Source organism: Pseudomonas sp. Irchel 3H9 (assembly GCF_900187495.1).
Lineage (GTDB): Bacteria > Pseudomonadota > Gammaproteobacteria > Pseudomonadales > Pseudomonadaceae > Aquipseudomonas > Aquipseudomonas sivasensis.
Genome location: NZ_FYDK01000001.1, coordinates 628011 through 740912 on the forward strand (window position 1 = coordinate 628011; position 112902 = coordinate 740912).

The following is a 112902-nucleotide window of genomic DNA, read 5'->3' on the forward strand; positions in this document are numbered from 1 at the left end:
TCATCGACTGGGCGCTGAAGACCATCAACCGCGAGCGCGCCAAGGTCGACGAAGAGCCGCTGGATATTGCGTTCATCCCGTTGGATGACAAGCCGACTTACCAATTGCTGCAAAAAGCTGAAACAACAGCTGTGTTCCAGCTTGAGTCGCGGGGCATGAAAGAGCTGATCAAAAAGCTCAAGCCCGACTGCCTGGAAGACTTGATCGCACTGGTGGCCCTGTTCCGTCCGGGCCCGCTGCAGTCGGGCATGGTTGACGACTTCATCAACCGTAAGCACGGCCGCGCCGAACTGGCCTACCCGCACTCCGACTACCAGTACGAAGGCCTCAAGCCTGTGCTGGCGCCAACCTACGGCATCATCCTGTACCAGGAACAGGTGATGCAGATCGCTCAGGTAATGGCGGGCTACACCCTCGGCGGTGCGGACATGCTGCGTCGAGCCATGGGTAAAAAGAAACCCGAGGAAATGGCCAAGCAGCGCGGCGGTTTCATTGAGGGTTGCGCCACCAACAATATCGACGCCGATCTGGCCGGTAACATTTTTGACCTGGTGGAAAAATTCGCCGGTTATGGTTTCAACAAATCTCACTCCGCCGCCTACGGCCTGGTGTCTTACCAGACCGCCTGGCTGAAAGCCCACTACCCGGCGCCGTTCATGGCTGCGGTACTTTCTGCGGACATGCACAACACCGACAAGGTTGTGACCTTGATCGAGGAAGTGCGCACCATGAAGCTGCGCCTCGACGCGCCTGACGTGAACGCCTCGGAGTTCAAGTTCACGGTGAATGACGAAGGCCGCATCATCTATGGCCTGGGCGCGATCAAAGGCGTGGGCGAAGGCCCGGTGGAGGCGATTACCGAAGCGCGTCAGGACGGGCCGTTCAAGGATCTGTTCGACTTCTGCGCGCGGGTTGACCTCAAGCGCATCAACAAGCGAACCCTTGATGGCTTGATCCGCAGCGGTGCGCTGGACCGTCTCGGCCCTTACTTTCACGATGAGCCGAAGGCCTACCAGGCAAATATCGACCGCAACCGCGCGGTGCTGCTCACTGCCATGGAAGAAGCGATCAAAGCTGCCGAGCAGACCGCCCGTACCCATGACAGCGGCCACGCCGACCTGTTTGGCGGGTTGTTCGTCGAAGAAGACGCGGACGTGTACGGCAATCACCGCAAGGCCAAAGAGTTGACTCTCAAGGAGCGCCTCAAGGGTGAAAAAGACACCTTGGGCCTGTACCTCACCGGTCACCCGATTGACGAATACGAAGGCGAGATCCGCCGTTTCGCCCGTCAGCGCATCATCGACCTGAAACCGGCGCGGGACACCCAAACCGTCGCCGGCATGATTATCGCCCTGCGGGTGATGAAAAATAAGAAGGGCGACAAGATGGGTTTCATCACTCTCGATGACCGCTCGGGCCGTATCGAAGCTTCGCTGTTTGCCGATGCCTTCCATTCGGCGCAGTCGCTGCTGCAGACCGATGCCATGGTAGTTGTGGAAGGGGAGGTCAGCAACGATGACTTCTCCGGTGGCCTGCGCCTGCGTATCAAGCGGGTGATGAGCATGGAAGATGCGCGCACCAACCTGGCTGAAAGCCTGCGCTTGAAGGTCAAGACCGAGGCGCTCAAGGGCGATCAGCTACGCTGGCTGGGTGACTTGCTCAAGCGTCACCGTGGCGCATGCCCGGTGACCATGGAGTACACCGGCGACGACGCCAAGGCGATGTTGCAGTTCGGCGAGACCTGGCGAATTGATCCGGCTGATGGCTTGATTCAAGCTTTGCGTGACCAGTTCGGTCGAGACAACGTCTTCCTCCAATACCGCTGACGGTCAGAACGTCTGACCTCGGCTGAACATTTAATCTCGACCTGAACGCGCCTCTCCCTTAAGGTAGGGCGCGAACAGACAACCGGCTGGCCAGGCACTCCCTGGCCGTCGACCCAAGACGGACGCTTATGAACCCGAATTTTCTTGATTTCGAACAGCCGATCGCTGACCTGCAAGCCAAGATCGAAGAACTGCGCCTGGTCGGCAATGACAATTCGCTGAATATCGGCGATGAGATCGCTCGCCTGCAAGACAAGAGCAGCACGCTCACCGAAGACATCTTCGGCAAGCTGACCAGCTGGCAGATCGCGCGCCTGGCCCGCCACCCGCGCCGTCCGTACACCCTGGACTACATTCAGCACATTTTCACCGAGTTCGACGAGTTGCATGGCGATCGCCACTTCTCCGACGACGCGGCCATCGTGGGCGGTATCGCTCGCCTGGACGACCAGCCTGTAATGGTGATTGGTCACCAGAAAGGCCGTGAAGTGCGCGAGAAAGTCCGCCGCAACTTCGGCATGCCGCGTCCGGAAGGCTATCGTAAGGCTTGCCGTTTGATGGAAATGGCTGAGCGCTTCAAGATGCCCATCCTGACCTTCATCGACACGCCGGGTGCATACCCAGGTATCGACGCTGAAGAACGCAACCAGAGCGAAGCGATTGCCTGGAACCTGCGCGTCATGTCTCGCCTGAAAACCCCGATCATCGCCACGGTGATTGGTGAAGGCGGTTCCGGCGGTGCATTGGCCATTGGCGTCTGCGACCAACTGAACATGCTGCAATATTCGACCTACGCGGTGATCTCGCCAGAAGGTTGCGCCTCGATCCTGTGGAAGACTGCAGAAAAGGCACCGGACGCTGCCGAAGCCATGGGCATCACTGCTGATCGCCTCAAAGGCCTTGGTATCGTGGACAAAGTGATCGCCGAGCCATTGGGCGGCGCCCACCGCGACCCGGCTGCTGCCGCCGCGACTATCCGTGCCGAGTTGGGTTCGCAGCTTGCGATGCTCAAAAAACTGGACAACGAAGCGCTGCTGGCCCGTCGTTACGAACGCCTGATGAGCTACGGCCTCTAAGGCCGCAGCGGTACTAATGTGGGAGGGGGCTTGCCCCCGATTGCTGAGTGTCAGTCACTGTATTCACTGGCTGATGCTCCGCTATCGGGGGCGAGCCCCCTCCCACATTTGCTTTGTGTATGCTTGGCTTGGGTATTCCAGATTTGCGGCGGTAACCTGTGATGAAACCGACTTTATCCGCCAAACTCCTGCACGCCCTAGCCCCTTGGCGCAAAGCCCCGGCTTGGCATATCGCCTTCTCTGGTGGTCTTGATTCCACTGTCCTGCTGCATCTCCTGGCCAACGCCGAAGCCCTTCCGCCTCTAAGCGCTGTCCATGTCCACCATGGCCTGCAATCCGCCGCCGACACCTGGCCGAGCCATTGCCAGTCCATTTGCGACAGGCTGGGCGTGCCCCTGCGCGTAATGCGTGTGCAGGTACAGCCCGGCGCCAGCCTTGAGCGTGCAGCGCGTGATGCACGTTACAGGGCGTTTACCGAGGTGATCGGGGCAGGGGAGGTGTTGCTCACGGGCCAGCATCGCGACGATCAGGCTGAAACCCTGCTGTTTCGCCTGTTGCGCGGGGCCGGCGTGCGGGGGGCGGCGGCAATGCCTGTGCACCGTCCATTGGCGGGCGGCCATTTGGTGCGGCCGTTGTTGGATGTCTCGCGCACCGAGCTGGTGGCCTACGCCGATGAACATCAACTCAAGTGGATCGAAGACCCTTCCAACGCCGACATGCAGTTCTCCCGTAATTACCTGCGTCACCGCGTGATCCCGACGCTGACGGAGCGTTGGCCCCAAGCCGTCTCCAGCCTGGCCCGCACTGCCGAACACCTCGGTGAAGCCCAGGCGTTGCTGGGTGAGTTAGCCTGCATAGACCTACAAGCCGCGGATCAACCTTCACGGTTTCCTTGGCTGCCTTTGCCGTCATTGGCCCTCGGCCCACTGCGCGATCTTTCCGATGCTCGTCAGCGCAACGTCCTACGCCATTGGCTGGCGCCGCTGACCCGGTTGCCCGACACCGACCACTGGGCTGGCTGGTATTCCCTCCGCGATGCCAAGGGCGACGCACAGCCCTTGTGGCGCCTGGCCGATGGAGAATTGCACCGTTGTGGCGAACGCATCTGGTGGTTGTCTCGCGCCTGGTCGGAATTTTCCCGCGCGCCGGTGAGCTGGCCTCGCCCGCAAAACCCACTAGAGTTACCCGGCAATGGCCTGCTGGAAATTATCGGCAAGGTGCCCGAAGTCCCGCTGGAGGTCCGTTATCGCCAGGGCGGTGAAATGCTTGAAGTGCCAGGCCGAGGCCGGCGTGACCTGAAGCGCCTGCTCAATGAGCATGGAGTGCCGGGCTTCGTCCGTGGCAGATTGCCGCTGCTGTATCAGGGCGAGCAATTGCTCGGCGTGCCCAACCTCACTGGACTCTGGGCCTCGCCAAGTGATGGCTGGAAATTACATTGGATGCCACAGAGCTGCGATCAAGGTTTGAGCTGATAGAGCCTTTCCGGTAGACTACGCTCCCTTCTTGATACAACTTCTGTGGATTCGCCTGAATCGCAGCAGTTGCCGATTACCAAGCCGTCTTTGCTGGGCGATTCCAAAAAATGTGTAGCGATCAACGCACCGGTGTTTCACTGCTGGTCTGTCACAACGCGGCGGTTTTTTTGAAAGGTGCACTGTGATTAATGCTGGTGATCGGGGGCTTCGGCCTCTCTTCGCTTTCCCCGGCGGCTCGGACCGCTTTAACGCAGACTTCTAGGGTTTTTCATGACGCGCTACATATTCGTCACGGGCGGTGTTGTTTCTTCATTGGGGAAAGGCATTGCCTCCGCTTCATTGGCGGCCATCCTGGAGGCGCGGGGGCTTAAAGTCACCATGCTCAAGCTGGACCCGTACATCAACGTCGACCCGGGCACCATGAGCCCGTTCCAGCATGGTGAAGTGTTCGTCACACACGACGGCGCCGAGACCGACCTGGACTTGGGCCACTACGAGCGGTTCATCCGCACGACCATGACCCAGAACAACAACTTCACCACCGGCCGTGTCTACGAGCACGTTCTGCGCAAAGAGCGCCGTGGTGACTACCTGGGTGCAACCATCCAGGTGATTCCGCACATTACCGATGAAATCAAGCGCCGCATCATCAAGGGTGCAGGCGATGCCGACGTGGCGATGGTCGAGATCGGTGGCACCGTGGGTGACATCGAATCCCAGCCATTCCTCGAAGCTATCCGCCAGTTGCGTTTCGAAGTCGGCGCCAAGCGTGCGATGCTGATGCACCTCACGTTGGTGCCGTACATCGCCACCGCTGGCGAAACCAAAACCAAGCCTACGCAGCACTCGGTCAAGGAACTGCGTTCCATCGGCCTGCAGCCGGACGTGCTGGTGTGCCGCTCCGATCACCCGATCGACATTTCCTCGCGTCGCAAGATCGCGCAGTTCACCAACGTTGAAGAACGTGCGGTAATCGCCCTGGAAGACGCCGACACCATCTACAAGATCCCGGGCATCCTGCACTCGCAAGGCCTGGACGATTTTGTGGTCGAGCGTTTCGGCCTGCAATGCAACGGTGCGGACCTGTCCGAGTGGGAAGCTGTGGTTGACGCCAAGCTCAACCCTGAGCACGAAGTCACCATCGCCATGGTCGGCAAGTACATGGAGCTGCTGGACGCGTACAAGTCGCTGATCGAAGCGATGAGCCACGCGGGTATCAGCAACCGTACCAAGGTCAATCTGCGCTACATCGACTCCGAAGACATCGAGAACCAGGGCACCGCGCTGCTCGAAGGTGTTGACGCAATCCTCGTTCCAGGCGGTTTCGGCCTGCGTGGCGTGGAAGGCAAGATCACCGCCGTACAGTACGCTCGTGAGAACAAGGTGCCGTACCTGGGTATCTGCCTGGGCATGCAAGTGGCGGTTATCGAGTTCGCCCGCAACGTGCTTGGCTGGAAAGACGCCAACTCCACCGAGTTTGACAGCAAGAGCGGTCACCCGGTCGTGGGCCTGATTACCGAGTGGGAAGACGCCACCGGCGCTGTTGAAACCCGTACCGAAAGCTCCGACCTGGGCGGCACCATGCGCCTTGGCGCGCAGGATTGCCTGCTGGAGCCGGGCTCGCTGGTTCACGATTGCTACGGCAAGGACGTGATCGTCGAGCGTCACCGTCATCGTTACGAAGTGAACAACAACCTGCTGCCGCAAATCAAAGAAGCCGGCCTGAAAATCTCCGGTCGCTCCGGTGATGGCGCGCTGGTTGAGGTGGTCGAAGCACCGGATCATCCATGGTTCGTCGCTTGCCAGTTCCACCCAGAGTTCACCTCGACTCCACGCGACGGTCACCCGCTGTTCAGCGGTTTTGTCAAAGCTGCACTGACGCAACATCAGAAGAAGGCGTAAACCTGATGGCCCAGAAGATCATTCGCGTAGGCGACATCGAGATTGCCAACGACAAGCCCATGGTGCTGTTCGGCGGCATGAACGTGCTGGAAAGCCGCGACATGGCGATGCAGGTCTGTGAAGAGTACGTCAAGGTTACCCAGAAATTGGGTATCCCTTACGTGTTCAAGGCCAGCTTCGACAAGGCCAATCGCTCGTCCGTAACGTCCTACCGCGGCCCAGGCCTTGAAGAAGGCATGCGGATCTTCCAGGACATCAAACAAGCCTTCGGCGTGCCGATCATCACCGACGTCCACGAGCCTGAACAGGCTGCCGTGGTCGCCGAGGTGTGCGACATCATCCAGTTGCCGGCCTTCCTGTCGCGCCAGACCGATCTGGTCGTCGCGATGGCTAAGACCGGCGCAGTGATCAATATCAAGAAAGCCCAGTTCCTCGCACCTCAGGAGATGAAGCACATCCTGAACAAGTGTGTGGAAGCGGGTAACGACCAGTTGATCCTCTGCGAGCGTGGTTCGAGCTTCGGCTACAACAATCTCGTGGTGGACATGCTCGGTTTCGGCATCATGAAGCAGTTCGAATACCCCGTGTTCTTCGACGTGACCCACGCGCTGCAAATGCCCGGTGGTCGCGCCGATTCCGCAGGCGGGCGCCGTGCCCAGGTGCTGGACCTGGCCAAGGCCGGCATCAGCCAGTCCCTGGCTGGCCTTTTCCTGGAGGCCCACCCGGACCCGGATAATGCCAAATGCGACGGTCCATGCGCCCTGCGCCTGGACAAGCTGGAGCCATTCCTGGCCCAGCTCAAGCAGTTGGACGAACTGGTCAAGAGTTTTCCGACAGTAGAGACCGCGTAAGCGTCGTTTCTCCGGTAGACTTTCCCACGTTTTCTGTTCAGGCCCTCGGGCCTGAGCCTTGTCGCCTGCAAGCCTGCCCCGTTGTTCCACCCTTGCGGTCGGTCAAAAGTTTCCCTTCAGCTGCGTCGTTTTCGTCAACTTTGGAGTGTTTACAACAATGGCAAAAATCGTCGACATCAAAGGTCGTGAAGTTCTCGACTCCCGTGGCAACCCCACCGTCGAAGCCGACGTGCTTCTCGATAACGGCATCATCGGCAGCGCCTGCGCGCCGTCCGGTGCTTCTACCGGTTCGCGCGAAGCGCTGGAACTGCGTGATGGCGACAAGAGCCGTTACCTGGGCAAGGGTGTACTCAAGGCTGTAGCCAACATTAACGGCCCGATCCGTGACCTGTTGCTGGGCAAGGATCCGCTGGACCAGAAAGCTCTGGACCACGCGATGATCAAGCTCGACGGCACCGAAAACAAAGGTAGCCTGGGCGCTAACGCTATCCTCGCCGTCTCCCTGGCCGCTGCCAAGGCTGCTGCCCAGGACCAGGACTTGCCGCTGTACGCTCACATCGCCAACCTGAACGGCACTCCGGGTGTTTACTCGATGCCGGTTCCGATGATGAACATCATCAACGGTGGCGAGCACGCTGATAACAACGTCGACATCCAGGAATTCATGGTGCAGCCGGTTGGCGCCAAGACCTTCTCCGAAGGCTTGCGCATGGGTACCGAGATTTTCCATCACCTGAAAGCTGTTCTGAAGGCCCGTGGCCTGAGCACTGCTGTAGGCGACGAAGGTGGCTTCGCTCCAAACCTGGCATCCAACGAAGATGCGCTGAAAGTGATCTCCGAAGCCGTGGCCAACGCTGGCTACAAGCTGGGCACTGACGTGACCCTGGCCCTGGACTGCGCGGCCAGCGAGTTCTACGAAGACGGCAAATACAATTTGTCCGGCGAAGGCCAAGTGTTCAACTCCGAAGGTTTTGCTGAGTACCTGAAAGGCCTGACCCAGCGCTATCCGATCATCTCGATCGAAGACGGCCTGGATGAGTCCGATTGGGACGGCTGGAAAATCCTCACCGACAAGATCGGCGAGAAAGTCCAATTGGTGGGCGACGATCTGTTTGTGACCAACACCAAGATCCTGAAAGAAGGCATCGATAAAAAGATCGCCAACTCGATCCTGATCAAGTTCAACCAGATCGGCACCTTGACCGAAACCCTGGAAGCCATTCAGATGGCCAAGGCTGCGGGCTACACCGCCGTGATCTCCCACCGCTCCGGCGAAACCGAAGATTCGACCATCGCCGACCTGGCTGTGGGCACTTCGGCGGGCCAGATCAAGACCGGTTCGCTGTGCCGTTCCGATCGCGTTTCCAAGTACAACCAATTGCTGCGTATCGAAGAGCAACTGGCTGGCAAAGCCAAGTACAACGGTCGCGGCGAGTTTCGCGGCTAATCTGTAAATGGTAAAAAGTCGGCGGATTGCGTCGGAAAGTTCACGATAGTGAACATTTCGGCGCTAATCTGATGGCTATCAAGCACAAGCCTGGTTCTTCCAGGCTTCGTGCTATCAGTTGCTTCAAAAGTTATGCATGGCTGTCTTTTTTCACTGGATACCCGATATTCGATGCGCAGTCCCAATTGGTTGTTCCTCGTCTTGCTCTTGTTGCTGGCTGGCCTGCAGTACCGCCTGTGGGTGGGTAATGGCAGCTTCGCGCAGGTAAAAGACCTGACTGAGCAAATTGCTGCACAGCACGCCGAAAATGAGATCCTGCTGGAGCGCAACCGCGTCCTGGACGCTGAAGTGCTTGAGTTGAAAAAAGGCACGGAGACCGTTGAAGAGCGGGCTCGTCACGAACTGGGCATGGTCAAGGAGGGCGAAACCCTCTACCAGTTGGCCCAATGAGCAACAGTTTGCCGGCCTTCTGGGCCGTAATTCCTGCCGCGGGCGTCGGTGCCCGTATGGCTGCGGACCGTCCCAAGCAATATTTGCAACTGGGCGGGCGCACTATTCTTGAGCACAGCCTCTACTGTTTTCTCGACCACCCCAATCTCAAGGGGTTGGTGGTCAGCCTTGCCATGGATGACCCTTATTGGCCCAACCTGGCATGCGCCATTGATCCACGTATACAGCGTGCGGACGGCGGTTCGGAGCGCTCGGGTTCGGTGCTAAACGCTCTGTTGCACCTCAATGCCCTGGGCGCGAGCGATGACGACTGGGTGCTGGTGCACGACGCCGCCAGGCCCAATTTAAGCCGCGATGATCTCGACAAACTGTTAAGCGAACTGGCCGATGATGCTGTCGGTGGCCTACTGGCCGTCCCGGCCCGCGATACCCTTAAGCGCGCCGACAAGCACGGTCGTGTCGATGAGACTGTCGACCGCAGCCTGATCTGGCAAGCGTACACGCCGCAGATGTTCCGACTCGGTGCGTTGCATCGTGCCTTGGCCGATAGCCTGGTAGCGGATGCGGTCATCACCGATGAGGCCTCGGCAATGGAATGGTCCGGTCAGGCGCCGCGGTTAATTGAGGGGCGTTCGGACAATATCAAGGTGACCCGGCCCGAGGATCTGGAGTGGTTACGGTTACGCTGGGCAAATCGGCAGTGATTGTTGGCTGAGAGGCTGTGCCAGGCAAACGCTGCTCTCGGCGGCGTCTTCATCTTCGATATGTTTGACCTGAAAGTGCCCATACCGCTGTCATGGGCACGCGGTCGCGCGTAGCACCGATTATTGATACGTCGTCTTCCTATGGTTTTGTGATCGCGAATGCCGTGTTCATTCTAAGTTCAAGGTGTTCATGGGTGAACTCGCAGCTGAGTCGGCCATTTAGTTGTCTATCTTCTACTGTCAGTTCCAAGTTGCCATGTTTCATTTTGGCGTCGCGTAGCAAAGGATGGTGAACGTTTAGCCGGATGGGGAATCCGGTGATGAGATCGAAACTTCCCGATTCAAAGGGTGGGCTAAAAGAAAAAATATCTATGATTACCGGATGACCGGGGGCTTCAGGGTCTGTTGCGGGCACTCCTATCTGAATCACTTCATGATTGTCGAATTGATAAAAATGTGCGTCTTTGGTCGCATAGCGTTCAGTACTTTCGATCCTTAAGTCGGCTGAACCCTCTGAATCGACGTTGTGCTTTTTATATGCAGCTATGTTCTGTTCAAGCTGCTTTTCGATATCTGCGGTGTTTACATTTTTCATGGCAGTTTCCCTGCGTCATCTTGATAGGCCTCACTGGGCAGCGCCGTAAAATTGATGATGCAGCGCCAGCAGTGAAACCGTAGGGAACCACCATTCATCTTTGCTCACTACTGTCAGAGTTGACAGTAGCGCTGGTCATCATATGAGGTCGTGGGAGAACAGGACGTTAGAGGCTTTGTATTCTGTCCTGTTTGATAGGCCTTCTTTTAGGTAATCCACCAAACTGCGCACCTTTGGCGACAAATGCCGTTGCTGCGGATACAGCGCCCACACCGCTGTATTCGGCGGCTGATGCGCTTCCAGCAGCGACACCAGTGCACCATTGCGCAAATGTTCCAGCACGTAATAATCCGGCAGTTGGCACAATCCCACGCCCTGCAATGCAGCATCCAGCACCGCTTGTCCACTGTTGCAACGCCAGTTTCCCTGCACCCGCTGGGAAAACTCCCGGCCGTCCTGAGCCAGTTGCCAGATATCCGAGCTGCCAATCAGGCAGTTATGCCGACTCAATTCCGACAAGCTATGGGGGCGCCCATAGCGTTCGAGATAGGACGGCGATGCACACAAGTACATGCGCCGCGGCGCGAGACGGCTGGCAACCATTCTTGAGTCTGAGAGGCGCCCCAAGCGAATTGCCAGGTCCAGGCCTTCGTTTACCAGATCGAGCTGGCGGTTGCTCAGTTCGATATCCACCCGCAACTGCGGGTAAAGCCCCATGAACCGCGTCACCAAAGGCACGATAAATCGCTCGCCATAAGCCACGGCGCACGTCATGCGCAGCATGCCTTTTGGCTCGCTGGTCAAGTCGCCCACCGCCCGCAATGCTTCTTCGCGGCCGTCCTGCAAGCGTTGGCAATGTTGGAGGAAGGTTTGTCCGGCTTCGGTCAGGGTCACTTTGCGTGTACTGCGATAAAGCAACCGTGTCTGCAGCCGTTCCTCCAAGCGTGCGACTTGGCGACTGATATGGGACGACGACACGCCCAGGCGCTCGGCGGCAGCTGTAAATTGACTGCATTCAGCCACGGCGACGAACTCGTCGATGCCTTCCCAGCGGTTCTCCGACATCATGATTGTCCCTGTACAGCAATAATGTTTTGCTTTTGGCTGGATTATTAATCAGTACGCCATGTTTTACACTCTCCCTCTCAATTTTTAACGCCCTGGAGAAATACCGGATGATTAAGTCCCGTGCCGCCGTCGCCTTCGAAGCCAAGAAACCCCTTGAGATTGTTGAAGTGGATGTCGCCATGCCCAAGGCTGGCGAAGTCCTGCTGCGCGTTGTGGCCTCCGGCGTATGCCACACCGACGCTTACACCCTGTCGGGTGCTGACCCGGAAGGCATCTTTCCAGCGATTCTCGGCCACGAGGGCGGTGCGGTGGTTGAAGCAATTGGCGAGGGTGTGACTTCAGTTGCCGTCGGCGACCATGTGATCCCGCTGTACACCCCGGAATGTGGCAAGTGCAAATTCTGCCTGTCGGGCAAGACCAACCTGTGCCAAGCCATTCGAGCCACCCAAGGCAAAGGCCTGATGCCAGATGGCACCACGCGTTTTTCCTACAAGGGTCAGCCGATTTTCCACTACATGGGCACCTCGACCTTCTCCGAGTACACCGTGCTGCCGGAAATTTCCGTGGCCAAGATTCCTAAAGAGGCGCCGCTGGAAAAAGTCTGCTTGCTGGGCTGTGGCGTTACCACCGGTATTGGCGCGGTGATCAACACTGCTAAGGTCAAGCCGGGCGACACCGTGGCCATCTTCGGTCTCGGTGGTATTGGTCTGTCGGCCATTATTGGCGCGGTGAAAGCCAAGGCCGGTCGCATCATTGCCATCGACATCAACCCGGCCAAGTTCGAAATCGCCAAGCAATTGGGCGCCACCGACTGCATCAACCCGAAAGAATACGATCGCCCGATCCAGGACGTGATTGTTGATTTGACTGACGGCGGTGTGGATTTTTCCTTCGAGTGCATCGGCAACGTGCAACTGATGCGTGCTGCCCTTGAGTGCTGCCACAAAGGTTGGGGCGAGTCGGTGATCATCGGTGTGGCCGGTGCGGGCCAGGAAATCGCTACGCGCCCATTCCAGTTGGTGACCGGTCGCGTCTGGCGCGGTTCGGCATTCGGCGGCGTACGCGGTCGTAGCGAGTTGCCAAGCTACGTGGAAATGGCCCAGACCGGCGAAATCCCGCTGGACACGTTCATTACCCATACCATGGGCCTGGAAGACATCAACAAAGCGTTTGACCTGATGCATGAAGGCAAGAGCATTCGTACCGTCATCCACTTCTGAGGTCTCCCATGAGTCTGGAAAACCTGTCCTGTCAGAAGAGCTTCGGCGGCTGGCATAAACGCTACAAACATCATTCCGATGTGCTCGATTGCGACATGACCTTCGCCGTTTACCTGCCGCCGCAAGCGGAGCAGGGCGGCAAGCTGCCGGTGTTGTATTGGCTCTCCGGGTTGACCTGCACCGATGAGAACTTCATGCAGAAGGCCGGCGCGCAACGCATGGCCGCCGAGCTGGGGCTGATCATCGTGGCGCCGGATACCAGCCCTCGCGGTCCCGGTGTCCCGGGTGATCCGGATAACGCCTGGGACTTTGGCCTGGGCGCTGGCTTTTACCTGAATGCCACCCAGGAACCATGGGCCAAGCATTATCGGATGCATGACTATGTGGTGCAGGAATTGCCTGCTTTGGTTGAAGCGCATTTCCCCGCTTCGGACAAGCGTGGTATCAGCGGCCACTCCATGGGCGGACACGGCGCACTGGTGTGTGCGTTGCGCAACCCCGGACGTTATCTGTCGGTGTCGGCGTTTTCGCCTATCAATAACCCGATGGATTGCCCGTGGGGCCAGAAAGCCTTCTCCCGTTACCTGGGTGAAGAGCGCTCTAAGTGGCGTGAATGGGATGCCTGCGTATTGATCAGCGAAGCCTCGGAAAAGCTGCCCTTGCTGGTTGATCAGGGCGATCGCGATGATTTCCTCGCGGTGCAGCTCAAGCCTGAGGCCTTGCAGCAAGCGGCCAAGGCGGCCAAGCATCCGCTGGAACTGCGCCTGCAACCCGGCTATGACCACAGCTACTTCTTCATCGCCAGCTTCATCGAAGACCATTTGCGACACCATGGCCGCGCTTTGCTCGGTTAATGTGAGGCAAAAGTAGGTAGAATCACGCCCTGAATTAAATCGGGGCGTTTTTTTATGCGTATTGGCCACGGCTACGATGTGCACCGTTTCGCTGAAGGCGATTTCATCACCCTGGGCGGCGTGCGCATTGCACACCACCATGGGTTGCTGGCTCATTCCGACGGCGACGTTGTCTTGCATGCCTTGAGCGATGCCTTGCTCGGCGCGGCGGCGTTGGGTGATATCGGCAAGCATTTTCCGGACACCGACCCCACCTTCAAGGGCGCTGACAGCCGTGTATTGCTTCGCCACGTGGTCAGCCTGATCCACGCCAAGGGCTGGAAGGTCGGTAACGTCGACAACACTATCGTGGCCCAGGCGCCGAAGATGGCGCCCCATATCGAATCAATGCGTGCACTGATTGCCGCAGACCTGCAAATTGAATTGGATCAAGTGAACGTGAAAGCCACCACCACCGAAAAGCTCGGGTTTACCGGTCGTGAAGAGGGCATTGCGGTGCACTCCGTCGCCTTGTTGCTGCGCGCATGAATGATCTGGAACTGCTGGGCCCGCGTGCCTACGGCGAAGCCTTAGGCAGCGCCGTCCTGAAGGCCACTGCCGAAGATTTTCAGGTGGACGAAGTGCTGGATATCCCGCTGACCGGCGAGGGCGAGCACCTTTGGCTGTGGGTGGAAAAACGTGGCCTCAACACCGAGGAAGCTGCGCGCCGTATCGCCAAGGCCGCCGGTGTGCCGTTGCGCACCGTCAGCTATGCCGGTCTCAAGGACCGTCAGGCGCTGACCCGCCAGTGGTTCAGCGTGCAACTGCCGGGCAAGGCCGACCCGGATATGAGCGCTGCTGAAAACGACACGCTCAAGATCCTCAAGACTGCCCGTCACAAGCGCAAGCTGCAGCGCGGCGCGCACGCGTCCAATGGATTCACCTTGCGCCTGACCCAACTGGTGGGTGATACCGCCGCCATCGACGCGCGTCTGCAACTGATTGCCCAGCACGGCATTCCCAACTATTTCGGCACCCAGCGTTTCGGCCACGACGGTGGCAACGTTGTCGACGCCCGTGGATGGGCGGCGCGCAAGGCCCTGCCGGAGCAGCGCAATGTGCGTTCGCGGTTGTTGTCTACGGCGCGTAGTTTCCTCTTCAACAAAGTACTGGCGGCGCGCGTCGCCGACGGTTCCTGGCAGCGTGCGCAAGTGGGTGATCTGCTGGCGTTTACTGACAGCCGCAGTTTTTTTCCGGCGGGTGAGGCTGAGTGCAGCGACCCGCGTCTGGCGATCCTGGATCTGCACCCCACCGGCCCGCAGTGGGGCGAGGGTGATTCTCCGGCGACGGGCGCCACGTTTGAGTTGGAGCAGGCGGTTGCCGCCGGTGAAGCCGACCTGCGTGATTGGCTGGTGAATGCCGGCATGAGCCAGGAACGTCGCATTCTGCGACTGCCCATTGGCGGGTTGACGTGGCATTATCCCGGGCCTGACATTCTGCAATTGGAATTCGTCCTACCGGCCGGATGCTTCGCCACTGTCTTGGTGCGCGAGCTCGTTGATCTGGTGCCGGTGGGGCAGACGGACAGCCCATGCGTATTCTGATATCAAACGATGACGGTGCCACCGCACCCGGTCTTGCTGCGCTCTATGCTGCGCTGGAAGATTACGCCGAGTGCGTGGTGGTTGCCCCCGACCAGGACAAGAGCGGCGCCAGCAGTTCGCTGACGCTCGACCGTCCCCTGCACCCGCAGGTTCTGGCTAATGGCTTTATCAGTGTCAACGGCACGCCCACCGACTGCGTGCACCTGGCGATCAACAGCCTGTTGGATCAAGAGCCGGACCTGGTGGTGTCGGGCATCAACCTCGGCGCCAACCTGGGCGATGATGTGCTGTATTCCGGCACCGTGGCGGCAGCGCTTGAAGGGCGCTTTCTGGGTCGTACCTCGTTCGCTTTTTCGTTTGCCTCGCGGCAACTGGACAATTTGCCCACCGCCGCCTATTTCGCACGCAAGTTGGTGGAGGCTCATGCCTCCCTGGACCTGCCGCCGCGCACGGTGCTCAACGTCAATATTCCCAATTTGCCCCTCGATCACATTCGCGGCATCAAGCTGACACGTCTTGGCCACCGTGCCCGTGCGGCGGCCCCGTTGAAGGTGGTCGACCCGCGTGGCAAGGAAGGCTATTGGATAGCGGCAGCTGGCGATGCCGAAGACGGTGGCGAGGGCACGGACTTTCACGCGGTGATGCAGGGTTATGTGTCGATTACGCCGTTGCAATTCGACCGCACCTTCAGCGATGCCTTCAGTGGTCTTGAAGTCTGGCTGGAGGGATTGCGCTGATGGCTCGTGAACAAGACGACCTGCTGCGTCGTGGCATTGGTATGACCTCCCAGCGCACCCGTGAGCGTTTGATCCAGCGCCTTTATGAAGAGGGGTTGTCCAACGCTCAGGTGTTGGAAGTGATCCGCCGCACCCCTCGTCATTTGTTTGTCGATGAAGCCCTGGCCCATCGCGCTTATGAAGATACGGCGTTGCCGATTGGCCATAACCAGACCATCTCCCAGCCCTACATGGTGGCGCGCATGAGCGAGCTGCTGCTGGCGGCGGGCCCGCTGGACAAGGTGCTGGAGATCGGCACCGGTTCCGGCTACCAGACCGCCGTGCTGTCGCAGTTGGTGGAGCGCGTGTTCTCGGTGGAGCGCATCAAGGTGCTGCAAGACCGTGCCAAGGAGCGCCTGGTGGAGCTGAACTTGCGCAACGTGGTATTTCGCTGGGGCGATGGCTGGGAAGGCTGGCCGGCGCTGGCGCCGTACAACGGCATTATCGTCACCGCCGTGGCCACCGATGTTCCGCAAGCGTTGCTCGACCAATTGGCACCAGGCGGGCGCCTGGTCATCCCGGTCGGTTCCGGCGAAGTGCAACAATTGATGCTTATTGTCCGTGAGGACGACGGTTTTTCCCGGCATGTATTGGGCGCCGTGCGTTTTGTTCCGTTGCTCAACGGACCGCTGGCCTGACGAATTTTCGACGCTACTGAATTCTGCGGACGGGGATTTGTCTTACGGCGGGGTCTATCAAGTCAACATGATAGGTGCGGTGATTCAACACGCTGAATGATTCGTTTCAGTCGCGTGCCGGTAAAACTTCAGTGCCCAGTTATACTTGCGACATATTTCAAGCCTGATACAGGCATTCATGTTCAGCCACCACAAAGGGAGCGGCGGGTGAGTCTCACAGGTCTTGCGCAGCGTATGGGTAAAACAAGTTTTCAACGACTGGTGCTTGGCCTTGTCTTCGGTTCCTTGTTGGTCGGCTGTTCCAGCTCGCCAAGCAGCGGCGCACGGGTCGTTGACCGTAATAGTGCGGCACCGCAAAAGCCCACGGTAACCACCGGGCAATATGTGGTGCGCAAGGGCGACACGATGTTCTCAATCGCCTTCCGTTACGGGTGGGATTACAAGGCACTAGCAGCTCGTAACAATATTCCTGTGCCTTACACCATACATCCGGGTCAGACGATTCGCTTTGACGGTCGCACCGGTTCCACGCCTACGACGGTTGTGACAAACACAGGATCTTCGCCGTCGTCTTCTAGCAAAACCACCATCATTACACGCCCTGCCGGCACTGCTGTCCCGGCGGCCTCAGGCAAGCCAACAGCCGCGCCGTTGCCGCCTGCCGGGCCTGCTCCGACGGGCTGGGGATGGCCCTCAAACGGAGTATTAATTGGAAAATTCTCTTCAAACGGTAGTTTGAATAAAGGCATTGATATCGCCGGTGATTTGGGACAGCCTGTTTTAGCTGCGTCTGATGGGACGGTGGTGTACGCCGGGAGTGGTTTACGGGGCTACGGCGAGCTGGTCATCATCAAACACAGCGATACCTACGTCAGTGCTTACGGTCATAACCGCAGGCTGTTGGTTCGGGAGGGGCAGCAGGTCAAAGTCGGACAGACAATTGCCGAAATGGGTTCAACGGGTACAGACCGGGTGAAACTGCACTTTGAGATTCGCCGTCAAGGGAAGCCTGTAGATCCGCTGCAATTCTTACCCCGTCGTTGATGTGTTGCCAGCCTGTTCCCTCACGTAGAAGGAACAGGCTCCAGCGTTGCCAAGGATAAAGGCGTCGCTTGAGCTTGAGGTCGAACTCACCAAAGGACTATAACAATGGCTCTCAGTAAAGAAGCGCCGGAGTTTGACATCGACGATGAGGTTCTCCTTATGGAGACCGGTATCGCTATGGAATCGATGTCGAATGAGGGACCTGCAACACCTTCAGTTCGTACCAAATCCAAGAACTCTACCGCTTTAAAGCAGCATAAATACATTGATTACACACGGGCGCTCGACGCGACCCAGCTGTATCTCAATGAAATCGGCTTTTCCCCCCTGCTTACCCCCGAAGAAGAAGTCCATTTTGCGCGGTTGTCGCAAAAGGGGGATCCGGCTGGGCGCAAGCGCATGATTGAAAGCAACCTGCGCCTGGTGGTGAAAATCGCCCGACGCTACGTCAATCGTGGGTTGTCCTTGTTGGACCTCATCGAGGAGGGCAATCTGGGCTTGATTCGCGCGGTGGAGAAGTTTGACCCAGAGCGGGGCTTCCGCTTTTCAACCTATGCTACCTGGTGGATCCGCCAGACCATCGAACGGGCGATCATGAATCAAACCCGCACGATCCGGTTGCCGATCCATGTGGTTAAGGAGCTCAACGTCTACCTGCGGGCAGCGCGTGAGCTCACTCAAAAACTCGATCATGAACCCTCGCCCGAAGAAATCGCCAACCTGCTGGAAAAACCGGTAGGGGAGGTCAAGCGCATGCTGGGCCTTAACGAGCGTGTGTCTTCGGTCGATGTCTCGCTGGGTCCGGATTCGGATAAAACCCTGTTGGACACCCTGACGGATGATCGGCCTACAGATCCCTGCGAGCTGTTGCAGGACGATGATCTGTCCCAAAGTATTGACCAGTGGTTGTCGGAGCTTACGGACAAGCAGCGTGAGGTGGTGATTCGCCGCTTCGGCCTGCGCGGCCATGAGAGCAGCACCCTGGAGGACGTAGGCCTGGAGATCGGCCTGACTCGTGAGCGGGTGCGGCAGATCCAGGTGGAAGGGCTTAAGCGCTTGCGCGAGATCCTGGAGAAGAATGGCTTGTCGAGTGAGTCGTTGTTTCAATAACGACACGGCTTGAATGCTTGAATGTGGGAGGGGGCTTGCCCCCGATAGCGGTGTGTCAGTCAATGCAAGTATCGACTGCTACGCCGCCATCGGGGGCAAGCCCCCTCCCACATTTTTTGTGCCGGGCATAAAGTTGGTGCGAATACCAAATCCCAGGCATAAAAAAACCCCGCTTTTAAGGGCGGGGTCTTTTCGACTAAGTCAGTACAAGTTAGATAACTTGAACTTCTTCAGCTTGCATGCCTTTCTGACCGCGGGTAGCGATGAAAGAAACCTGTTGGCCTTCTTTCAGACTTTTGAAGCCGTCGGATTGGATAGCTTTGAAGTGAACGAACAGGTCGTCACCGGATTGTGGAGTGATGAAGCCGAAGCCTTTTTCATCGTTGAACCACTTAACGGTACCAGTTTGGCGATTAGACATGGTGTATCTCCTTGGACAAAGTTAACTGCGACTCAGGAAAAGCCCTGGCCGAGACTGAGTGCAAAGAGCAGGAAAAATTCTTGGAGATGGTTGGATCGAAATTCAACATATCGTGTAGAGATTCTCAGTGACACAAGCAGCACAGTGGCGCCACCTTAACCCTTTTTCCGGAACGTGCCAATGGTATTTCCGAAGGTTTCTCTATTTTCGTGACTGGCGGTGGTATTTACAGACCCCTGATCCGGCGGTTTGGCCCCGGCCCCGTTGGTTGCGCCTTATAAGCGGCGGGGTATTGATTAAGAAAAGCCCCATGGCCTTTGAACCCCAACGCCGGCCCCGGTAAGATGCCACACAGAATTTTTCCACCTCGCTATTCAGGACACCCGCCATGAGCATCAAATCGGACAAGTGGATTCGCCGCATGGCGCAAGAGCACGGCATGATCGAACCGTTCGTCGAGCGCCAGATTCGTGGTGAAGGCGATGACCGAGTGATTTCGTACGGCGTTTCCAGCTACGGCTACGATGTACGTTGCGCCGATGAGTTCAAGGTGTTCACCAACATCAACTCGGCAATCGTCGATCCGAAGAACTTCGACGAAAAGAGTTTCGTCGACGTCAAGAGCGACGTGTGCATCATTCCGCCAAACTCCTTCGCCCTGGCGCGCACCGTGGAGTTCTTCCGTATTCCGCGTGACGTACTGACCATCTGCCTGGGTAAAAGCACCTACGCGCGTTGCGGCATTATCGTCAACGTGACGCCGCTTGAGCCTGAGTGGGAAGGTCACGTGACCCTGGAGTTCTCCAACACCACCACGCTGCCGGCCAAGATCTACGCCAACGAAGGCGTAGCGCAGATGCTGTTCCTGCAGTCTGATGAGGCCTGTGAAGTGTCCTACAAAGACCGCGCAGGCAAGTACCAAGGCCAGCGCGGCGTCACCTTGCCACGCGCTTGATCGAAAGGTCCTACGCGTAAAGGGAATTAGTCCGAAGAAACTGACTCTATTGGGTGTACTGCCTCGGCGCGTGCAAAACGCGTCGGGCCACGCTTGAGGAGTACCTTATGAAGATCGACCCGCGAATCAGCGCAGAACTTGCCCGGCTTGAACCCAACCAGATTGGTGTTCTGGCCTGGTCCCTGATGGCCGATCCCGCTTACGCGGGCGGCATCCCTGGCCAACCCGAGCCGGATTACCCGCAGCCCACCGAACCCGGCGAGCCGACTCTTCCGGACGAGCCGCCACCCGCACCTGTCGCTTGATACCAGCCAGGCCAGTCGGTGTTTCAGCCAACTGGCCAGACCTGATGTTCGCCAATCACAAAGATTTGGTGATCATTGTCTTGCTCCACGGTATATCCGCCCGTAAACGCGCCAAACGCCGGCAACAGGCTGACGCTCGAGCTCAGCAGGAAGCACGGTAGGCGTAGGCTCTGCCGGCCCTTGCCGCGCAAGCGATACACCGGGTGCACATGCCCCGCCAACACAAGGTGGCTGGCATGGGCGTCCGGTTCGTGTTGCAGGGCGAATGGGCCCATCAGCAGGGGTTCAGGAACCACTTCGATCCTCAAGTCGGCAGGCGGGTCACCCGCGCGTTTATCGTGATTGCCGCGGATTAAGGTCATCGCCAGGTCGCTGTGGCGCGCTCGCCAGCTCCTCAGTGCGCTCAGCGTGCCGCTGGCGTGGGAGCCTGGACCATGCAGAAAGTCGCCGAGAAAGATCACCTGCGCGCACGGCAGGGCGCTTAACACGCGGTCCAATCGTTGCAGATTGTCGGAGGTCGTGCCTTGTGGCACCGGTTGCCCCAGGCTTCGATAGGCCGATGCCTTGCCAAAGTGCGCATCGGCAATCAACAGGCACTGGCGCGCAGGCCAGTAAACCGCTTTGTCCGCCAGCAACCACAGCTCTTCGCCCCCAAGCGTCACCGAGTAATGCGTCATCGTTTCTCCGCAACTTTTTCCAAGTCTTTGACCATCCGCGCAATGCGCTCTGAAAGTTTTTCCGAACTCATGCTTTCGCGCATCCGCTCCACCAGCAGCGGGAACGCCAGGGGCGTTGGACGTTCGATCACATACACATCCATTTTCAGCGCCGATAACCGAAGCAAGGTCTCTTCGAGTCGGCGAATATCCAACTCGTCACGCAGGACTTCTTCCCCTGCTTGGGCCAGCAACAGGTTTTGCGGGTCATATTGCTTGAACACTTCAAAGAACAATCCACTGGAGGCCTGCACCTGCCGCGTACTTTTCGGCGCACCGGGGTAACCGGCAAACACCAGCCCGGCGATACGGGCGATTTCACGAAAGCGCCGCAGCGCCAGTTCCCCGGCATTCAGGCTTGCGGCTACATCCGTCAGCAAATTCGCCGGGCTGAGCAGGGTCTCGTTTAGCAACACTGTCCAATCCAACGGCGTGGCGCTCAGTAGCTCCAGACCATAGTCATTGACGGCAATGGAGAAGGTCACCGCCTGCCCTTGGCTGACCCGCCAGGCGAGCAAACTCGCCAGCCCCAAATGCACCTGACGCCCGGCGAACGGGTACAGAAACAGATGCCACCCCTCCCGGGACTTCAACACTTCGGCCAACAAGTGTTCCCGTGTCGGCAGGCCGGACCAGCGCAACTGCGTCTGCAACAACGGTTGCACCGCCCGCATCTCGGGGCCTTCGAAACGCCCATGGGCCGCAGCGTCAAAGCGCTCCACCACGGCCTGGGCCAGTTCATTGGAAAGCGGCATACGCCCGCCATTCCAGCGCGGTACGGCTGCCTTTTTTGCGGTACTGCGGCGTACGTAAGCGGTCATGTTTTCTACCCGCACCAGCTCCAGCAGACGTCCGGCGAACAGAAAACCATCGCCGGGCTTTAACCGTGCGATAAAACCTTCCTCAACACTGCCCAGATTCTTGCCGCCGCCGCCTTTGCTCCAGAACTTCAGCTGGATACTCGCGTCGCTGACAATGGTGCCTACGCTCATGCGATGGCGCCGCGCCAACCGAGCGTCGGGGACGCGCCAGATGCCATGCTCGTCGGGCTCCACACGGCGGTAATCCGGATAAGCGGTGAGCGACAAGCCGCCATGGCGCACAAATCCCAGCGCCCAGGCCCAGTCCGCATCCGTAAGGTCGCGATACGCCCAGGCGCCGCGCACTTCCGCCAGCAAGGCATCCGGTGTAAAGCCACCGCCCAGGGCCATGCTCACCAAATGTTGTACGAGTACATCCAACGGTTTGTAGGGCGATTCGCGTGCTTCGATGCGCCGCGCTGCAATTGCATCCTGGGCTGCCGCAGCCTCAACCAGCTCCAGGCTGTGGGTCGGCACCAGCGTCACCCTCGACGGTCGCCCCGGCGCGTGGCCGGAGCGCCCGGCGCGTTGCATCAGGCGGGCGATACCTTTGGCCGAACCGATCTGCAGTACCCGCTCCACCGGTAAAAAATCCACCCCAAGGTCCAGGCTGGAAGTGCACACCACCGCTTTAAGCTGGCCGTCTTTTAAGGCGCGCTCTACCCAATCGCGGGTTTCCCGGGACAGCGAGCCGTGGTGCAGGGCAATCAATCCAGCCCAATCGGGCCGCGCCTCCAGTAAGGCCTGGTACCAGATTTCCGACTGCGCCCGCGTGTTGGTAAACACCAGGCAACTGCTGCTGGCCTCCACCTCGGCGACCACCTGCGGCAACATCTTCAAACCGATATGCCCGGCCCAGGGAAAACGCTCGGTAACCAGCGGCAACAAGGTGTCGACTTTTAGGGATTTGGCCGTTTGCCCCTGCACATTGATTGCACCGCCTTGTGGGACCAAAACCTCAAGCGCGTGGGCCTGATTACCCAGGGTCGCCGAAATGCCCCACACCATCAGGTCGGGATGCCAGCGCCGCAGCCTCGCCAACGCCAATTGCAACTGCACGCCGCGCTTGTTACCGATCAGCTCATGCCATTCATCCACCACCACCATGCGCAGGTGCGCCAGGCTCGACTCGCTGTCGGCGCGGGCGAGCATCAGCGTCAGGCTTTCCGGGGTGGTGATCAGAGCGGTGGGTTGGCGGCGGGTTTGCCGGGCGCGCTCGCTGCTGCTGGTATCGCCCGTGCGCAGGCCGACACTCCAGGGAATCTGCAAGGTCGCCAGCGGCGCTTCAAGGGCGCGAGCCGTGTCGGCGGCCAGCGCACGCATCGGCGTGATCCACAGGACGGTGAGGGGCTCGGCAGGCGGTTTGCGTTTGCCCGTAGCAGGCGGGCGGATGTTGGCGAAGCGATTGAGGGCGGCAAACCACAGCGCATAGGTTTTACCGGCGCCGGTGCTGGCGTGCAGCAGCCCGGACTGGCCATCTTTGACCGCCGTCCAAACCGCTTTCTGGAAGTCGAACGGCTTCCAGCCCTTGGCGGCGAACCATGTCTTGGCGAAGTCGTGGGGTTTTGCCATGCGGTGCCTGACGCTCTGGAGGGTCTATTCCCACAGACCCTCCCGGCACCGCAAAGGTTTACTTCAGATTGCCACTCAGGAACTGCTGCAAGCGCTCGCTCTTCGGGTTGCCCAACACATCCTCAGGCGCGCCTTGCTCTTCGACCATGCCCTTGTGCAGGAACAGCACTTGGTTCGACACCTTGCGCGCAAAGCTCATCTCATGGGTGACCATGATCATGGTGCGGCCTTCCTCAGCCAGCCCCTGGATCACCTTCAACACTTCACCCACCAGTTCCGGGTCCAGGGCTGAGGTGGGTTCGTCGAACAGCATCACTTCCGGCTCCATGGCCAACGCGCGGGCGATCGCCACGCGTTGCTGCTGACCACCGGAGAGAAACGCCGGGTACTGGTTGGCCACCCGTGCCGGCAGGCCAACCTTGTCCAGATAGCGGCGAGCACGGTCTTCGGCGTCTTTCTTGCTGCAACCCAATACCCGGCGCGGGGCCATGGTGATGTTTTCCAGCACGCTCATATGGCTCCACAGGTTGAAGTGCTGGAAGACCATCGCCAGCCGCGTTCGCAGGCGCTGCAATTCGGCGTCGTCGGCTACGCGCATGCCGTGGCGGTCGTTGACCATGCGGATCTGTTTGCCGTCGAGGGTCATGGCGCCGTCGTTGGGGGTTTCCAGGAAATTGATGCAGCGCAAAAAGGTGCTTTTGCCCGAGCCGCTGGCGCCGATCAGGCTGATCACATCTCCGGTCTTGGCCTTGAGCGAGACACCTCTGAGCACCTCATTGTCGCCATAGCTTTTATGCAGGCCTTCAACGGTCAATTTGTACATGGGGCGTGCATCCTCAAGGCGAAAGTAGATAGCCGCTGCGGTAGGCCTCTGAGCCTGCGACATGGCCGATGACCATCCCCGCAGTGGCCATGCGGCGTAGCGAACGGGCGTAAAGCAGGCCTGCGTTGTGGCAGTGCACGGGCGTTACGCGGTCGGTAATGGGGTCGATGATTTCAGCGATCAGTTGCCCGGCTTCCAGGTATTCACCGGGCAGGGCGCTGAACACCAACAGGCCGCCGACCGGCGTCGCCACGGGTTCGACGCCTGCCAGGGGCGTGGCGGGGTAGGGCAGGTCGGGCAGCGGTGCCGGGTCGCCGGCAATTGCGCCGAAGTGAATCAGGTAATCGATGATCGCCTGGCAATCGAGGCTGGCCAGGCCGTGGTTGACGTCGCCCTGCCCGCGCAGTTCGACGGTCACCGAAAAGCTGCCCATGGGAATCGGAAAGCGCCCGGCAAAACGTTGCTGCAACTGCCACCAGACCAGGGTGAAGCACTCATCGAAAGACTGCCCGCCGGAGTCGGTGGCCAGCAAGTTGGCTTCCGAGCCTATATAGCGCGCCAACGGCTCCACCCGCGGCCAGGCCTCTGGTGTGGTGTACAGGTGCGCAACGGCTTCGAAGTCGCAATGCAGATCCAGCACCATGTCGGCGTCGCAGGCCAGGCGCTGCAGTACCAGTCGTTGAGACTGCAACTGGGTTGCGGCGGTTTGCCCGGCCAAGGCGGTGCTCAATGCGGCGCGAATCAGTTCGACATTGTGTTGCGGATCATCTCCGAGCAGCGCCTCGACCTGGTTGCCCACCTCATCACTGAGGTCGACAAACAGGCGATTGAAGTTCTGCCCGCTCTCCAACTCGTAGCGGCCCAGGGGGATGTCCATCAACACCTGTTCCAGGCCCACCGGGTTGGCGATGGGCACCAATACGATCTCGCTCAACAGCCGCCCAGCCGCCGCCAATTCGGCGAGGCGCATCTTCAAGTGCCAGGCCACCAGCATGCCGGGCAGCTCATCGGCATGCAGCGACGACTGGATGTAAACCTTGCCTGCGGCCTGCTGCGGGCCGAAGTGGAAACTGTGGATTTGCCGCGCCGTGCCTGGCACCGGCGCAATCAGTTCATGTAGCTGATGACGCATGAAGGCTCCTTAATGGCTCGGCCCGAGAAAGGCCAGCCAGCGACGTTCCGCCAGCCGAAACAGGCCGACCAGGGCAAAGGTCACGGCGAGGTAGATCAGCGCGGCAATGCCGAACGATTGAAAGGTCATGAAGGTCGCCGAGTTGGCATCTCGCGCCACTTTGAGGATGTCCGGAATCGTCGCGGTAAACGCCACGGTGGTCGAATGCAGCATCAGGATCACTTCGTTGCTGTAGTACGGCAGCGAACGGCGCAGTGCGGACGGCATGATCACATAGGCGTACAGCTTCCAGCCGCTGAGCCCGTAGGCCTTGGCCGCCTCGACTTCGCCGTGGGCCATGCTGCGGATGGACCCGGCGAAAATCTCCGTGGTGTAGGCGCAGGTGTTAAGGGCGAAGGCCAGGATCGTGCAGTTCATTGCATCGCGAAAGAACGCATCCAGTACCGGTTGTTCGCGCACGGCGGCGATGCTGTAGATGCCGGTGTAGCAGATCAGCAACTGGATATAGAGCGGTGTGCCACGAAACAGGTAGGTGTAGAACTGCACCGGCCAGCGTACCAGCGGGTTGCGCGACACGCGGGCGATGGACAGCGGGATCGACACCAGAAAGCCGATCACCAGTGCGGCGCTGAGCAACCACATGGTCATGGCCAGGCCAGTAATGTGTTGGCCGTCGCTGTAAAGGAACGGGCGCCAGTATTCCTGCAAGAGTTCGATCATCGCACCGCCTCCCGGGAGCCTGCGGAGTAGCGACGTTCAAGACGGCGCAAGACAAAGTTGGAGACGCTGGTGATCACCAGGTAGATCAGCGCGGCCAGCACCAGGAAATAAAACAACTGATAAGTGCTTTTACCCGCGTCCTGGGCCGCCTTGACCAAGTCCGCCAAGCCGATGATCGATACCAGTGCGGTGGCCTTGAGCATCACCATCCAGTTATTGCCGATGCCCGGCAGGGCGAAGCGCATCATCTGCGGGAAGGTCACGTAGCGAAAGCGTTGCCCGCGCTTGAGCCCATAGGCAGTGGCGGCTTCCAACTGGCCACGTGGCACGGCGAGGATCGCGCCGCGAAAGGTCTCGGTGAAGTAGGCACCGTAGATAAAGCCCAGGGTGATCACCCCGGCGCTGAATGGGTCGATCTCGATGTATTCCCATTCCATAAAGTCGGTCAGGCCGGTCAGCCAGGTTTGCAGGCTGTAGAAAATCAGCAGCATCAGCACCAAGTCGGGTACGCCACGGATCAACGTGGTGTAGAGCTGGGCGGGAATGCGCAGGAAGGGCAGGCTGGAGAGTTTGGCGCTGGCGCCGAGCAGGCCCAGCAACACGCTGACGGCCAGGGACAACACCGACAACTTGAGGGTCATCCAGGTGCCTTGCAGCAACAGCGGGCCGAAACCCTTCAAGCTGAACGCGCTCAGCCCGAGGGTTTGCAACAGATCTTCGAACATAAATCAGGACCTATGGCGATAAAAAAGCGCCCCTCCACTGGAGGGGCGCCCCGGGCATTATTTGCCGCTGTACAGGTTCAGATCGCCAAAGTGTTTCTTCTGGATAGTGGCGTAGGTGCCATCATCGTGTAACGCTTTGATACCTTTATCCAAAAGCGCCTTGAGTTCAGTGTTACCTTTTTTGATACCGATTGCGGTTTTCGACGGCAGCAATGGGTCGTCAATAGCCGCGCTGACTTCGTAGCCGGCACCGGCTGGCGACTTCAGGAAACCGAGTTCGGCTTGCAGCATGTCCTGTACGGAAGCGTCGAGACGGCCGGAAGTCAGGTCAGCATAAACCTGGTCCTGGTTGGCGTAGGCCTTGGTGGTCACACCGGCCTTGTCCAGCACAGCCTTGGCATAGGCTTCCTGGATGGTGCCTTGCTCGTAGCCCACGGACTTGCCTTTGAGCGACTCAGGTGTCGAGAAGCCAGCGCCTTTCTTGAACACCAGCGAGGTTGGGCCGGAGAACAGCTCGTTGGAGAAGTCGATGGCCTTTTCACGCACCGGGGTCACGGTCATGGACGAGATCACGCCGTCGAACTTGTTAGCCTTCAGGCCTGGGATCATGCCGTCGAAGTCGCTTTCGACCCACTTGCACTTGACCTTCAGCTCGGCACAGATGGCATTGCCCAGATCGATATCGAAGCCCACAAGGCTGCCGTCAGCAGCTTTGGATTCGAAGGGCGCGTAGGACGGATCGACACCAAAACGCAATTCCTTGTATTCCTTGGCCAGCGCGGTACCGGCGGCCATGCACAGAGCCAGTGCAGAAAGGGTCAGCAATGCTTTTTTCATTATGTAATCCCTGGAAACCAAGATAAGCGCTTGTGGCGCGTTTAGGACTGTTACTGAACGGTGTCAGACGGAACACAAGTAGCAATTTCTGCACCATAGTTCCGAATGATCGTTTTAAAAGGTGGGAAGAGGGAATCTTGAGTGTAGGAGATGCCCGAAAGTGGGCATCGGAAAATGAGTGCACCATTACGAGTCATACGGAAATTAAAACCTGAGAGCGGGCGTAACGTCAGGCCAGGAGATCTTGCAGAGTGGCGAGGCTGTCGGCTTCCTCTACCGCCTTGTCCTGGCGCCACCGCAACATCCGCGGAAAGCGCACCGCAATCCCGCTTTTATGCCGCTTGGACAGGGCGATCCCCTCAAACCCCAACTCGAACACCATACTTGGCGTGACGCTGCTGACCGGGCCGAACTTCTCCACCGTAGTCTTGCGCACAATCGCGTCGACCTTGCGCATCTCCTCGTCGGTCAGTCCGGAATAGGCTTTGGCAAACGGCACCAGGCTGCGCTCGCTGCCGGGCGGGCCGTCCCACACGGCAAAGGTGTAGTCGCTGTAGAGGCTGGCGCGCCGGCCATGGCCGCGCTGGGCGTAGATCAACACGGCGTCGACGCTGAACGGGTCGACTTTCCACTTCCACCACAGGCCCATGTCCTTGGTGCGGCCGACGCCATACAGGCCTTGGCGATTCTTGAGCATCATGCCCTCGACGCCGAGGCTGCGGGAGGCTTCGCGTTGCTGCGCAAGGTCCTGCCAAGTTGCACCCGTCAGCAGCGGTGAGGGCTGCAATACCGGTTGGTTGCACACAGCAATCACCTGTTCCAACTGTGCGCGGCGCTCGGCCTGGGTGTGGTTGCGCCAGTCGTCGCCCGCATGTTCCAGCAGGTCGTAGGCCAGCACCGCCACCGGCGCATCCTCAAGGACTTTTTTGCTCAGGGTCTTGCGACCGATACGCTGCTGCAACAGAGCGAAGGGTTGCACTGAGTCTTTCCACACCACGATTTCGCCGTCGATCACCGTGCCATCGGGCAGGCCACTTACCAGGCTGTGAAGTTCGGGAAAACGGTCAGTCACCAATTCTTCACCCCTGGACCAGACCCACAGGCGCCCCTCGCGCTTGACCAGTTGCGCTCGAATGCCGTCCCACTTCCACTCCACCTGCCAGTCGGCTGGGGAGCCAAGCAATGCATCGAATTGCTCTACCGGCTGCGACAACCCGTGAGCAAGAAAAAACGGATACGGCTGACCGCCGCGTTGCGCATGTTCGTCGGACGATTCTGCGGCGATCAGTTTGAGGTAGCCCTGGGGTGTCGGGCGGTTGGAAAGATCGGTGTAGCCCACCAGCCGCTGGGCCACGCGTTTGCTGTCCAGCCCGGCCATGGCGGCAAGGGCGCGGGTGACCAGCAATTTGGAGACGCCCACACGAAAGCTGCCGGTGATCAATTTGATGCACACCATCAGGCTCGGTTGGTCCAGTTGTGCCCATAACGCCGGCAGGCGCTCTGCCAGGTCCTGAGGTGAGAGGCCGCGCAAGGGCAGGAGTTTTTCTTCCAGCCACACGGCGAGGCCGTCTTCTGAGGTGTAGGTTGATTCCGGCAGCAGCAGGGAAATCGTTTCGGCCAGGTCTCCCACCGACTGATAGCTCTCTTCGAACAGCCAAGGCTCGATGCCGGACGCTTCGGTGGCCATGTCCCGCAGCAGGCGCGTCGGCACCAGTTGTCGAGGGCGTCCGCCGGACAGGAAATACACTGCCCATGCCGCATCCTCAGGCGGCGCCTTCAGGAAGTAGGCTTGCAGGGCCGCGAGCTTGGCGTTACTGGAAGTGGTGGCGTCGAGGTTGGCGTACAGCTCAGCGAAGGCCTTCATGCGCTGACCTCTTCTTCATCGTCACCGTACTCGGTGGTGAAACCCTGGGCGTCCAGGCCTTTTTCCCGCAAGTGGCGCACCAATACGCCGACTGAGCCGTGGGTCACCATCACCCGTCCCGCGCCGGTTTGTTCGATGGCCCACAACAAACCGGGCCAGTCGGCGTGGTCCGAGAGCACAAAACCTCGGTCCACACCGCGCCGCCGCCGTGTGCCGCGCAGGCGCATCCAGCCGCTGGCGAACGCGTCGCTGTAGTCGCCGAAACGCTTGATCCAACTGCTGCCGCCGGCGGAGGGCGGGGCAATGATCAGGGCTTGGCGCAGCAGCGGGTCGGTCTTGGTGAAGTCACCGGCGTAGAGCGTCTCGGGAATGTAGACGCCGGCCTCGCGGTACACCCGGTTCAGCGGTTCGACTGCGCCGTGGCTGAGGATCGGGCCGATGCTGGCGTCGATGCCATGCAGGATGCGCTGGGCTTTGCCGAAGGAGTAGCAGTACAACACGCTGGCCTTGCCGGCGGCGATATTGGCCTGCCACCAGTCGTTGATCCCGGCAAAAATCTGCGCCTGGGGCTGCCACCGGTAGATCGGCAGGCCAAAGGTGGATTCGGTGATAAAGGTGTGGCAACGCACCGGTTCGAAGGGCGCGCAGGTGCCATCAGGCTCGACTTTGTAATCGCCAGACGCCACCCAGACTTCACCTTGGTATTCCAGGCGCACCTGGGCTGAGCCGAGCACATGCCCGGCCGGATGGAAACTCAACGTCACGCCGTGATGCTGCAGTTTCTCGCCGTAAGCCAGGGTTTGAAGGTTGATGTCCTGTCCCAGGCGCGAGCGCAGGATGCCTTCGCCGGGCGCGGCGGCCAGGTAATGCTGGTTGCCGGTGCGGGCGTGGTCGCCGTGGGCGTGGGTGATGACGGAGCGTTCTACCGGGCGCCAAGGGTCGATGTAGAAATCACCGGCGGGGCAGTAGAGACCTTCAGGGCGGGCGATGACAAGGTCCATGGGGTGTGCCGTGGGCGATGGGCTTATCAGTAGGAGGAGAATGAACCTGGAGAAGTTCTATCTAAATGCAGAGAGCCAAATGTGGGAGGGTGCTTGCTCCCGATGGCGGTGGATCAGTCAAATTTGTATTGGCTGACCCACTGCTATCGGGAGCAAGCACCCTCCCACATTTTGACCCGGTTTCTTCAGGAGAAAGCCGGTTTATTTGCCTGGAGTCAGGGTTAACCGAGCTTTCCCATAGACCTTCTCAAAGTTCTGCGGCTGCATCGGGAAGCTCAGGTATTGCGCCTTGAGCGACGGGTCGATGCCATTGGCGTAGCTCGGGCTGGCGGGATTGCCGGATTGGCCGATGCCGCCCTGGCCCATCATCGGTTCCACCTGGCCGAAGTCGACGATCATGCGCAGCGCCGGGACTTGGGTGGTGTTGAAATCCTGGCCCCAGCTATACGGCGCCGGGTTCAAGGTGTTGTGGTCACCGCCGGACGCCAACGGGCCGCGAATGACTTGGCCAGCAGTGTTCTTCCAGGTGGTGCTGTGCAGCTTGCCCCACTGCCAGGCCTTGTGATCGGCGCCCAGCTGGATGTCGCCCGCGGTGATCGCGGCCGCGAGGCTGCGGGCCAGGATCGCCGGTTTGTCTTCTTTCTGCGGTGTGCGCACGTCGTCCCAGAACGGGCTGTCTTCGCGGCTCAGCAAGTGGTCGGCCTGGGCGGCGTAGGAGAGGTTGGCGTTGCTGACAAACGCTTTCCAACTGGCGCTGTTTTCCGGGCCGAGTTCGTCGAGGAAGATCTGCTTGGTGCTTTCCTGCAGGAATAACTCATAGAGAGCCGCGTCGGCGGATGTCGCGACGAGGCGACCGTCGAAGGCCATCAGGCGATTCAGCGCTTCACGCGCTTTGGCCTGTTCGGCTGCAGGCAACCCATCAATCGCCTGTTTCAGCGGCTGGGCCATGCCCGGTGCCTGGAACATGGTCTTGAGCTTGGCGGCGAACGTGGTGGTCTGGTCGTATTGCATGGCGATCACGCTACGACTGTCGTGCTTGCCGGCATTGGCCAATTGCGCCAGGCGCTCGCTGCGCTCCGGGGCGTCCCAGGAGTTGGACAACTGCATGCCATAGCCACGCGGCGCGGTGCGCTGGTTGGCGGTGCCGATCCAGCCTTGGGCCGGGTCCTGGTCATAAGGATGCAGCATCGCGTCGGCGTAGCCGTCCCAGTCAAAACGCGTATCCCAGCCTGGCGACGGCAGCAGACCTTCGCCTTCGCGGCGGTTGGGGAAACGGCCGGTGACCTGCCAGCCGATATTGGTGGCGTCGGCGAACACCATGTTTAAGGCAATGGCGCGAATCTCGCGGGTCGCATCCGAGGCTTTGGCGACGTTTTGCGCGCGGGACAGGTCGAAGAACGCATCCAGGCTCTTGTCGTCTTTAAAGTCGGCTGTTTGCAACGCCAGGCCCAGACCGCTGGTGAGCGCCTGGCTGCTGTTGAGCAGGGCGCCGTGACGGGTTTCGTAGACAACTTCGCGAGTCGAGCGCTGGCCTTTGACGAAGAAGGTTTCATTACGCACGCCGGCCGGCAGCCATTTGCCGTTGTTCTCGTAGTACAGCGCGTTGCCTTGGCGTTTGACCTTTTCCAGGAACAGGTCCTGGGTATCGCCCTTGACCGTGCTCATGCTCCACGCGACTTTGCCGTTGAACCCGGACAGCAGCGTTGGCAAGCCGGCAATCGAGGCGCCGACGGCCTGGTATTTCGGGGCGCGAATCTGCACGTAGCTCCATGGCGACGGTGCTTGCGGTTGGGCGGCGAGGTCGTTGGCCAGCAGGCTCTTGCCACTGCGGCTGCGCTGCGGGCCGATGGCCCAGTTGCTCGACGTGGTCACGGCCAGGGCATTGAGGCTGCCCAGTTGCTGGCTGACGGTGTCCAGCCCCGCCAGACCGGTGATCTGGCTGAAGTTCACACCCTTGAGCTTCTCGGCTTCGGCCAGTGGGATGGGCTCGTCCGGTGCGCTTGGGGTAAGCCAGGCGAGTTTGTCGGCGCCGACTTTTTGCGCGAGCACCAAAGAGGCGAGCTCTTCTTGCAGGTTGGCCGACTCGCTGAAATTCAGCAGGCAGAACAACAGCGCCGAATCTTCCGGCTTCCAGTATTCGGGCTTGTAGCCGGTCTGGGCCAGGTCCGGCGGCAGCTTGTCGCGGTAGCGGAACAGGTAGGCGTTGACGCCACGGGCATACACTTCGAAGAAGCGCTTGAGGCGCGGCGATGAGGCGTTGTACAGCTCGCCGGCGCTTTTTTTCAGGTTGACCGCACGCATGAAGCGGTCGACATCCAACACCTCTGGGCCGGACATTTCTGCAAGACGGCCTTGGGCCAGCAGGCGCAGGGTGACCATCTGGGTGATGCGGTCACTGGCGTGCACATACCCAAGGCTGAACAGTGCGTCGTGGAATGTGTTGCTTTCGATCAGCGGCATGCCTTGGGCATTGCGGCGCACCGACACGTTTTGTGCCAGGCCTTTGATCGGCTGTACGCCCGCAACGGGCGGCAAGGTGTCCTGGGTGCTCTGGAGCTGGCAACCGGCCAGGCTTAATGCACTGGCCACTGCCGCGGCAACGCCGAACCGGGGGAGAAAATGTGAGAGGGCTGGCGAGGCCATGGCAAAGCTCCTGCGGGGGGTAGCGTCAGTAAAGGCGCTACGTTAGTGAGCGCGGCGAACCGACGCAAGCAGGAGCTCAGCCTTATTTTCATGAACGGCCCAAGAGGACTTGGGCGGATTGGCCTTCCGTGCCCATTCATATGCCCGAACCGTCGCCGGGCGCCTATTACAGTATCGAGCTTACGCCCCGTGGCACTTCTTGAATTTTTTCTCGCTGCCGCATGGGCAAGGATCGTTGCGGCCAACGTCCTTCAACGCGTTGCGCACTGGCTCTTGATGAGCGTGGCCGCAGTTCGGGCCGTGGACATGGCCGTGGCCGTGGTCGTGATCATGGTGATCGTGATCGTGGTTGCAGTCAGGACCATGGACATGGGGTTGCTGAGTCATTGATGTCGCTCCGGAATAAAATCGCCGGGGATTATCACGCCATTGTGGGCCACCTGCACGTCATAACCGATGAATAATCCGGTTTTGAGCTCGCCTTCCAAGCGATAGGGCACGGGTTGGTCGGGTTTTTTCAACAACTGCACGACACTGCGTATCTGCGGCCAGAGGTTGGTGCGTACGGAAACTTTGAAAAACGCATGGCTTCGGGGCGGCACGGTGAGCCATTCGTTGGACTCGCCTTCGGTCAGCACAAAATCATCCAGGGTGACCTTGTAGATCAGGCCGCGCACGGTCAGGTCCGCGTCGTCGCGGTTGTCTACGCGAAAGTACAGTTTGAATTTCTGTTCCAGCAACTTGGCCCGCACCACTTCGACCTTAACCAGAGAGACGTGGGGCGGCGGCGCGTCGTCCTCGAACCACGAAGCACAGCCGCTTAGACCGAAGATTAACGCCAGCATCAAGCTGTAGATCCGGAGCATGGCGTTGGTCCTATTGTGGTTAGAAGTAGCTGGAGCAGCACTTCTTGAATTTTTGCCCGCTGCCGCACAGGCACGCGTCATTGCGTCCAGCCTTCACCTCCACCGTCGGATCGATGAAGTACCAGCGCCCGTCATTCTGTACGAAAGAAGACTGTTCGCGGTGGCTATGTTCGCCGGTGCTGTCGTGCCAGCGCGCTGTAAAGGTCACGAAGGCATGTTCCGGCTGGCCGCCGAACACCTCCGAGCTTTCCACCTCAAGGCCGAGCCAGGTGCTCTGGGCACTCCAGGCGCTGATGGATTCGCGATCCAAACCCGCCTGTTGCGCGGGCAATGTGGTCGCCACCAAATAGTCCACCAGGCCCAGCACATAGGCGCTGTAGCGCGAGCGCATCAACGCGCTGGCGCAGGGCGCCGGGTGACCGGCGTGATAATGGCCGCAGCAGGCATCCAGCAGGTTGCCACTGCCGCAGGGACAAATGGATGTACTCATTGGGTTACCACCAATACTTACCGAAATTTTCCGGGTTGGCCCAGAAGCGGGCATTGAGCCAGTCCGGCACCTGTTTATAGTCAAGCAGATCGTAGGTAAACAGCGTCAGCACCTGCTCATCGCGCTGGAAGCGTTCGCCGGCCTGCAGGGCCAGAGAGAAGAAGTCGGTGTCCTTCCAGTCGCAGGCGCCCAGATCCACCAGCACCGCAATGCGGCTGGCGTTGAGGTTGCGAATCCCGCCGAGCAGAGTCAGGCCTTGGGGTTTTGACAGGTGCTCCAGGCAATCGACCACCAATGCCAGGTCAAAGCGCAGCGCGGCCAGCTCTGCGGGCAACGGCCCAGGCGTTGCCACAAACACTTGGGTGTCGGGATGCGCTTCCTTAAAGGCATCCAGCGCCGGGAACTGGCTGGCACCCAACAGCAACAGGCGTTTGGGCTGGTGCAGATCGAGCAATGCGGCCAGGGCTTGCTGGGGGGTACGGGCAGAAATACCAGCGGTCATCAGAGATCCTCACATCAGGACCGTAGAGACTAGCGCGGCTGAGCGTGTGGGCCTAGAGCAGGTGATGGCGAAAAGTCCTACTTTGATGTTCATCCTCAATGAATACGGGGATGGGGTACCGCGGCACAGATCCTCTCTTTAATCGCCGCCCTTTCAAGTTTTTTGAACCTTCACTGGCAAATCGCCTGTAGAAGTCGTTACTGTGCGATCAAAGAAAAATTTGAAAACACTCAGGAGCCCCATGATGCGTAAGGTTTTTCTGTTGGCTCTGTTGGCCAGCCCCGTTGCCCTGGCCCAGAGCGTCAGTGTCGAAACCAACTCGTTGATGCGCCTGCCCAGCAGCACCAGTGTGTTGCAGCTGGAACGCTTGGAAGTGGCGGACTACGGCACCTTGCTGATCCCCTCGACCATCAGCCAGGTCACCGTCGATGAGCTGCATTTGGGGCGCGATGCACGTATCGCCATTGTCCCCGGCGCTGTCGGACTGCAATTGCAGGTGGGTCATGCGCAACTGGAACATGGCAGCCAGATCACCTCGCGCGGCGCGCCAGGCACCCATGAAAAACCTGCGAAAGCCGGTCGAGACCTGACCTTGCGCATCAATTCGCTGGCGGCTGAAGAGCTGTCGGTGGATGCCCGTGGCGGCGCCGGTGCTCAGGGTTATGCCGGGCTTGATGGTGCCAATGGTGTGGACCCGGGTTGCACATGGGGCTCAGCCGGACGCGGTTTCAATGGTGATAATGGCGGTGATGGCCTGCCGGGGGGCGCGGGTGCGCAGGTACGCGTGGAGTTGCCTAAGGACTTCCCGGCTGAACATATCAAGGTCTGGGTGGACGGCGGCGCTGGCGGGCTGGCGGGTACAGCGGGCAAACCGGGCAAAGGCGGGGAATCCAAAGGCTGCCTGGTGTATCGCGCCGATGGCGGCGAAAAGGGCCGTCCTGGTTTGGAAGGACAACCGGGGCCGGTTGGGCCTGCGGGGACTGTGACTATTCAGCGTCTCTGATACTTCAAGCCCCTCCCACCTTGGAATGCATTCCGGGTGTGGGGGGCTTGCTGCCGATAGCGGGCTAAAGGTCGTCTCAGAACATCGGCCGAGCCGAAGCAATCGCGACCACCACCAACCCAACAATCAGATTAACCCCCACCAACTTGCGAATCTGCCCCAGCGCAGCCGCGCCCGCCGGCCAATCCTCAGCCGCCACCGCCGCCTTCAACTCCGGAAATTTCAACGCCTGGATGCGGATAAACAACGCGGTCATCACCAGATATAAGCCCATCATCACCTGCACGTAACGCGGTGCAGTCTCAAACCCGCTGAAACGCAGGTGCAGCAGGCCCACACCGCTGATCGGCAAAATCAGCACCGCCACCCATACCCACACGAAAAAACGTTGAAACACATTTGCCCACAACTTGAGTCGGGCAGGGCCCTCAAGTGCCGCCATGGCGGCGGGTCGCAGGATCATCCAGGCGAAAAACATACCGCCCACCCATACCAGGGCGGCCAATACATGCAGGGTGTAAGCGAGGCTAAACGCGGTCATTGTGGTACTCCGTTCTGCGCGGGATTAATTAGCGGGGTATGATAGCGGCCGATCCGAACCACTGAAAATTTATCCAGCGTTTTTTGCGCCCGACTATCCATGATCAGCACTGAACTCAAAACCACGATCCAGGGCGCCTACTCGCGTTTTCTCGAAGCCAAGAGCTTGAAACCGCGCTACGGCCAACGCCTGATGATCGCCGAAGTGGCCAAGGTCCTCGGGGATATCGACACCGACGACGAAGGTCGCCGCGAAGGTGACCCAGCGGTCGTGGCCGTCGAAGCCGGCACCGGTACCGGCAAGACCGTTGCCTACAGCCTCGCTGCGATCCCGACCGCCAAGGCCGCAGGCAAACGCCTGGTGATCGCCACCGCTACCGTCGCCCTGCAAGAGCAGATCGTCTACAAAGACCTGCCCGACCTGATGCGCAACAGCGGCCTGAACTTCACGTTTGCCCTGGCTAAGGGCCGTGGCCGCTACATGTGCCTGTCCAAGCTCGACGTGCTGCTGCAGGAAGGCCACGCGCAGACCGCCACGGCGTCGCTGTTCGAAGAAGAAGGCTTCAAGATTGAGGTTGATGAAGTCAGCCAGAAGCTGTTTACCAGCATGATCGAGAAACTGGCCGGCAATAAATGGGACGGCGACCGCGACAGCTGGCCCACCGCCCTTGAAGACGCCGACTGGGCACGCCTGACCACCGACCATAGCCAATGCACTAACCGCCATTGCCCGAACTTCGGTCAATGCGCTTTCTACAAAGCGCGCGAGGGCATGGGCAAAGTCGACGTAATCGTCACCAACCACGACATGGTCCTGGCCGACCTGGCCCTGGGCGGCGGCGCCGTCCTGCCGGACCCTCGCGACACGCTCTATGTGTTTGACGAAGGCCATCACCTGCCCGACAAGGCCATCGGCCACTTCGCCCACTACACGCGCCTGCGTTCCACCGCCGACTGGCTGGAAACCACCGCGAAGAACCTCACCAAATTGCTCGCCCAGCACCCGCTTCCCGGCGACTTGGGCAAGCTGATTGAGCAGGTGCCGGAGCTGGCGCGGGAGATCAAGACCCAGCAGCAGTTCATGTTCAGCGCCTGCGAGCAGGTCGCCGACTTCAAGCCCGGCGAAGATGTGGAGGGCCGTGAGCGCCCACGCCACCGCTTTGTCGGCGGGATGATCCCCGAGCATATGCGCGAAATGGGCATTGAACTGAAGAAAGGCTTTTCACGCCTGACTGACCTGTTTACCCGTCTCACGGATTTGCTCAAGGAAGGCATGGATGGCGAGGTCAATATCGGCATCGCCAGTAACCAGGCCGAGGAGTGGTACCCACTGTTCGGCAGCCTGTTGTCCCGTTCCCAAGGGAACTGGGAGCTGTGGACCGCGTTTACCGTCGAAGACCCCGAAGACAACCCGCCCATGGCCCGTTGGCTGACCTTGTCGGAAAGCGGCGCGCTGTTTGATATTGAGGTCAATGCCAGCCCGATCCTCGCCGCCGAAATGCTTCGGCGCAATCTGTGGAACGTGGCCTACGGCTGCCTGGTCACCTCCGCCACGCTGACGGCCCTGGGCACTTTCGACCGGTTCCGCATGCGCGCCGGGCTGCCGAAAAAAGCCGTCACCGCCGTGGTGCCGAGCCCGTTCCATCACGCCGACGCCGGTGTGTTACGGGTGCCGGACCTCAAGGCCGATCCTCGGGACGCGCCGGCCCACACTGCCGCGATCATTCGTGACTTGCCGGGCCTGGTCGAAGGCTCTCGGGGCACGCTGGTGCTGTTCTCGTCGCGCAAGCAGATGCAGGACGTGTTCGACGGCCTCGACCGCGACTGGCGCAAGCAGGTGTTTATCCAGGGCAACCTGTCCAAACAGGAAACCCTGAACAAGCACAAGGCGCGCGTCGACGGCGGGGACTCCAGCGTATTGTTCGGCCTGGCGAGCTTTGCCGAAGGTGTCGACTTGCCGGGCGCGTACTGCGAGCACGTGGTGATCGCCAAGATCCCGTTCTCGGTGCCGGATGATCCGGTAGAGGCCGCGTTGGCCGAATGGATCGAAGCGCGGGGCGGTAACCCGTTCATGGAAATCTCGGTGCCGGATGCTTCGTTGAAGCTGGTGCAGGCCTGCGGGCGGTTGCTGCGTACGGAAGAAGATCGCGGCACCATCACCTTGCTCGACCGTCGTTTGGTCACCCAGCGCTACGGCAAAGCTATCCTGAATGCTTTACCGCCGTTCCGGCGCGAAATTTCTTAAGCCACTGTGGGCGGATTCGCCCACTTCGTGGCCTATCTCATCAATGTCATCAGGCCATTCACCGGCCGTTTGGGAGAACCTTGCTCGTATGATTCGCACGCTGCCCGCCCTTTTTGCCCTGCTGTTCGCTGCGCCCTTGATGGCGGCGCCCGCCGGGCAACAAACCCTGTTCAACTTCGTCCGGCCTGCCGATGTGGTCAAGGTGGCGACCCAGGACGCCAGCCTGCCGCAATACAACGCCGAGCAAACCCCCGAAGGTGAGGTGTTGCGCCGTATCACCTTCAACCCGGCCGCTGAACCCAGCTTGGTGCTTAGCCCGCAGACGGGGGTGTGGGACTGGTCGCAGTCCAGCGCCATGAGCCTGCGTATTCAGAGTGCCATGGACTGGGCGCTGACCCTTTACGTCAAGGTGCAGAGCAGTGACGGCAAGACGTTGGTCAGTCGAATCGATCTGCCGGCCGGCCCGGCACAGACCCTGCTGATCCCGCTGCAAGCCAACTCGCCGCTGAGTCAGGGCATGAAGGCCGGCCCGCCGATGCCGATTACTGTTGATGGCCAGCGTGTGTTGCTGGCTGGCAGCGCTGGGGAAATCGACCGCAGCCAGGTGGTCTCGGTGACGTTGTCGATGATCAAGCCCAACGCGGCCCAAAGCATCCTGCTGGAGCGCTTTGGTGTTCAGGACAGTGAGCCGGTATTGAAGGCCGCCTACAGCGAGTTAGTGGATACCTATGGCCAATCCACCCGTGCGCGTTGGCCAGAGAAGGTCAGCAGCGACGAGCAGCTCAAGGCCGCCGCGGCCAAAGAGCAAACCCAGCTTCAAGGCTGGTTGGCTGCGCGGGATAAGTCCGCATTGGACAGGTTTGGTGGCTGGAACAAAGGCCCTGCATTCAATGCCAGCGGCTTTTTCCACACGGAGAAGCGTGACGGCCGCTGGTATCTGGTAACGCCTGAGGGCCATCCGTTCTACTCCCTGGGCGTCAATACCGTGGCCCCGGATAACAGCCAGACCTACGTGGCCGGTCGTGAATGGATGTTTGCGGCGTTGCCCAAGGCTGGTGAGCCCTTGGATAAGTATTACGGCAGCGGCGATAACCGCACCGGTAACGGTGCGGGTGAGGGGCGTAGTTTTGGCGCCGGGCGTTGGTACGATTTCTATGGCGCCAACCTGCAGCGCGCCTACGGTGGCGAAGGCTTCGACCAGAAACGCTGGGTGACTCACACCCTGGACCGCCTGCAAGCCTGGGGTTTCAACACCGTGGGCAACTGGAGCGACGAGGCTTTGGCCCGTGCCGACCGCGTCCCCTATACCTTGCCGCTGTTGATCGTCGGCGATTACGCCAGCATCAGCACCGGCACCGACTGGTGGGGCGGCATGCCCGATCCGTTTGACCCACGCTTCGCCATGGCGACCGAGCGTGCCGTTGCGATTGCTGCTCGCGACCATCGCGACGACCCGTGGCTGATCGGCTTCTTTGCCGATAACGAACTGGCTTGGGCAGGGCCGGGTGATGATCCGAAATCCCGCTACGCCTTGGCCTACGGCACGTTGCGTATGACCACCGACGTTCCAGCCAAACGCGCTTTCCTCAAGCAATTGCGGGACAAGTACCGCAATGAAGAAGGCTTGTCGAAAGCCTGGGGCATCGAATTGGCGGGTTGGGAGCTGATGGAAGATCCAGGCTTTGAACCACCGATTCCCAACCCTGAGCACCCGGAAATCGAGGCCGACTTTAAATACTTCCAGAAAACCTTTGCCGATGCTTATTTCAAGACCATCTCCGATTCTCTGAAATGGCACGCGCCGAACCAGTTGTTGCTGGGTGGTCGCTATGCGGTGAGCACGCCCGAGGCTGTGGCTTCGTGCGCACAGTATTGCGATGTGCTGAGCTTCAACATGTACACCCTCAAGCCTCAGGACGGTTACGACTTCGCTGCGCTGCGCGCGTTGGATAAACCCGTGCTGATCACTGAATTCAACTTTGGCTCTGCCGACCGTGGCCCGTTCTGGGGCGGCGTGACCCAGTTGGCCAGGGAAGAGGACCGTGGCGCGGCGTACGCCAACTTCCTCAAGCAAGCCATGGCCGAACCTTCGATTGTGGGTGTGCACTGGTTCCAGTACCTGGACCAACCCGTGACCGGCCGTTTGCTGGACGGTGAAAACGGCCACTTCGGCTTGGTGGGCATCACCGACGTGCCTTATCAGGGCTTTGTCGACAGCGTGCGTAAAAGCAACCTGGCGGCGGTGGACCAACTGGGCAAGGAGGCGGAAAAGGCCAAGGCGGCAAGCGCTGTCCGTGAGGGTGAAGGCGGTAAGTCTGGGCATGACGGCAAAGGCGCAGGGCAGGGCGCCGGGCATGCCGGTGGGCACTCCGCCAACGGTCATTGATTGATCGCTGACGGGTTCACAAAACCTACAAGGGCTGGAACAATGTCGGCCACTTTCCATGGTGTTTTTCGAGGCGGCTTACGTGCAGATTCAGGGTCATTACGAACTCCAGTTCGAAGCGGTACGTGAAGCGTTTGCCGCGCTGTTCGATGACCCACAGGAGCGTGGCGCCGGGCTTTGCATTCAGATCGGCGGCGAAACCGTGGTCGATCTGTGGGCCGGCACCGCTGACAAGGACGGTGCCGAGGCCTGGCACAGCGACACCATCGTCAATCTTTTCTCCTGCACCAAGACATTTACTGCCGTCACGGCCCTGCAATTGGTGGCTGAGGGTAAGTTGCAGTTGGACGCTCCAGTTGCCAAGTACTGGCCGGAATTTGCCGCTGCCGGTAAGGAAAGCATCACGCTGCGCCAGTTGCTCTGCCATCAGGCGGGTTTGCCGGCGATCCGCGAGATGCTGCCCACCGAGGCCCTGTATGACTGGCAACTGATGGTCGACACCCTCGCGGCCGAAGCACCCTGGTGGACGCCGGGCCAAGGCCATGGCTACGAGGCGATCACCTACGGCTGGCTGGTCGGCGAACTTCTGCGCCGCGCCGATGGGCGTGGGCCTGGTGAATCCATTGTGGCGCGCGTTGCACGGCCGTTGGGCCTGGACTTTCATGTGGGCCTGGCGGATGAAGAGTTTTATCGTGTTGCCCATATAGCGCGCAGCAAAGGCAATATGGGCGATGAAGCTGCGCAACGTTTACTGCGAGTAATGATGCGTGAACCCACCGCCATGACCACACGGGCATTTGCCAATCCACCGTCTATTTTGACCAGTACTAATAAACCTGAATGGCGACGCATGCAGCAGCCCGCGGCTAATGGTCACGGTAATGCGCGTAGCCTGGCGGGTTTTTATAGTGGTTTGTTGGACGGTAGTTTGTTGGAAGCCGACATGCTCGAAGAGTTGACCCGTGAACACAGTATCGGGCCGGATAAAACATTATTGACACAAACTCGCTTTGGTTTGGGATGCATGTTGGATCAACCGCAGATGCCTAATGCCACATTCGGCCTTGGCCCGCGTGCTTTTGGGCATCCTGGTGCAGGTGGATCGGTAGGGTTTGCCGACCCCGAACACGATGTAGCGTTTGGTTTCGTGACTAATACATTGGGGCCTTATGTACTTATGGACCCTCGTGCACAGAAGTTGGTCGGAATATTGGCCGGTTGTCTGTAAACCCCTTGCTGTTTCACATTTTTTTGTTACAAAGGCAACTATAAGAAGACGCTGAACGAAATGATGTAACTTTAATGTTCTGTAAGCGTCTGTTTAACGGGTCATCCAGACCCCCGTTTCTTTTCTCATTTTGTGGATATCTCATGTTATCGAACAAGTCCTTGGCACTGGCGCTTTGCCTCACCATTACCGGCTGCGCACAAACTCCACAGAATGATGCCGAGGGTGGGCATTGGTGGTCATTTGGATCTGATAAGGCCGCTACCAAGGACGTCGTGACCCAGACCGAGGCCAAGCCGGATGCCAAACCCGCAGCTGGCGCCAAGCCTGCCGCACCTGTAGCCGCTGCGCCTGCTCCGGCAGCCAAGGCTGACACCGGCTCCAGCTGGTGGCCGTTCTCCTCCAAAAGCACCGACGAAAAGGCTGCCGATGCCAAGGCCGCAGACCTGAAAGCCGACCTCAAGGCCGCCACTCCGGCCGCTGCCGCTGCACCAGCCGTCGCCAAGACCGACAGCGAAACTCACTGGTGGTGGCCGTTCGAAAGCAAACCCAAGCCATTGTCCAAGGTCGACGTGACCAACGTGCCGATGCCGGACCCGAAAATCACCCAGGCCTGGTTGGACGACTATGAGCCGCGCCTGCGCGCCGCCATCAAGGACAGCAACCTGCAACTGGAACGTCGCGACAACGTGCTCGTCGTGATTGCGCCGGTCGATGGCTCCTACAACCCAAAACGTCCAGCCATGCTGTTGCCGGTTACCCTTGGCCCGTTCACGCGTGTTGCCAAGGCTGTTGAAGCAGATCCCAAGACCGCCGTACTGGTCTTGGGTCACGTTGACGCCACCGGCACCGCCCCGGCGAGCCAGGCGCTGAGCAGGGAGCGCGCGCAGTCTATCGCTTCGATTTTCAGCCTCAGCGGTTTGAAGCAGGATCGCCTGATGCTGCGTGGCATGGGTGACCTGATGCCACGTGCCGCCAACGACAGCACCCAGGGCCGTGCGCTGAACCGTCGCATGGAAATTATGTTCACTCAGCGTACAACTATGTTGGCGCTGCTGAGCAAGTACAACTCGGGCAAGACGCCGCCTGTGGCTGAAATGGTTGCCGTGCAGAACGTACCTGCACCGGCTCCGGCAGCCAAAGCTGCGGCGAAAAAAGCTCCGGCCGCGAAGAAAGCTGCCGCCAAGCCAGCCGCTAAAAAGGCGCCGGCCAAGCCAGCTGCCAAGAAAACTGCCCCGGCCAAAGCCAAGGCTGCTGCACCGGCGAACGACCAGGCAAAAAACTGATCTGCTGAACCAGAAGGATAAAGCCGCATGACCCAGGCACTGGCCGATATGCGCCGTGACTACACACGGGACGGTTTGAGCGAGGCCCAGGCCCCGGGCGAGCCGTTTGCGTTGTTCCACCAGTGGTTTGCCGATGCGGTGAAAACCGAGCAGCCTCCGGTGGAAGCCAATGCCATGACCCTGGCTACGGTCGACCAGGAAGGTCGCCCGCACTGCCGCATCCTGCTGCTCAAGGGCTTGGATACGCAGGGCTTTACCTTCTTCACCAACTATCAGAGCGCCAAGGGTGAACAACTCGCGGCGCGGCCGTTTGCAGCCATGACGTTTTTCTGGCCGACCCTGGAGCGCCAGGTGCGCATCGAAGGGCGGGTGGTCAAGGTCACGCCTCAGGAGTCGGATGCTTATTACCAGGTCCGTCCTATGGGCAGCCGTCTCGGCGCTTGGGCTTCCCCGCAAAGCCAGGTCATTCGTGACCGTGAAGAACTGCAAGACCTGCTCACGGCCACTGAGCAGCGCTTCAGCGATACCCAGCCCGACTGCCCCGAGCATTGGGGTGGCTATCGTCTGCTGCCGGAGCGTATTGAGTTCTGGCAAGGTCGCGCCAGCCGCCTGCATGACCGCTTGAATTACCGCCTGCAAGGGGGCGAGTGGACCCGCGAGCGCCTGGCGCCCTGAGCGTCACCTTTCGTCACTTCATCTGAATGTTGTTCGCAGCACCGACGTCTCTATGGGAGAGACTTCGGTCGCATGCGGCTGCGCGGCTACAATGATGAAAACGTTGTGACATCTCTTGGTACACGAACTGAGCTACCGTTTGTCGAGTTTTCCGGTGTACGCAGTCTGTACTCAGGCTGAATGAAAGCAGTTTTCTGCGGTGCTTGCCGTGACAGGCGCCAAGCCGCAGCGTCTAATGAACACCTGTCCTTTGGAGTTGATGCTATGCGTAAGTCCGTTTTACTGGTTGCCTGCTTTACCACCCTGTCGCTGCTACTGGGTGGCTGCGCCTCAAGTTTGACCGGCGATTCGTATTCCCGTGATGAAGCGCGTCGTGTACAGACCGTGCGCATGGGTACCATCGAATCCCTGCGTCCGGTGAAAATCGAAGGCACCAAGACCCCAATCGGCGGCGCTGCCGGCGCAGTCATCGGCGGCGTTGGCGGCAGCGCCATCGGCGGCGGCCGTGGCAGCATCGTCACTGCTGTGATCGGCGCAGTCGCTGGCGGCCTGCTGGGCTCGGCCACTGAAGAAGGCCTGACCCGCACTCAAGGCGTGGAAATCACCGTTCGCGAAGACGATGGCAGCATGCGCGCTTACGTCCAGGCTGTGCAGGAGAACGAAATCTTCCGCATTGGCGACCGCGTGCGCATCATGACGGTCGATGGTACCAGTCGCGTTACCCGTTAATCGGTAAGCAGCAGGTAAAGAAAAACCCCAACCGGGTGACCGGTTGGGGTTTTTTTGTGGGCGCTGTTTCTGGGGGATCAGGCTTTTTTACGACTCGCCATCGCCGTTACCAGATATCCAATACATGCTGCCAATATCGACCCGGTCAGAATCCCCATTCGATCCTCGCCGGCAAATTCGCTGGCGCCCGGCACGAATGCCAGGGAGCCGACGAACAGGCTCATGGTGAAGCCGATACCGCACAGGATCGCCACGCCGAAGACTTGGCCCCAGTTGGCGCCGTTAGGCAGTGTGGCGAGACCCGTCTTGATGGCCAGCCAAGTGAGGCCGAACACACCGATGGTCTTGCCGATCAGCAGGCCGGCGGCAATGCCCATGGGCACGTGGTGGGTGAAGCTCTCCAGGCTGACGCCGGTGAGGGAAACGCCAGCGTTAGCGAAGGCGAACAGCGGCAGGATGCCGTACGCCACCCACGGGTGCAGAGCGTGTTCGAGGGTCAGCAGCGGCGAGGGCTCGGCGTTCTTAGTGCGCATCGGGATGCAGAACGCCAGCGTCACGCCGGCCAGTGTGGCGTGCACGCCACTCTTGAGCACGCATACCCACAGGATCAGGCCGACGATCAGATAGGCCCAGAGCTTGATCACTCCGAGGCGGTTCATCGCGATCAAGGCCACCAGACAGGCGCCCGCGCCAGCCAAGGCTGCACCGGACAAATCGGCGGAATAAAACACTGCGATCACGATGATCGCGCCCAGGTCATCGATGATCGCCAGGGTCATCAGGAACAGTTTCAAGGACGTCGGGACGCGCTTGCCCAGCAGCGCCAACACGCCCAGGGCGAAGGCAATGTCGGTGGCCATGGGGATTGCCCAACCGGAGAGGGCGGCGGGGTAGTCCTTGTTGATCGCCCAGTAGATCAGCGCCGGCACCACCATGCCGCCGATGGCGGCTGCACCGGGCAGGACCACTTGCGACGGTTTGGACAGATGGCCGTCAAGCAACTCGCGCTTGACCTCCAGGCCGATCAACAGGAAGAACAGAGCCATCAGGCCATCGTTGATCCACAACAAGGCTGGCTTGTCGATTTTCAACGCGCCAATCTGCGCCACCACCGGCACGTCGAGAAACGCGCCGTACAGGTGGGACAACGGTGAGTTATTGATGATCAATGCCAGGGCCGCAGCGGCGATCAACAACAGACCGCTGGCGGCTTCCAGCTGGAAGAAACGAGTGAAAGTGCTACGCAGAGCCAAGGGGTGCTCTCCAATCCGGATTCAATAGGCGGGTACCCTAACCCGTACCGTTAGTTGTTAAAACAAAAGTTATATTCTTATTTGTTATAAGCAATGGGCAGGTTCAGCGTTGCGTCAGGGGCTTGAAATTGTGTGTCCAATTGAGACGTTACTGTATCTGTGTCGAGTGTAGGAAAGATCCTAATATTGACCTGGAAATTCTTAGAGAAACCGACCATGAGTGACCATCGTCCCTGGGCTCGCGAAGCCATTCGTATCATCGAAGCAGACTTCCAGCGCAGCGCTGACACCCACCTGATCCCCTTGCCGCTGCCAGGTTTGCCGGGTATCGAGTTGTACTTCAAGGACGAGTCGAGCCATCCCACCGGCAGCCTCAAACACCGGCTGGCCCGCTCGCTGTTTCTGTATGCGCTGTGCAATGGTTGGCTCAAGCCCGGAGCACCAGTGATTGAAGCCTCCAGCGGCTCCACGGCGATCTCCGAAGCCTACTTTGCTCGGCTGCTCGGCCTGCCGTTTATCGCGGTGATGCCGGCCAGCACTTCCCAGGAAAAAATCGCGCAGATTGCCTTCTATGGCGGTAAGAGCCATCTGGTAAAAGATCCCACACAGATCTATGCAGAATCCGAGCGCTTGGCGCGGGAAAGTGGCGGTCACTTCATGGACCAGTTCACCTACGCCGAGCGCGCTACCGACTGGCGCGCGAACAACAACATCGCCGAGTCGATCTTCCAACAGATGCGTTTCGAGCAGCATCCCGAGCCGAGCTGGCTGATTTCCAGCCCCGGCACCGGCGGCACCACGGCGACATTGGGTCGCTACGTGCGGTATCGCCAGCACGCCACCCGCGTGCTATGCGCCGATGCTGAGCGATCGGTGTTTTTTGACTATTACCAGACGGGTGACGCCAGCCTGCGCCTGGACTGCGGTTCGCGTATCGAAGGCATTGGCCGGCCACGGGTCGAGGCGTCGTTTTTGCCGAAGGTGATCGACGCAATGGTCAAGGTCCCGGATGCGCTGTCACTGGCAGCCATGCATTATCTGGCAGAGCGATTGGGGCGGAGAGTGGGCGGTTCCAGCGGGACCAACTTGGTTGGCGCGTTGGTGGCAGCGCAGCAGATGAAGGCTGCGGGGGAGTCGGGTTCTATCGTGGCGATCTTGTGCGATGGTGGCGAGCGATACGCCACAACCTATTACAACCCGGTGTGGTTGGCGGGGCAGGGGTACGAGTTGCAAGGGCTAATCGCGGCCGTTGCGGCCAGTGTGGAGCGGGGCGAGCCGCTACCGGATTGCATCCTGCGCGCTAACATCTGAAATCACGCAAAAACCGTGTGGGAGGGAGCTTGCTCCCAATGAAGGTGGACCAGTCACATGTGTCCTGACTGATCCACTGCTATCGGGAGCAAGCCCCCTCCCACTTGTGAACACGGATGTGCTCAGGCCTCGATGCCCAACATATCCCGCGCTAACGCCTCGGCAATTCGAATCCCATCAACACCCGCCGACAAAATCCCACCGGCATAACCGGCGCCTTCACCGGCCGGAAACAGCCCTTTCACGTTCAGGCTCTGCATCGATTCGTCACGGGTTATCCGCAGCGGCGACGAGGTCCGCGTTTCGATACCGGTCAGTACCGCATCGTGCAGCGAGTAGCCTTTGATTTGCTTCTCGAACGCCGGCAGCGCTTCGCGGATGGCTTCGATGGCGAAGTCCGGCAGCGCCAACGCCAGGTCGCCCAGGGCCACGCCAGGTTTGTAGGACGGTTCCACACTGCCGATGGCGGTGGACGGCTTGCCGGCGATGAAATCACCCACCAGTTGTGCCGGGGCTTCGTAGTTGCTGCCACCGAGAATGTAGGCGTGGGACTCCAGGCGTTCCTGCAACTCGATACCCGCCAGCGGGCCACCGGGGTAGTCCACTTCCGGCGTGATGCCGACCACGATGCCGGAGTTGGCATTGCGCTCGTTACGTGAGTACTGGCTCATGCCGTTGGTCACAACGCGGTTCGGCTCGGAGGTGGCCGCCACCACGGTGCCGCCAGGGCACATGCAGAAGCTGTAGACCGAGCGACCATTCTTCGCGTGGTGCACCAGTTTGTAGTCGGCGGCGCCCAGCTTCGGGTGCCCGGCGTATTTACCCAGGCGCGCGGCATCGATCAGCGATTGAGGGTGTTCAATGCGGAAGCCCACCGAAAACGGCTTGGCCTCCATGTATACGCCACGACCGTGAAGCATGCGGAAGGTATCTCGGGCGCTGTGGCCCAGGGCCAGGATCACGTGCCTGGACAGGATCTGCTCGCCGCCATCCACCACCACGCCGTTCAGTTGGCCGTCTTCAATCAGCACGTCAGTCACGCGTTGCTCGAAACGCACCTCACCGCCCAGGGCGATGATCTGCTCGCGCATGTGTTCCACCACGCCGGTCAGGCGGAAGGTACCGATGTGCGGCTTACTGACGTAGAGGATTTCTTCCGGCGCGCCGGCTTTGACGAACTCGTGGAGTACTTTGCGACCGTGGAATTTGGGGTCTTTGATCTGGCTGTAAAGCTTGCCGTCGGAGAAGGTGCCGGCGCCGCCTTCACCAAACTGAACGTTGGACTCGGGGTTCAGTACGCTTTTGCGCCACAGGCCCCAGGTGTCCTTGGTGCGCTGGCGCACTTCCTTGCCGCGTTCGAGGATGATCGGCTTGAAACCCATCTGTGCCAGCAGCAGCCCGGCGAAGATCCCGCAGGGGCCAAAACCGACTACGATCGGTCGTTCAGCCAGGCCTTCGGGCGCTTGGCCGACTACTTTGTAGCTGACATCCGGCGCCGGGTTGACGTTGCGGTCATCGGCAAACTTGAGCAGCAGGGCGGCTTCACCCTTCACATCCAAGTCGATGGTGTAGATGAAGCACAGCTCCGACGATTTTTTACGGGCGTCGTAGCTACGTTTGAAGAGGGTGAAATCGAGCAGGTCATCACTGGCGATGCCAAGGCGCGCCAGGATGGCAGGCCGCAGGTCTTCTTCGGGATGGTCGATGGGCAGCTTGAGTTCGGTGATTCGTAACATGACGGGATCCGGTGTGCGGCATTCGGTAAGGCCGGCGGTTTTGCAAACCGGCGATTATAAGCCCCAACGGTGGTGTCCCGTCATGCTAAAAAGCGCAGGACACTATCAATCGTCCCGCGAACCACCGAAAGCCGCGCAGCCACGCTGGACTTGACCGTTGATCCGCAATTCGGCGGTCATGTGTTGCAGGCTGCCGCTGACGCTGTCCACACAACGTTGCGGAGCCACCCACAGCTCGATGTGCTGGTTGTTGGCTTCGGTCATCAGGTTAAAGCGGCCGTCGCCGATCTGCTCTTCTACATAAGGTACGGCCAAAGGCGGCTGGCCTTCACGTTCCAGCACCATGCCCTTGGCGGTGACGTTCATCGCCCAGGCCGGCTTGTGGCCGTTGGCGCGCAGGATCATGCGTTTGAAATCGGGGTCGTCGCAGGCCGAGGTCGACCGTTCGACACGGTAGAGCTGTTGCAACTCCACTTCGCCCTGAGTGCCGGTGGCGACGCCCGAAAACTTACCGCGCAGGTCGGCAAACAGCGCACCTTGCTGGCCGGCCAGGGAGGCGGCTTCCTGCAGGATGCTGGTGCCGCCGGTGTCCTTGACCACGTAGTTACGTTGGTCGTGGCACGCTTGGAACAACAGTTTGTCGCCTACGGCTGTGAGTTGGCCCTGCATGCGGGTCAGCCCAACCGTAGACGGCTTGGCCGGCTCGCTCTCGAAGACCTGACACGCGGTTAGAAAGGGAAGCAAAGCACACAAAGCAAAGGTACGGGCGGCACGCATTATCGGGGTCTCCAGGCAAGTGCCGCCACGTTACGCAGGCTGGCGGTGCATCACAACCCCGCTGTCCCGCTTCAGGTAATTCTTACAACCCTTACATTCAGCCAACCATAAATGTCTGGCCGGTCTGTAGGCCTTCCACGCTTTTAGCGTAGGCCAAGGCCACGTCAGCGCCCGGAGCCGGCTTATAGCCGCGGAAGTAAGGTGCGTAGCTGCCCATGGCCTCTTCCAGCACTGTGGGGCTCACGGAGTTGATGCGCAGGCCTCGTGGCAATTCGATCGCTGCCGCTTTGACAAACGCATCGAGTGCGCCATTGACCAGCGCCGCAGAAGCGCCAGTCCGAATCGGATCACGGTTGAGAATGCCACTGGTGAAGGTGAACGAGGCGCCGTCGTTAGCATACTCGCGGCCGATCAGCAGCAGGTTTACCTGGCCCATCAGCTTGTCACGCAGGCCAAGTTCAAAGTCGTTTTCGCTCATATCACCCAGCGCCACGAAATTCACGCTACCGGCCGCGCAGATGAGGGCGTCGAATTTACCGGTTTGCTCAAACAACCTGCGGATTGACGCGCTGTCGCTGATATCCACTTGGAAGTCGCCGCTGGTGCGGCCAATGCTGATCACCTCATGACGCTGAGCCAGTTCGGCCTTGACTGCCGAGCCGACGGTGCCACTCGCGCCAATCAATAGGATTTTCATGGTGCTGTTCCTCCAGTGATAAGTGAGGGCTCAGTCTAGGGTGGCTTTTTCGCTGGATAAACTTGGTAATAGGCAACCTTTGGTTTTCAAATGGAAACAATCCATGAGCGAGATGGATGACCTGGCGGCCTTTGCCGTACTGATCGAAGCCGGCAGTTTTACGGTGGCCGCCGAGCAACTGGGCTGCAGTAAGGGCCAGTTATCCAAGCGTATCTCCCAGCTGGAAGCGCAGTTTTGTGTGGTGTTGTTGCACCGCACCACCCGCAAGCTCAGCCTGACCGCTGCCGGCGCGGCGTTGTTGCCACAGGCCCAGGCATTGGTGGTGCAGGTGGAACGTGCGCGTCAGGCACTGGCGAGGCTCAAGGACGATCTGGCCGGGCCGGTGCGTATGACGGTTCCCGTTTCATTAGGCGAAACTTTCTTCGATGGCTTGTTGCTGGAATTTTCCAAGCAGTACCCTCAGGTGCAGATCGAGATTGAACTCAACAACAGCTATCGAGACCTCGCGCGTGATGGATTCGACTTGGGGGTGCGTTCGGGTGCGATTGAAAACGAGCGCCTGGTGGCCAAGCCTCTGCTGGCCTGGCATGAGATGACTTGCGCCAGCCCCGCCTATCTGGAGCAGCACGGCGAACCGCTGACCCCGGCGGATCTTGCGGCGCACACCTGCTTGCTCAACAGCCACTACAGCGGCCGCGAGGAATGGCTGTATCACCAGCAGCACGAGTTGTTGCGGGTCAGGGTAAGCGGCACCTTTGCCTCCAACCATTACAACTTGCTGAAGAAGGCAGCGCTGGTAGGCGCTGGTATTGCCCGGTTGCCGTCCTACGTGCTGCCGACGGAACTGGCCGACGGTCGATTGCGCTGGTTGCTGCGTGACTATCAGACTCGAAGCCTGCCGATGTACCTGGTTCACCCTTATCAAGGTGGCCTGCCCAGGCGCACCCAGGTTCTGGCCGACTACCTGGTGGAGTGGTTCAAGCGCAGCGGCGAGGCGTTGGATCGTCTTTAACGGTAGCGGCGGGCGATCAAGTGGTCGATGGACAAGCAACCAGGGCCCTTGGCAACCAATAGCAACAGCAGCGCAAGCCAAGTGCCGTGGGTGGGGTAGGCGTCCGGGTACACGAACAATTGAATGACCAACGTCATGCCAATCAAGGCCAGGGCTGAGAAGCGCGTGGCGAACCCCACCAATATCAGCACCGGGAAAAAGTGCTCTGCAAACGCCGCCATGTGCGCGGCCACTTCCGGCGATATCAACGGCACGTGGTACTCACTGCGAAACAGCGGCAGTGTCGAGGCGGCGAGTGAGGGTTCACCGAGTTGGAACGTGCCGCTGACCAGATCGATGGCGAAGCCTTCTACTTTGGTTTGCCCGGATTTCCAGAACACTGCCGCGATGGAAAAGCGCGCAATAAACGCGATCAGGCTGTAGGGGATTTTCTCGAAGAGAACGATGGCCTGTTTGATCCGGCACGAAGGGCTAGTGTTCATGGCGATACCTTTTGTTCTGGGAGCAAGTGAGTGATGGCGTCGTGGTTGATCAGCAGTGACAGACACTGGTGCAGGTCGAACTCGGCGCAGGCTTTAAGCGCATCCGCCACGGCCATTTCTAATGCGGCGCCGTGGTTCAGGCTATTGATAAAAGCGACAGAGCCGCCGTCGACGGCGAAGACCTTGACGATCAACCCCTGGCGCAGCACCAATGCACTTTGGGCTTTGTAAGGATCAAGAGTGGCCAAGGCGCCCTCGGTCTGGTGCGCCGCCCATACCGCAACCACGGCGTAGGCTGAGTTCAAAGCGGCAAGGGATGGGTGCAGCCGTAGGCGCAATGCGCCCAGCTCCGTTTGGGCCTGCAGCTGTTGCAGGGCGTCTTGCTGACTCACCGCCGGCGTATCTGCCGCGTGATAGGCACGAACCCGCAAGCGTTCCAAGCGGGCCACGTCGGCCAGATAAGGCACACTGGAGGCCGGATCGAAACCCTGGATGAAGTCGGCGAATGTGCTGCCGTAGTCACTGATCAGTGGGCTGGTAGGCGGGTTCGCCTGGACGTAAACGCCGACCATGGCGCGGAAAAACTCATCGCCTACCAATTGCACTGTCACGGGATAGGCCGATGCCAGTGCATTGATCAATGAGCTGTGAACATTGTTGCGATATACCGCAAAGCGACTGGCCGGGTCGGCACCGTTACTGCTGAACAGGCCGTCCGGGCAGGGCAGGTCGGGTGCCAGCAAGGCGCTGGTGAAGGCGTCGTGAAGGCTCATGGGCGGACCTGCGATAAATAGTGCTCGGCCTGTTGGGCTTCAGCGTGCAAAACGTTAAAGGCCGGCACGTGGTTGTCACGTTCAATGAGCGTGGCGACCGGGCCAGTTCGTGTGAGCACCTGTTTGTACAGTTGCCATACGGCGTTGTTGATGGGGGCACCATGGTCGTCGATCAGCAGGCGATCACCCAGGTTGTCGGTGTCCTCGCCAAAGCCGGCCAGGTGAATCTCGCCCACCGCGTGCAACGGCAGGGCGTCGATGTAAGTGAGCGGGTCGCGCTGGTGGTTGATACACGACACGTAGGCATTGTTCACATCCAGCAGCAAGCCACAGCCAGTGCGGCGGATGGTCTCGCTGATGAAGTCGGTCTCGTCCAGGGTAGAGCGCTGGAACTGCAAATAGGTCGATGGATTCTCTAGCAGCATGGGCCGCTTGAGCGTGCTCTGCACTTGGTCGATGTGTTCGCATACCCGGTTCAGCGTGTCTGCGTCGTAGGCCAGGGGCAGTAAGTCATTGAGAAACACCGGGCCGTGGCTGGACCAGGCCAAGTGTTCGGAAAAGGAGTGGGGTTAGTAGCGTTCGATCAGCGTTGCCAGGCGCGCCAGGTGCTCACGGTTGAGCGGACCTTCGCCGCCGATGGACAGGCCCACGCCGTGCAGCGACAGCGAGTACTGTTGGCGAATCAACCCTAGGTAGTGATGAAACGGGCCGCCGGCCACCATGTAGTTTTCGGCGTGTATTTCAAAAAAACCGACATCGGGAAGGGTCTGGAGCACTTCGGTGAAGTGCTCGCTCTTCAGCCCCAGCCCGGCCCGACAGGGGAGGCCGGGCGCCTGAGCGTGTGAGACCGTGTGCTGGCGTGAAAGCGTCATGATCCGTACTCAGGCTGTGCAGGGTTTCACGACTTGGCGGTGAAGGCAGCTTCCTGGCCGAAACCGGTCGGCGAGGTGGAGCTGGGGGTTTGGGTGCAGGTGCCGGCGGGGACCAGTTTCCAGGCGTTGGCCTGATCCTTGGTTTTCGAGCTGCCGGCACAGGAGGTGCCTGCGCCTGCGGCGCAATCGTTCTTACCGGCTTCAGCGACGCCGAAGCATTTCTGCATGTCGTCGGCGGCGTGGACGGTGCTGGTCAGAGCGGAGAGGCTCAAGGCAGAACTCAGGGCGAGGACGAGGGACGCGGCGGACAGTTTGGTCGTCATGGTGTTTCTCCAGCAGTGGTTGAGTGGGCAGGCTTGATTGCCTGCATGCACCACTAGAGAAGGGAGGATTGAGTTCGTTACAAAGGCAGTTGAAAAACTTTCAAACGGTGAAAACAAATGTGGGAGGGAGCTTGCTCCCGATGGCGGACTATCAGTCACATGCTCTGTGCCTGATATGCCGCCATCGGGAGCAAGCTCCCTCCCACATTTAGATCCGGTTTATTCAGCAACCGTCTCTTAGCCGCCCAAGTACGCCTCGCGCACCTTCGGATCCGTCAGCAACTGCTCGCCAGTGCCCTGCATCACCACACGACCGTTTTCCAGTACATAGGCGCGGTCGGCGATTTTCAGCGCCTGGTTGGCGTTCTGTTCCACCAGAAACACGGTCACACCGTCTTTGCGCAGCTGTTCGATGATGTCGAAAATCTGCTGGATGATGATCGGTGCCAGGCCCAGGGACGGTTCGTCCAGGAGCAACAGCTTGGGCTTGCTCATCAGCGCCCGGCCGATGGCGAGCATTTGCTGCTCGCCGCCGGACATGGTGCCGCCGCGCTGACTGAAGCGCTCCTTGAGCCGGGGGAACAGGTGCAGCACCTTGTCCATTTGCTCCTGGTAGTCGCCCTTGTCGGTGAAGAACCCGCCCATGGCCAGGTTTTCTTCGACGGTCAGTCGCGAGAACACGCGGCGGCCTTCCGGCACCACCGCAATGCTCTTGCGCATGATCTGCGAAGACTGCAGGCCCACCAGTTCTTCACCCATGTAGCGGATGCTGCCGCTGTGGGCCTGTGGCGAACCGCATAAGGTCATCAACAGGGTGGACTTGCCGGCGCCGTTGGCGCCGATCAGGGTCACGATTTCACCCTGGCGTACTTCCACATTGACGCTGTGCAGGGCCTGGATCTTGCCGTAGAAAGTGGAAACGTTTTCGAATTGCAGCATTTTACGCTTCCCCCAAATAGGCTTTGATCACTTCAGGATTGTCGCGGATCTGCTCCGGCGTCCCGTCGGCCAGGGGCGTGCCCTGGTTGATCACCACGATGTGGTCGGAAATGCTCATGACCAGTTTCATGTCGTGTTCGATCAATAGCACCGTGGCGTTGTTTTCTTCACGCAGCACACCGATCAGCGCCTTGAGATCTTCAGTTTCCTTTGGGTTCAGGCCGGCGGCTGGTTCGTCGAGCATGAGGATCCGCGGGCGGGTCATCATGCAGCGGGCGATTTCCAGGCGACGTTGCTGACCGTAGGCCAGGGTGCCGGCGGGACGGTTGGCAAACTCGGTGAGGTTGACCTTGTCCAGCCAGTACTCCGCGTATTCCATGGCCTCGCGCTCGCTTTTGCGAAACGCCGGGGTCTTGAACAGGCCTGCAAAGAAGTTGGTGTTCAGGTGACGGTGTTGGGCGATCAACAGGTTTTCGACCGCCGTCATGTCTTTGAACAACCGCACGTTTTGGAAGGTACGCACCACGCCCTTGCGGGCGATCTCGTGACCGGCCAAACCCTGGATCGGCTGGCCGTCCAGCAGGATGCTGCCACCGCTTGGCTTGTAGAAGCCGGTGAGGCAGTTGAACACCGTGGTCTTGCCGGCGCCGTTGGGGCCGATCAATGCAACCACCTGTTTCTCTTTCACGGTCAGGGCCACGCCGTTGACCGCCAGCAAACCGCCAAAGCGCATGCTCAGATTTTCGACTTTCAGGATCTCGCGGCTCATTTGCGCAGCTCCATGTGTGGACGTTGCATGGGCAGCAGACCTTGAGGACGCCAGATCATCATCAGCACCATCATGGCGCCGAACATCAACATGCGGTATTCGCTGAACTCACGCATCATTTCTGGCAGCAGGATCATCACGATCGCGGCCAGGATCACGCCCAGTTGCGAGCCCATGCCGCCCAATACCACGATGGCAAGGATGATCGCCGACTCGATAAAGGTGAACGACTCCGGTGTCACCAGGCCTTGGCGCGCGGCGAAGAAGCTGCCGGCAAAACCGGCGAACGCAGCACCCAGGGTGAAGGCGGAGAGCTTGATGATGGTCGGGTTCAGACCCAGGGCGCGGCAGGCGATTTCATCTTCGCGCAACGCTTCCCAAGCACGGCCGATTGGCATGCGCAGCAGGCGGTTGATCACGAACAATGCCGCCAGCGCCAGCAACAGCGCCACCAGGTACAGGAACACCACTTTGCTTACCGGGTTGTAGGCAATCCCGAAGTACTCGTGGAAGGTCTGCATGCCTTCGGCAGCGGTGCGGTCGAACGACAGCCCGAAGAACGTTGGCTTGGGGATGCTGCTAATGCCGTTGGGGCCGCCGGTGATGTCCGTGAGGTTACGCAGGAACAGACGAATGATCTCGCCGAAACCCAGGGTTACGATGGCGAGGTAGTCACCGCGCAGTCGCAGTACCGGGAAGCCCAGCAGGAAGCCGAACGTGGCCGCCGCCATGCCGGCCAGCGGCAGGCAGATCCAGAAGCTCCAGCCCAGATAGTGCGAGAGCAGCGCGTAGGTGTAGGCACCCACGGCGTAGAAACCCACATAACCCAGGTCGAGCAGGCCGGCGAGGCCCACCACGATGTTCAGGCCCAGGCCCAGCAACACGTAGATCAGGATCAGGGTGGCGATGTCTACGGCACCGCGCGAGCCAAAGAACGGCCAGATCAGTGCGGCCACGATCAGGCCGATGATGATGTAGCGCTGGGTGCGCGGCAGGGTCAGGAATTGGCTGACCTTAGGCGATACCAACGGACCACGGTTGCTCTTGAACAGAGCGCCGACCTGCTGGGTGAACAGCACACGCAGGAACATCAGCACCGAACACAGGGCGATGATGGTCAGGGTCACGGGACCGGTGCCATGCACTTCCAGGTTGATGCCGACAATGCTCAGCTTGAGGCCGAGTACCGGGAAGGCCACGGCCCACACCAGCAAGGCGCTGAAAAACGCCGATTTAAGATATCTGCTCATACTTTCTCAACCTCCGGACGGCCCAGGATGCCGGTCGGACGGAACAACAGCACCAGAACCAACAGGCCGAACGCCACGACGTCCTTGTACTGGTCGCCGAAGATATCGGCACCAAACGCCTCGGCCACACCCAGCACCAGCCCGCCGAGCATCGCGCCCGGGATACTGCCGATGCCGCCCAATACCGCTGCGGTAAAAGCCTTGAGGCCTACCAGGAAACCGGCGTTGGGGTTGATTACGCCGTACTGCATGCTCAGCAGTACCGCCGCGACGGCTGCCAGCGCAGCACCGATCACGAAGGTCAGGGCGATGATGTTGTTGGTGTTGATGCCCAACAGGTTGGCCATCTTGATGTCTTCGGCACAGGCCCGGCAGGCGCGCCCCAGACGGGAGCGGGAGATGAACAGGGTCAGGCCCAGCATGGCCACCAGGGTGACGACGAAGACCAGGATTTGCATGTAGGAAATCAGCACTTCTTCCGCACCACCTGGGCCGAAGGAGAAGCTCCCCGGAATCAGGTTCGGGATGGATTTATCCTTGGAGTCCTGAGACAGCAATACGGTGTTCTGCAGGAAAATCGACATGCCGATGGCGGAAATCAGCGGGATCAAACGGTTGCTGCCACGCAAGGGACGGTAGGCAACGCGCTCGATACTGTAACCATAGGCACTGGTTACGACGATCGACGCAAGGAACGCGGCGGTCATCAACAGCGGCAGGGAGTGGATACCCATCATGGCCAGCCCGGCAAGGGCGATGAAGGCCACGTAGGAACCAATCATGTACACCTCGCCATGGGCGAAGTTGATCATTCCAATGATGCCGTAAACCATTGTGTAGCCAATGGCTATCAAGGCATAGGTGCTGCCAATGGTCAGGCCATTAACCAGCTGTTGGAAAAAATGATAGATCTCAGGCATTACAGCGCTCCTAAAAACCCGATACGCATTTCACTGGTGGAGTCATGTTCCGGCCCTGTGCTGTGTTCTGTGAGCACATTTGCACAAAGCGTTTGCCAGCGAACCGCTGGTGACGGTTTTAAGATTTTCAGGTGAGCCAGCGCCCGGATCGCGGGTGACAGGCCCATAAACCTCGTAAAACAAAGCCCACTGCTCTCACAGTGGGCTTGTTGGACCAGTAACGCCTGGCTTACTGAGGGGAAACTTCGGTTTTTGGTTTGCCGAAGTGCCATTCGTAGACCACGAACTTGAAGTCCTTCAGGTCGCCCTTGGCGTCGAAGCTCAGCTCGCCGGTAGGGGTCTTGAAGGTGCCCGCGTGGATGGCGGCAGCCACTTTGGCGGTGTCTTCGCTCTTGGCAGCGGTAATACCGCCGGCGATGACTTCAATGGCCGAGTAGGCCGGGAACACGAACGGACCGGTTGGGTCCTGCTTGTTCTTGGTGAACTCTTCAACGATGGCTTTGTTGGCTGGGTCGGTGTCGAAGGATTTCGGCAGGGTCACCAGCAGGCCTTCGGAAGCACCTTGGGCGATTTGCGAGATGGAGTCGTTGCCGACGCCTTCAGGGCCCATGAACTTGGCGTTCAGGCCTTTTTCCTTGGCTTGGCGCAGGATCAGGCCCAGCTCAGGGTGGTAGCCGCCGTAGTAAACGAAGTCGACGTTGGCTTGTTTGAGTTTCTGGATGATCGAGGAGAAGTCTTTGTCGCCAGCGTTCAGGCCTTCGAAGACGGCAACTTTGGTGCCTTTTTCTTCCAGGGTCTTTTTGACGGCGGTGGCGATGCCTTCGCCGTATTGCTGTTTGTCGTGCAGGACGGCAACGATTTTAGGCTTCACGTGGTCGGCGATGTAGTTGCCGGCCGCTGGGCCTTGGGCGCTGTCGAGGCCGATGGTACGGAAGATCAGCTTGTAACCACGGGCGGTGATTTCCGGGCTGGTGGCCGCCGGGGTAATCATGATCACGCCTTCGTCTTCATAGATGTCGGACGCTGGCTGAGTGGAGCTGGAGCAGAGGTGACCGACCACGAACTTAACGCCGTCGTTAACCACTTTGTTGGCGACAGCCACGGCTTGTTTAGGGTCGCAAGCGTCGTCGTATTCCTTGGCTTCAAGCATTTTGCCGTCGACGCCGCCTTTGGCGTTGATGTCGGCGATAGCTTGCTTGGCACCCATGAATTGCATGTCGCCGTATTGCGTTACAGGACCAGTCTTTGGACCGGCGATGCCGATCTTGATGGTGTCAGCTGCGAACGAATGGCCGGCAACCCCAGCCAGGACCATAGCGGCAAACAGTTTGGAAATCTGCTTAGTAGCCTTATTCATAGTGCTCCACTCTTACTGTTGTATTTTTTATAGTTCTAGCGGCCTTGTGAGCTGCAGAACCGGATCAGATATCTCGGATATCCCCCGGCAGTGCCCTGGCAACTGTACCGGTACAGTGTAGAGCGCCGGTTCATCGCTTGAAAAGCTGGCTGCTGGGGGCAAAACCTTGGCGTGTCGCTTAAATGAAAGAAAAAGACAGAATTGCGGCGGGGTGATGCCAGAGTTTCGGGCAATCCTTGGCTTTCCTGACACTTTCTATCGATGACTCATTTGCAACTGGGTTTTTCTACCTCGGTCGCGACGTTATGATTGCGCCGATTTTTTCCCAAGGTGAATTCCCATGACGCAAGAACCTAGCACCCTCTATGCCAAGCTGCTCGGTGAAACCGCCGAAATTTCCTGGAAGGAGCTTGAACCGTTCTTTGCCAAGGGTGCCCTATTGTGGGTCGACACCGGCTTGGATTTGATCGAAGCCGCCGAGGGAATGGCCGAGGACAACCGTGACAAAGTCGCTGCCTGGCTGGCCTCGGGTAGCCTGGGCGAAGTGTCTGCGACGCGGGCATTGGACCTGGTGGAGCGTGACCCGAGTTTGTGGGCGGTGGTGGTTTCGCCGTGGATATTGATCCAGGAAAGGGCGGTGCAATAGAGGTGAGCACTAAAACGGTGCGTGTTTTTCCGTGGCAAAAGTGTGTAGCCGAGTAACCGCAGATACGGTGATGGCATCTTGCCGTGGAGAAAGGTCACAGCTCAGGGTGACGTGCGCGTCATGGGAACAGTTATCTTGCGAGCGAATAGGCGGGAGAATTGTTTCTCAGTGTGAATAAAGCGTAGCGGCTGTCAGATCATGACATGGGAAAGGGTGAATTCCGGTAAAGTTCGCCGCTTGTCACCCGGAGCTCGTCATGCCGTCAGCGCTGCCCCCTATAGCCAAGTCCTCGCACCAGCTGCTTTACCTTATTTACGGTAATCAGGACGTTTATCGGCGCGAAGCCAAGTTCAGTATCCTCACTGCCTTGTCCCAGCTCAAAGCGGGCGAGTCGTTGTGCATCCGTGTCATGACCGATCGCCCCCAGGATTACTTCGGCTGGCCGGTTGAGACCATCACCTTGGACGAGCAGACCCTGACCCAATGGCAGGGTGAAAACGGCTATGCCCACCGCCGCAAGGCGTGCGCGATTGCCCACGGGCTTGCGCTTGCGGACAAGACCCTGTTCGTTGACACCGACACCCTGTTTCTCAAATCCCCCCATCGCGTGCTTGAGCTGATCGAGCCGGGCCAGTACGTGATGGATGGCTTCGAATACGACTGGAGCTACGTGTGCAAGCGTCCTGACTACCTCAAGTTGGGCGAGCACCTACAGGCCCATGGCATCTCTGCCGATAACAGCTTCAAGCTCTACAACAGTGGCCTGTGCGGTGTCCGCGCCAGTGATGCGCCGCTGCTCGAAGCGTCCATCTGCCTGATCGACGAGTGGACCCAGCACTCGTTCGATATCCACACCATCGAGCAAATCGCGATTTCCTTTGCGATGCGCGAACACAAGGTGCGCGAGGCGTGCAAGTTCGTGCATCACTACTATGCCGACAAGCGCTTCTTCCATGCCATGCAGGCGCACTTCTTCGCCCAGCACGGTGAGGTATTCGGCCCTGAGCTGGTAGCGCGTTGCCTTGATGTGCCGCGGGTCAAGCCGGTGCCCTCGCCCTGGCAGCGATTGCGCATCAAATGGAAGCTGCGCAATCAGTGCAAGCGTGTCAAAAAGGTCGGCCGCGATTTGCTCTACGGCAGCTCGGCGCCCGAGCATCCGTACTACGACGTGTGCCGACATGGCTGGTGGGAATCGGCTTCCCGGGAGATTCGCGGCTGGGATGAGGCGGAGCAGCAGCGGTTTTTCGGCGCGAAAGACGCCGGCTGGCCGAAGCATATTCCCCGGCCTGCCAAGCGCGCTGACGAACAAACCATCCTCGCGTTCCTGCGCCAGCGCATGACGCAATGACGTTGCGACGGCGCCACGCGGCGCCGTCGCACAGTATCAGGCCGTCTTGCCGGTATGGTTATTCAACGAAATAACCTTGGTCTTGCCGATGCGGTGACGATAGATCTCACGCAGGTACTTGATCGCTTTCTTCACGCAGTCCCGTGACAGGCGAATGTCATTGATCGATACGAACTTGTCTTTGTCGTTGATCAGCTCCCGGTACTTCTTCTCATACATCGGTTTGATCGCGTACCAGTTGGTGTCGAGGATCTTGGCCGGGTTTTCAAACTCGTTGAGCAGCTCGTCGATACGGTCTTCGTCGAAGTCCTCGTGGATGATGAAATCCAGGATCGAGTTGTCCAGCGTGTCATCGAAGCGGTACGGATTGCGCGCGAAGCAACGCTTGATAAACGCCACGATCAGCGTCAGGAAGTCATCCGACAGGCAGGGGCTCTTGGCAATCAGGGTGGTCAGCGACAGGTTGGCCGACGCGCCGATGACCAAGGCGTAGCGCTTGAGCGTGGTATTGGGGAACAGGCTGTTGAGGTGAGTCTTGAGCCGGTTCAGGTCCATGTAGGACAGTTTGTAGTCCTTGGGCAGCGAGACGATGGACACCACCGACGAGCAGTTCTTGAAGAAGTGCAGGTCGTGCAGCGCCGCTGCGTCATAGCCGGAATTCTTGTACTGCTCCAGGGACGCTTTGTAGCGCTTGGACTCGATTGGCAACAGGCTGATGCCTTCGATGGCCTGGGTGACCTTATTGAAGTGCGGCAGGTCGATGGAGCGGAAGAACAGATCGTCGATATTCAGGCGCTGGGGCTCCTTCTCGAAGACTTTGAACTTGTCATTCGAAGGAACTGGGGTTTCCGGAACCACGGACTCGGCGTAGGCAATCGCCACCGGGCCGGCCAGGCTCATGAATAGGTCGTTGGCGTCCAGGCGGATGGTTTCGCCGATGTCGATACCGGCGCGACGGAAGTAGTTCTGGTCGTAGTCGGTGGTCACGGCCTGGGCCGTGAGGATGTTGAAGATCTGCTGGGAGATGTACTGGTTGGCGTGTTTTTCCATGGCATTGACGTCAATGTTCTGGATGTTGCCGTCATCGCTTTCTTCGGCATAGCGCATGATGTCGTTGGAGATCAGCATCATCGCGTTCCATGGGCGGATACGCCCCTTCACGCTGGCTTCGCTGCTGTCTTCGTTGTCAAAGTTGTACGAGAAGTCCCACTCTTCCGAAAGGTATTTGCACAGCAGCCGGCCGGCGTTGATGTGCAGTGCCTCGGACATTTCACTGCGGTGATCGGAAATGTTCGGCAGCACACAAATACCGCTGGTGAAGATCGGCTCGAAGACGAAAGCATGGCCGCTTTTGCTGTCGTGCTCGTCGGCGGGCTTGGTGTCGAAGGTCTTGTTCATGTACGAGTGCTGCTGGGCCAGGCCGAATTCCGAGGCCATGCCTGAGCCGGTACCGCCACCGGCGCTGAAGATCGAGAAGTACAGGCGCGACTGGTTGGCCTTGATGCCGCAGGAGTCGATGAGGTACGAGTGGATCATTTTCCAGTCGGGGCTGGAAAAGCGCTGGGTGTCTTTGTTGAGGATGATCTTCGCCAGGTATTGGCCGAGGATCGGCGCGTTACCGGCGCCACCGGCATGGACTTCGGAGAGGTCCATGATTTTCATCTTGCTGTAGTCGCGCAGGAAGCCGCTTTTTTCGCCCTTGCGCGAGAAGCGAATGCGCCCCGCGATGTCCTTGTCCAGGTCGCCGAGCATCACCAACGGTTCCACCAGGAACACCGGCTTGCTGGCCTTGCCGCCGCCCAGGCGCAGGTTATTGCGGATCCACTGGGCCGGACTGTAACCCTTGTCCAACGATTTATCTTCGTTGCTGAACTCGTTCAGGTAGAACTTGCGCGCGTTGTACACCAACTCCGCCACGTCCAGCGCAATGTTCGAACCGCAGCGGCCCAGGCCGATCAGGCATACCGACGGAAACTCTTGCTCGCTGCGCTGCTCGCCGTCCACTTCCAGATGAGGCGGGCGTGGAAACACCATGTCGCGCAGGCCATCGAGGTTATCGAGGATACGGTCGGTATTGGTTTCGGTGAAGTACAGGTATTGCTGGGTGGACAGCGGGCGGGCAGTGGTCAATGACGTTGAACCTGAGGGCTTCTGCGCAGGCGCTGCGAGCAACACGTCGGATACCACGGTGGCAGAGTTATTTTTAGAAGTCATTGTGCGCCATGTGCCTGGGCGGATGGCTGGAAAGAATCAAAGGGCCATCACGGAATGGGAGTTCGCGACTTTGCAGTGCGTCCTTGTCCGGGACGATCGGGTTGACCCCGTGTTCTCAGGGAAAACCTGGCCGGACTCTGATGAATCGGCCGTTCGTCGGGAATCTTTAGATGAATGATGGCGAAATGCCAAAGAGTCGGCGTCAGCGAATTGGCCTGACGATAGAGGTGGGCCCAGGTCGGCCCGGGGCAGGTTCTCTCGGCGCGATGGTGTCTTTGGTGGCTGCCATGCTCAACGAATAAAGCGGGTTGCGTATGTCGATGCCCTGCATAACGCTGATGATGTCACTGGCGGCCACTGCTGGGCTCAGCAGGTAACCCTGGACGTAATCACAGCCGTGTTGGAGCAGCAGTTCGAACTGGGCATGGGTTTCCACGCCTTCGGTCACCACCTGCAGGTGCAGGGTATGGGCCATGCCGATAATCGCCTGGACGATCTCGATATCGGCGGTCGATTTGGGAATGTCCTGGATGAACGAACGATCAATCTTCAAGGTGTTGAGCGGTAGGCGCTTGAGGTAAGCGAGGGAGGAGTAGCCGGTGCCGAAATCGTCGATGGCCAGCGACACGCCCAGCGAACGTATTTGCCGCAACAGCGCCAGGGTGCTGCTGATGTTGCCCATCAGCGCATTTTCAGTCACTTCCAGCTCCAGGCGATTAGCGCCGATCCCGCTGAAGCGCAGGGCGTCTTCTATCTCATCTGCCAGCTCATCGCGGGCCAGGTTCAGGGCCGAGCAGTTCACCGCCATGGTCAGGTCGGTATAGCCTCGGTCGGTTAGCAGGCTCAAGTCATGGCAGGCCTGGCGCAGTACCCAGTGGTCGAGGTCGGCGATCAGTCCGTTGCTTTCGGCAATGCCGATAAATCGGTCCGGGGCCAGCAGCCCATGTTGCGGATGCTGCCAGCGCACGAGGGCCTCCAGGCGCGTGACCTTGCCCAGTTTCATGTCAAAGATCGGTTGGTAGAACAGCACCAGTTGGTTCTGGGCGCGCAAGGCGCTGCGCAGTTCTTCTTCCAATTGCAGTTCGAGGAAGGCCCGGGTCTTCAGGTTGGAACTGAAGAAGTTCAGGCTGTTACGCCCCGTATCCTTGGACTGGTAAAGCGCCAGGTCGGCGGTCTTGAGCAGTTCTTCGCAGGTCAGGCCATCGTCGGGAAACAGGCTGATGCCGATGCTGGTGGTCATTACCATGCGGCGGCCGGCCAGTTCGATGGGCTCTTTCATTTTCTGCATGATGCGCTGGGCCAGGTGCCGCGCTTCGTCGCGGTGGTGGACGCTGATCAGGATGCAGAACTCATCGCCGCCAAACCGGGCGACCACGTCTGCATGGCTGCGCACCGAGCCTTTGATATGGCTGGCGAGTACGGTGAGCAATTGATCGCCGGCGTCATGACCGAGGCTGTCGTTGATGCGCTTGAAGTGGTCGATGTCCAGGAAAATCACGGCCATCATGCCGTTTGAAGCGGTTTTTTCGGCGATTTTCTCCGCAAAGATCTGATTGAAACCCCGGCGATTGAGCAGGCTGGTCAGGGCATCGTAATGGGCTACCTGTTGTAGAGAGGCGCGCGCCTGGTCCAGTTCGCTGAGCAGTGCGTTGACCCGACGTAGGTCGCGTTCCTTGTGCTGCAGTTTCTTGTCCGCCAGAGCAGCGCTGATGCTGCTGCCGATTACCAGCAGGGTGATCACGGCGACCGACAGTCCCAATTGGATCGGGTTGTTGTCCAGCGGCAATGAAAGGTCGGCCCCCGTGGGCACGATCAATTGCGTCGCGGCCATGCCGGTAAAGTGCATGCTGAGAATGCCCGCGCCCAGCACCAGGCTGGCGGCGTACTTGAGCAGTTGATGAAATACCCCAGTGCCGGTGCGCAGGTAACTCGACAGCAATAACGCGGCCAGGCTGGCTCCCATGGCGATGCCCACAGAGGCGAGGAACAGTCCCGACTCGAAATACATCTGAGCCTGGGAGCGCATGGCTGACATGCCGACGTAGTGCATCAACGCGATGCCAAACCCCATCCAGACCGACGCCAGCACGTATTGGTGGAACCGCAGGTTGGCATGACTGAGGGTTTTCATGGCGAACAACGAGGCGATCAGGGCGATCAGCAGCGAGGCGAACGTTGTAATCAGTTCGTAGTGAATCGCAATGGGGGCTTGGAAGGCCAGCATGCTGATGAAGTGGGTAGACCAGATGCCACCCGCCAGGCAGCCGGCACCCAGCCAGCGCCAGTGGCGGCGTGCGGTGGGATCTTCGACATGGCCAACGCGTTCCGCCATGTCCAGGGTGCCGAACCCCGCCGCACAGGCCACCAGATAGGCCAGCAACACCAGGAAAGGGTTATGACTGCAATTGAGTAATAAGTGCCCGTTCGCTGGAAGATTGGTAAAGAAGTGCAGACCCAGCCATTCCATAGCATGTCCCGTCATAGCGTCACGTCACAGCCTGCGGCAATGACCTATGGGGTCGAGTATAGAAGCCTCGAAGGATTTGCCAGGGATAATGGCACTTTGCTCTGAATGATTTTGGCATGCCACCCATAGCGATTAATGCTAAGCGCTGATGGGCAGTTCCAATTCGAACGGCGCTTGCAACGGCGGCAGGCCAAATGCGGCGCGGGCTGCATCGCAGTCGACGTTCTGTTCGCCCTGACTCCACGACGCATCGAACTCTCGGCAGGGGCTTGAACGCTGCTCATATATTGAGCAACTGGTGCCTTTGCCGACTTCACCTTCAAGGCTGCAGCAGCGTGCGGGCTTTTGATCAGTCCCGATCATCGCCACGCGGGTCGGGTTGATCTGCACCACCAGGTCATCCGGCACCGTGCCCCCCGATGAGGCACACTCACCCCAGAAGAAAGACACACGGAAGTGTGAACAGCAGGCACCGCAACTCAGACACGGACTGGCTTCGGACATGGGCGTCATCGATAAGAAAAGTAAGAAGGGGGTGCTGCGGGAAGGCTCGCCATTCTATCCGCGCCATGGCCGTTGGGAAGAGGGTGGCGCACTTATATTTTTGTAGGTGAAGTCCCGCAGCACCGGGTGAAATCATGCCCTATCAGCTTTACGAATCATTACAGACAACCAGAGCTCGCCTGACTATGTTGCAGGTACCGGGCAGGATGCATCGGGCATCGCAGCTCTCATAACAATAAAAGAGACGGACCCATGCAGAACTCGACCCAAGCGGCGAATGCCTGGCGCATTCTGTTCCTGCTGTTTCTGGCCAACCTGTTCAACTTCTTCGACCGCACGATTCCGGCGATCATCATCGAGCCAATCCGCATGGAATGGCACCTGAGCGACTTCCAGCTCGGCATCATCGGCACCGCTTTCACTATCGTCTACGCCATTGCCGGCCTGCCGCTGGGGCGCATGGCCGATACCGGCTCGCGCAGCAAACTCATGGGCTGGGGCCTGTTCGCGTGGAGCGGCCTGACGGCGGTCAACGGCTTGGTCGGCAGTTTCTGGACATTCTTGCTGGTGCGCATGGGCATCGGTATCGGTGAAGCCAGTTATGCGCCTGCCGCCAACTCGCTGATTGGCGATCTGTTCCCGGCGCACCGCCGTGCTCGAGCCATGGGGATTTTCATGCTGGGCCTGCCGCTTGGCCTATTGCTGGCATTCTTTACCATTGGCTGGATGGTCAAGGCCTTCGACAGCTGGCGCGCGCCGTTCTTTATCGCCGCCGTGCCTGGGATGATCCTTGCGGTGTTCATGTTCTATATCAAGGAGCCCAAGCGCGGCGCCGCCGAAACCGTACAAGTCTCCCAGGAACGCGTCGACCGCCCGATTCGCCGCGTACTGGCTGTGCCGACTTTCCTGTGGCTGGTGCTGGCTGGCCTGTGCTTCAACTTTGCCACCTACGCGTGCAACTCGTTCCTGGTGCCGATGCTGCAGCGCTATTTCCTTATGCCACTGCAGGACGCGGCGGTCGCCACTGGCGTCATTGTCGGGTTGACCGGCCTGGTGGGCTTGACCTTGGGGGGCTGGATTGCCGACAAGATCCATCAACGTGTTGCCAATGGCCGGCTGCTGTTTGCGGCGTTCAGCCTGATCATCTCTACTGTGACCACCGCCTGGGCATTGCACGCCGGGCGCATCGAGATCGGCGTGTTTGTGGCCCTGTTCAGTGTGGGCTGGTTGTTTGCGTATAACTTCTACACCTGCGTGTACACCGCGATCCAGGACGTGGTCGAGCCGCGCCTGCGGGCCACGGCGATGGCGTTGTTCTTTGCCGGGTTGTACTTGCTCGGCGGCGGGATGGGGCCGATTGTGGTGGGCGGGCTGTCCGACCACTTTGCCCATTCGGCGATGTATGCCGATGGGGCTGCGCAGATGACCGAGGCTTATAAAGCCGTGGGCTTGCACGACGCCATGTACCTGATTCCGGTGGCGCTGTTTTTGACGATGTTGTTTCTGTTCCAGGCGTCACGCAGTTTTGTGCGTGATGCCAAGCGTATGAAGGAAGGCTTGATGGCGGTTGAGGTGCCGGCTGCGGCAGCGACTGCTTGAAACCGCGGTGATTCCACCGGGGGCAAGCTTCCTCCCGCAGTTGACCGAGTTGTCATGTCGACCACTGATCAATGTGGGAGGGGGCTTGCCCCCGATGAAGCCCGCAAAGCCAACGCTGTTCTCCAGCGAATAAAAAAGGCCCGCATTGCGCGGGCCTTCTTGTTCAGCAGGGCAGGGCGGTAATCAACCCGCTACCAACACCCGAATCGCTTCTAGTCGCAGCGCCGCTTTGTCGAGCATGGCCAGGCCTTGCTCGCGTTGGTTGCGCAGGGCAACCAACTCACTGTCACGCACGGTCGGGTTGACCGCTTGCAACGCGGTCAGGCGTGCCAGTTCTTCGTCGGTGTCTGCCGCCAGGCGACGCTTGGCCTCGGCCACACGTTCGGCGTGGCGCGGAGTGATCTTCTCTTCACCGGCGTTGATGCGCGGGGTGAGTTGATCGCGCTGGGCTTGCACGAACTTGTTGGCGCTGGCCCGTGGCACGCTTTCCAGCTGGTCGTTCAGGGTTTCGAACGAGACGCGGCCGGACAGGTCGTTGCCGTTGGTATCCAGCAAGCAGCGCAGTGCCGCCGGCGGCAGGTAGCGACCCAGTTGCAGTGCGCGTGGTGCGACGACTTCGCTGACGTAGAGCAGCTCCAGCAGCACGGTGCCCGGCTTGAGCGCCTTGTTCTTGATCAGCGCCACGGCGGTATTGCCCATGGAACCGGACAGCACCAGGTCCATGCCGCCCTGCACCATCGGGTGTTCCCAGGTGATGAACTGCATGTCTTCGCGCGACAGTGCCTGGTTACGGTCGTAGGTGATGGTTACACCTTCGTCGTCGCCCAGGGGGAAGCTGGCGTCGAGCATTTTTTCGCTGGGCTTGAGGATCAGCGCGTTTTCCGAATGGTCTTCGCTGTCGATGCCGAATGCGTCGAACAGGGTTTCCATGTAGATCGGCAGGGCGAACTGGTCGTCTTGTTCAAGAATGTCTTCAACCAGCGCATCGCCTTCGCCAGCGCCGCCGGAGTTGAGCTCCAGCAGACGGTCACGACCGGTATGCAGCTCTTGCTCCAGGCGCTCGCGCTCGGCACGGGCTTCGTCGATCAGGGCTTGCCACTCGCCGTCGTCGGCGTTTTCCAGCAGCGGCAGTAGGCGCGGGCCGAACTGATGCTGCAAGGCGTTGCCGGTCGGGCAGGTGTTGAGGAACGCGTTCAGCGCTTCGTGGTACCACTGGAACAGGCGCTCTTGCGGGCTGGTTTCCAGGTACGGCACGTGCAGTTCGATCACATGCTTTTGGCCGATCCGGTCCAGACGACCGATCCGCTGTTCCAGCAGGTCGGGGTGGGACGGCAGGTCGAACAGTACCAAGTGGTGGGAGAACTGGAAGTTGCGGCCTTCACTGCCGATTTCCGAGCAGATCAGCACCTGTGCGCCAAACTCTTCATCGGCAAAGTAGGCGGCGGCGCGGTCACGTTCGAGGATGTTCATGCCCTCGTGGAACACCGTGGCCGGGATGCCGGAGCGCACGCGCAGGGCGTCTTCCAGGTCCATGGCGGTTTCGGCGTGGGCGCAGATCACCAGCACTTTGGTGCGCTTGAGCATTTTGAGCTGGTCGATCAGCCACTCGACGCGCGGGTCGAAGCGCCACCAGCGGTTTTCTTCATCGATGTCCGGTTGCGACTGGAAGCTGACTTCCGGGTACAGCTCGGCGTGTTCGCCCAGCGGCAACTCCAGGTATTCATCCGGGTTCGGCATTGGGTAGGCGTGCAGCTTACGCTCCGGGAAACCCTGCACGGCGGCACGGGTGTTACGGAACAGCACGCGGCCGGTGCCGTGGCGGTCGAGCAGCTCACGCACCAAGCGCGCGCTGGCTTCGGCGTCGCCATCGTTGACGGCGGTGAGCAGCGCTTCGCCTTCGTTGCCGAGGAAGCCTTGGATGGTCTTGTGTGCAGTCGGTGACAAGCGGCCCTTATCGAGCAGCTCCTGCACGGCTTCGGCCACCGGGCGATAGTTCTCGCTCTCGGCGCGGAAGGCGTGCAGGTCGTGGAATCGGTTCGGGTCCAACAGGCGCAGGCGAGCGAAGTGGCTGTCCTGGCCCAGTTGCTCCGGGGTAGCGGTGAGCAGCAGTACGCCGGGGATCACTTCGGCGAGTTGCTCCACCAGCGTGTATTCCGGGCTGGCTTTTTCTTCATGCCAGACCAGGTGGTGGGCTTCATCGACTACCAGCAAGTCCCAGCCGGCGGCGAACAGCGCGTCCTGGGCCTTCTCGTCGTCCACCAACCATTCCAGTGCAACCAGGGCCAACTGGGTGTCTTCGAACGGGTTGGCGGCATCGCTTTCGATGAAGCGTTCTTCGTCGAACAGCGCAACTTGCAGGTTGAAGCGGCGGCGCATTTCCACCAGCCACTGGTGCTGCAGGTTTTCCGGGACCAGGATCAGCACACGGTTGGCGCGGCCCGACAGCAATTGGCGATGGATCACCAGGCCGGCTTCGATGGTCTTGCCCAGGCCTACTTCGTCCGCCAGCAATACCCGCGGCGCGATACGGTCAGCGACTTCACGGGCGATATGCAGTTGGTGAGCAATGGGTTGCGCACGCACGCCACCCAGGCCCCACAGCGAGGACTGCAATTGGCGGCTGGTGTGTTCCAGGGTGTGGTAGCGCAGCGAGAACCACGCCAACGGGTCGATTTGGCCGGCGAACAGACGGTCGCTGGCCAGTCGGAACTGGATGAAGTTGGAGAGTTGGGTTTCCGGCAGGGTGACCTGCTCGTTCTGCCCATTGAGGCCGTGGTAAACCAACAGACCGTCGACGTCGTCGACTTCCTGAACGGTCATTTTCCAGCCTTCGAAATGGGTGATGGAGTCACCCGGCGAGAACCTCACTCGGGTGAGGGGCGCATTCCGTAGCGCATACTGGCGAGTGTCGCCAGTGGCCGGATAGAGCACGGTCAACAAGCGGCCGTCCTGTGCCAGAACGGTGCCTAACCCCAGCTCTGCTTCGCTGTCACTAATCCAGCGTTGCCCCGGTTGATACTGCTGCGCCATGCTGCCTGACTCCCGCCGTGAAAAAGCCGACTATCTTAACGGAACAAGGCCCTCAGCCAAAGGACTCTGACGAAAACTACTCCGTTTGAGTGCAGGGGCGAGCGCTGAATCGACGGGTGGCGGGCACTTGCGAGTGTCGACTGGGTCACAGGTTGGCGAGTCCGTGCTCAAGTCGTCGTTCGGCCCGCCGACAGCCTGCTGACAGGAGAACAACTATCATGCTGCCACCCATGCTGCCCGTCAGCGTTGTACCGGTTACGTCGCAACTCGACCCGGTCCGCCAGAAACCGGATATTCCGCCCGTGGTCCCTGTGCAAGCGGGCTCCAACGAAAGCACGATCGACCTGAAAAAGGGCGATGCCGAGCAGTCGACCTTTTTGCTGCGCGAGGAACAACGCCGCCAGCAGGAACAACAGAAGCGTCGGCGCGAAGCCGATGAAAACCCGGATCAGCACCTGGCGATCCCGGGCGACCTGCTCAATGCCGACAACACCGTACCGGTCGTGCCGTTGATCGAAGACGCGCCGCGCCAGGGCTTGTGGGTTGACGTCGAAGTTTAAGCGCTCAGTTGCCGCAGGGCTGCCATCAGCGACTTGATGTCGTGATCGTTGTTCAGGGGGCTGACGGAGATTCTTGCAACGCTTGCCAGGCCACGCGCCTGCATATCCAGCGGGGTGTAGCCCACGCCGTTGGCGCCGATATTGATGCGCTTCAATCCCAATTGCCGTTTGAGTTCGAAGGCGTCCCAGCCGGCGAGGTTGAAAGCGATCAGCCCTGATTGAAGCGTGCCCAGTTCATGTAGGGAAATCCCCGGAATCTCACGTAGAGCTTCACGAATTTGCGCGCTGGTCTGTGCGACGCGTTCCCATACGCGCTCAATCCCCAGGTGATTCATCTCGCGCAGCGCATTTCCCAAACCCGCTAACAGCGCAAAGGACACTTCGCTGGTTTCAAAGCGCCTGGCGTCGTCGCGCAGGTCGAAACCGCTTGCGGCCAAGGGGGCAGAAAGCACGTCACGCTGGGCCGGGTCCAGGTGCTGGAGAAAGTCCGGCCGTACATACAGCAGCGCCGTGCCTCGCGGCCCGCGCAGGTGTTTGCGACCGGCCGACTTGAGTACGTCACACTGCAACGCTTGTACATCCACCGGCACTTGGCCGACGGCTTGGCCGGCGTCGACAAAGTAGGGGATGCCATGACGCTTGGCCACTGCGCCGATGGCCTGGGCGGGGTTGATCAGGCCGCCGTTGGCCGGGAGCCAGGTGAGGTCGATCAGCTTTACATGGGCATCGATCATTGACTCCAGCGCCACGGGGCAAACCGCGCCGGTTGCATCGCAGGGGATGACTTCCACCCGTGCACCCGCCTGCACGGCCAGCTGCATGCTCGCCAGATTGCCGCCCCATTCGTGGCGCCCCACCAGAATGCGATCACCGGGTTGCCACGCGCCCAAGGCTTGGAACGCCATGCTCCAGGCAGTTGAGCCGCTGCTGGCAAACGCTATGGACGCGGCGGGCGCATTGAGCAGTTGCGCGGCGGCGTGGCGGGCTTTTTCCATCAGCATGGCGCCATGCTCACCGGCCTCCATTGGACCGTCGCGGGCTTCGCGCTGTAGTTGGTCGATGATGGCGTCCAGTGTCGCCTGGCTTGGCAGGGACGCGCCGGCATGGTTGAAGTGCACGAGGCCCGATTGGCAGCCGGGAGTGGCCTCCCTTAATCGTTGAATATCCAGCGGGCTCACGGCTGCAACTCGAAAATTGCGTCAACCTCCACCGCCACGCTGGCCGGCAGGCTGGCAACACCCACCGCTGTTCGCACATGCCGGCCCTGTTCGCCGAGTGCATTCACCAGCAGGTTCGACGCACCGTTCGCCACCGCGCCCTGGTGCTGGAAGTCAGCGCTGCTGGCGATAAAAACCCCCAGGCGCAGGGTGCGTACCAAGCGCGACAGGTCGTCGCCCAAGGCATCGCTCAATTGCGCGAGCAAGCTCAGTGCAGCCAGTTCTGCCGCCTGGGTGCCGTCTTCCTCGCTGAGGGATTCCCCCAGTCTGCCGAGGTAAGCAGGCTTGCCGTCGAGCAGTGGGATCTGCCCGGAAATAAACAGCTGGTTCTGGCTGATGACATGGTTGATGTAGTTGGCAATCGGCTGGCTGGGGGCTGGCAGCGTCAAGCCAAGGGCGTTCACGCGTTGGCGGATGGAGTTGCTCATGCTGAATCCTCTGATTTCAAGAGGTTTGAGCATGTTGGTCCGGGGGAGGCTGCGACAAACGGATAGATCTCACGCGACGTATCGAAATAACTCACGCGTCAGCGCAGACCTCCTTTAACCATTGGCTGAAACACTCGGCCGCTTCACCGGTGGAACCTTGGGGGGCGATCAGCCAATAGCCGATGTCACTGTGGTAGGGCGGCCAATCGAAGGCTTCAACCAGGCTGCCGTCCTGAAGCCGGCGTTGGATCAGGCGGTGACGGCCCATGGCAATGCCCTGGCCGGCGACGGCGGCTTCGACCACGATGTTGTAGTCATGCAGCATGACGCGCGGGTGGTCTTCGAGGTCGACTTGATAATGATGGGACCAATCCGTCCATTCGAACGGCCGGTGCGAGGTTGCCATCAGCAAGGGGCCGTTGTGCAGTTGACTGGCCTTGAATGCCGGGCTGCACACCGGTGAAATCACTTCAGCCATCAGCCGCGTGGCCCGCACGTCCGGCCAATCGCCTTTGCCGTAACGGATGGCCAGGTCGACTTCGGCGGCGGCGACGTTGGCCAGTTGAATCGCTGGCAACAGCTCCACCTGGATGTGCGGATAGCGGTTGAGAAACCCCGCCAGGCGCGGGGCCAGCCACAAGGTGGCGAAAGACGCCAGCAGGCCGATGCGCAACACAGTGGCGCTGGGTAGCTGTCGTTGGGCGCGGGTCGCGGCAGCGATGGCGTCAAGGGCGGGGCGGATTTCATCGTAGTAACGCTGCCCGTCGGCGGTCAGATCGATCGCGCGGGTGCGTCGGATAAACAGCGGTTTACCCAGATGCTGTTCGAGCTTTTGCACCTGATGGCTTAGGGCGCTTTGGGTAACCGATAACTCACTCGCCGCCTTGATAAAACTCAAGTGGCGGGCCACGGCTTCAAAGGCTCGTAGTGCCAGCAACGGTGGAAGATCCTTGTGCAGAGCCACCTGAGTGCGCCTCCTGGGTCGTGCGGAAAGTGCCGATTTTGGGCGACGGCCTGCCATTTGTCGCGCGCTGATTTGCCGTCGGGCGCAGCAGCCCGCATTATTGAACCCTACTCGCCACGACGTAAGACAAGCCATGAGTGATGACGACAAGCTGATCGACCTGAATGCCGAACGCGCCAAGCGCGTACATGACCTCAATGACAAACGCCTGAATGAAGTGCGCCAGGCGTTTGAACACGCGATGCCTTTAGGCAAAGGCAAGAAAAAATCAAAGAACAAACCGAAAAAGCGTTAACACGGCCTGCATCTGTTGATGCAGGTCAGTTAGTCCCCTTCTTTACGCCCCGTTGCGGGCGACATTGATCCCCGTCAATTTTTCAATCCGCCTTCTCCAGTAACTTAGCCCTATCGCAACAGGGCAAGTGCAGGAGGCCGGTCATGTTTATCGATAATGTGGTATTCGCCGGAGTGCTGACTGTAAGCCTCATGGTGTTGTTTTTTGTAGGGTTTGGATTCTTCATCTGGAAAGACGCAAACAAGCGTAAAAAACCTTAGGTCTTTCCGGGTTACATGAGCACGCAAGGCATTTTGGGCGACTTCGGTCGCCTTTTTTTTTGAGTTGTTTTTGTGTGTATATCCGTCGCTGCAGCAACGGATAGGTCCCCCGCCAAAAAAACCAAAAAAAAGGCGCAACCCCCATCAGGATCACGCCTTCTTTTCCAACCCAAATCTATCAGCTACCCAACGCCTTGGAAGCCAACCAGAACAACCCGGCCGACAGTCCAACAGTCGCAGGCAACGTCAACACCCAAGCCATCAGGATGGTCTTGACCGTGCCACCTTGCAGGCCGCTTTTGTTCGCGACCATGGTGCCGGCCACGCCCGAAGACAGCACGTGGGTCGTGGACACCGGCAGGGCGAAGATATTGGCAAAACCAATCATGGTAGCGGTGGTGATCTGTGCCGACATGCCCTGGGCATACGTCATGCCCTGTTTGCCGATCTTCTCACCGATGGTCAGTACCACACGCTTCCAACCCACCATGGTGCCCAGGCCCAAGGCCAGTGCGACGGCGAGGATCACCCAGAACGGCGCGTACTCGGTGGTGGCGGTCAGGTCTTTGCGCAGTTTGTCGAGGTCGGACTTCTCACGCGCATCCAGGCCCGGCAGCTTGCCGACTTTCTTCGCAGTGTCGTCCAGGCAGAGCAGGTAGCGACGCACTTCGATACGCTGATCCGAAGTCAGCGAATGGTAGTCGGAGACACCTTTCAACGTACTGACGAGCGCATTGATAGTAGGTTCGGTCTGCTGCGGGTTGCACTGGAACTTGCCCGGCAGATCGTCTTTCACGCTTTTGCCCAGGGCCAGGAATTCGCCGAGGGTGGCGTTATTGCGCTGGTAGAACTGGCTCAAATGCACGGTGGCGTCGCGAGTGCGTTCGATCTGATAGGTGGTACTGCCCAGGTCGAGTACGAACTGCGCCGGCACGATGCCGATCAGCACCAGCATGATCAGGCCGATGCCTTTCTGGCCATCGTTGGAGCCGTGCACGAAACTCACGGCCATGGCGGAGATCACCAGGACCAGGCGGTTCCAGAACGGCGGGTGCTTCTTGTCGTCGAGCTTGCGGCGCTGGTCCGGAGTCTTGTGCATCTTCGACAGCGGACGCCACCATTTCAGACCGATCAGCACCAGGGCTGCGACCAGGAAGCCAGCCATTGGCGAGAACACCAGGGATGCGCCGATATCAACAGCTTTCTGCCAGTTCACACCGTCAGACAGGGGGATATCGTTGATCAGGGCATTGGCCAGGCCGACACCGAGGATCGAACCGATCAAGGTGTGGGAGCTGGAAGCAGGGATACCGAAGTACCAAGTGCCCAGGTTCCAGGTGATCGCCGCGGCTAACAACGAGAAGACCATCGCCAAACCATGGCCGGTGTTCACATTGATCAGCAACTCCACCGGCAGCAGATGCACGATGGCGTAGGCGACACCGACACCACCGAGCAACACGCCGAGGAAGTTGAACACCCCGGAGAAGAACACGGCCAGATGCGGCGGCATGGCTTTGGTATAGATGACTGTGGCCACCGCGTTAGCGGTGTCATGAAAGCCATTGATGAACTCGAAGGCGAGGACAAAGGCGAGGGCGAGCAACAGGCTCACTAGAACCCAAGCATCCAGTCCGCTGAATAAATCGATCATGAAGGTTTTCTGACCCGGTCGTAAGGGGGCGCGATTATGCCAGAAAACCTCAGTAATCGATGCATTAGCTGCTCATCGGTAACAATCTTCATTGAAACGCCTGGGGCGAAACCGGGCGATCCCAGGGTTTTCGGGGCTTTAGCAAGTCTTTGATTTATAAAGTGCAGGGCTGAAAAGACACGGTTTTGTCACCGAATCGTCATCCTTGAAACATTTGTATGAAATTTTACTGGTGGGAGTGGGACTCAGGGTGCCCGACCGATGGCTAGCTGCCAGCAGTCAGGGCCGAACCCTAGGCTCAATCCGAAGCGCTTATGGCTCTTCGGCTTTGAGTTCCTGTTCAATCTTTTGGATTTCCTGGGCAAATGCCTGGTCGAGCAGGCTGGCTCGCTTGCGCCATGGTTTGCGTTCAGGTTCAGGCTGGGCGGCGTAGGTGGTGACTTCCCCGCCGTAAACATCCTTGTAACGTTGCTCCTGGCGCTCAAGTTCCGCGCGCAGTTCATCTTTCGTCACATTGTTACCTAATTGAGTTGAGTGTAATTACGCTGCAGCGTTATGCCTGAATGTCGCCCTCGGATTGTTCAAAGTTGAGCAGTTGATGCGTTCAAGTTTGAACAACGGATACTGGAAACCGTTGGTTATGGCTGTCATTCAAAGCAGGTAGTTGCGACTGTCCATGCACTGCATGTGCCTGGCCTGGCGAGCTCTGGCCCCGAAAGTGAAACCGGGCTGACCTCCGCACAGGGTGCATTATAGCGGCGCATTTGAATAACACTATCGGCATAAAGTTGAAAAGCGTCAACTTTGTGTGAGCGTTTTGTTACACGCACACGTGAGTAGTTGCTGAGATTCTGGCGCCATAAATTCAACAAGCAACTAAAGGTTCAAGCATTTCACCGTAACTTTACTTTGCCAAGGCGCCATCGCGAGGCCGGTCGTTCAGGTACGCCCCAAATTGCGATAATCGCATGATCGTCCGATAATCGCCCAATGTTGCCGGCCCTGTCTTGTGCAGATCGGTCGGTGCGGCTTGTAATACCTGCCCAATTCCTGCGGTTGACAATAAGAGAAAGGAACCTGAGATGAACGATCAATTGCGCAACTCTTTCGCCTCAGTGGCGCCGCCGATCGTTGCCTCGCCGGCCAAGCGTATCCAGGCGTTTACCGGTGACCCGGATTTCATGACCTCCCTGGCCCGTGGCTTGGCCGTGGTGCAGGCATTCCAGGAGCGCAAACGCCACCTGACGATTGCGCAAATCAGCCATCGCACCGAAATTCCCCGCGCCGCTGTGCGTCGTTGCCTGCATACCCTGATCAAACTTGGCTACGCCACCACCGATGGGCGTACCTATTCCTTGTTGCCCAAAGTACTGACCCTCGGCCATGCCTACCTGTCGTCCACGCCATTGGCGGTGTCGGCTCAGCCATATCTGGACCGCATGAGTGAACAACTGCACGAAGCCTGCAACATGGCGACCCTCGAAGGCGACGACATCCTCTATATCGCCCGTTCGGCCACCACCCAACGTCTGATTTCCGTGGACCTGTCGGTGGGCGGGCGTTTGCCGGCCTATTGCACGTCCATGGGCCGCATCCTGCTCGCGGCGCTGGACGACGCCTCGCTGCAGGATTACCTCGACCACGCGGACCTGCAAATCAAGACCAGCCGCACCCTCACCACCCCCGAAGCTTTGTTCGAATGCCTGCAACAAGTGCGTCAGCAGGGTTGGTGCATCGTCGACCAGGAACTGGAGCAAGGCCTGCGCTCCATCGCCGTGCCGGTGTATGACGCGTCTGGCCAGGTATTGGCAGCGCTCAACGTCAGTACCCATGCCGGACGCGTCAGCCGCAGCGAGCTGGAACAGCGCTTCCTGCCGAGCATGCTCAGCGCCAGCCGTGAGCTGAGTGCGCAGTTGTTTGCCTAAGGTGTTCGGTGACCGCACAGATCCCGGCTTGATCAATTGACGCTATTTCCTCCGGCTTATTACTGTGCGGCAGCGCTCTTAAGGGCGCCCCAATAATAATGACGACCCCAGGTCGTTGGCCCGCCCTCGGTGTGGAATAAAAATAATGAATCAGCCTTCTGTCGGTACCACGCTGGACGTGCAGTCCTTCATCAACACCCAGCCACTGTCACGCTATCAGTGGCGCGTGGTTATCCTGTGTTTCCTGATTGTCTTCCTTGATGGCCTCGACACCGCCGCCATGGGCTTTATTGCGCCTGCGCTGTCCCAGGACTGGGGCATCGACCGCGCCAGCCTTGGTCCGGTGATGAGCGCCGCGTTGATCGGCATGGTGTTCGGCGCGTTAGGTTCGGGCCCGCTGGCCGACCGTTTCGGTCGTAAAGTCGTGCTGGTCGGCGCGGTTTTGGTGTTTGGCGCGTTCAGCCTGGCTTCGGCCTACAGCAGCAATGTCGACCAATTGCTCGTGCTGCGTTTCCTCACAGGGCTGGGCCTTGGAGCAGGCATGCCTAATGCCACCACGCTGCTGTCCGAGTACACCCCCGAGCGCCACAAGTCGCTGCTGGTGACCAGTATGTTCTGCGGTTTCAATCTGGGTATGGCCGGTGGCGGGTTTATCTCGGCCAAACTGATCCCGGCGTTCGGCTGGCACGCGTTATTGATGATCGGCGGCATCCTGCCGTTGATCCTGGTGGTGGTGCTGCTGCTCTGGCTGCCGGAGTCGGCGCGTTACTTGGTGGTGCGCAACCGCGGCACCGATAAGGTACGCAAAACCTTGTCACCCATCGAGCCCAACATCGTCGCCCAGGCCACCGCCTTCAGCGTGCCCGAACAAAAAACCGTCAAGGCCCGCAACGTATTCGCGGTGATCTTCTCCGGCACTTATAGCGCCGGTACCTTGCTGCTGTGGCTCACCTACTTCATGGGCCTGGTGATCGTGTACTTGCTCACCAGTTGGTTGCCGACGCTGATGCGTGACAGTGGCGCGAGCATGGAGCAGGCCGCGTTTATTGGCGCGTTGTTCCAGTTCGGTGGGGTGTTAAGCGCCGTCGGCGTGGGCTGGGCGATGGACAGGTTCAATCCCCACAAAGTCATCGGCATCTTTTACCTGCTGGCCGGGGTGTTTGCCTACGCGGTAGGTCAGAGCCTGGGCAATATCACCGTGCTGGCGACGTTGGTGCTGATCGCCGGAATGTGCGTCAACGGCGCGCAATCGGCGATGCCGTCCCTGGCGGCGCGCTTTTACCCGACCCAAGGCCGCGCCACCGGCGTGTCGTGGATGCTCGGCATCGGCCGCTTCGGCGCGATCCTCGGCGCCTGGATGGGCGCCACCTTGCTGGGCCTGGGCTGGAACTTTGAGCAGGTGCTCACCGCCCTGGTGATCCCGGCCGCTGTGGCCACGACGGCGGTGGTGATCAAGGGCATGGTCAGCCATGCGGATGCCACCTGAGCTTGGCAGGTTTCTAAGCTGGGAGAGGGCAAGCCCCCTCTCACACCAGAAGATTAGCTAGACAACAATATGTTCGATAATCGAACGCTGAGTCGATTATCGGATTGTTTGGCCCATTTCCCCGGCTTAATCTTCAAGCACTTCGGCGCCACCTCAGCGCCTTTTTCGATCAACACCGGGAGCCCAACCCCATGGCTGAAATTCTCACCCTGCGTGATGCGGTCAAGCGTTTCGTGAACGACGGCGATACCGTCGCTCTCGAAGGCTTCACCCACCTGATCCCTACCGCCGCAGGCCATGAAATCATTCGTCAGGGCAAGAAAGACCTGACGCTGGTGCGTATGACGCCTGACCTGATCTACGACCAGTTGATCGGTGCCGGCTGCGCACGCAAGCTGATTTTCTCCTGGGGCGGCAACCCGGGCGTTGGCTCCCTGCATCGCCTGCGTGACGCGGTCGAGAAGCAATGGCCGCAACCGTTGGAAATCGAAGAACACAGCCACGCCGACCTGGCCAATGCCTACGTCGCCGGCGCCTCTGGCCTGCCGTTCGCGGTACTGCGTGCCTACGCCGGTTCCGACCTGCCCAAAGTCAACCCATTGATCAAAAGCGTGACATGCCCGTTCACCGGCGAAGTGCTGGCGGCGGTGCCGTCGGTGCGTCCGGACATCACGGTGATCCACGCGCAAAAGGCCGACCGCAAGGGCAACGTGCTGCTCTGGGGGATTCTCGGTGTGCAGAAAGAAGCGGCGTTGGCGGCCAAGCGTTGCATCGTCACCGTTGAAGAAATTGTCGACGACCTGAATGCACCGATGAACAGCTGCGTGTTGCCCACCTGGGCCCTGACTGCTGTGTGCCACGTACCCGGCGGCGCGCATCCGTCCTACGCCCACGGTTACAACGAGCGCGACAACCGCTTCTACCAGGCGTGGGATCCGATTGCCCGCGACCGTGGGACGTTTACCGCCTGGATCGACGAATACATCCACGGCACTGCTGATTTCAGTGAATACCAGGCCAAGTTGGCCACCGCGCAGGAGGCCAAGTAATGGCTTACTCGACCAATGAAATGATGACCGTCGCCGCCGCGCGCCGCCTCAAGAACGGCTCGGTGTGCTTTGTCGGCATCGGCCTGCCATCCAAAGCGGCCAACCTGGCGCGCCTGACCTCATCGCCCGATGTGGTGTTGATCTACGAGTCCGGCCCGATTGGCGCCAAGCCCTCGGTACTGCCGTTGTCCATTGGTGATGGCGAACTGGCGGAAACCGCTGACACCGTGGTGCCAACCGGTGAGATTTTTCGCTACTGGCTGCAAGGCGGACGTATCGACGTGGGCTTTCTCGGTGCAGCTCAAGTCGACCGTTTCGGCAACATCAACACCACCGTGGTCGGTGACTATCACCAGCCCAAAGTACGCCTGCCGGGTGCCGGTGGCGCGCCGGAAATCGCCGGCTCCGCCAAAAGTGTGCTGATTATCCTCAAGCAGTCGTCCCGTTCGTTTGTGGACAAGCTGGACTTCATTACCTCAGTCGGCCACGGCGAGGGCGGCGATTCACGTAAACGCCTGGGCCTGCCGGGTGCCGGTCCTGTCGGAATCATTACCGACCTGTGCATCATGGAGCCGGAAGAGGGCACCCATGAATTCGTGGTCACCGCGCTGCACCCTGGCGTGACCCGCGAGCAAGTGGTGGCCGCTACCGGTTGGGCGATTCGCTTTGCCGACCAAGTCAGCACCACCGCCGAGCCGACCGAGGTCGAGTTGACCGCCCTGCGTGACCTCGAAGCCCGCACCGCTGCCGCCCACGGCCAAGCACCGGGAGAAGCCTGATGCGCGACGTATTTATCTGTGATGCCATTCGCACTCCCATCGGCCGCTTTGGCGGTGGCCTGTCCACCGTACGCGCCGATGACCTGGCGGCATTGCCGATCAAGGCGCTGATGGAGCGCAATCCGTCGGTGGACTGGAGCGCGGTGGATGAGGTGTTCCTCGGCTGCGCCAACCAGGCCGGTGAAGACAACCGCAACGTCGCCCGCATGGCGCTGTTGCTGGCGGGTCTGCCGGAAAGCATTCCAGGCGTGACCCTTAACCGTTTGTGCGCCTCGGGCATGGACGCCATTGGCACCGCCTTTCGCGCCATCGCCAGCGGCGAAATGGAGCTGACGATTGCCGGGGGCGTTGAGTCGATGTCCCGTGCGCCGTTCGTGATGGGCAAGGCTGACGCGGCGTTTTCGCGCAACATGAAGCTGGAAGACACCACCATCGGCTGGCGCTTTATCAACCCCTTGATGAAAGCCCAGTACGGCGTGGACGCGATGCCGCAGACCGCCGATAACGTCGCCGATGACTACCAGGTTTCACGTGCTGATCAGGACGCCTTCGCCCTGCGCAGCCAGCAACGCACGGCGGCCGCTCAGGCTGCGGGCTTTTTTGCCGAAGAAATCGTGCCGGTACGGGTTGCCCATAAAAAAGGCGAAACCGTGGTCGAGCACGATGAGCATCCACGGGACACCACCCTGGAAGCCCTGACCAAACTCAAGCCGGTCAACGGCCCTGACAAGACCGTCACCGCCGGTAATGCTTCAGGTGTGAACGATGGTGCGGCGGCGCTGATTCTGGCGTCCGCCGAAGCGGTCAAGAAACACGGCCTGACGCCGCGTGCCCGTGTGTTGGGCATGGCCAGCGCCGGTGTCGCCCCGCGTGTGATGGGCATCGGTCCGGTGCCAGCGGTGCGCAAACTGGTGGAACGCCTGGGGTTGGCGGTCACCGACTTTGACGTGATCGAACTCAACGAAGCTTTCGCCAGCCAAGGCCTGGCGGTATTGCGCGAATTGGGTATTGCCGACGACGCGCCCCAGGTCAATCCGAACGGCGGCGCCATCGCCCTCGGTCATCCGTTGGGCATGAGCGGTGCGCGGTTGGTACTGACAGCCCTGCATCAGTTGGAAAAAACCGGTGGTCGTAAAGGCCTGGCGACCATGTGTGTCGGCGTCGGCCAAGGGTTGGCCCTGGCGATTGAACGCATCTAATAAGAGAGGATTGCTCCATGAGTGACAAGCCCGGTTACCGGCGCCCGCAAGCGGGCACCCAACCTGATTACCTGCACCCGGCCTACCAGTCGACGAACTTGCGTTCGCCGTCACAGCCGTTGGTGTTCCTGCCCCATTCCTTGTCGGAAATCACCGGCCCGACCATCGGCGCCGAGCGGATCAACGAGAAAGACAACGACCTCACCGCCCAGCATGAAGGCGAGCCCCAGGGCGAACGCATCATCATCCATGGGCGTGTACTGGACGAAAACGGTTTGCCGGTGCCGGGCATTCTGGTGGAGATCTGGCAGGCCAACGCCGCCGGCCGCTACAACCACAAGCGTGACCTGCACGACGCGCCGCTGGACCCGAACTTCACCGGCACCGGCCGTACCGTCACCGACGCCGATGGCTGGTATCAGTTCCAGACCATCAAGCCCGGCGCTTACCCATGGGGCAATCACCACAACGCGTGGCGCCCGGCGCATATCCACTTTTCGCTGTTCGGCCCCAGCGTGCTGACGCGCTTGGTCACGCAGATGTATTTCCCTGGCGACCCGCTGCTGGAATACGACCCGATCTACAACTGTGTGCCGGACACTTCGGCCAAGCAGCGCCTGATCGCCAGTTTCGACCTGGAAAAAACCATTCCTTCCTATGCCCTCGGCTACCGCTGGGACATCGTCCTGCGCGGCCGCGACGCCACGCCGATGGAGAAATGAGATGAGCCTTTACGCAACCACGTCCCACACCGTCGGGCCGTACTACCACATTGGCCTGACCTGGCTGAACCGCGAAGACCTGACCGTCGCCGCCACCCTTGGTGAGCGCGTGGCGATCAGCGGGCAAGTGGTGGATGGCAACGGTGATGTGGTCAACGACGCCATGCTCGAAGTCTGGCAGGCCAACGCCGCCGGCAAATACGACCACCCGGAAGATGACCAGGACAAGGCCGTCGATCCCAACTTCGAGGGTTTCGGTCGGGTGCCGGTGGACGCCGAAGGGCGTTTTCGCTTTACCACGATCAAGCCGGGCAGCGTGCCGGGGCTCAAGGGCACGACCCAGGCGCCGCATTTGGTAGTGCTGGTGTTTGCCCGTGGCTTGGTGAAGCACTTGCTCACGCGGATTTATTTTGACGGTGAGGCGTTGAATGGGGATGACGCGTTGCTGGCATGTGTGCCTGCCGAACGTCGTGGCACCTTGATTGCTAAGCAGGATGCTGACGGTGTGTATCAGTGGAATGTGATTTTGCAGGGGACAGATAAGGAGACGGTGTTCTTCGACTACTGAGTCCCTTGTCAGGGATCCATAGGGGGGCGAGCCCCTTCCCACATTTGTTAGGCGGCGCGCTCAAAATGTGGGAGGGGGCTTGCCCCCGATGAGGTCAGTTCAGGAGATCCCTATCCAAATGTCTGCTTGCGGAACATGGTTATTGCAAAGTATGTCTAGGCTATAACCGTTCCCACTGAGTGAAAAAATCATGACAACAGCCACCAGTCACTACACCGGAGAAGAGCGCAGCAAACGGATCTTTGCGATTGTCGGTGCCTCCTCCGGCAACCTGGTCGAATGGTTCGACTTCTACGTCTACGCCTTCTGCGCTATCTACTTCGCCCCCGCATTTTTCCCGTCGGACGATCCCACGGTGCAACTGCTCAACACCGCCGGTGTATTCGCCGCCGGGTTCCTGATGCGCCCCATCGGCGGCTGGCTGTTCGGCCGGGTCGCTGACAAGCACGGGCGCAAAAATTCGATGATGATTTCGGTGCTGATGATGTGCGCCGGTTCGTTGGTCATCGCCTTCCTACCTACTTACAAAGACATCGGCGCCTGGGCCCCGGCATTGCTGCTGGTGGCGCGGTTGTTCCAGGGCTTGTCGGTGGGTGGCGAGTACGGCACCACCGCGACGTACATGAGTGAAGTCGCACTCAAAGGCCAGCGCGGCTTCTTCGCCTCGTTCCAGTACGTCACCCTGATCGGAGGCCAACTGCTGGCGGTGTTGGTGGTGGTGATCCTGCAACAGATCCTCACTGAAGAAGAACTGCGTGCCTGGGGCTGGCGGATTCCGTTCGTGATCGGTGCGATTGCGGCGGTGATCTCCCTGTTGCTGCGGCGCACCCTCAAGGAAACCACCAGCAAGGAAACCCGCCAGGACAAGGATGCCGGCAGCGTCGCCGCGCTGTTTCGCAATCACAAAGCGGCCTTCATCACCGTGCTGGGCTACACCGCGGGCGGCTCGCTGATTTTCTACACCTTCACCACCTACATGCAGAAGTACCTGGTGAACACCGCCGGGATGCACGCCAAGACCGCCAGCTACATCATGACCGGCGCGCTGTTTGTGTACATGTGCATGCAGCCGCTGTTCGGCATGCTCTCGGACAAGATCGGCCGACGTAACTCGATGCTCTGGTTCGGCGCCCTCGGTACCCTCTGCACGGTGCCGATCCTGCTGACCCTGAAAACCGTGACAAGCCCGTTCCTGGCCTTTGTACTGATTTCCCTGGCGTTGGCTATCGTGAGTTTCTACACCTCGATCAGCGGCCTGGTGAAAGCGGAAATGTTCCCGCCGCACGTACGTGCCTTGGGGGTGGGCCTGGCTTACGCAGTGGCTAACGCGATCTTCGGTGGCTCGGCGGAATACGTGGCCTTGGGACTCAAATCCATGGGCATGGAAAACACTTTTTATTGGTACGTCACCGGCATGATGGCCGTGGCCTTCCTGTTCAGCTTGCGTCTGCCGAAACAGGCGGAGTACTTGCACCACGATTTGTAAGGGACGCGTTATGACACTGCGCACGAGCAACCAACTGTTCGACGCCTACTTCACCGCTGACAGCATGGCCGAGGTGTTCTGCGACGAGGGGCGCTTGCAGGGCATGCTGGATTTCGAAGCCGGCCTGGCCCGGGCGCAAGCTCAGGTCGGGTTGATCCCGCCGTCGGTCGTCGCACCAATTGCCCAGGCGTGCCTGGCGTCGCTGTATGACATGGACGCCCTCGGCGTGGCGATTGCCTCGGCCGGGAACTCGGCGATTCCATTGGTGAAGGCCTTGGGCAAGTTGATTGCCAGTGGAGATGCCGGCGCCGAGCGCTACGTGCATCTGGGGGCGACGAGCCAGGACGTGATGGACACCGGCCTGGTGCTGCAACTGCGGCGTGCACTGCTGTTGATCGAAACCGACCTGGCCCGCTTGGGCGATGTGCTTGCCGCCCAAGCCCAGCGTTACGCGGTGACGCCGTTGGCCGGGCGCACTTGGTTGCAGCACGCCACGCCGGTCACGCTGGGGATGAAAATCGCCGGTTGGCTGGGCGCTGTGACGCGCAGCCGCCAGCGCTTGGCGGAGTTGAAACCGCGCTTGCTGGTGCTGCAATTTGGCGGCGCCTCCGGAACCCTCGCGGCGTTGGGTGAACAGGCGATGCCCGTGGCCGAGGCCTTGGCGGCCCAGTTACAACTGAGCCTGCCCGAACAGCCCTGGCACACTCAGCGAGATCGTCTGGTGGAGTTCGCCAGCGTGCTGGGTTTGATCGCGGGCAGTCTCGGCAAGCTGGGCCGGGACATCAGCCTGTTGATGCAGACTGAAGCGGCGGAAGTGTTCGAACCGTCGGCGCCGGGCAAGGGCGGCTCGTCCACCATGCCCCATAAACGCAACCCGGTAGGCGCTGCGGTGCTGATCAGTGCGGCTACGCGCGTGCCTGGGTTGGTCTCGACGATGTTCAGCGCCATGCCCCAGGAGCACGAGCGCAGCCTGGGACTGTGGCATGCGGAATGGGAAACCTTGCCGGAGATTTGCCGGTTGGTGTCCGGTGCCTTGCAACAGGCGCTACTGGTGAGCGAAGGGTTGGAAGTCGACTCCGAGCGCATGAAGCAGAACCTCGACCTGACCCAAGGCCTGGTACTGGCCGAAGCCGTCAGCATTGTGCTTGCCCAACGCCTTGGCCGCGAAACCGCGCACCATCTGCTGGAGCAGTGCTGCAAGCGTGCGGTCGCCGAGGGGCGCCATCTGCGCGCGGTATTGGCGGACGAACCGCAGATCACCGCTGAGTTATCTGCGGCCGAACTGGATCGACTGCTCGACCCTGCCCACTATCTGGGCCAGGCCCATACCTGGGTCACGCGTGCTGTCACCGAACATTTTGAACTGACTGCCTGAGGAGGCCCCCATGCCATTTGTACAACTCGCCGAGGGCGACCTGCATTACCAACTGGATGGGCCGGTGGACGCGCCGGTACTGGTGCTGTCCAACTCATTGGGCACCGACCTGCATATGTGGGACATCCAGATCCAGGCCTTCACCGAGCATTTTCGCGTGTTGCGTTTCGATACCCGTGGCCACGGCAAATCCCTGGTTACCGAAGGGCCCTACAGCATCGAGCAACTCGGCCGTGATGTGCTGGCGCTGTTGGACGCACTGGATATTCAACGTGCGCATTTTTGCGGGCTGTCCATGGGTGGCTTGATCGGCCAATGGCTCGGCATCCACGCCGGTGGCCGCCTGAACCGCCTTGTGCTGTGCAACACCGCCGCCAAGATCGGCACGCTGGAGATCTGGAACCCACGCATCGAGATGGTGTTGCGCGATGGCTCGGCGGCGATGGTCGCCTTGCGCGATGCCTCCATTGCACGCTGGTTTACCGCCGACTTTGCAGCGGCGAACCCCCATCAGGCCCAGCAGATCACTGACATGCTCGCGTCCACGTCACCCCAAGGTTACGCGGCCAGCTGCGGCGCCGTGCGTGATGCGGATTTCCGTGAGCAACTGCGCTCGATCAAAGTGCCGACGCTGGTGATTGCGGGCACCGAAGATGCCGTCACACCGCCGGCCGGTAGCCACTTTATCCAGAATCATGTGCAGGGGGCCGAGTACGCTGAGTTCTACGCGGCGCACCTGTCCAACGTTCAGGCCGGCGCTGCATTCAGCGACCGCGTGATTGAATTTTTGCTGGCCCGTTGAGGAGCTGTTTGTGGAAGAGAAACAACGTTATGCCGAGGGCCTGCAAGTACGCCGCGAAGTGCTGGGCGATGCCCATGTCGACCGCAGCCTCAATGCCCTGACCGAGTTCAACAGCGAGTTTCAGGAAATGATCACCCGCCACGCCTGGGGTGATATCTGGACCCGTCCTGGCCTGCCTCGGCACACTCGTAGCCTGATCACGATTGCGATGCTGATCGGCATGAACCGCGCCGAAGAACTCAAGTTGCATCTGCGCGCGGCTGCCAGCAATGGCGTGACCCGTGCCGAGATCAAGGAAGTGCTGATGCAGAGCGCGATCTACTGCGGTATCCCGGCGGCGAATGCCACCTTTCACCTGGCAGAGTCGGTGTGGGATGAATTGGGTGTTGAGTCCCGGCAACCAGAGTAGATTTGAAATGCGGTCGAAATGTGGGAGGGGGCTTGCTCCCGATGGCGATGGATCAGTCAGCGTTATTGAGACTGCACCACCGCCATCGGGAGCAAGCCCCCTCCCACATTTTTGCTCTTCACACGGCTTAAGGTCAGTGGGAGTCGGCGTCCCACACCCAATTCCACACGCCCGGTAAATGCACTTCCTCACTGACAGCCTTCACGGTGCGTGACAGCGCTGCCCGTTCGAGTGCGCCACGGTCGGTGTAGAACGGCTCGGCGGCGGTCTTCATGCCGGTGACCTGGGCACTGTCCAGCAGGATCTGCAGGTATTCCTGCATATGCCGCGCGGTGTAGCGGTTGATGTCGTGGAAGGTCACCACCACCGGTATCACGCCGTCCACTGTCGGCAACTCCCCCAGCGCGATGCGTTCGCGCACGACCGACAGTTGTCGATACAGGTTGGCGCGGCGGCGTGGGCTGCCGTTGAAACCCCAGATCTTGCCGTCATTGGCGCTCAAGTCGGTCAGCAGAACGTGCATGCCATGGCGCTGGTAGGCGGCGAAGGTGCGGCGGTCGTAGTTCCAGAACGGCGGACGGACCAATACCGGTGGTGCGCCGGTGATCGAGGCGATATCGGCAGAACCCTGGGCCAGGGTGCTATCCAGTTCGGCGTTGTTCAGCCAGCGGTGGTTGGTATGGAACGCGGTGGCCGTGTGAAACGCCAGAATATGACCGCCCGCGTACTCACGCTCCATGGTCTTGCGACCCCGTGAACTGCCGCCGGAACGGGCCGCTTCGGTCTGTAAAAAAAACACGGCCTTGATTCCCGGCAACACCGGGTTGTGCGCCAGGTCGGCCACCACCGAACGGCTCGGGTTGTTGTAACCCGAGGCGCTGGGGCCGTCATCGAAGGTCAGCAGAAAACGGATCGGCGCCTGTGCTTGCAGGCGCTGTTCGGTCTGGGGCGTCAGGGCGATAGGCGCGCCGATGCAGCCACTGAGGCTCACGGCCAGGGCCAGCACGGCGGATGCGATGGCGAAGGATTTCATGGTGTGCGCGGGCTCGAAAAAGAGGCCGCTGCTGGGCGGATCAGCAGCGGCAGGCGCGCACGATACAGTAAGTGCCGCGCCGGATTACAGCAGACTTATCGGGTAACTGACGATCAACCGGTTTTCGTCAAACTCGTTGTTGCTGTAGTCGCGGCGCATGCTCGAATTGCGCCAGCGCATCGTCAGGTTTTTCAGGCTGCCACTTTGCACGGTGTAGCCCAATTCACTTTCGCGACCCCATTCCTTACCGTCAGTGATGGTGCCTGTGTGTACGTTGCTGCCGCTGATATAGCGGTTCATCAGCGTCAGCCCCGGCACACCGACGGCGGCGAAGTTGTAGTCGTGGCGCAGTTGCCAGGATTTTTCCTGAGCGTTGTCGTAGCTGGAGTTGTAGCTATCGTTGGCCAGGGTGCCGCCGCTGGTGCCGTTGACGCGCATCCAGGCGTTGTTGCCGGTGAGTTTTTGCAGGCCGACATAGAACGTGTTGCCGCCGTACTTGGCGGAGAACAGGCCGGACCAGGTCTTGTTGTCCAAGTCGCCTGCGCGGGCGCTGCCGTCATCCTTGCCGTAGAAGAACCCGAGGTTGGCGCCCAGGGTCCAGTCACCGAGTGGCTGGCTGTGGGTCAGGTTGACGTATTGTTGGCTATAGATGTCCTTGAGCTGGGCATTCCAGAGGCCGACCTGGGTGCGTTTGTCGTTGAACGCGTATTCGCCGCCCTGGAAGTTGAAGCGGTCCGAAGTGAAAGCGGTTTTGCCGACCATCGACATGTCCGACATGCTGCTGTCGTCTCGCGGGCTGTTGGCGCGGAACTGGCCGCCGTACAGTGTCAGGCCGTCGATTTCCTTGGACGTTATCTGCCCGCCGCGCAGGGTTTGCGGCAGGGAACGGCCGTCATCCGAACGCAGGATCGGTAGCACAGGCATCCATTCGCCGACCTTTACTTCTGTCTTCGAAATACGCGCTTTGAACGCAACGCCGAGACGCCCGAATTCATCCGCCGGCCGGCCGTCATGATCCAGCGGCAGCAACTGCGTGCCGCCAGTACCGCGCCCGCCATCAAGCTTCAACGAGTACAGCCCCAGCACATCCACACCGAACCCCACCGTGCCTTGGGTGAAGCCGGACTTGGCGTCGAGGATGAAACTCTGCGTCCATTCCTGCGCGCCACCCTGGGTTTTGGTTGGGTTGGTGAAATTGCGGTTGATAAAGAAATTACGCAGGTTGAGGTTGGCGCTGGCGTCTTCCAGGAAACCGTGTTCTTCGGCGACGACGGGAAGGGCAAGGCTGGCGACAGCGGTGGCCAGTAAAAGCTGGCGAGGACGGAACGTGCTCATGGCGTTGGACCTGTTGTTATTGGGGTTGTGCAGGTGGCGGCCATGGTGCGGGGCGGTGCGGGAGGGGTTCAATCGGGGGCGGGCGGGTTGTGGGCGATGATCGAACGCAAGTTACCGGGCCTCCCTTTGCCAGGGAGGCGTCGGTTCAATGGCTCAGAGGAAGTAGAGCAGGCTCGTCCACGGGATCTCTGGCAAGTACCTCTGGCAGAGTAGGGTGATCGCTGCCATCACGGCCAGGAAAGCCACCTGCAGCGGACTCCAGTGCGCCCAATGCAAGCCGCTTACCCAAGGGTAAAAGTGCTCGACATACTCATTCACTTTGCCGATACGCCTGCGGTGAAACAGATGTATGCCGATCATTCCCACGTACGTCAGCATGCCCATCACGCCCAGCAGTAAGCCGAACATCAGCAGCATGCCCACTTGAGGAATGCCGTGGCGCAGCACCAGCCAGTGTTGATGAGGGTTGAACCGTGACGGCAGCAGGCGCTTGCTGAGCCACAGGTCCTGGACGATCAGGTGTGATGTCAAGACAGCCCACAACTGAGTGCCACGTATGCCGATAATGGCCGGAGCAAAGGTCAGTATCACCACAATGACGGCGTCGCTGAGCCTATCCATTTTTGTATGTGGGGAAACGGCCAAGGCGGCTGCCAGCGCCAGGCCACCCCATACCCGTATCCAGCTTCGATGGGAGACCGGCCTGGGGAGGAATTCTCGCCAAAAAAATACATTGGCCTGGGGAAGCCGCTCAACCAACTGCGGGTAGCGCCAGGCCAGAACTTCGGCCAGATGCTGGCAGGCGTTCCAGGCATTACTGTCGAAGCTCTGCGTCATCTGTTTTTGTTGCGTCGCCGACATTGGCGTGAGCAACAGGCGCGCCGCCATGGCGTCGGCGGATTTCCATGTCGTGTCCCGGGCCTTGTCTTGCAGGTTGGCGTAGAAGCTTTCCTGTTCGCAACGCGACACCAATTCGCGCCACATCCACGCCGGTTCCGGGTATACGCCTTTCTGGTCGTCCCAACCGAATGCCTGGCACACGCGCTCGAACAGCGGCACGCTCCATTGGGTGTCATGCAACAGGTGCAGGACGATGCGCTGCCACTGCTGTTGCAGGTCGAACACCTGCAGCCAGGGTTGGTCGTTGTACTGCGTGAGCTGGGTGATGAATTCGCGCTCGGCCTTTTGCTCCAGCAGTTCCTGCAGGGTGCGGCGGTAGTCTTGCAGCAGCTCGCCGGTCAGCGCTTCGTATTGCCAGGACGTCATTGCCACCTGCTGCCAGGGGGTCAGCCATTCCAGGTGTTGCGCGGCCCAACCGGCGATGGCGCTGCGTTCGCCCGGTGCTTCGAAGCAATGGCGCAACAGGCCGGCCTGGAACGCATCGGTGCAGCCCTGTCGCTGAGCCTGGGCCCAGCGTTCATCAAGGTTACGCGCGTTGAGGCCATTGAGCAGTGCCTGGGCTGGGGCTGTTGTGAGTGGCTCGAAGGGCGCAGGGCTGACGGGGCTGAGGTCCATCAGTTCGGTCAGGTCATTCAGGTTTCCGTAGACCGCTTCGGCCACGGGCGCCTGGACGTGTTCTTCCTCTTCGTTATCAGCCCGCCAGCGTACTTCACTCAGCGCTTGTTCATAGGCTTCGCGCAGGCGCTGGAAGCCTTTGGCATCGTCATCCGGGCGACAGTTTTTCAGCATCCGCGCATAGTTGCGCTTGATGGCACGTTCGTCGGCGTCTTCCGGCAGTTGCAGCACGCTCCAGCAATCCATGAGTGTGCCCTCAGCGCCAGAACCCATTGTCGAGCTGCTCAAGTTGCCGGGTCAGTTCGCTGCGGGCCTCGCGGATGCGGCGTTCGTCCTGGGTGTCGAGTATCTGCTGGAACTGTGCGGCCCAGTGGCCGAGTTGCTCACGCAGCTCGCCGAGGTTTTCCTGGTAGAGCCGTTCGAGGCGCGCGGTGAGCACGGTGTTGACCTGCTGGTCGCGCGGGTGAACTTTCAACTGCGCCAGGGCTTGCAGGCGTTGCTGGATTTCCTGCGGGCTGAGCACGCCGGGGTTGTTTTCGATCACCAGCGAGTGCTGCTCGCCGGTCAGGGGGATGCTCACCTGGGCTTCCAGCAGGCCGTTGTTGTCGTAGGTGAAGCGCACGTCCAGCGAGACTTCACCGGCCTTGCGCTTGGGTACCGCGATGTCCAGTTGGCCCAGTTCGATGTTGTCTTTCACCAGGCGGCTTTCGCCCTGGTAGATCTTCAGCAGCACCTGGCTCTGGTTGTCGTGCAGCGTCACCACGCTTTTGACCCGGCTCACCGGTACGCTGCTGTTGCGTTCGATCAACGGCAGGTAATGGCCGCTTTCGATATGGCCGCCGTACTGGTTCGAGGTTTCGATGCCCAGGGTGTAGGGGCACACGTCGGTCAGAACGACTTCTTCAAGCGCAGCGGAACGGGCTTTGAGCGCGGCCTGGATCGCGGCGCCGTGGGCGACCACTTGGTCGGGGTCGAGGCTGATCGATGGGAAGCGCCCGAACAATCCGGCGGCGAGTTTGCGCACCAGCGGCATGCGCGTGGTACCGCCCACCAACAGGATCTCATCGAGGTCGCTGACGCGAATCCGTGCATCGCGCAGGGCGCGTTCAATCGGTGCGCGCAGGCGTTCCAGCAGCGGTGTGTAGAGCTTGGCCATTTCCTGTTGAGTGATGGTCTGCACCCACTGTTGGCCATCGACCCGCAGAGCGAACTCGGCGCTGTCGTCCTGGCCCAGGGCTTTGCGCACACGTTCGGCTTCGCGGCGCAGGGCCTGCAGTACGCTGTTGGTGGGTGGGAAACCGTCGGCATTACGCTGGCTGTCGACGAAGTATTCCAGCAGCAGGGTGTCGAAGTCTTCGCCACCGAGGAAGTTGTCGCCGGCACTGGCACGTACTTCCATTACGCCGTCGAACAGTTCGATGATCGACACGTCAAAGGTGCCGCCGCCTAGGTCGAAGACCAGGAATGACGTCTCTTTGTCGCGCTGGTGCAGGCCGTAGGCGAGGGCGGCGGCGGTGGGTTCGTTGATCAGTTTTTCAACATTGAGCCCCGCCAATTCACCGGCGATGCGCGTGGCTTTGCGCTGACCATCGCTGAAGTAGGCGGGCACGCTGATGACGGCTTCGGTGACGGGGTGGCCGTAGGTACGTTCGATATCTTCCTTGATGCTCTTGAGTACCAGCGCCGAGAGTTCTTCGGGGCGGAACGAGCGATCACCCAGACGCACTTCAGTGGCGCTGCCCATGTAGCGCTTGAACAGCGAAGTCGTCAGGTGCGGGTGGGTGTGCAGGCGCTCCTTGGCGGCCTGGCCTACCAGGACACGGCCTTGATCATCCAGCCCGACCACGCTAGGGGTCAACAACTGGCCAAGGGCATTGGGCACCAGTTCAGCGGCATCCCCACGCCAGACGGCCGCGAGGCTGTTGGTGGTTCCCAGGTCGATTCCTACGATCATTACGACAAGCTCCCTCTGTGGTCTGTAAGAATCTGTGACCAATTTTAGCCTGAAAGGTTGTCGGGAAAGCAAGGCGAGAGGATGTTCTGTGGTGAGGGGGGTGAGCCCGTTCACAATAACGGCGGGCATAAAAAAACCGCTTCCGATGAGGGAAGCGGTTTTTTACAGCGCCATTGTCAGAACAACTTCAACGCCGGTGCTTCTTCTTTCAACGGCTCATTCTTCGCCGTCTGCTCGTTCCAGCCGCCGCCGAGAGCCTTGTACAGGTTGACCTCGCTGGTCAGCTGCGCCAGGCGGTCGGTGATCAGCGATTGCTGGGCACTGAACAGTTGGCGTTGTGCGTCGAGGAAGGTCAGGTTGCTGTCGACACCAATGCGGTAGCGACGCTCAGCCAGGCGGTAGTAATCCTGGTTGGCCCCGACGAAGCCACGCTGGGCATCCAGTTGCTGCTTGTAGGTCTCACGGGCGGCGAGGCCGTCGGAGACTTCCTGGAAGCCGGTCTGGATGGCTTTCTCGTAGTTCGCCACGTTGATCTCTTTCTGGATCTTCGAGTAGTCCAGGCTTGCGCGCAGGCTACCAGCGTTGAAGATCGGGATGTTGATCTGCGGTGCAAACGACCAGGTGCCCGAACCGCCTTTGAACAGACCGCCCAGGGTCGGGCTTGCGGTGCCCGCACTGGCCGTCAGGGTGATGCTCGGGAAGAACGCTGCACGGGCAGCGCCGATGTTGGCGTTGGCCGCCTTGAGGTTGTACTCGGCCTGCACGATGTCGGGACGACGTTGCAGCAGGTCCGATGGCAACCCGGCCGGCACGTCGCTGAGCAGGTCATCCGACAGTGGCTTGCTGGCGATATTCGCCGGCAGGCCGGTGCCCAGCAGCAGGGTCAGGCTGTTTTCGTCCTGGGCCACCTGGCGGGTATAACGCGCCAGTTGCACGCGGGCGTTTTCCACCGACGTGCGGGCCTGGCTGAGATCGAGGGCCGAGGCCACGCCGACTTCGTTGCTGCGCGAGGTCAGTTTGAAGCTCTGCTCGAACGCGCCCAGGGTGTCCTGGGTGAGCTTGAGCAGTTCCTTGTCGGCCTGCCAGGTCAGGTAGGCATTGGCCACACTGGCCACCAGGCTGATCTGGGTGCTGCGCCGCGCTTCTTCGGTGGCGAAGTACTTCTGCAGCGCTTCTTCACTCAGGCTGCGGACACGGCCGAACAGGTCCAGCTCGTAGGAACTGATCCCCAAGCCAGCCGAGTACTGGCTGGCGATGGTTGCTTCACCGGTCTGCGACAGCTTGGCCGGCGTACGCGAACGGCTGCCGCTGCCCGTGGCCGATACGGCCGGGAACAGATCGGCGCGCTGGATTTGGTACTGCGCGGCATAGGCATCGATGTTCAGGGCAGCAACGCGCAGGTCACGGTTGTTTTCCAGCGCAGTCTTGATCAGCTGTTGCAGGGCAGGGTCATGGAAAAACTGCCTCCAGCCCTGCTCGGCAGCGGCTTGGTTCGGCGCCTGGGCTGGCGAATACGCCGGCCCCTGCGGGAACTGTGCCGCCACCGGCGCTTCGGGGCGCTGGTAGTCAGGTATCAGCGAGCAGCCACTGAGCACGAAGGCGGTGACGGCTAGGGAAAGTAGCGACTTGCTCATTGGCCAGCCTCTTTAGGAGTTTGCTTAGGTTCAGTCTTTTTACGCTCGCCCGCGGCGGACACGGTTGCAAAGAACAGTGGCACCCAGAAGATCGCCAGGACAGTGGCCGTGATCATACCGCCAATTACGCCGGTACCGATCGCGTGCTGGCTGCCTGAACCGGCGCCCGAGGAGATCGCCAGCGGCAGTACGCCGAGGACGAACGCCATGGAGGTCATGATGATCGGCCGCAAGCGCATACGCGATGCTTCGATGGCGGACTCGACAATGCCTTTGCCTTGTTCGTGGAGCTCTTTGGCGAACTCCACGATCAGGATGGCGTTCTTCGCCGCCAGACCCACCGTCACCAGCAAGCCCACCTGGAAGAACACGTCGTTGGACAAGCCGCGCATGCTGGTGGCGATCAACGCACCCACCACGCCGAGCGGAACCACCAGGATCACTGCGATCGGGATCGACCAGCTTTCGTACAGTGCCGCGAGGCACAGGAACACCACCAGCAGCGACAGCGCATACAACGCCGGCGCCTGGGAGCCGGAGAGGCGTTCTTCATACGACAAGCCCGTCCAGGCGTAGCCCACGCCCGCTGGCAATTGCTTAGCGATGCGTTCGACTTCGGCCATGGCGTCACCGGTACTGTAACCCGGTGCCGGCGTACCGAGGATTTCCATCGCCGCCACACCGTTGTAACGCGAGAGTTTTGGCGAACCGAAGATCCACTTGCCCGAGGCGATGGACGACAACGGCACCATCTTCCCGGAGTCGCTGCGCACGAACCATTTGTTCAGGTCTTCCGGGGACATCCGGCTGGCGGCTTCACCTTGCACGTACACCTTCTTCACCCGACCACGGTCGATGAAGTCGTTGACGTAGCTGCCACCCAGGGCAATCGCCAGGGTCTGGTTGATGCTCGACAGGGTGATGCCTTGGGCACTGGCCCTTTCGTCGTCAACGGTGAGTTCGTACTGCGGCTCATCGTTCACGCCGTTAGGGCGCACACCTGCCAGGATCTTGCTTTGTGCTGCCATACCCAGGAACTGGTTACGTGCCGCCATCAGTTTGTCATGGCCGACACCGCCTTGGTCTTGCAGGAACACGTCGAAGCCGGTGGCGTTACCCAGTTCCAGTACAGACGGCGGAACGATGGCGAATACCATGGCGTCCTTGAAGGTCTGCATGAAGTAGCCCTGGGCGCGCTTGGCGATCTCGAATACCGAGGTGGAAGCATCACGCTCGCCCCACGGTTTGAGCATCACGAAGGCCAGGCCCGAACTCTGGCCACGACCGGCGAAGTTGAAGCCGTTCACGGTAAACACCGATTTCACGCCTTTGCCTTCGCCCGGCTCGCCTTCCTTGTCGTTGAGAAGGAACGCGCGCATATCGTCGATGACTTTTTGCGTCCGTTCAGCCGAAGAGCCGACTGGCGTCTGCACCTGGGCAAAGATCACGCCCTGGTCTTCATCGGGCAGGAACGCAGCAGGGATGCGCATGAACAGCCAGATCATGCCGGCGATGATCAGCGCGTACACCAGGAACGCCGGGATCTTGTGCTTGATCATGTTGCCCACGCCGCGCTCGTAGCTCAATACGCCACGGTCGAAGGTGCGGTTGAACCAGCCGAAGAAACCACGCTTGGGTTGGCCGTGCTTCTCGGGGTCGATCGGCTTGAGCATGGTGGCGCACAAGGCCGGGGTGAAGATCAGGGCAACCAGTACCGACAGCGCCATCGCCGAGACAATGGTGATGGAGAACTGTTTGTAGATCACACCGGTGGATCCACCGAAGAACGCCATCGGCAACAGTACCGCCGACAGTACGAGGGCAATACCCACCAGGGCGCCTTGGATCTGGCCCATGGATTTGATCGTCGCGTCTTTCGGCGATAAGTGCTCCTCGGCCATTACCCGCTCAACGTTTTCGACCACCACGATGGCATCGTCCACCAGCAAGCCGATGGCCAGGATCATGCCGAACATGGTCAGGGTGTTGATGGTGAAGCCAAACGCGGCCAGGATCCCGAAGGTACCCAGCAATACCACCGGCACCGTCATGGTGGTGATGATGGTGGCGCGGAAGTTCTGCAGGAACAGGAACATCACCAGGAACACCAGCACGATCGCTTCGACCAGGGTGTCGACGACACCGGAGATCGATTCGGTCACTACAGGCGTGGTGTCATAGGGCACCACGGCCTTCATGCCAGGCGGGAAGAACGGTTCGAGCGACGCCACAGTGGCGCGGATGGCTTTGCCGGTGTCCAGCGCGTTGGCGCCCGAGGCCAGCTTGATCGCCATACCCGAAGCGGGCTTGCCGTTGAACTGCGCAGCAATGCTGTAGTTCTGGCCACCCAGCTCAATACGGGCGACATCCTTCAGGCGTACCTGTGAACCATCGGTATTGACCTTCATCAGGATATTGCCGAACTGCTCGGCCGTCTGCAGGCGGGTCTTGCCGATGATCGTGGCGTTCAACTGGGTGCCGGGCAGGGCAGGCAGGCCGCCCAGTTGGCCGGTAGCCACCTGTACGTTCTGTGCGGAAATCGCCGTGCTGACATCCACCGGCGTAAGCTGGTAATTGTTCAGCTTTGCCGGGTCAAGCCATATACGCATGGCGTACTGCGAACCGAACACCTGGAAGTCACCCACACCAGCGGTCCGTGAAATCGGGTCCTGGATGTTCGAGACGATGTAGTTGGAGAGGTCGTCCTTGGTCATGCTGCCGTCTTCCGACACCAGACCGATTACCATCAGGAAGTTCTTCACCGACTTGGTCACGCGGATACCCTGCTGCTGCACTTCTTGTGGCAGCAGTGGGGTCGCCAGGTTCAGCTTGTTCTGCACCTGAACCTGAGCGATGTCCGGGTTAGTGCCCTGGTTGAACGTCACGGTAATCGTCATGCTGCCGTCGGAGTTACTGTCCGAGGAAACATAACGCAGGTTGTCGATACCGTTGAGCTGTTGCTCGATGACCTGTACCACGGTGTCCTGCACGGTTTGTGCGGACGCGCCTGGGTAGGTCACCTGAATATCAATGGCGGTCGGCGCAATGGCCGGATACTGGTTGATGGGCAACTTCATGATCGAAAGTGCCCCGACCAGCATGATCACCAGGGCAATTACCCAGGCGAAAATGGGACGGTCGATAAAAAATTTCGACATGGATTACTCCCCTTTGCCAGCAGCGGCAGCAGGAGCAGCAGCGGAACCTGCGGGCTTGGCGTTGTCAGCGTCCTTGACCTTGACCTCAGCGCCCGGCTTGACGTACTGCAGCCCTTCGGTGATCAGGCGGTCCCCGGCGTTCAGGCCTTTTTCCACCAGCCAGTAGGCGCCGGCGGTGCGGTTGGCCACCAGTTCACGCTGCTCGACCTTGTTGTCGGCGTTGACGATCAGCGCTGTTGGAATACCCCTGAGATCACGGGTCACGCCTTGCTGCGGTGCCAGGATGGCCTTGCTGTTCACACCGGCTTGCAATTGGGCGTGTACGAACATGCCCGGCAGCAGGGTGTGGTCAGGGTTAGGGAACACGGCGCGCAGGGTGACCGAGCCGGTGGTCTGGTCGACCGAGACTTCGGAGAACTCCAGCTTGCCGTCCTGGCCGTAATCGCTGCCGTCTTCCAGGGTCAACTTGACCTTGGCGGCATTCGCACCGGCTTTTTCCAGCTGACCGCTCTCCAGGTCGCGGCGCAGTTTCAGCATTTCAGCCGACGACTGTGTGACGTCGACGTAGATCGGGTCCAGTTGCTGAATCACGGCCATCGCATCGGCCTGGCCATTGCTGACCAGCGCGCCTTCGGTGACGGCAGAACGGCCGATACGCCCGGAAATCGGCGCGTACACCTTGGTGTAGCGCACATTGATCTGGGCGGTTTGAACGTTTGCTTCGGCAGTCATGCGGTTCGCGACGGCGGTGTCGTATTCCTGACGGCTGACGGCTTGTTCATCAACCAACTGCTTGTAGCGATCGGTGATGGACTTGGTCTGGGTCAGCGTGGCTTGTGCGCTTTTCAGGGTGGCCTCATAGACCGACGGATCGATCTGATACAGCTGCTGGCCTTCCTTCACGTCGGCGCCTTCTTTGTACAGACGCTTGAGGATAATGCCGTTGACCTGAGGGCGAACTTCCGCGATGCGGTAGGCGGTGGTGCGGCCTGGTAGCTCGGATGTCAGAGTAAAGGCTTGCGGTTGAAGGGTGACCACGCCGACCTGAGGGATTTGAGCGGGCGGAGCCGCTTCTTCCTTTTTACATCCGCTGAGCAGCGATGCCAGGGCGACGGCAGTGACCAGAGCGGTAACAGCTGGCTTAAGTTGCATGAAGATCCTCGGGTCAGGCGCGCAGGGTGCGCACAAGAAGGGTGGAAGGGTAAAAAACAGGCTGTGAGTAGATAAGTAGCTTGCTACGCAATATACTTACGTTCATGGTTGTTTGTAAACTCTTGACAGGCTTCGCGCAATGTTGACAAAGCAACACCCGAAGCCTCGATTCCATTACGTTCGACACCCATGACGGTGTCGTCCCACAAATATTCAGATGATCGTTCGCGTCTATTAACGTTGCGTTAACGATAGTCTCAAGTGTCCTGATTGAGGTTCTACTGCCATGGTTCGTCGCACTAAAGAGGAAGCTCAGGAAACGCGCAGCCAAATTCTTCAAGCCGCCGAGCAAGCCTTTTACGATCGTGGCGTCGCGCGTACGACGCTGGCGGACATCGCCGCGTTGGCCGGCGTGACGCGGGGCGCGATTTACTGGCACTTCAGCAATAAGTCCGACCTGTTGCAGGCGCTGCTCGACACTTTGCATGAGCCGCTGGACGAATTGGCCAGGGCCAGTGAGAGCGAGGACGAACTCGATCCACTGGGGTGCATGCGCAAGCTGCTGATTCATCTGTTTCATCAAGTGGCCCTGGACCCGAAAACCCGCCGCATCAATGAGATTCTGTTTCATAAGTGCGAATTCACCGATGAAATGTGCGACATGCGCCGCCAGCGCCAGACCCACAGTCTGGAATGCAATCTGCGCATCGGCCTGACTCTGCGTAATGCGGTCCATCGCGGGCAACTTCCGGAAAACCTCGATACCACCCGCGGTGCTGTTTGCATGCATGCCTACATCAACGGGCTGATTGGCCAGTGGCTGTTGGTCCCCGACAGCTTCCAATTGCATCAGGAAGCCGAGCGCTGGGTAGATGCAGGGCTAGACATGCTGCGTCTGAGCCCGAGCCTGCGCAATTGAAACAAAATGCGTAATTGCATCAGGTTGTGTCAACAGTAAAGCTTAAGGACGGTCAATCGTCCTTCTGCCTGATTGGTGGGATGACTTTATATACGGGCTGGTGGGCGGTTGATAGGTAGCCGCCTAAGTATTTTGTAGGGATTTTGTTGCGGTTCTGTGAAGCAATGTAGCCAGAACCTGTAGGCCGCCAACAACGTGAAAGGGGGCTTGCCCCCGATGGCAGTGGTTCAGTCAACACATACAGTGACTGACGCACCGCCATCGGGGGCAAGCCCCCTTTCTCATTTGGTTTTAGGTTTCGGCCGATTAAAGCGGCAGGGTCGGGTAGTCGATGTAACCCACCGGGCCCTTGCCGTAGAAGGTTTCCGGGTGTGCTTCGTTGAGCGGCGCATCGGCCTTCAGACGTGCTGGCAGATCCGGGTTGGCAATGAATGGTACGCCCCAAGCCACCGCATCCGCTTTGCCCTCGGCCAGCCAGGCATTGGCGCTGTCTTTGGTAAAGCGTTCGTTGGCGATGTATACGCCGCCGAACGCTTTTTTCAGTTGTGGGCCGAGGCTGTCCGCGCCTTCTTTTTCACGGGAGCAGATGAAGGCGATGCCACGTTTGCCCAGTTCGCTGGCGACGTAGGTGAAGGTTTCCGCGAGGTTATCGTCGCCCATGTCGTGGGAGTCGGCACGCGGTGCCAAATGCACACCCACACGCCCGGCGCCCCAGACTTCGATGGCTGCGTCGGTCACTTCCAGCAGCAGGCGTGCACGGTTTTCCAGGGAGCCGCCGTAGTTATCGGTGCGCTGGTTGGTGCTGCTTTGCAGGAACTGGTCGAGCAGGTAGCCGTTGGCGCCGTGGATTTCCACGCCGTCAAAACCAGCGGCCTTGGCGTTTTCGGCACCGGTGCGGTAGGCGTCGATGATGTCGGCGATTTCAGCTGTTTCCAGGGCGCGCGGGGTAGGGTAGTCGGCCAGTGGGCGAACCAGGCTGACGTGGCCTTTTGGCTGGATCGCACTCGGCGCCACCGGGGTTTCGCCGTTCAGGTACGACTCATGGGAGATACGACCCACATGCCACAGTTGCAGGAAGATCTTGCCGCCCGCGCCGTGAATCGCCTTGGTCACGTTGGCCCAGCCGCGCACTTGGTCGTTGGACCAGATGCCTGGGGTGTCCGGGTAGCCCACGCCCAGCGGGGTCACGGAGGTGGCTTCACTGAGGATCAGCCCGGCGGACGCACGTTGCACGTAGTACTCAGCCATCAGTGCGTTGGGTACGCGGCCTTCATCAGCGCGGCAGCGGGTCAGCGGCGCCATGATGATGCGGTTCGACAGTTCCAGGTCGCCCAGTGTGATCGGATCGAAAATAGTCGTCATGGGAAAACACCCTTCTCTTTGAAGTTGATCAGTTGGTCGCAGGGGCCAGGTCGGCATCGCCGCCCTGACGGAAAGTAATCAGGGTCACCAGCAGCGCCAGGATCGCCAGGGCCGCTGCCGCCAGAGGCACGCTGGTCAGGCCGAAGCCGTGGGCGATCACGCTGCCGCCGACCCAGGCGCCGAGGGCGTTGCCGATGTTGAAGGCGCCGATGTTCAAGGTGGACACCAGGTTCGGTGCGGCCTTGCCGAAGGTCACCACGTTGATCTGCAACGCAGGGACAGCGGCAAACGACGCGGTAGCCCAGAGGAACAGCGTGATTTCAGTCGGGATCACCGCGACGCTTGTCCAGGTCAGTGCGGTGGATACCACCGCCATGCTGATAAACACGCCGATCAAGGTTGCGGCCAGGCGTTTGTCGGCCAGTTTGCCGCCGATGATGTTGCCCACGGTGAGGCCCAGGCCGATCAACAGCAGGGTCCAGGTCACGCCTTTGGGTGTCACGCCGGTGACATCGCCGAGCAGCGGCGCAACGTAGGTGAAGAGGGTGAACATCGATGCGGCGAACAGCGCAGTCATGCTCAGCGACAACCAGATGCCGGCACCTTTGAGGGCGGCCAGTTCGGCGCGCATGTCGAGTTTTTCTTCGTCACGCTTGGCTGGCAGGAAGCGGATCAGGCCGATCAACGCCACCACACCAATCACCGTCACCGCCCAGAAGGTCGAGCGCCAGCCGGCTTCCTGGCCCAGCGCGGTGCCCAGCGGCACGCCGAGTACGTTGGCGAGGGTCAAACCAGTGAACATCAATGCCACGGCCGAAGCGCGTTTGTTGGCTGGCACCAGGTTGGCCGCCACCACCGAGCCGATCCCGAAGAACGCGCCATGGCATAGCGCGGTAACCACGCGGGCAAACATCAGCACGTTGTAGTCGCTGGCCAGGGCGCAGAGCAGGTTGCCGACAATAAAGATGCCCATCAACGCTACCAGTGCGGCCTTGCGCGGCAGCTTGGCGGTGGCCAGTGCCATGAAGGGCGCGCCAATGGCCACGCCCAAGGCATAACCGGTGACCAGCCAGCCGGCGCCGGGGATCGACACGCCGAGGTCTGCCGCCACATCGGGCAACAGGCCCATGATGACGAACTCGGTGGTGCCGATGGCGAAGGCGCTCAGGGCCAGTATGAGTAGCGAGAGGGGCATTTGGGTTTCCTTGTTACAGCGCTGCGTTGTCGTCAGCGCTGAGTTCTGTGGTGAGCGCCGCAAGGAAGGCCTGGATGGTTTCCTCGTTGCGTTTGAAGAAGTGCCACTGCCCGGCCTTCTGGCTGCTGATCAAACCCGCCCGTTGCAAGGTGGCCAGGTGGGCCGACACGGTCGACTGGGACAAGCCGCAGCGTTGGTCGATCTGACCGGCACAGATGCCGTATTCGTGGTTGTGCAGTTGCTCGGGGAATTGCACTTTCGGGTCTTTGAGCCAGGTGAGGATGTCTCGTCGTACTGGGTGCGCCAGGGCTTTTATTATTTCGTCGAGGTCGATGGACATGGCAGGTGCTCAGTGTCGTAAAGCGTTATATCGCGATGAGGCGAACCATAAATCGTTATATCCCGATATACCAATATGATTTTGGTCTTAACTCAGCCCAAATCGGTATATCGGGTTATAACGATACGTTGACGGCAGTGCTAGACTGCGCGCCATGAATTATCTCGCACATCTGCATCTGGGCGGCCAACTTCCTGCACAACTGCTGGGCAGTCTCTATGGCGATTTCGTCAAAGGTCGCCTGCAGGGCCAGTTCAGCCCGCCCATCGAAACGGCGATCCAGCTGCATCGCTCCATCGACCGCTTCACCGACAGTCACCCGCGGGTGGGAGAGGCGTTGTCGCGTTTCAGCCTCACCCGCAGGCGTTATGCGGGAATCGTCCTCGACGTGTTTTTCGATCACTGCCTGGCGCGGGACTGGGCGCTTTACGCCGACCAGCCCCTGGACCACTTCACCTCGCAGGTGTACCGCGTATTGGCGGCCGAACCGCAGTTACCGGGACGCTTGGCGCAGATTGCGCCGTATATGGCCGCGGATGATTGGTTGGGGTCGTACCGCGAGTTTGCAGTGATGGAGCAGGTGTTGCGGGGGATTTCGCGACGGCTGACACAACCCCAGGAATTAGGGTTTGCGATGCAGGAATTGCGTGAGTTGTATGAGCCGTTGAGTGAAGACTTCCGGATCTTCTACCCCGAACTGCAAGCCTTCGCGCATAACCACCTGACAACACAAAGCTAAATGTGGGAGGGGGCTTGCTCCCGATTACGGTGTGCCAGCCACCACTGATGCTGGCTGATCCACTGCTATCGGGAGCAAGCCCCCTCCCACATTTGGAACAGTGTCTGGCTCATATCACGCGGCAAAGGCTGGTCGCGTCGCTACTTGTTCAGTCTCCGGCACTGGCCCAAACAACGCCCTCTGCACCGCCTGCTGCGCCTGATGCGCCAGCGCCGCGCGTTCCTGCCCGGCGCAGGCAATCGGCTTGAGCACATGGATCTCCACATCGCCCTGATCATTGCCGAACAAGCGCATCAGGTGCGACAGCAAATCATCATCGCCAATAAACGGTGCCAATGGGTCCACTTGCCCATCGCGCAGATAACGAATCGCCACCGGTTGAAGCGCCACGTCCGCATCAATCGCACTGGCCAGCAAGCGTCCGTGGAAGGTACGCAGGCTGCGCCCGTCGGTGGTGGTGCCTTCGGGGAACATCAGCAACGGATGCTGTTGTTCCAGGTGACGGGTCATCTGCTTGCGGATCAACTGGCTGTCGCCCGAACCACGACGGATAAACAGGCTACCGGCCTTGGCTGCCAACCATCCCGCCACCGGCCAAGTGCGCACTTCCGCCTTGGACAGGAACGACATCGGCGCCACCGCGCCCAGCAACGGAATATCGGTCCAGGACACGTGATTGCTCACCCACAGCATCGGCTGCGTCGGCAACTCACCGTGCACGGTCACGCGAAAGGGCAGGGCGTTGGTCAGCCGCGCCATAAAGAATCGCGACCAACGCTGGCGCCGCACCATGGAGTTGGCGATGCCCAAGCGCTCGAACACACCAAACACACTGGCCATGCTTAAACCCAGCGCCACGACCACCAGCACGCGGGCAATGCGCCCGTACACGCGCAGGCGGCTCATCACATGGCCGCCTTGAAGTGGCGCGCATAACGCGGGCACAACTCATCGCGCTTGAGCAGGATGAACACGTCGGCCACCTGGAAATCTTCATCCCAGCACGGCTCGCCGCAGATCTTTGCACCCAGGCGCATGTAGGCCTTGAGCAGCGGAGGCATCTCCGCGATTACGTTGGTCGGCAGGTCCAGCGCCGGCAGCGGTTTTTTCGGTTCGGCGCGCAGGTGTTCGTTGCACAGGTAGCGTTCGCGCAGGCGCTGCATGATTGCGTGGGCCTGGATGCCGCCGTCGTGCATCGGGATGCTCGCGCAGCCCATCAAATAGCTATAGCCGCCTTGGTTGAGGACTTCAGCCAACTCGCCCCACAGCACAGCGATGGTGCCTCCGTTACGGTAGGCCGGGTCGACGCAGGTGCGGCCGATTTCCAGGATTGGGCCTTGCAGGTGCAGCAAGCCGTGCAGGCTGAATTCTTCTTCGCTGTAGAACCGGCCCAAGGTGCTGGCAGCCTGGTGGTCGAGCAAACGGGTGGTGGCGACGAGTCGTCCGCTGTTCAAATCCCGCACGCCGATGTGGCTGCAGTGAACATCATAGTCATCCATGTCCAGACCCAGTTCCGCGCCTTTCAGCTTGGCGTTGAACTCGCCGCTGAATACGTTGAACCGCAGGGCCTGGGCTTCCTGCAACGCTTGTGCGCCAACCAGGCGTTCGGCTTGCAGACGGCGTTCATTGCCGGTGTCGCTGATGCGGGCGATCTGAGTCATGGCGAATCTCCGAGTGCCAGCCACGTTCCGGCCGGTCGACTTGTTTGTCCAAACTCAGGCTATGTAGGCTCGGTGTCATCTCCATGAAGTTATGGTGACGCTTGGATGACAGCCCCTTTGTCGCAAATCTGTCATCACCCTCGGCTAGGCTCGCGGGCTTGAATGCCCCCTTGAGTCTGTGTCCATGGTCAGAGGCCTGCTGTGCGTTGCCCTGCTGTTTGCCACCGTTACCGCCCGCGCCGACACCTGGCCCGACAAGGACTGGGCCAAGGGCACGCCGCTCGCCGGGCCCGCCACCCAAGCCCTGGATGCCTACGCGTTCCCGCCGCGTGACGATGCCACTCGCCAAGGCGTTCGCACCGATGCGCTGCTGGTAATCCGCGACGGCCAGATCATCTATGAACGCTACGCCGCCCCCACCACCGCCGACACGCCGCACCTGACCTGGTCCATCAGCAAGAGCCTGATGGCCACCGTTCTGGGCGTCGCCTATGGCGATAATCGATTCAAACTGACTGACCCGGTGGCGCGCTTCTACCCGCCGATGAAGCAACATCCCACGGTGACCATGGCCGACCTGCTGCACTGGGCCTCGGGCCTGGACTGGCAGGAAGACTACGAATACGCCCCGCTGAAATCCTCGGTGGTGGCGATGCTCTATACCCGTGGCCGTGCCGATATGGCTGAGTTCGCCGCCAATACCGAATCCTTCAGTGCACCGGGTCAGGTCTTCCGCTATTCCAGCGGCGACAGCAATATTTTGTCCGCCGCGCTCAAAGGCATGCTGGGTCACAAGGCTTATATGAGTTACCCGTGGGATGCGCTGTTCAAGCCGCTGGGCATTCGCAACGCCACGTGGGAAACCGATGCCGATGAAACCTTCGTCGCCTCGTCCTATGCCTACCTGACCGCGCGCGATTTGGCCCGCGTCGGTTTGCTGATGGCGCGGGACGGTCGCTGGGGCGAGCAACAATTGCTGCCTGAAGACTGGGTGGCTTTCAACCGCCAGCCCTTCGACAAATACAAGGCCGGCCAGGACGAAGCCGTCCCTGGCGGTCATTGGTGGCTGAACCAGGGCACCCCACGACCCTGGCCCGACGCCCCCGCCGACACCTTCGCCGCCCTCGGCCATTGGGGCCAGGCGCTGTACGTGATGCCCACCGAACACCTGGTGATCGTGCGTTACGGCGACGATCGCGACGGCAGCTACCGCCACAACGAACTGCTCAAACGCGTGCTTGCGGCGGTGCAACCATGATCCGTCGTCGGCCGTTTACCAGTGTCTTTTTACTGTTGGTCCTGGGCCTGCTGGGTTGGATCTGGCACGAGCGCGTTAACCTGCAAGCCTTCCCCGACATCATTGCGGCGTATACCGCCAAGGAGTATTGCTCGTGCCGGTATGTGGCGAACAATCCAGCCGACTATTGCCGGGGATATGTGAAGCAGTACGTGCCCACCAGTGCGTTCAGTGATAACCCGGAGCGCAGTGAAGTGACGGCGAGCGGGTTGGGGCGTACGCACCGTGCACGCTGGTTCGGCGACCGCCAGGGCTGTCGCCTGAGTCCTTGACCCGTCTCGCTTCCACATTGGATTTGCGCCGCTTGTGACATTGCGCTTAAGGTTCGTGCAGGTTTTTTCCCCACGAGTCCTTAATGTTCAACGCGTCTGTTATCAAACCCCTGGCCTTTGCCCTGCTGGTCGCTGCCGCCGTACCCGCCCACGCCGATTGGTACCTGGACAACGAGTCCTCGCGCCTGTCGTTCGTCACCACCAAAAACACCGAGATCGCTGAAGTCCATCGCTTCCTGGTGCTGCACGGTAAGGTCGACAGCAAGGGCGCGGCGCAATTGGAAGTGGAGCTGGAGTCAGTCAACAGCAGCATCCCGCTGCGTGACGAGCGCATGCGCAATCAGCTTTTCGAGATCAAGACTTTTCCTGATGCGCTGATCAGTGCACAGATCAACCTGCAACCGATCAATGACCTGGCCCCCGGCGCGCAACTGGAATTGCGCCTGCCGCTGAACGTCACTTTGCACGGCAAAACCCAGACCTACAGCGCAGAACTCCTGGCCACGCGCCTGGATGACCGGCGTTTCCAGGTGGTGACCCTGGAACCTGTGGTGTTGCACGCCGAGGACTTCGACCTGGCACCGGGTGTGGCGGCATTGCGTGAAGCGGCGGGGCTCAAGTCGATCAGCTTGTCGGTGCCGGTGGGTGCGGTGCTGATTTTTACGGCGCGCTGACGTGAGCGGCGCGGTGTTCCCGTGGCGCAGCGCCAACCGTTTCGAGTTGTTGATCGACGGACCGAATTTCTTTCCACAAATGCTCGTGGGCATTGCCCGCGCTGAGCGCCAGGTGGATCTTGAGTTGTACTTGGTGGAGGCGGGCGCGTGCGCCGAAGCGCTGGTGCAGGCGCTGGTGCTCGCCGCCGAACGTGGCGTGCTGGTGCGTTGCCTGTTCGATGACTACGGCAGTCTCGCGTTCACCCTGGGACTGCGTAAGCGTTTGACCGATGCCGGTGTGGTGCTGCGTTTCTACAATCGCCTGAGCTGGCGCCGTTGGATGCGCAACCTGTACCGCGACCACCGCAAGCTGCTGCTTATCGACCAGAATATCGCCGTGGTCGGCGGCACAGGCGTCACCGATGAATTCTGGACGCCGGGCGAAGACACCGCCGAATGGCACGAAGTGATGGTGCAGATCAGCGGCCCGCTGGTGCTGGATTGGCAGGCGCTGTTCGATCGCCAATGGCACGCCAACGTGGCGCGCCGGGAGTGGAAACCGGCCACCCATTTCGGCTTGCCGCGCCTGCCCAAAGTACCAGCGACCGGCCCGGGACTGGGCCGCGTCGCGTATGCGGACGCCCGTCAGCACCGCGACATCCTGCAATCGCTGATCCGCGCGCTCAACAGCAGCAAGACACGAATCTGGCTGGCCACGCCGTATTTCTTGCCCACATGGGGCGTGCGCCGTGCCTTGCGCCGGGCGGCAGGGCGTGGGGTGGATGTGCGTTTGCTGCTCACCGGCCCGCGTACCGATCACCCGTCGGTGCGTTACGCCGGGCATCGTTATTACCCACGCTTATTACGCTCGGGCGTGCAGATTTTTGAATACCAGCCGTGCTTTTTGCACCTGAAAATGGTGCTGGTGGACGATTGGGTCAGCATCGGCTCGTGCAACTTCGACCACTGGAATCTGCGCTTCAACCTGGAAGCCAACCTTGAAGCGTTGGACCCGGAATTGACGCTGGCGGTGGAAGGCAGTTTCGAACGGGATTTTGCCCAGAGTCAGGCGGTGAGCCTGGAGGCGTGGAAGGCGCGACCGTTGTGGCGGCGGGTGAAGCAGCGGGTGTGGGGGTGGATTGATCGGTTGGTGGTGAACGTGCTGGACCGACGCGGCTAGCAAGAACACTGAGATCAAATGTGGGAGGGGGCTTGCCCCGATAGCGATGACTCAGCTCCAGATATGCTGGCTGGTACACCGCAATCGGGGGCAAGCCCCCTCCCATATTGTTTGAGCGCGTCAGGCGTTAGAGCAGTTCGAACGTCTGCTGCTGCACATCCCGGGAGTCCAGGCCGATCTGCACATTGAACTCGCCGGGTTCCGCCGCGTACTTGAGCTGGGTGTTGTAGAACTTCAAGTCTTCCTCGGTGATGGTGAAGTGCAAGGTGCGCTCTTCACCAGCCTTGAGCATGATTTTCTGGAAGTTCTTCAGTTCTTTGATCGGACGGATCATTGAACCCGCGACGTCCTGGATATACATCTGCACCACGGTTTCGCCGTCGACCTTGCCGGTGTTCTGCACCGTGACGCTGGCGTCGAGCTTGCCGGTCTTGTTCAGGGTGGTGGACGACAGCGCCATATCCGACAGGCTGAACGTGGTGTAGCTCAGGCCATAACCAAACGGGAACAGCGGCCCGGTGGTGTCATCGAAGTACTGCGAGGTGTAGTTGCCCGGTTTGCCTGGGGTAAACGGCCGGCCGATGGTCAGGTGGTTGTAGTAGGTCGGAATCTGGCCCACGGAGCGGGGGAACGTAATCGGCAGCTTGCCCGACGGGTTGTAGTCACCGAACAGCACGTCGGCGATGGCGTTGCCGCCTTCGGTGCCGGCGAACCAGGTTTCCAGGATCGCGTCGGCCTGTTGGTTCTCTTCCAGGATCGACAGCGGGCGGCCGTTCATCAGCACCAGCACCAGCGGCTTGCCGGTGGCCTTGAGCGCCTTGATCAGGTCGCGCTGGCTTTGCGGGATGTTCAGGTCGGTGCGGCTCGACGATTCGTGGGACATGCCACGGGACTCACCCACGGCCGCGACGATCACGTCGGCATCCTTGGCCGCTTTGACGGCCTCATCGATCAGCACCTGCGGTGCGCGCTTGTCATCCACTACTTCCGGGGCATCGAAGTTGAGGAAGTTGAGATAGTCCACCACGGCCTTGTCGTTGGTGATGTTGGCGCCACGGGCGTAGATGATCTTGCCTTTCTCGCCGATGACCGCATTCAAACCGTCGAGCAGGGTCACCGATTGTTCCGGCTTACCGGCAGCGGCCCAGCTGCCCATCATGTCGATCGGCGCCTTGGCCAGTGGGCCCACGAGCGCGATGGTCGCGGATTTTTTCAGCGGCAGGGTGTTGTTCTGGTTTTTCAGCAATACCAGGCTGCGGCGCGCGATATCGCGGGCCTCGGCGCGGTGCAGGCGGCTGTCGGCATAGGTGTCTGCCGGGTCATCCTCAGCCTTGCCGATGCGCAGGTACGGGTCCTTGAACAGGCCCATGTCGTACTTGGCGCCGAGCACTTCGCGCACGGCGTTGTCGATGTCGCTCTGTTCGATCTCACCGGACTTGAGCAGCCCAGGCAATTCCTTGCCGTACAGCGAGTCGTTCATGCTCATGTCGATGCCGGCCTTGATCGCGAGCTTCGCGGCTTCACGCCCGTCCTTGGCCACGCCATGCTTGATCAGTTCGAAGATCGCGCCATGGTCGCTGACGGCCAAGCCTTTGAAGCCCCAGTCCTTGCGCAGCAGGTCGTTCATCAGCCAGGTGTTGGCGGTGGCGGGCACGCCGTTGATCGAGTTGAGCGCCACCATCACGCCGCCGGAGCCGGCCTTGATCGCCGCGTGGTACGGCGGGAGGTAGTCCTGGTACATCTTGACCGGGCTCATATCGACCACGTTGTAGTCGCGGCCGCCTTCCACCGCGCCGTACAGGGCGAAGTGCTTGACGCTGGCCATGATGCTGTCGGCATTTGCGGGGCTGGCGCCCTGGAAGGCCCGGACCATGACTTCGGCGATTCGCGACACCAGGTAGGTATCTTCGCCGAAACCTTCGGAGGTACGGCCCCAGCGTGGGTCGCGGGAAATGTCGACCATCGGCGCGAAGGTGATGTCGAGGCTGTCGGCGGCGGCTTCCTGGGCAGCGATGCGCCCTGAGCGACCGATGGCGTCCATGTCCCAGCTGGAGGCCAGGGCCAGGCTGATCGGGAAGATGGTGCGGTGACCGTGGATCACGTCATAGGCGAAGAACATCGGGATCTTCAAGCGGCTGCGCATGGCCGCGTCCTGCATCGGACGGTTTTCCGGGCGGGTGATGGAGTTGAACGTGCCACCGATGCGGCCGGCGGCGATTTCCTTGCGGATCAGCTCGCGGGGCATTTCGGGGCCGATGCTGATCAGGCGCAATTGGCCGATCTTCTCATCGAGGGTCATCTGCTTGAGCAGGTCGCTGACGAAGGCGTCCTTGTCTTTAAGCGCAGCAGGCTTTGTTTCTGCCCAGACGGGGTGGGTGGCCAGCGTGGCAACAAGGCCGAGCAAACACAGCTTCTTCATGAATATCCTTTTTCGGCTCACTGCACAGCAAACATGCGCTGTTCTGCCAAAATGTGGGGAACATATGTTGTTGTTCGAGTGTTATTGCAGAAAATGCACCACACTTCTGAACTCTTATTTGCGCTGGGCATCTTTTTAGCTGAATGATTCGATGCAATCCAGTAGTGGGAGCGGATTATGCCCCAAGCGCGCGGTTTATAGGGTCAGTCGTCAAATTCCATCAAGATTGCTCAGGAGAGACACCATGCAAGCAGCACAAAGTTACCGCTGGGGCTTCAAAGCCGCAGCTTTGCTATTGATCAGCACGGTGCTGAGCGGTTGCGGCATCAACACCATTCCCACCCTGGACGAACAGGCCAAAGCCGCCTGGGGCCAGGTGCAGAACCAATACCAACGCCGCGCCGACCTGATCCCTAACCTGGTGGAAGTGGTCAAAGGCTACGCTGCCCATGAACAAGACACCCTCACCGCCGTGATCGAAGCG

103 protein-coding genes and 1 pseudogene (2 of these 104 running past the window's edge) are annotated in these 112902 nt (G+C 60.1%); 51 read left to right on the forward strand and 53 right to left on the reverse strand.

Annotated elements, in window-relative coordinates:
- The 8 genes from dnaE to ispD form a co-directional block, all read left to right on the forward strand.
- On the forward strand, positions 1-1826 hold the 3' portion of the coding sequence (gene dnaE, locus CKW32_RS03010; RefSeq protein ID WP_032891643.1) for a DNA polymerase III subunit alpha. The gene continues 1696 nt to the left of window position 1, outside the view; 1826 of the gene's 3522 nt are visible here — the last part of the coding sequence; its start codon lies off the left edge, out of view; the stop codon is at positions 1824-1826.
- A gap of 128 nt (positions 1827-1954) precedes the next feature.
- Entirely contained in the window at positions 1955-2902 is a 948-nt protein-coding gene (locus CKW32_RS03015; protein ID WP_003172288.1) for an acetyl-CoA carboxylase carboxyltransferase subunit alpha, read from the forward strand.
- 161 nt (positions 2903-3063) lie between these two features.
- Positions 3064-4374: a tRNA lysidine(34) synthetase TilS gene (gene tilS, locus CKW32_RS03020; RefSeq protein ID WP_095184011.1), complete on the forward strand. Its 1311-nt coding sequence runs from the start codon at positions 3064-3066 to the stop codon at positions 4372-4374.
- Positions 4375-4647: 273 nt separating this feature from the next.
- A complete protein-coding gene (locus CKW32_RS03025) occupies positions 4648-6279 on the forward strand; it encodes a CTP synthase (protein ID WP_032891641.1) in 1632 nt (543 codons plus the stop codon).
- Between the two features lie 5 nt (positions 6280-6284).
- The gene (gene kdsA / locus CKW32_RS03030; protein ID WP_010563535.1) at positions 6285-7130 is read left to right on the forward strand and encodes a 3-deoxy-8-phosphooctulonate synthase; all 846 of its coding nucleotides are present in this window, start codon (positions 6285-6287) and stop codon (positions 7128-7130) included.
- Between the two features lie 157 nt (positions 7131-7287).
- Complete coding sequence (eno, locus tag CKW32_RS03035; RefSeq protein ID WP_032891640.1) at positions 7288-8577, forward strand: phosphopyruvate hydratase; 1290 nt, start codon at positions 7288-7290, stop codon at positions 8575-8577.
- 171 nt (positions 8578-8748) lie between these two features.
- Complete coding sequence (gene ftsB / locus CKW32_RS03040; RefSeq protein WP_003231201.1) at positions 8749-9027, forward strand: cell division protein FtsB; 279 nt, start codon at positions 8749-8751, stop codon at positions 9025-9027.
- The gene (gene ispD, locus CKW32_RS03045) at positions 9024-9731 is read left to right on the forward strand and encodes a 2-C-methyl-D-erythritol 4-phosphate cytidylyltransferase (RefSeq protein ID WP_032891639.1); all 708 of its coding nucleotides are present in this window, start codon (positions 9024-9026) and stop codon (positions 9729-9731) included. Before ftsB ends, ispD begins: the two co-directional genes overlap by 4 nt.
- Positions 9732-9870: 139 nt before the next feature.
- Here the strand turns inward: ispD and CKW32_RS03050 are convergent, their stop codons facing one another.
- Both CKW32_RS03050 and CKW32_RS03055 read right to left on the reverse strand, forming a co-directional pair.
- Entirely contained in the window at positions 9871-10326 is a 456-nt protein-coding gene (locus tag CKW32_RS03050; RefSeq protein ID WP_095184012.1) for a hypothetical protein, read from the reverse strand.
- 138 nt (positions 10327-10464) lie between these two features.
- Complete coding sequence (locus tag CKW32_RS03055) at positions 10465-11391, reverse strand: LysR substrate-binding domain-containing protein (RefSeq protein ID WP_095184013.1); 927 nt, start codon at positions 11389-11391, stop codon at positions 10465-10467.
- A gap of 110 nt (positions 11392-11501) precedes the next feature.
- Here CKW32_RS03055 and CKW32_RS03060 point away from each other — a divergent pair, with 110 nt between their 5' ends.
- From CKW32_RS03060 to rpoS, 8 genes are all read left to right on the forward strand, one after another.
- Positions 11502-12614, forward strand: a complete 1113-nt coding sequence (locus CKW32_RS03060) for an S-(hydroxymethyl)glutathione dehydrogenase/class III alcohol dehydrogenase (protein WP_095184014.1) — start codon at positions 11502-11504, stop codon at positions 12612-12614.
- Positions 12615-12622: 8 nt separating this feature from the next.
- Positions 12623-13468, forward strand: a complete 846-nt coding sequence (gene fghA / locus CKW32_RS03065; RefSeq protein ID WP_032891634.1) for an S-formylglutathione hydrolase — start codon at positions 12623-12625, stop codon at positions 13466-13468.
- Between the two features lie 54 nt (positions 13469-13522).
- Positions 13523-13996, forward strand: a complete 474-nt coding sequence (ispF, locus tag CKW32_RS03070) for a 2-C-methyl-D-erythritol 2,4-cyclodiphosphate synthase (RefSeq protein WP_032891633.1) — start codon at positions 13523-13525, stop codon at positions 13994-13996.
- Positions 13993-15051: a tRNA pseudouridine(13) synthase TruD gene (gene truD / locus CKW32_RS03075; RefSeq protein ID WP_095184015.1), complete on the forward strand. Its 1059-nt coding sequence runs from the start codon at positions 13993-13995 to the stop codon at positions 15049-15051. The genes ispF and truD overlap by 4 nt, the downstream gene beginning before the upstream one ends.
- On the forward strand, positions 15039-15788 hold the full coding sequence (surE, locus tag CKW32_RS03080) for a 5'/3'-nucleotidase SurE (protein ID WP_032891631.1): 750 nt from the start codon (positions 15039-15041) through the stop codon (positions 15786-15788). The genes truD and surE overlap by 13 nt, the downstream gene beginning before the upstream one ends.
- 41 nt (positions 15789-15829) lie before the next feature.
- Positions 15830-16465, forward strand: a complete 636-nt coding sequence (locus tag CKW32_RS03085; protein WP_169899534.1) for a protein-L-isoaspartate(D-aspartate) O-methyltransferase — start codon at positions 15830-15832, stop codon at positions 16463-16465.
- 207 nt (positions 16466-16672) lie between these two features.
- Positions 16673-17509: a peptidoglycan DD-metalloendopeptidase family protein gene (locus CKW32_RS03090; protein ID WP_032891630.1), complete on the forward strand. Its 837-nt coding sequence runs from the start codon at positions 16673-16675 to the stop codon at positions 17507-17509.
- A 105-nt stretch (positions 17510-17614) separates the two neighbouring features.
- Positions 17615-18619 (forward strand): RNA polymerase sigma factor RpoS, encoded by a 1005-nt coding sequence (rpoS, locus tag CKW32_RS03095; protein ID WP_032891629.1) that lies wholly within the window; start codon positions 17615-17617, stop codon positions 18617-18619.
- 211 nt (positions 18620-18830) lie between these two features.
- On the opposite strand, the gene CKW32_RS03100 is transcribed toward rpoS, so the two are convergent.
- Positions 18831-19040 (reverse strand): cold-shock protein, encoded by a 210-nt coding sequence (locus CKW32_RS03100; protein WP_002554837.1) that lies wholly within the window; start codon positions 19038-19040, stop codon positions 18831-18833.
- Positions 19041-19428: 388 nt separating this feature from the next.
- On the opposite strand from CKW32_RS03100, the gene dcd reads away from it, so the two are divergent.
- Together dcd and CKW32_RS03110 are read left to right on the forward strand one after the other, a co-directional pair.
- Entirely contained in the window at positions 19429-19995 is a 567-nt protein-coding gene (gene dcd / locus CKW32_RS03105; protein WP_003172320.1) for a dCTP deaminase, read from the forward strand.
- Positions 19996-20102: 107 nt separating this feature from the next.
- Positions 20103-20300, forward strand: coding sequence for a hypothetical protein (locus CKW32_RS03110; RefSeq protein ID WP_010212420.1), 198 nt, complete (start codon positions 20103-20105; stop codon positions 20298-20300).
- A 23-nt stretch (positions 20301-20323) separates the two neighbouring features.
- On the opposite strand, the gene pdeM is transcribed toward CKW32_RS03110, so the two are convergent.
- The 14 genes from pdeM to CKW32_RS03180 form a co-directional block, all read right to left on the reverse strand.
- A complete protein-coding gene (pdeM, locus tag CKW32_RS03115; RefSeq protein WP_095184016.1) occupies positions 20324-20977 on the reverse strand; it encodes a ligase-associated DNA damage response endonuclease PdeM in 654 nt (217 codons plus the stop codon).
- A complete protein-coding gene (locus CKW32_RS03120; RefSeq protein WP_095184017.1) occupies positions 20974-23448 on the reverse strand; it encodes a ligase-associated DNA damage response DEXH box helicase in 2475 nt (824 codons plus the stop codon). Before CKW32_RS03120 ends, pdeM begins: the two co-directional genes overlap by 4 nt.
- Positions 23449-23506: 58 nt before the next feature.
- Positions 23507-24271, reverse strand: a complete 765-nt coding sequence (locus CKW32_RS03125) for an ABC transporter ATP-binding protein (protein ID WP_095184018.1) — start codon at positions 24269-24271, stop codon at positions 23507-23509.
- Positions 24272-24284: 13 nt separating this feature from the next.
- On the reverse strand, positions 24285-25403 hold the full coding sequence (locus tag CKW32_RS03130; protein ID WP_032891623.1) for a succinylglutamate desuccinylase/aspartoacylase family protein: 1119 nt from the start codon (positions 25401-25403) through the stop codon (positions 24285-24287).
- Between the two features lie 9 nt (positions 25404-25412).
- Positions 25413-26123 carry an ABC transporter permease gene (locus tag CKW32_RS03135; RefSeq protein WP_032891620.1) on the reverse strand — a complete coding sequence of 237 codons (711 nt, stop codon included), beginning with the start codon at positions 26121-26123 and terminating at the stop codon, positions 25413-25415.
- Positions 26120-26848, reverse strand: coding sequence for an ABC transporter permease (locus CKW32_RS03140; RefSeq protein WP_032891617.1), 729 nt, complete (start codon positions 26846-26848; stop codon positions 26120-26122). Before CKW32_RS03140 ends, CKW32_RS03135 begins: the two co-directional genes overlap by 4 nt.
- Before the next feature lie 57 nt (positions 26849-26905).
- The gene (locus CKW32_RS03145; RefSeq protein ID WP_032891615.1) at positions 26906-27685 is read right to left on the reverse strand and encodes a transporter substrate-binding domain-containing protein; all 780 of its coding nucleotides are present in this window, start codon (positions 27683-27685) and stop codon (positions 26906-26908) included.
- A 229-nt stretch (positions 27686-27914) separates the two neighbouring features.
- Complete coding sequence (locus CKW32_RS03150) at positions 27915-29549, reverse strand: ATP-dependent DNA ligase (RefSeq protein WP_095184019.1); 1635 nt, start codon at positions 29547-29549, stop codon at positions 27915-27917.
- On the reverse strand, positions 29546-30550 hold the full coding sequence (locus CKW32_RS03155) for a ligase-associated DNA damage response exonuclease (RefSeq protein WP_095184020.1): 1005 nt from the start codon (positions 30548-30550) through the stop codon (positions 29546-29548). The genes CKW32_RS03150 and CKW32_RS03155 overlap by 4 nt, the downstream gene beginning before the upstream one ends.
- A gap of 201 nt (positions 30551-30751) precedes the next feature.
- Positions 30752-33193, reverse strand: a complete 2442-nt coding sequence (locus tag CKW32_RS03160) for a penicillin acylase family protein (RefSeq protein WP_095184021.1) — start codon at positions 33191-33193, stop codon at positions 30752-30754.
- A gap of 180 nt (positions 33194-33373) precedes the next feature.
- On the reverse strand, positions 33374-33580 hold the full coding sequence (locus CKW32_RS03165) for an SEC-C metal-binding domain-containing protein (protein WP_071496901.1): 207 nt from the start codon (positions 33578-33580) through the stop codon (positions 33374-33376).
- Positions 33577-34059, reverse strand: coding sequence for an LEA type 2 family protein (locus tag CKW32_RS03170; RefSeq protein ID WP_032891606.1), 483 nt, complete (start codon positions 34057-34059; stop codon positions 33577-33579). The genes CKW32_RS03165 and CKW32_RS03170 overlap by 4 nt, the downstream gene beginning before the upstream one ends.
- 19 nt (positions 34060-34078) lie before the next feature.
- Positions 34079-34549 carry a YchJ family protein gene (locus CKW32_RS03175; protein ID WP_032891604.1) on the reverse strand — a complete coding sequence of 157 codons (471 nt, stop codon included), beginning with the start codon at positions 34547-34549 and terminating at the stop codon, positions 34079-34081.
- A 4-nt stretch (positions 34550-34553) separates the two neighbouring features.
- Positions 34554-35051, reverse strand: a complete 498-nt coding sequence (locus CKW32_RS03180; protein ID WP_032891602.1) for a DUF6231 family protein — start codon at positions 35049-35051, stop codon at positions 34554-34556.
- A 244-nt stretch (positions 35052-35295) separates the two neighbouring features.
- Between CKW32_RS03180 and CKW32_RS03185 the strand changes: the two genes are divergently transcribed.
- Positions 35296-36054, forward strand: coding sequence for a hypothetical protein (locus tag CKW32_RS03185; RefSeq protein WP_032891600.1), 759 nt, complete (start codon positions 35296-35298; stop codon positions 36052-36054).
- A 76-nt stretch (positions 36055-36130) separates the two neighbouring features.
- On the opposite strand, the gene CKW32_RS03190 is transcribed toward CKW32_RS03185, so the two are convergent.
- Positions 36131-36595, reverse strand: a complete 465-nt coding sequence (locus CKW32_RS03190; protein WP_095184022.1) for a CopD family protein — start codon at positions 36593-36595, stop codon at positions 36131-36133.
- A gap of 99 nt (positions 36596-36694) precedes the next feature.
- Here CKW32_RS03190 and dinG point away from each other — a divergent pair, with 99 nt between their 5' ends.
- The 6 genes from dinG (at position 36695) to CKW32_RS03220 (ending at position 45143) form a co-directional block, all read left to right on the forward strand.
- On the forward strand, positions 36695-38839 hold the full coding sequence (gene dinG / locus CKW32_RS03195; RefSeq protein ID WP_032891598.1) for an ATP-dependent DNA helicase DinG: 2145 nt from the start codon (positions 36695-36697) through the stop codon (positions 38837-38839).
- 88 nt (positions 38840-38927) lie between these two features.
- Entirely contained in the window at positions 38928-41225 is a 2298-nt protein-coding gene (locus CKW32_RS03200) for a beta-galactosidase (RefSeq protein ID WP_095184023.1), read from the forward strand.
- 82 nt (positions 41226-41307) lie between these two features.
- On the forward strand, positions 41308-42453 hold the full coding sequence (locus tag CKW32_RS03205; RefSeq protein ID WP_095184319.1) for a serine hydrolase domain-containing protein: 1146 nt from the start codon (positions 41308-41310) through the stop codon (positions 42451-42453).
- A gap of 143 nt (positions 42454-42596) precedes the next feature.
- A complete protein-coding gene (locus tag CKW32_RS03210; protein WP_095184024.1) occupies positions 42597-43739 on the forward strand; it encodes an OmpA family protein in 1143 nt (380 codons plus the stop codon).
- A gap of 27 nt (positions 43740-43766) precedes the next feature.
- Positions 43767-44414: a pyridoxamine 5'-phosphate oxidase gene (gene pdxH / locus CKW32_RS03215; protein ID WP_095184025.1), complete on the forward strand. Its 648-nt coding sequence runs from the start codon at positions 43767-43769 to the stop codon at positions 44412-44414.
- A gap of 264 nt (positions 44415-44678) precedes the next feature.
- Entirely contained in the window at positions 44679-45143 is a 465-nt protein-coding gene (locus CKW32_RS03220; RefSeq protein WP_003189251.1) for a glycine zipper 2TM domain-containing protein, read from the forward strand.
- 77 nt (positions 45144-45220) lie between these two features.
- Here the strand turns inward: CKW32_RS03220 and nhaA are convergent, their stop codons facing one another.
- The gene (gene nhaA / locus CKW32_RS03225) at positions 45221-46396 is read right to left on the reverse strand and encodes a Na+/H+ antiporter NhaA (RefSeq protein WP_095184026.1); all 1176 of its coding nucleotides are present in this window, start codon (positions 46394-46396) and stop codon (positions 45221-45223) included.
- A 216-nt stretch (positions 46397-46612) separates the two neighbouring features.
- Here nhaA and CKW32_RS03230 point away from each other — a divergent pair, with 216 nt between their 5' ends.
- Complete coding sequence (locus tag CKW32_RS03230; protein WP_095184027.1) at positions 46613-47707, forward strand: PLP-dependent cysteine synthase family protein; 1095 nt, start codon at positions 46613-46615, stop codon at positions 47705-47707.
- A gap of 122 nt (positions 47708-47829) precedes the next feature.
- Here CKW32_RS03230 and CKW32_RS03235 read toward each other — a convergent pair whose 3' ends face one another.
- The 3 genes from CKW32_RS03235 to CKW32_RS03245 all read right to left on the reverse strand — a co-directional run bounded on the left by CKW32_RS03235 (position 47830) and on the right by CKW32_RS03245 (position 50917).
- Positions 47830-49443, reverse strand: a complete 1614-nt coding sequence (locus tag CKW32_RS03235) for an NAD(P)/FAD-dependent oxidoreductase (RefSeq protein ID WP_032891589.1) — start codon at positions 49441-49443, stop codon at positions 47830-47832.
- Between the two features lie 105 nt (positions 49444-49548).
- Complete coding sequence (locus CKW32_RS03240; RefSeq protein WP_032891587.1) at positions 49549-50220, reverse strand: COG3650 family protein; 672 nt, start codon at positions 50218-50220, stop codon at positions 49549-49551.
- Between the two features lie 97 nt (positions 50221-50317).
- A complete protein-coding gene (locus CKW32_RS03245; protein WP_032891585.1) occupies positions 50318-50917 on the reverse strand; it encodes a short chain dehydrogenase in 600 nt (199 codons plus the stop codon).
- A gap of 103 nt (positions 50918-51020) precedes the next feature.
- Here CKW32_RS03245 and CKW32_RS03250 point away from each other — a divergent pair, with 103 nt between their 5' ends.
- The gene (locus tag CKW32_RS03250; protein ID WP_095184028.1) at positions 51021-51929 is read left to right on the forward strand and encodes a LysR family transcriptional regulator; all 909 of its coding nucleotides are present in this window, start codon (positions 51021-51023) and stop codon (positions 51927-51929) included.
- On the opposite strand, the gene CKW32_RS03255 is transcribed toward CKW32_RS03250, so the two are convergent.
- The 9 genes and pseudogenes from CKW32_RS03255 to CKW32_RS03295 form a co-directional block, all read right to left on the reverse strand.
- Positions 51926-52411 (reverse strand): DoxX family protein, encoded by a 486-nt coding sequence (locus CKW32_RS03255; protein ID WP_032891582.1) that lies wholly within the window; start codon positions 52409-52411, stop codon positions 51926-51928. The two genes, CKW32_RS03250 and CKW32_RS03255, sit on opposite strands and share 4 nt — an antisense overlap.
- Positions 52408-53184, reverse strand: a complete 777-nt coding sequence (locus tag CKW32_RS03260) for a DNA-binding domain-containing protein (protein WP_095184029.1) — start codon at positions 53182-53184, stop codon at positions 52408-52410. The genes CKW32_RS03255 and CKW32_RS03260 overlap by 4 nt, the downstream gene beginning before the upstream one ends.
- A pseudogene (locus CKW32_RS03265) lies at positions 53181-54056 on the reverse strand (DUF692 domain-containing protein). Before CKW32_RS03265 ends, CKW32_RS03260 begins: the two are co-directional and overlap by 4 nt.
- A 26-nt stretch (positions 54057-54082) precedes the next feature.
- Complete coding sequence (locus CKW32_RS03270; protein WP_032891579.1) at positions 54083-54379, reverse strand: DUF2282 domain-containing protein; 297 nt, start codon at positions 54377-54379, stop codon at positions 54083-54085.
- A 237-nt stretch (positions 54380-54616) separates the two neighbouring features.
- Positions 54617-55318: an ABC transporter ATP-binding protein gene (locus CKW32_RS03275; RefSeq protein ID WP_095184030.1), complete on the reverse strand. Its 702-nt coding sequence runs from the start codon at positions 55316-55318 to the stop codon at positions 54617-54619.
- Position 55319: 1 nt separating this feature from the next.
- Positions 55320-56087, reverse strand: coding sequence for a high-affinity branched-chain amino acid ABC transporter ATP-binding protein LivG (gene livG / locus CKW32_RS03280; RefSeq protein ID WP_012722652.1), 768 nt, complete (start codon positions 56085-56087; stop codon positions 55320-55322).
- Complete coding sequence (locus CKW32_RS03285) at positions 56084-57337, reverse strand: high-affinity branched-chain amino acid ABC transporter permease LivM (protein WP_095184031.1); 1254 nt, start codon at positions 57335-57337, stop codon at positions 56084-56086. Before CKW32_RS03285 ends, livG begins: the two co-directional genes overlap by 4 nt.
- Positions 57334-58257 carry a high-affinity branched-chain amino acid ABC transporter permease LivH gene (gene livH, locus CKW32_RS03290; RefSeq protein WP_003172375.1) on the reverse strand — a complete coding sequence of 308 codons (924 nt, stop codon included), beginning with the start codon at positions 58255-58257 and terminating at the stop codon, positions 57334-57336. The genes CKW32_RS03285 and livH overlap by 4 nt, the downstream gene beginning before the upstream one ends.
- A 229-nt stretch (positions 58258-58486) precedes the next feature.
- Entirely contained in the window at positions 58487-59614 is a 1128-nt protein-coding gene (locus tag CKW32_RS03295) for a branched-chain amino acid ABC transporter substrate-binding protein (RefSeq protein ID WP_032891577.1), read from the reverse strand.
- A gap of 340 nt (positions 59615-59954) precedes the next feature.
- On the opposite strand from CKW32_RS03295, the gene CKW32_RS03300 reads away from it, so the two are divergent.
- Both CKW32_RS03300 and CKW32_RS03305 read left to right on the forward strand, forming a co-directional pair.
- Positions 59955-60260: a DUF2288 domain-containing protein gene (locus tag CKW32_RS03300; RefSeq protein ID WP_032891575.1), complete on the forward strand. Its 306-nt coding sequence runs from the start codon at positions 59955-59957 to the stop codon at positions 60258-60260.
- A gap of 256 nt (positions 60261-60516) precedes the next feature.
- A complete protein-coding gene (locus tag CKW32_RS03305; RefSeq protein ID WP_095184032.1) occupies positions 60517-61608 on the forward strand; it encodes a hypothetical protein in 1092 nt (363 codons plus the stop codon).
- 36 nt (positions 61609-61644) lie between these two features.
- Here the strand turns inward: CKW32_RS03305 and CKW32_RS03310 are convergent, their stop codons facing one another.
- From CKW32_RS03310 to CKW32_RS03320, 3 genes are all read right to left on the reverse strand, one after another.
- Positions 61645-63822, reverse strand: coding sequence for a hypothetical protein (locus CKW32_RS03310; protein ID WP_032891571.1), 2178 nt, complete (start codon positions 63820-63822; stop codon positions 61645-61647).
- Between the two features lie 202 nt (positions 63823-64024).
- Positions 64025-66289: a bifunctional diguanylate cyclase/phosphodiesterase gene (locus CKW32_RS03315; RefSeq protein WP_095184033.1), complete on the reverse strand. Its 2265-nt coding sequence runs from the start codon at positions 66287-66289 to the stop codon at positions 64025-64027.
- 138 nt (positions 66290-66427) lie between these two features.
- Complete coding sequence (locus CKW32_RS03320; RefSeq protein WP_032891567.1) at positions 66428-66793, reverse strand: YkgJ family cysteine cluster protein; 366 nt, start codon at positions 66791-66793, stop codon at positions 66428-66430.
- A gap of 252 nt (positions 66794-67045) precedes the next feature.
- On the opposite strand from CKW32_RS03320, the gene CKW32_RS03325 reads away from it, so the two are divergent.
- Positions 67046-68392 carry an MFS transporter gene (locus CKW32_RS03325; RefSeq protein ID WP_032891565.1) on the forward strand — a complete coding sequence of 449 codons (1347 nt, stop codon included), beginning with the start codon at positions 67046-67048 and terminating at the stop codon, positions 68390-68392.
- Positions 68393-68575: 183 nt separating this feature from the next.
- Here CKW32_RS03325 and rapA read toward each other — a convergent pair whose 3' ends face one another.
- Positions 68576-71422 carry an RNA polymerase-associated protein RapA gene (gene rapA / locus CKW32_RS03330; RefSeq protein WP_032891564.1) on the reverse strand — a complete coding sequence of 949 codons (2847 nt, stop codon included), beginning with the start codon at positions 71420-71422 and terminating at the stop codon, positions 68576-68578.
- A gap of 218 nt (positions 71423-71640) precedes the next feature.
- Here rapA and CKW32_RS03335 point away from each other — a divergent pair, with 218 nt between their 5' ends.
- Complete coding sequence (locus CKW32_RS03335; RefSeq protein ID WP_032891563.1) at positions 71641-71982, forward strand: hypothetical protein; 342 nt, start codon at positions 71641-71643, stop codon at positions 71980-71982.
- Here the strand turns inward: CKW32_RS03335 and CKW32_RS03340 are convergent.
- The 3 genes from CKW32_RS03340 to CKW32_RS03350 form a co-directional block, all read right to left on the reverse strand.
- On the reverse strand, positions 71979-73160 hold the full coding sequence (locus CKW32_RS03340) for an aminotransferase class V-fold PLP-dependent enzyme (RefSeq protein WP_095184034.1): 1182 nt from the start codon (positions 73158-73160) through the stop codon (positions 71979-71981). The genes CKW32_RS03335 and CKW32_RS03340 overlap by 4 nt on opposite strands.
- Positions 73157-73627: a RidA family protein gene (locus CKW32_RS03345; protein ID WP_095184035.1), complete on the reverse strand. Its 471-nt coding sequence runs from the start codon at positions 73625-73627 to the stop codon at positions 73157-73159. Before CKW32_RS03345 ends, CKW32_RS03340 begins: the two co-directional genes overlap by 4 nt.
- Positions 73628-73718: 91 nt before the next feature.
- Entirely contained in the window at positions 73719-74591 is an 873-nt protein-coding gene (locus CKW32_RS03350) for a LysR substrate-binding domain-containing protein (protein WP_095184036.1), read from the reverse strand.
- Positions 74592-74724: 133 nt separating this feature from the next.
- On the opposite strand from CKW32_RS03350, the gene CKW32_RS28250 reads away from it, so the two are divergent.
- Positions 74725-74886, forward strand: a complete 162-nt coding sequence (locus tag CKW32_RS28250; RefSeq protein WP_095184037.1) for a hypothetical protein — start codon at positions 74725-74727, stop codon at positions 74884-74886.
- A 143-nt stretch (positions 74887-75029) separates the two neighbouring features.
- Positions 75030-75146 carry a cytochrome c oxidase subunit CcoM gene (gene ccoM, locus CKW32_RS28710; RefSeq protein ID WP_017530457.1) on the forward strand — a complete coding sequence of 39 codons (117 nt, stop codon included), beginning with the start codon at positions 75030-75032 and terminating at the stop codon, positions 75144-75146.
- Between the two features lie 178 nt (positions 75147-75324).
- On the opposite strand, the gene CKW32_RS03360 is transcribed toward ccoM, so the two are convergent.
- Together CKW32_RS03360 and CKW32_RS03365 are read right to left on the reverse strand one after the other, a co-directional pair.
- Positions 75325-76800 (reverse strand): inorganic phosphate transporter, encoded by a 1476-nt coding sequence (locus CKW32_RS03360; RefSeq protein WP_032891556.1) that lies wholly within the window; start codon positions 76798-76800, stop codon positions 75325-75327.
- Between the two features lie 312 nt (positions 76801-77112).
- Positions 77113-77313: a hypothetical protein gene (locus CKW32_RS03365; protein WP_003172389.1), complete on the reverse strand. Its 201-nt coding sequence runs from the start codon at positions 77311-77313 to the stop codon at positions 77113-77115.
- Positions 77314-77882: 569 nt separating this feature from the next.
- Between CKW32_RS03365 and pcaR the strand changes: the two genes are divergently transcribed.
- The 11 genes from pcaR to pcaC all read left to right on the forward strand — a co-directional run bounded on the left by pcaR (position 77883) and on the right by pcaC (position 88600).
- The gene (gene pcaR / locus CKW32_RS03370; RefSeq protein ID WP_032891554.1) at positions 77883-78725 is read left to right on the forward strand and encodes a pca regulon transcriptional regulator PcaR; all 843 of its coding nucleotides are present in this window, start codon (positions 77883-77885) and stop codon (positions 78723-78725) included.
- A 145-nt stretch (positions 78726-78870) separates the two neighbouring features.
- Positions 78871-80211, forward strand: coding sequence for an MFS transporter (locus CKW32_RS03375; protein WP_032891552.1), 1341 nt, complete (start codon positions 78871-78873; stop codon positions 80209-80211).
- 191 nt (positions 80212-80402) lie between these two features.
- Complete coding sequence (locus CKW32_RS03380) at positions 80403-81260, forward strand: CoA transferase subunit A (protein WP_032891550.1); 858 nt, start codon at positions 80403-80405, stop codon at positions 81258-81260.
- Positions 81260-82039 carry a CoA-transferase subunit beta gene (locus CKW32_RS03385; protein WP_032891547.1) on the forward strand — a complete coding sequence of 260 codons (780 nt, stop codon included), beginning with the start codon at positions 81260-81262 and terminating at the stop codon, positions 82037-82039. Before CKW32_RS03380 ends, CKW32_RS03385 begins: the two co-directional genes overlap by 1 nt.
- Entirely contained in the window at positions 82036-83238 is a 1203-nt protein-coding gene (gene pcaF / locus CKW32_RS03390; protein ID WP_177434252.1) for a 3-oxoadipyl-CoA thiolase, read from the forward strand. The genes CKW32_RS03385 and pcaF overlap by 4 nt, the downstream gene beginning before the upstream one ends.
- A gap of 17 nt (positions 83239-83255) precedes the next feature.
- Entirely contained in the window at positions 83256-83960 is a 705-nt protein-coding gene (gene pcaH / locus CKW32_RS03395; RefSeq protein ID WP_019817832.1) for a protocatechuate 3,4-dioxygenase subunit beta, read from the forward strand.
- Position 83961: 1 nt separating this feature from the next.
- Positions 83962-84528: a protocatechuate 3,4-dioxygenase subunit alpha gene (gene pcaG / locus CKW32_RS03400; RefSeq protein ID WP_095184039.1), complete on the forward strand. Its 567-nt coding sequence runs from the start codon at positions 83962-83964 to the stop codon at positions 84526-84528.
- Between the two features lie 190 nt (positions 84529-84718).
- Positions 84719-86014, forward strand: a complete 1296-nt coding sequence (locus tag CKW32_RS03405; protein WP_032891544.1) for an MFS family transporter — start codon at positions 84719-84721, stop codon at positions 86012-86014.
- 10 nt (positions 86015-86024) lie between these two features.
- Positions 86025-87389: a 3-carboxy-cis,cis-muconate cycloisomerase gene (locus CKW32_RS03410; protein ID WP_095184040.1), complete on the forward strand. Its 1365-nt coding sequence runs from the start codon at positions 86025-86027 to the stop codon at positions 87387-87389.
- Positions 87390-87399: 10 nt separating this feature from the next.
- Positions 87400-88191, forward strand: coding sequence for a 3-oxoadipate enol-lactonase (pcaD, locus tag CKW32_RS03415; protein WP_032891542.1), 792 nt, complete (start codon positions 87400-87402; stop codon positions 88189-88191).
- Positions 88192-88201: 10 nt separating this feature from the next.
- Entirely contained in the window at positions 88202-88600 is a 399-nt protein-coding gene (gene pcaC / locus CKW32_RS03420; RefSeq protein ID WP_032891541.1) for a 4-carboxymuconolactone decarboxylase, read from the forward strand.
- Positions 88601-88733: 133 nt separating this feature from the next.
- Here pcaC and CKW32_RS03425 read toward each other — a convergent pair whose 3' ends face one another.
- From CKW32_RS03425 to CKW32_RS03455, 7 genes are all read right to left on the reverse strand, one after another.
- On the reverse strand, positions 88734-89633 hold the full coding sequence (locus CKW32_RS03425) for a polysaccharide deacetylase family protein (protein WP_095184041.1): 900 nt from the start codon (positions 89631-89633) through the stop codon (positions 88734-88736).
- A gap of 84 nt (positions 89634-89717) precedes the next feature.
- Positions 89718-90968, reverse strand: coding sequence for an OprD family porin (locus tag CKW32_RS03430; protein ID WP_032891878.1), 1251 nt, complete (start codon positions 90966-90968; stop codon positions 89718-89720).
- 153 nt (positions 90969-91121) lie between these two features.
- On the reverse strand, positions 91122-92729 hold the full coding sequence (locus CKW32_RS03435; RefSeq protein ID WP_095184320.1) for a J domain-containing protein: 1608 nt from the start codon (positions 92727-92729) through the stop codon (positions 91122-91124).
- A 10-nt stretch (positions 92730-92739) separates the two neighbouring features.
- A complete protein-coding gene (locus tag CKW32_RS03440; protein WP_095184042.1) occupies positions 92740-94437 on the reverse strand; it encodes a molecular chaperone HscC in 1698 nt (565 codons plus the stop codon).
- Positions 94438-94613: 176 nt separating this feature from the next.
- Positions 94614-96071: an AdeC/AdeK/OprM family multidrug efflux complex outer membrane factor gene (gene adeC / locus CKW32_RS03445; protein WP_095184043.1), complete on the reverse strand. Its 1458-nt coding sequence runs from the start codon at positions 96069-96071 to the stop codon at positions 94614-94616.
- On the reverse strand, positions 96068-99229 hold the full coding sequence (locus CKW32_RS03450) for an efflux RND transporter permease subunit (protein ID WP_032888352.1): 3162 nt from the start codon (positions 99227-99229) through the stop codon (positions 96068-96070). Before CKW32_RS03450 ends, adeC begins: the two co-directional genes overlap by 4 nt.
- 3 nt (positions 99230-99232) lie before the next feature.
- A complete protein-coding gene (locus CKW32_RS03455; protein ID WP_032888349.1) occupies positions 99233-100381 on the reverse strand; it encodes an efflux RND transporter periplasmic adaptor subunit in 1149 nt (382 codons plus the stop codon).
- Between the two features lie 286 nt (positions 100382-100667).
- Between CKW32_RS03455 and CKW32_RS03460 the strand changes: the two genes are divergently transcribed.
- Positions 100668-101300, forward strand: a complete 633-nt coding sequence (locus CKW32_RS03460) for a TetR family transcriptional regulator (protein WP_032888346.1) — start codon at positions 100668-100670, stop codon at positions 101298-101300.
- A 306-nt stretch (positions 101301-101606) separates the two neighbouring features.
- Here CKW32_RS03460 and CKW32_RS03465 read toward each other — a convergent pair whose 3' ends face one another.
- Genes CKW32_RS03465 through CKW32_RS03475 form a run of 3 tightly spaced genes read right to left on the reverse strand, consistent with a single transcriptional unit; the run spans position 101607 to position 104197 of the window.
- A complete protein-coding gene (locus CKW32_RS03465; protein WP_032888343.1) occupies positions 101607-102662 on the reverse strand; it encodes an alkene reductase in 1056 nt (351 codons plus the stop codon).
- 28 nt (positions 102663-102690) lie between these two features.
- Positions 102691-103857: an MFS transporter gene (locus CKW32_RS03470; RefSeq protein WP_095184044.1), complete on the reverse strand. Its 1167-nt coding sequence runs from the start codon at positions 103855-103857 to the stop codon at positions 102691-102693.
- Between the two features lie 13 nt (positions 103858-103870).
- Complete coding sequence (locus CKW32_RS03475) at positions 103871-104197, reverse strand: helix-turn-helix transcriptional regulator (RefSeq protein ID WP_012722694.1); 327 nt, start codon at positions 104195-104197, stop codon at positions 103871-103873.
- Positions 104198-104351: 154 nt separating this feature from the next.
- Here CKW32_RS03475 and CKW32_RS03480 point away from each other — a divergent pair, with 154 nt between their 5' ends.
- Positions 104352-104936, forward strand: a complete 585-nt coding sequence (locus CKW32_RS03480) for an ACP phosphodiesterase (RefSeq protein ID WP_095184045.1) — start codon at positions 104352-104354, stop codon at positions 104934-104936.
- A gap of 114 nt (positions 104937-105050) precedes the next feature.
- Here CKW32_RS03480 and CKW32_RS03485 read toward each other — a convergent pair whose 3' ends face one another.
- Both CKW32_RS03485 and olsB read right to left on the reverse strand, forming a co-directional pair.
- Entirely contained in the window at positions 105051-105842 is a 792-nt protein-coding gene (locus CKW32_RS03485; protein ID WP_032888334.1) for a lysophospholipid acyltransferase family protein, read from the reverse strand.
- On the reverse strand, positions 105842-106597 hold the full coding sequence (gene olsB / locus CKW32_RS03490) for an L-ornithine N(alpha)-acyltransferase (protein WP_032888332.1): 756 nt from the start codon (positions 106595-106597) through the stop codon (positions 105842-105844). The genes CKW32_RS03485 and olsB overlap by 1 nt, the downstream gene beginning before the upstream one ends.
- A 184-nt stretch (positions 106598-106781) precedes the next feature.
- Between olsB and CKW32_RS03495 the strand changes: the two genes are divergently transcribed.
- The 4 genes from CKW32_RS03495 to CKW32_RS03510 all read left to right on the forward strand — a co-directional run bounded on the left by CKW32_RS03495 (position 106782) and on the right by CKW32_RS03510 (position 109999).
- The gene (locus CKW32_RS03495) at positions 106782-107855 is read left to right on the forward strand and encodes a serine hydrolase (RefSeq protein WP_095184046.1); all 1074 of its coding nucleotides are present in this window, start codon (positions 106782-106784) and stop codon (positions 107853-107855) included.
- Positions 107852-108166: an amidase gene (locus CKW32_RS03500; RefSeq protein WP_095184047.1), complete on the forward strand. Its 315-nt coding sequence runs from the start codon at positions 107852-107854 to the stop codon at positions 108164-108166. Before CKW32_RS03495 ends, CKW32_RS03500 begins: the two co-directional genes overlap by 4 nt.
- Positions 108167-108249: 83 nt before the next feature.
- Positions 108250-108840 carry a YceI family protein gene (locus tag CKW32_RS03505; protein ID WP_032888323.1) on the forward strand — a complete coding sequence of 197 codons (591 nt, stop codon included), beginning with the start codon at positions 108250-108252 and terminating at the stop codon, positions 108838-108840.
- Between the two features lies 1 nt (position 108841).
- Positions 108842-109999, forward strand: coding sequence for a phosphatidylserine/phosphatidylglycerophosphate/cardiolipin synthase family protein (locus tag CKW32_RS03510; protein ID WP_032888320.1), 1158 nt, complete (start codon positions 108842-108844; stop codon positions 109997-109999).
- A 127-nt stretch (positions 110000-110126) separates the two neighbouring features.
- Here CKW32_RS03510 and bglX read toward each other — a convergent pair whose 3' ends face one another.
- A complete protein-coding gene (bglX, locus tag CKW32_RS03515; protein ID WP_095184048.1) occupies positions 110127-112418 on the reverse strand; it encodes a beta-glucosidase BglX in 2292 nt (763 codons plus the stop codon).
- Positions 112419-112662: 244 nt separating this feature from the next.
- On the opposite strand from bglX, the gene CKW32_RS03520 reads away from it, so the two are divergent.
- Positions 112663-112902, forward strand: the start of a protein-coding gene (locus tag CKW32_RS03520; protein ID WP_095184049.1) for a LemA family protein. The gene runs 372 nt beyond the window's last position; only the first 240 of its 612 coding nucleotides appear in the window; its start codon is at positions 112663-112665; its stop codon lies off the right edge, out of view.

What these genes read in the sequence shown, in the direction of transcription:
- CKW32_RS03015 (WP_003172288.1), top strand. Translation starts at nt 1,955, where the DNA reads ATGAACCCGAATTTTCTTGATTTCGAACAGCCGATCGCTGACCTGCAA.
- tilS (WP_095184011.1), top strand. Translation starts at nt 3,064, where the DNA reads ATGAAACCGACTTTATCCGCCAAACTCCTGCACGCCCTAGCCCCTTGG.
- CKW32_RS03025 (WP_032891641.1), top strand. Translation starts at nt 4,648, where the DNA reads ATGACGCGCTACATATTCGTCACGGGCGGTGTTGTTTCTTCATTGGGG.
- kdsA (WP_010563535.1), top strand. Translation starts at nt 6,285, where the DNA reads ATGGCCCAGAAGATCATTCGCGTAGGCGACATCGAGATTGCCAACGAC.
- eno (WP_032891640.1), top strand. Translation starts at nt 7,288, where the DNA reads ATGGCAAAAATCGTCGACATCAAAGGTCGTGAAGTTCTCGACTCCCGT.
- ftsB (WP_003231201.1), top strand. Translation starts at nt 8,749, where the DNA reads ATGCGCAGTCCCAATTGGTTGTTCCTCGTCTTGCTCTTGTTGCTGGCT.
- ispD (WP_032891639.1), top strand. Translation starts at nt 9,024, where the DNA reads ATGAGCAACAGTTTGCCGGCCTTCTGGGCCGTAATTCCTGCCGCGGGC.
- CKW32_RS03050 (WP_095184012.1), bottom strand. Translation starts at nt 10,326, where the DNA reads ATGAAAAATGTAAACACCGCAGATATCGAAAAGCAGCTTGAACAGAAC.
- CKW32_RS03055 (WP_095184013.1), bottom strand. Translation starts at nt 11,391, where the DNA reads ATGTCGGAGAACCGCTGGGAAGGCATCGACGAGTTCGTCGCCGTGGCT.
- CKW32_RS03060 (WP_095184014.1), top strand. Translation starts at nt 11,502, where the DNA reads ATGATTAAGTCCCGTGCCGCCGTCGCCTTCGAAGCCAAGAAACCCCTT.
- fghA (WP_032891634.1), top strand. Translation starts at nt 12,623, where the DNA reads ATGAGTCTGGAAAACCTGTCCTGTCAGAAGAGCTTCGGCGGCTGGCAT.
- ispF (WP_032891633.1), top strand. Translation starts at nt 13,523, where the DNA reads ATGCGTATTGGCCACGGCTACGATGTGCACCGTTTCGCTGAAGGCGAT.
- truD (WP_095184015.1), top strand. Translation starts at nt 13,993, where the DNA reads ATGAATGATCTGGAACTGCTGGGCCCGCGTGCCTACGGCGAAGCCTTA.
- surE (WP_032891631.1), top strand. Translation starts at nt 15,039, where the DNA reads ATGCGTATTCTGATATCAAACGATGACGGTGCCACCGCACCCGGTCTT.
- CKW32_RS03085 (WP_169899534.1), top strand. Translation starts at nt 15,830, where the DNA reads ATGACCTCCCAGCGCACCCGTGAGCGTTTGATCCAGCGCCTTTATGAA.
- rpoS (WP_032891629.1), top strand. Translation starts at nt 17,615, where the DNA reads ATGGCTCTCAGTAAAGAAGCGCCGGAGTTTGACATCGACGATGAGGTT.
- CKW32_RS03100 (WP_002554837.1), bottom strand. Translation starts at nt 19,040, where the DNA reads ATGTCTAATCGCCAAACTGGTACCGTTAAGTGGTTCAACGATGAAAAA.
- dcd (WP_003172320.1), top strand. Translation starts at nt 19,429, where the DNA reads ATGAGCATCAAATCGGACAAGTGGATTCGCCGCATGGCGCAAGAGCAC.
- CKW32_RS03110 (WP_010212420.1), top strand. Translation starts at nt 20,103, where the DNA reads ATGAAGATCGACCCGCGAATCAGCGCAGAACTTGCCCGGCTTGAACCC.
- pdeM (WP_095184016.1), bottom strand. Translation starts at nt 20,977, where the DNA reads ATGACGCATTACTCGGTGACGCTTGGGGGCGAAGAGCTGTGGTTGCTG.
- CKW32_RS03120 (WP_095184017.1), bottom strand. Translation starts at nt 23,448, where the DNA reads ATGGCAAAACCCCACGACTTCGCCAAGACATGGTTCGCCGCCAAGGGC.
- CKW32_RS03125 (WP_095184018.1), bottom strand. Translation starts at nt 24,271, where the DNA reads ATGTACAAATTGACCGTTGAAGGCCTGCATAAAAGCTATGGCGACAAT.
- CKW32_RS03130 (WP_032891623.1), bottom strand. Translation starts at nt 25,403, where the DNA reads ATGCGTCATCAGCTACATGAACTGATTGCGCCGGTGCCAGGCACGGCG.
- CKW32_RS03135 (WP_032891620.1), bottom strand. Translation starts at nt 26,123, where the DNA reads ATGATCGAACTCTTGCAGGAATACTGGCGCCCGTTCCTTTACAGCGAC.
- CKW32_RS03140 (WP_032891617.1), bottom strand. Translation starts at nt 26,848, where the DNA reads ATGTTCGAAGATCTGTTGCAAACCCTCGGGCTGAGCGCGTTCAGCTTG.
- CKW32_RS03145 (WP_032891615.1), bottom strand. Translation starts at nt 27,685, where the DNA reads ATGAAAAAAGCATTGCTGACCCTTTCTGCACTGGCTCTGTGCATGGCC.
- CKW32_RS03150 (WP_095184019.1), bottom strand. Translation starts at nt 29,549, where the DNA reads ATGAAGGCCTTCGCTGAGCTGTACGCCAACCTCGACGCCACCACTTCC.
- CKW32_RS03155 (WP_095184020.1), bottom strand. Translation starts at nt 30,550, where the DNA reads ATGGACCTTGTCATCGCCCGCCCTGAAGGTCTCTACTGCCCCGCCGGT.
- CKW32_RS03160 (WP_095184021.1), bottom strand. Translation starts at nt 33,193, where the DNA reads ATGGCCTCGCCAGCCCTCTCACATTTTCTCCCCCGGTTCGGCGTTGCC.
- CKW32_RS03165 (WP_071496901.1), bottom strand. Translation starts at nt 33,580, where the DNA reads ATGACTCAGCAACCCCATGTCCATGGTCCTGACTGCAACCACGATCAC.
- CKW32_RS03170 (WP_032891606.1), bottom strand. Translation starts at nt 34,059, where the DNA reads ATGCTCCGGATCTACAGCTTGATGCTGGCGTTAATCTTCGGTCTAAGC.
- CKW32_RS03175 (WP_032891604.1), bottom strand. Translation starts at nt 34,549, where the DNA reads ATGAGTACATCCATTTGTCCCTGCGGCAGTGGCAACCTGCTGGATGCC.
- CKW32_RS03180 (WP_032891602.1), bottom strand. Translation starts at nt 35,051, where the DNA reads ATGACCGCTGGTATTTCTGCCCGTACCCCCCAGCAAGCCCTGGCCGCA.
- CKW32_RS03185 (WP_032891600.1), top strand. Translation starts at nt 35,296, where the DNA reads ATGCGTAAGGTTTTTCTGTTGGCTCTGTTGGCCAGCCCCGTTGCCCTG.
- CKW32_RS03190 (WP_095184022.1), bottom strand. Translation starts at nt 36,595, where the DNA reads ATGACCGCGTTTAGCCTCGCTTACACCCTGCATGTATTGGCCGCCCTG.
- dinG (WP_032891598.1), top strand. Translation starts at nt 36,695, where the DNA reads ATGATCAGCACTGAACTCAAAACCACGATCCAGGGCGCCTACTCGCGT.
- CKW32_RS03200 (WP_095184023.1), top strand. Translation starts at nt 38,928, where the DNA reads ATGATTCGCACGCTGCCCGCCCTTTTTGCCCTGCTGTTCGCTGCGCCC.
- CKW32_RS03210 (WP_095184024.1), top strand. Translation starts at nt 42,597, where the DNA reads ATGTTATCGAACAAGTCCTTGGCACTGGCGCTTTGCCTCACCATTACC.
- pdxH (WP_095184025.1), top strand. Translation starts at nt 43,767, where the DNA reads ATGACCCAGGCACTGGCCGATATGCGCCGTGACTACACACGGGACGGT.
- CKW32_RS03220 (WP_003189251.1), top strand. Translation starts at nt 44,679, where the DNA reads ATGCGTAAGTCCGTTTTACTGGTTGCCTGCTTTACCACCCTGTCGCTG.
- CKW32_RS03230 (WP_095184027.1), top strand. Translation starts at nt 46,613, where the DNA reads ATGAGTGACCATCGTCCCTGGGCTCGCGAAGCCATTCGTATCATCGAA.
- CKW32_RS03235 (WP_032891589.1), bottom strand. Translation starts at nt 49,443, where the DNA reads ATGTTACGAATCACCGAACTCAAGCTGCCCATCGACCATCCCGAAGAA.
- CKW32_RS03240 (WP_032891587.1), bottom strand. Translation starts at nt 50,220, where the DNA reads ATGCGTGCCGCCCGTACCTTTGCTTTGTGTGCTTTGCTTCCCTTTCTA.
- CKW32_RS03245 (WP_032891585.1), bottom strand. Translation starts at nt 50,917, where the DNA reads ATGAAAATCCTATTGATTGGCGCGAGTGGCACCGTCGGCTCGGCAGTC.
- CKW32_RS03250 (WP_095184028.1), top strand. Translation starts at nt 51,021, where the DNA reads ATGAGCGAGATGGATGACCTGGCGGCCTTTGCCGTACTGATCGAAGCC.
- CKW32_RS03255 (WP_032891582.1), bottom strand. Translation starts at nt 52,411, where the DNA reads ATGAACACTAGCCCTTCGTGCCGGATCAAACAGGCCATCGTTCTCTTC.
- CKW32_RS03260 (WP_095184029.1), bottom strand. Translation starts at nt 53,184, where the DNA reads ATGAGCCTTCACGACGCCTTCACCAGCGCCTTGCTGGCACCCGACCTG.
- CKW32_RS03270 (WP_032891579.1), bottom strand. Translation starts at nt 54,379, where the DNA reads ATGACGACCAAACTGTCCGCCGCGTCCCTCGTCCTCGCCCTGAGTTCT.
- CKW32_RS03275 (WP_095184030.1), bottom strand. Translation starts at nt 55,318, where the DNA reads ATGCTGCAATTCGAAAACGTTTCCACTTTCTACGGCAAGATCCAGGCC.
- livG (WP_012722652.1), bottom strand. Translation starts at nt 56,087, where the DNA reads ATGAGCCGCGAGATCCTGAAAGTCGAAAATCTGAGCATGCGCTTTGGC.
- CKW32_RS03285 (WP_095184031.1), bottom strand. Translation starts at nt 57,337, where the DNA reads ATGAGCAGATATCTTAAATCGGCGTTTTTCAGCGCCTTGCTGGTGTGG.
- livH (WP_003172375.1), bottom strand. Translation starts at nt 58,257, where the DNA reads ATGCCTGAGATCTATCATTTTTTCCAACAGCTGGTTAATGGCCTGACC.
- CKW32_RS03295 (WP_032891577.1), bottom strand. Translation starts at nt 59,614, where the DNA reads ATGAATAAGGCTACTAAGCAGATTTCCAAACTGTTTGCCGCTATGGTC.
- CKW32_RS03300 (WP_032891575.1), top strand. Translation starts at nt 59,955, where the DNA reads ATGACGCAAGAACCTAGCACCCTCTATGCCAAGCTGCTCGGTGAAACC.
- CKW32_RS03305 (WP_095184032.1), top strand. Translation starts at nt 60,517, where the DNA reads ATGCCGTCAGCGCTGCCCCCTATAGCCAAGTCCTCGCACCAGCTGCTT.
- CKW32_RS03310 (WP_032891571.1), bottom strand. Translation starts at nt 63,822, where the DNA reads ATGACTTCTAAAAATAACTCTGCCACCGTGGTATCCGACGTGTTGCTC.
- CKW32_RS03315 (WP_095184033.1), bottom strand. Translation starts at nt 66,289, where the DNA reads ATGGAATGGCTGGGTCTGCACTTCTTTACCAATCTTCCAGCGAACGGG.
- CKW32_RS03320 (WP_032891567.1), bottom strand. Translation starts at nt 66,793, where the DNA reads ATGTCCGAAGCCAGTCCGTGTCTGAGTTGCGGTGCCTGCTGTTCACAC.
- CKW32_RS03325 (WP_032891565.1), top strand. Translation starts at nt 67,046, where the DNA reads ATGCAGAACTCGACCCAAGCGGCGAATGCCTGGCGCATTCTGTTCCTG.
- rapA (WP_032891564.1), bottom strand. Translation starts at nt 71,422, where the DNA reads ATGGCGCAGCAGTATCAACCGGGGCAACGCTGGATTAGTGACAGCGAA.
- CKW32_RS03335 (WP_032891563.1), top strand. Translation starts at nt 71,641, where the DNA reads ATGCTGCCACCCATGCTGCCCGTCAGCGTTGTACCGGTTACGTCGCAA.
- CKW32_RS03345 (WP_095184035.1), bottom strand. Translation starts at nt 73,627, where the DNA reads ATGAGCAACTCCATCCGCCAACGCGTGAACGCCCTTGGCTTGACGCTG.
- CKW32_RS28250 (WP_095184037.1), top strand. Translation starts at nt 74,725, where the DNA reads ATGAGTGATGACGACAAGCTGATCGACCTGAATGCCGAACGCGCCAAG.
- ccoM (WP_017530457.1), top strand. Translation starts at nt 75,030, where the DNA reads ATGTTTATCGATAATGTGGTATTCGCCGGAGTGCTGACTGTAAGCCTC.
- CKW32_RS03360 (WP_032891556.1), bottom strand. Translation starts at nt 76,800, where the DNA reads ATGATCGATTTATTCAGCGGACTGGATGCTTGGGTTCTAGTGAGCCTG.
- pcaR (WP_032891554.1), top strand. Translation starts at nt 77,883, where the DNA reads ATGAACGATCAATTGCGCAACTCTTTCGCCTCAGTGGCGCCGCCGATC.
- CKW32_RS03375 (WP_032891552.1), top strand. Translation starts at nt 78,871, where the DNA reads ATGAATCAGCCTTCTGTCGGTACCACGCTGGACGTGCAGTCCTTCATC.
- CKW32_RS03380 (WP_032891550.1), top strand. Translation starts at nt 80,403, where the DNA reads ATGGCTGAAATTCTCACCCTGCGTGATGCGGTCAAGCGTTTCGTGAAC.
- CKW32_RS03385 (WP_032891547.1), top strand. Translation starts at nt 81,260, where the DNA reads ATGGCTTACTCGACCAATGAAATGATGACCGTCGCCGCCGCGCGCCGC.
- pcaH (WP_019817832.1), top strand. Translation starts at nt 83,256, where the DNA reads ATGAGTGACAAGCCCGGTTACCGGCGCCCGCAAGCGGGCACCCAACCT.
- pcaG (WP_095184039.1), top strand. Translation starts at nt 83,962, where the DNA reads ATGAGCCTTTACGCAACCACGTCCCACACCGTCGGGCCGTACTACCAC.
- CKW32_RS03405 (WP_032891544.1), top strand. Translation starts at nt 84,719, where the DNA reads ATGACAACAGCCACCAGTCACTACACCGGAGAAGAGCGCAGCAAACGG.
- CKW32_RS03410 (WP_095184040.1), top strand. Translation starts at nt 86,025, where the DNA reads ATGACACTGCGCACGAGCAACCAACTGTTCGACGCCTACTTCACCGCT.
- pcaD (WP_032891542.1), top strand. Translation starts at nt 87,400, where the DNA reads ATGCCATTTGTACAACTCGCCGAGGGCGACCTGCATTACCAACTGGAT.
- CKW32_RS03425 (WP_095184041.1), bottom strand. Translation starts at nt 89,633, where the DNA reads ATGAAATCCTTCGCCATCGCATCCGCCGTGCTGGCCCTGGCCGTGAGC.
- CKW32_RS03430 (WP_032891878.1), bottom strand. Translation starts at nt 90,968, where the DNA reads ATGAGCACGTTCCGTCCTCGCCAGCTTTTACTGGCCACCGCTGTCGCC.
- CKW32_RS03435 (WP_095184320.1), bottom strand. Translation starts at nt 92,729, where the DNA reads ATGGATTGCTGGAGCGTGCTGCAACTGCCGGAAGACGCCGACGAACGT.
- CKW32_RS03440 (WP_095184042.1), bottom strand. Translation starts at nt 94,437, where the DNA reads ATGATCGTAGGAATCGACCTGGGAACCACCAACAGCCTCGCGGCCGTC.
- adeC (WP_095184043.1), bottom strand. Translation starts at nt 96,071, where the DNA reads ATGAGCAAGTCGCTACTTTCCCTAGCCGTCACCGCCTTCGTGCTCAGT.
- CKW32_RS03450 (WP_032888352.1), bottom strand. Translation starts at nt 99,229, where the DNA reads ATGTCGAAATTTTTTATCGACCGTCCCATTTTCGCCTGGGTAATTGCC.
- CKW32_RS03455 (WP_032888349.1), bottom strand. Translation starts at nt 100,381, where the DNA reads ATGCAACTTAAGCCAGCTGTTACCGCTCTGGTCACTGCCGTCGCCCTG.
- CKW32_RS03460 (WP_032888346.1), top strand. Translation starts at nt 100,668, where the DNA reads ATGGTTCGTCGCACTAAAGAGGAAGCTCAGGAAACGCGCAGCCAAATT.
- CKW32_RS03465 (WP_032888343.1), bottom strand. Translation starts at nt 102,662, where the DNA reads ATGACGACTATTTTCGATCCGATCACACTGGGCGACCTGGAACTGTCG.
- CKW32_RS03470 (WP_095184044.1), bottom strand. Translation starts at nt 103,857, where the DNA reads ATGCCCCTCTCGCTACTCATACTGGCCCTGAGCGCCTTCGCCATCGGC.
- CKW32_RS03475 (WP_012722694.1), bottom strand. Translation starts at nt 104,197, where the DNA reads ATGTCCATCGACCTCGACGAAATAATAAAAGCCCTGGCGCACCCAGTA.
- CKW32_RS03480 (WP_095184045.1), top strand. Translation starts at nt 104,352, where the DNA reads ATGAATTATCTCGCACATCTGCATCTGGGCGGCCAACTTCCTGCACAA.
- CKW32_RS03485 (WP_032888334.1), bottom strand. Translation starts at nt 105,842, where the DNA reads ATGAGCCGCCTGCGCGTGTACGGGCGCATTGCCCGCGTGCTGGTGGTC.
- olsB (WP_032888332.1), bottom strand. Translation starts at nt 106,597, where the DNA reads ATGACTCAGATCGCCCGCATCAGCGACACCGGCAATGAACGCCGTCTG.
- CKW32_RS03495 (WP_095184046.1), top strand. Translation starts at nt 106,782, where the DNA reads ATGGTCAGAGGCCTGCTGTGCGTTGCCCTGCTGTTTGCCACCGTTACC.
- CKW32_RS03500 (WP_095184047.1), top strand. Translation starts at nt 107,852, where the DNA reads ATGATCCGTCGTCGGCCGTTTACCAGTGTCTTTTTACTGTTGGTCCTG.
- CKW32_RS03505 (WP_032888323.1), top strand. Translation starts at nt 108,250, where the DNA reads ATGTTCAACGCGTCTGTTATCAAACCCCTGGCCTTTGCCCTGCTGGTC.
- bglX (WP_095184048.1), bottom strand. Translation starts at nt 112,418, where the DNA reads ATGAAGAAGCTGTGTTTGCTCGGCCTTGTTGCCACGCTGGCCACCCAC.